Origin of the sequence: Rhodanobacter sp. FDAARGOS 1247 (assembly GCF_016889805.1) — a bacterium.
Classification (GTDB): domain Bacteria; phylum Pseudomonadota; class Gammaproteobacteria; order Xanthomonadales; family Rhodanobacteraceae; genus Rhodanobacter.
Genome location: NZ_CP069535.1, coordinates 3,566,440 through 3,681,782 on the forward strand (window position 1 = coordinate 3,566,440; position 115,343 = coordinate 3,681,782).

Annotated in this window: 92 protein-coding genes (2 of these 92 only partly in view); 47 read left to right on the top strand and 45 right to left on the bottom strand. The window is 67.4% G+C overall.

The annotated features are described in order from the left end of the window. Positions 1-202, bottom strand: partial view of an alpha/beta fold hydrolase gene (locus I6J77_RS16240; RefSeq protein ID WP_204109834.1) — the 5' portion only. 725 nt of this gene lie to the left of the window's left edge; 202 of the gene's 927 nt are visible here — the first part of the coding sequence; the start codon lies at positions 200-202; its stop codon lies off the left edge, out of view. A 340-nt stretch (positions 203-542) separates the two neighbouring features. On the opposite strand from I6J77_RS16240, the gene I6J77_RS16245 reads away from it, so the two are divergent. The 9 genes from I6J77_RS16245 (at position 543) to I6J77_RS16285 (ending at position 17,544) form a co-directional block, all read left to right on the top strand. Further along, positions 543-1,085: a spore coat protein U domain-containing protein gene (locus I6J77_RS16245; protein ID WP_204109835.1), complete on the top strand. Its 543-nt coding sequence runs from the start codon at positions 543-545 to the stop codon at positions 1,083-1,085. Between the two features lie 18 nt (positions 1,086-1,103). After that, positions 1,104-1,841, top strand: a complete 738-nt coding sequence (locus I6J77_RS16250) for a molecular chaperone (RefSeq protein ID WP_204109836.1) — start codon at positions 1,104-1,106, stop codon at positions 1,839-1,841. Positions 1,842-1,959: 118 nt separating this feature from the next. Next, a complete protein-coding gene (locus I6J77_RS16255; RefSeq protein ID WP_239309058.1) occupies positions 1,960-4,203 on the top strand; it encodes a fimbria/pilus outer membrane usher protein in 2,244 nt (747 codons plus the stop codon). Beyond that, positions 4,200-5,237, top strand: a complete 1,038-nt coding sequence (locus I6J77_RS16260; RefSeq protein ID WP_204109838.1) for a spore coat U domain-containing protein — start codon at positions 4,200-4,202, stop codon at positions 5,235-5,237. Before I6J77_RS16255 ends, I6J77_RS16260 begins: the two co-directional genes overlap by 4 nt. A 486-nt stretch (positions 5,238-5,723) precedes the next feature. Beyond that, positions 5,724-6,788: a hypothetical protein gene (locus tag I6J77_RS16265; RefSeq protein WP_204109839.1), complete on the top strand. Its 1,065-nt coding sequence runs from the start codon at positions 5,724-5,726 to the stop codon at positions 6,786-6,788. 10 nt (positions 6,789-6,798) lie between these two features. Further along, positions 6,799-7,293 carry a DUF11 domain-containing protein gene (locus I6J77_RS16270; protein WP_204109840.1) on the top strand — a complete coding sequence of 165 codons (495 nt, stop codon included), beginning with the start codon at positions 6,799-6,801 and terminating at the stop codon, positions 7,291-7,293. 343 nt (positions 7,294-7,636) lie between these two features. Next, a complete protein-coding gene (locus tag I6J77_RS16275) occupies positions 7,637-8,773 on the top strand; it encodes a hypothetical protein (protein WP_204109841.1) in 1,137 nt (378 codons plus the stop codon). Between the two features lie 129 nt (positions 8,774-8,902). Next, positions 8,903-14,665 carry a DUF11 domain-containing protein gene (locus I6J77_RS16280; protein ID WP_204109842.1) on the top strand — a complete coding sequence of 1,921 codons (5,763 nt, stop codon included), beginning with the start codon at positions 8,903-8,905 and terminating at the stop codon, positions 14,663-14,665. Then, a complete protein-coding gene (locus tag I6J77_RS16285) occupies positions 14,662-17,544 on the top strand; it encodes a CshA/CshB family fibrillar adhesin-related protein (protein WP_204109843.1) in 2,883 nt (960 codons plus the stop codon). The genes I6J77_RS16280 and I6J77_RS16285 overlap by 4 nt, the downstream gene beginning before the upstream one ends. 29 nt (positions 17,545-17,573) lie before the next feature. Here I6J77_RS16285 and I6J77_RS16290 read toward each other — a convergent pair whose 3' ends face one another. Next, complete coding sequence (locus I6J77_RS16290) at positions 17,574-18,335, bottom strand: ferredoxin--NADP reductase (protein WP_204109844.1); 762 nt, start codon at positions 18,333-18,335, stop codon at positions 17,574-17,576. A 91-nt stretch (positions 18,336-18,426) separates the two neighbouring features. Here I6J77_RS16290 and I6J77_RS16295 point away from each other — a divergent pair, with 91 nt between their 5' ends. From I6J77_RS16295 to I6J77_RS16305, 3 genes are all read left to right on the top strand, one after another. After that, positions 18,427-19,389 carry an ABC transporter ATP-binding protein gene (locus I6J77_RS16295; RefSeq protein ID WP_204109845.1) on the top strand — a complete coding sequence of 321 codons (963 nt, stop codon included), beginning with the start codon at positions 18,427-18,429 and terminating at the stop codon, positions 19,387-19,389. After that, a complete protein-coding gene (locus I6J77_RS16300; RefSeq protein WP_007806705.1) occupies positions 19,386-20,162 on the top strand; it encodes an ABC transporter permease in 777 nt (258 codons plus the stop codon). Before I6J77_RS16295 ends, I6J77_RS16300 begins: the two co-directional genes overlap by 4 nt. 164 nt (positions 20,163-20,326) lie before the next feature. Continuing rightward, positions 20,327-21,046 carry a pseudouridine synthase gene (locus I6J77_RS16305; protein ID WP_204109846.1) on the top strand — a complete coding sequence of 240 codons (720 nt, stop codon included), beginning with the start codon at positions 20,327-20,329 and terminating at the stop codon, positions 21,044-21,046. Between the two features lie 171 nt (positions 21,047-21,217). Here the strand turns inward: I6J77_RS16305 and tsaD are convergent, their stop codons facing one another. Further along, positions 21,218-22,249, bottom strand: a complete 1,032-nt coding sequence (tsaD, locus tag I6J77_RS16310; RefSeq protein ID WP_204109847.1) for a tRNA (adenosine(37)-N6)-threonylcarbamoyltransferase complex transferase subunit TsaD — start codon at positions 22,247-22,249, stop codon at positions 21,218-21,220. A gap of 101 nt (positions 22,250-22,350) precedes the next feature. On the opposite strand from tsaD, the gene rpsU reads away from it, so the two are divergent. Beyond that, complete coding sequence (gene rpsU, locus I6J77_RS16315) at positions 22,351-22,566, top strand: 30S ribosomal protein S21 (RefSeq protein WP_007081639.1); 216 nt, start codon at positions 22,351-22,353, stop codon at positions 22,564-22,566. A 202-nt stretch (positions 22,567-22,768) separates the two neighbouring features. Next, complete coding sequence (locus tag I6J77_RS16320) at positions 22,769-23,215, top strand: GatB/YqeY domain-containing protein (RefSeq protein ID WP_056717981.1); 447 nt, start codon at positions 22,769-22,771, stop codon at positions 23,213-23,215. Positions 23,216-23,239: 24 nt separating this feature from the next. On the opposite strand, the gene I6J77_RS16325 is transcribed toward I6J77_RS16320, so the two are convergent. After that, entirely contained in the window at positions 23,240-23,536 is a 297-nt protein-coding gene (locus I6J77_RS16325) for a hypothetical protein (protein ID WP_204109848.1), read from the bottom strand. Positions 23,537-23,681: 145 nt separating this feature from the next. Between I6J77_RS16325 and I6J77_RS16330 the strand changes: the two genes are divergently transcribed. After that, entirely contained in the window at positions 23,682-23,852 is a 171-nt protein-coding gene (locus I6J77_RS16330; protein ID WP_040673033.1) for a DUF1328 domain-containing protein, read from the top strand. Here I6J77_RS16330 and I6J77_RS16335 read toward each other — a convergent pair. Then, positions 23,849-24,487: an N-acetyltransferase gene (locus I6J77_RS16335; RefSeq protein ID WP_204109849.1), complete on the bottom strand. Its 639-nt coding sequence runs from the start codon at positions 24,485-24,487 to the stop codon at positions 23,849-23,851. The two genes, I6J77_RS16330 and I6J77_RS16335, sit on opposite strands and share 4 nt — an antisense overlap. Positions 24,488-24,575: 88 nt before the next feature. Here I6J77_RS16335 and dnaG point away from each other — a divergent pair, with 88 nt between their 5' ends. The 3 genes from dnaG (at position 24,576) to I6J77_RS16350 (ending at position 28,074) form a co-directional block, all read left to right on the top strand. Continuing rightward, the gene (dnaG, locus tag I6J77_RS16340; protein ID WP_204109850.1) at positions 24,576-26,312 is read left to right on the top strand and encodes a DNA primase; all 1,737 of its coding nucleotides are present in this window, start codon (positions 24,576-24,578) and stop codon (positions 26,310-26,312) included. A 130-nt stretch (positions 26,313-26,442) separates the two neighbouring features. After that, positions 26,443-27,063, top strand: coding sequence for a DedA family protein (locus I6J77_RS16345; protein ID WP_204109851.1), 621 nt, complete (start codon positions 26,443-26,445; stop codon positions 27,061-27,063). Between the two features lie 9 nt (positions 27,064-27,072). Beyond that, on the top strand, positions 27,073-28,074 hold the full coding sequence (locus I6J77_RS16350; RefSeq protein WP_204109852.1) for a bile acid:sodium symporter family protein: 1,002 nt from the start codon (positions 27,073-27,075) through the stop codon (positions 28,072-28,074). 687 nt (positions 28,075-28,761) lie between these two features. Here I6J77_RS16350 and mgtA read toward each other — a convergent pair. From mgtA to I6J77_RS16375, 5 genes are all read right to left on the bottom strand, one after another. Further along, a complete protein-coding gene (gene mgtA, locus I6J77_RS16355) occupies positions 28,762-31,395 on the bottom strand; it encodes a magnesium-translocating P-type ATPase (RefSeq protein ID WP_204109853.1) in 2,634 nt (877 codons plus the stop codon). 721 nt (positions 31,396-32,116) lie between these two features. Continuing rightward, entirely contained in the window at positions 32,117-33,019 is a 903-nt protein-coding gene (cyoE, locus tag I6J77_RS16360) for a heme o synthase (protein WP_204109854.1), read from the bottom strand. Between the two features lie 2 nt (positions 33,020-33,021). Then, positions 33,022-34,197 carry a heme A synthase gene (locus tag I6J77_RS16365; protein ID WP_204109855.1) on the bottom strand — a complete coding sequence of 392 codons (1,176 nt, stop codon included), beginning with the start codon at positions 34,195-34,197 and terminating at the stop codon, positions 33,022-33,024. Then, positions 34,197-34,769: a hypothetical protein gene (locus I6J77_RS16370; RefSeq protein WP_204109856.1), complete on the bottom strand. Its 573-nt coding sequence runs from the start codon at positions 34,767-34,769 to the stop codon at positions 34,197-34,199. Before I6J77_RS16370 ends, I6J77_RS16365 begins: the two co-directional genes overlap by 1 nt. Further along, positions 34,766-35,530 carry an SURF1 family protein gene (locus tag I6J77_RS16375; RefSeq protein WP_204109857.1) on the bottom strand — a complete coding sequence of 255 codons (765 nt, stop codon included), beginning with the start codon at positions 35,528-35,530 and terminating at the stop codon, positions 34,766-34,768. The genes I6J77_RS16370 and I6J77_RS16375 overlap by 4 nt, the downstream gene beginning before the upstream one ends. Before the next feature lie 59 nt (positions 35,531-35,589). On the opposite strand from I6J77_RS16375, the gene I6J77_RS16380 reads away from it, so the two are divergent. Continuing rightward, positions 35,590-35,805: a twin transmembrane helix small protein gene (locus tag I6J77_RS16380; RefSeq protein WP_007806734.1), complete on the top strand. Its 216-nt coding sequence runs from the start codon at positions 35,590-35,592 to the stop codon at positions 35,803-35,805. 113 nt (positions 35,806-35,918) lie between these two features. On the opposite strand, the gene I6J77_RS16385 is transcribed toward I6J77_RS16380, so the two are convergent. The 5 genes from I6J77_RS16385 to I6J77_RS16405 all read right to left on the bottom strand — a co-directional run bounded on the left by I6J77_RS16385 (position 35,919) and on the right by I6J77_RS16405 (position 40,180). Continuing rightward, positions 35,919-36,806 (bottom strand): cytochrome c oxidase subunit 3, encoded by an 888-nt coding sequence (locus I6J77_RS16385; RefSeq protein ID WP_056715413.1) that lies wholly within the window; start codon positions 36,804-36,806, stop codon positions 35,919-35,921. A gap of 114 nt (positions 36,807-36,920) precedes the next feature. Next, on the bottom strand, positions 36,921-37,064 hold the full coding sequence (locus I6J77_RS16390) for a hypothetical protein (RefSeq protein WP_204109858.1): 144 nt from the start codon (positions 37,062-37,064) through the stop codon (positions 36,921-36,923). 55 nt (positions 37,065-37,119) lie between these two features. Beyond that, the gene (gene ctaD / locus I6J77_RS16395) at positions 37,120-38,736 is read right to left on the bottom strand and encodes a cytochrome c oxidase subunit I (protein WP_056715410.1); all 1,617 of its coding nucleotides are present in this window, start codon (positions 38,734-38,736) and stop codon (positions 37,120-37,122) included. 71 nt (positions 38,737-38,807) lie between these two features. After that, a complete protein-coding gene (gene coxB, locus I6J77_RS16400) occupies positions 38,808-39,719 on the bottom strand; it encodes a cytochrome c oxidase subunit II (RefSeq protein ID WP_204109859.1) in 912 nt (303 codons plus the stop codon). Further along, positions 39,716-40,180, bottom strand: a complete 465-nt coding sequence (locus tag I6J77_RS16405; RefSeq protein WP_204111522.1) for a DUF2244 domain-containing protein — start codon at positions 40,178-40,180, stop codon at positions 39,716-39,718. The genes coxB and I6J77_RS16405 overlap by 4 nt, the downstream gene beginning before the upstream one ends. A gap of 260 nt (positions 40,181-40,440) precedes the next feature. Here I6J77_RS16405 and putA point away from each other — a divergent pair, with 260 nt between their 5' ends. The 9 genes from putA (at position 40,441) to I6J77_RS16450 (ending at position 55,982) form a co-directional block, all read left to right on the top strand. Continuing rightward, on the top strand, positions 40,441-43,629 hold the full coding sequence (gene putA, locus I6J77_RS16410; RefSeq protein WP_204109860.1) for a bifunctional proline dehydrogenase/L-glutamate gamma-semialdehyde dehydrogenase PutA: 3,189 nt from the start codon (positions 40,441-40,443) through the stop codon (positions 43,627-43,629). A 170-nt stretch (positions 43,630-43,799) separates the two neighbouring features. Further along, entirely contained in the window at positions 43,800-43,991 is a 192-nt protein-coding gene (locus I6J77_RS16415) for a hypothetical protein (RefSeq protein ID WP_204109861.1), read from the top strand. Between the two features lie 201 nt (positions 43,992-44,192). Continuing rightward, positions 44,193-45,278, top strand: a complete 1,086-nt coding sequence (locus I6J77_RS16420) for an AraC family transcriptional regulator (protein ID WP_204109862.1) — start codon at positions 44,193-44,195, stop codon at positions 45,276-45,278. A gap of 214 nt (positions 45,279-45,492) precedes the next feature. After that, positions 45,493-46,728, top strand: coding sequence for a parallel beta-helix domain-containing protein (locus I6J77_RS16425; RefSeq protein WP_204109863.1), 1,236 nt, complete (start codon positions 45,493-45,495; stop codon positions 46,726-46,728). After that, on the top strand, positions 46,725-47,891 hold the full coding sequence (locus tag I6J77_RS16430) for an SO2930 family diheme c-type cytochrome (RefSeq protein ID WP_204109864.1): 1,167 nt from the start codon (positions 46,725-46,727) through the stop codon (positions 47,889-47,891). Before I6J77_RS16425 ends, I6J77_RS16430 begins: the two co-directional genes overlap by 4 nt. 71 nt (positions 47,892-47,962) lie before the next feature. Continuing rightward, positions 47,963-50,455 (top strand): TonB-dependent receptor, encoded by a 2,493-nt coding sequence (locus tag I6J77_RS16435; RefSeq protein WP_239309061.1) that lies wholly within the window; start codon positions 47,963-47,965, stop codon positions 50,453-50,455. Between the two features lie 159 nt (positions 50,456-50,614). After that, positions 50,615-52,024 carry a coniferyl aldehyde dehydrogenase gene (locus tag I6J77_RS16440; RefSeq protein WP_204109866.1) on the top strand — a complete coding sequence of 470 codons (1,410 nt, stop codon included), beginning with the start codon at positions 50,615-50,617 and terminating at the stop codon, positions 52,022-52,024. Between the two features lie 93 nt (positions 52,025-52,117). Further along, entirely contained in the window at positions 52,118-52,411 is a 294-nt protein-coding gene (locus tag I6J77_RS16445) for a YcgL domain-containing protein (RefSeq protein WP_056715437.1), read from the top strand. Positions 52,412-52,547: 136 nt separating this feature from the next. Next, complete coding sequence (locus tag I6J77_RS16450; RefSeq protein WP_204109867.1) at positions 52,548-55,982, top strand: ankyrin repeat domain-containing protein; 3,435 nt, start codon at positions 52,548-52,550, stop codon at positions 55,980-55,982. Positions 55,983-56,026: 44 nt separating this feature from the next. Here the strand turns inward: I6J77_RS16450 and I6J77_RS16455 are convergent, their stop codons facing one another. The 5 genes from I6J77_RS16455 to I6J77_RS16475 form a co-directional block, all read right to left on the bottom strand. Beyond that, positions 56,027-57,862, bottom strand: a complete 1,836-nt coding sequence (locus I6J77_RS16455; protein WP_204109868.1) for a monovalent cation:proton antiporter-2 (CPA2) family protein — start codon at positions 57,860-57,862, stop codon at positions 56,027-56,029. Positions 57,863-58,010: 148 nt separating this feature from the next. After that, positions 58,011-60,206: a peptidyl-dipeptidase Dcp gene (gene dcp, locus I6J77_RS16460; RefSeq protein ID WP_204109869.1), complete on the bottom strand. Its 2,196-nt coding sequence runs from the start codon at positions 60,204-60,206 to the stop codon at positions 58,011-58,013. Positions 60,207-60,488: 282 nt separating this feature from the next. Further along, positions 60,489-60,836, bottom strand: coding sequence for a hypothetical protein (locus tag I6J77_RS16465; RefSeq protein ID WP_204109870.1), 348 nt, complete (start codon positions 60,834-60,836; stop codon positions 60,489-60,491). Positions 60,837-60,888: 52 nt separating this feature from the next. Next, a complete protein-coding gene (gene bioD / locus I6J77_RS16470; RefSeq protein ID WP_204109871.1) occupies positions 60,889-61,569 on the bottom strand; it encodes a dethiobiotin synthase in 681 nt (226 codons plus the stop codon). Next, positions 61,566-62,249 (bottom strand): TMEM175 family protein, encoded by a 684-nt coding sequence (locus tag I6J77_RS16475; RefSeq protein ID WP_204109872.1) that lies wholly within the window; start codon positions 62,247-62,249, stop codon positions 61,566-61,568. Before I6J77_RS16475 ends, bioD begins: the two co-directional genes overlap by 4 nt. 61 nt (positions 62,250-62,310) lie before the next feature. On the opposite strand from I6J77_RS16475, the gene I6J77_RS16480 reads away from it, so the two are divergent. Continuing rightward, entirely contained in the window at positions 62,311-62,802 is a 492-nt protein-coding gene (locus tag I6J77_RS16480) for a GAF domain-containing protein (protein ID WP_056715369.1), read from the top strand. Between the two features lie 222 nt (positions 62,803-63,024). Here the strand turns inward: I6J77_RS16480 and yihA are convergent, their stop codons facing one another. Then, on the bottom strand, positions 63,025-63,684 hold the full coding sequence (gene yihA, locus I6J77_RS16485) for a ribosome biogenesis GTP-binding protein YihA/YsxC (RefSeq protein ID WP_204109873.1): 660 nt from the start codon (positions 63,682-63,684) through the stop codon (positions 63,025-63,027). A 164-nt stretch (positions 63,685-63,848) separates the two neighbouring features. On the opposite strand from yihA, the gene I6J77_RS16490 reads away from it, so the two are divergent. The 5 genes from I6J77_RS16490 (at position 63,849) to I6J77_RS16510 (ending at position 67,555) form a co-directional block, all read left to right on the top strand. Continuing rightward, complete coding sequence (locus I6J77_RS16490) at positions 63,849-64,568, top strand: cytochrome c (RefSeq protein ID WP_056714372.1); 720 nt, start codon at positions 63,849-63,851, stop codon at positions 64,566-64,568. A 65-nt stretch (positions 64,569-64,633) separates the two neighbouring features. Next, entirely contained in the window at positions 64,634-65,512 is an 879-nt protein-coding gene (locus I6J77_RS16495) for a thiol:disulfide interchange protein DsbA/DsbL (RefSeq protein WP_204109874.1), read from the top strand. A gap of 56 nt (positions 65,513-65,568) precedes the next feature. Next, positions 65,569-66,219, top strand: coding sequence for a thiol:disulfide interchange protein DsbA/DsbL (locus I6J77_RS16500; protein ID WP_204109875.1), 651 nt, complete (start codon positions 65,569-65,571; stop codon positions 66,217-66,219). Between the two features lie 113 nt (positions 66,220-66,332). Then, positions 66,333-67,142, top strand: a complete 810-nt coding sequence (locus I6J77_RS16505) for an endonuclease/exonuclease/phosphatase family protein (protein WP_204109876.1) — start codon at positions 66,333-66,335, stop codon at positions 67,140-67,142. Beyond that, positions 67,139-67,555 (top strand): hypothetical protein, encoded by a 417-nt coding sequence (locus I6J77_RS16510; RefSeq protein ID WP_204109877.1) that lies wholly within the window; start codon positions 67,139-67,141, stop codon positions 67,553-67,555. The genes I6J77_RS16505 and I6J77_RS16510 overlap by 4 nt, the downstream gene beginning before the upstream one ends. Here I6J77_RS16510 and I6J77_RS16515 read toward each other — a convergent pair. Then, on the bottom strand, positions 67,469-69,115 hold the full coding sequence (locus I6J77_RS16515) for a glycoside hydrolase family 17 (protein WP_239309063.1): 1,647 nt from the start codon (positions 69,113-69,115) through the stop codon (positions 67,469-67,471). The two genes, I6J77_RS16510 and I6J77_RS16515, sit on opposite strands and share 87 nt — an antisense overlap. A gap of 75 nt (positions 69,116-69,190) precedes the next feature. Here I6J77_RS16515 and I6J77_RS16520 point away from each other — a divergent pair, with 75 nt between their 5' ends. Both I6J77_RS16520 and I6J77_RS16525 read left to right on the top strand, forming a co-directional pair. Continuing rightward, entirely contained in the window at positions 69,191-71,236 is a 2,046-nt protein-coding gene (locus tag I6J77_RS16520; protein ID WP_204109878.1) for a transglycosylase SLT domain-containing protein, read from the top strand. 37 nt (positions 71,237-71,273) lie between these two features. Continuing rightward, positions 71,274-72,212, top strand: a complete 939-nt coding sequence (locus tag I6J77_RS16525; protein WP_204109879.1) for a complex I NDUFA9 subunit family protein — start codon at positions 71,274-71,276, stop codon at positions 72,210-72,212. Between the two features lie 165 nt (positions 72,213-72,377). Here I6J77_RS16525 and I6J77_RS16530 read toward each other — a convergent pair whose 3' ends face one another. Then, entirely contained in the window at positions 72,378-73,973 is a 1,596-nt protein-coding gene (locus I6J77_RS16530; RefSeq protein ID WP_204109880.1) for a sulfotransferase, read from the bottom strand. A 166-nt stretch (positions 73,974-74,139) separates the two neighbouring features. Here I6J77_RS16530 and I6J77_RS16535 point away from each other — a divergent pair, with 166 nt between their 5' ends. The 3 genes from I6J77_RS16535 (at position 74,140) to I6J77_RS16545 (ending at position 79,514) form a co-directional block, all read left to right on the top strand. Then, the gene (locus I6J77_RS16535) at positions 74,140-75,825 is read left to right on the top strand and encodes a tetratricopeptide repeat-containing sulfotransferase family protein (protein ID WP_204109881.1); all 1,686 of its coding nucleotides are present in this window, start codon (positions 74,140-74,142) and stop codon (positions 75,823-75,825) included. Between the two features lie 142 nt (positions 75,826-75,967). Continuing rightward, positions 75,968-77,215 carry a multifunctional CCA addition/repair protein gene (locus I6J77_RS16540; protein ID WP_204109882.1) on the top strand — a complete coding sequence of 416 codons (1,248 nt, stop codon included), beginning with the start codon at positions 75,968-75,970 and terminating at the stop codon, positions 77,213-77,215. Positions 77,216-77,279: 64 nt separating this feature from the next. Further along, entirely contained in the window at positions 77,280-79,514 is a 2,235-nt protein-coding gene (locus I6J77_RS16545) for an LTA synthase family protein (protein WP_204109883.1), read from the top strand. Here the strand turns inward: I6J77_RS16545 and I6J77_RS16550 are convergent. From I6J77_RS16550 to I6J77_RS16560, 3 genes are all read right to left on the bottom strand, one after another. Next, positions 79,491-79,835, bottom strand: coding sequence for a VanZ family protein (locus I6J77_RS16550; protein WP_239309065.1), 345 nt, complete (start codon positions 79,833-79,835; stop codon positions 79,491-79,493). The genes I6J77_RS16545 and I6J77_RS16550 overlap by 24 nt on opposite strands. 74 nt (positions 79,836-79,909) lie before the next feature. Next, positions 79,910-81,103 (bottom strand): class I SAM-dependent methyltransferase, encoded by a 1,194-nt coding sequence (locus tag I6J77_RS16555; RefSeq protein WP_204109885.1) that lies wholly within the window; start codon positions 81,101-81,103, stop codon positions 79,910-79,912. Between the two features lie 89 nt (positions 81,104-81,192). After that, entirely contained in the window at positions 81,193-83,367 is a 2,175-nt protein-coding gene (locus tag I6J77_RS16560; RefSeq protein WP_204109886.1) for a TonB-dependent receptor, read from the bottom strand. A gap of 189 nt (positions 83,368-83,556) precedes the next feature. On the opposite strand from I6J77_RS16560, the gene I6J77_RS16565 reads away from it, so the two are divergent. Both I6J77_RS16565 and I6J77_RS16570 read left to right on the top strand, forming a co-directional pair. Further along, entirely contained in the window at positions 83,557-84,366 is an 810-nt protein-coding gene (locus I6J77_RS16565; protein ID WP_204109887.1) for a hypothetical protein, read from the top strand. A gap of 54 nt (positions 84,367-84,420) precedes the next feature. Beyond that, positions 84,421-85,197, top strand: coding sequence for a pteridine reductase (locus I6J77_RS16570; RefSeq protein ID WP_204109888.1), 777 nt, complete (start codon positions 84,421-84,423; stop codon positions 85,195-85,197). 153 nt (positions 85,198-85,350) lie between these two features. On the opposite strand, the gene I6J77_RS16575 is transcribed toward I6J77_RS16570, so the two are convergent. The 4 genes from I6J77_RS16575 to folB form a co-directional block, all read right to left on the bottom strand. After that, positions 85,351-86,211, bottom strand: coding sequence for a DUF6159 family protein (locus I6J77_RS16575; RefSeq protein ID WP_204109889.1), 861 nt, complete (start codon positions 86,209-86,211; stop codon positions 85,351-85,353). A 103-nt stretch (positions 86,212-86,314) separates the two neighbouring features. Beyond that, a complete protein-coding gene (gene folK / locus I6J77_RS16580) occupies positions 86,315-86,803 on the bottom strand; it encodes a 2-amino-4-hydroxy-6-hydroxymethyldihydropteridine diphosphokinase (RefSeq protein ID WP_204111524.1) in 489 nt (162 codons plus the stop codon). Between the two features lie 4 nt (positions 86,804-86,807). Further along, positions 86,808-88,088 (bottom strand): mechanosensitive ion channel family protein, encoded by a 1,281-nt coding sequence (locus I6J77_RS16585; RefSeq protein ID WP_204109890.1) that lies wholly within the window; start codon positions 88,086-88,088, stop codon positions 86,808-86,810. A gap of 136 nt (positions 88,089-88,224) precedes the next feature. Beyond that, entirely contained in the window at positions 88,225-88,584 is a 360-nt protein-coding gene (gene folB / locus I6J77_RS16590) for a dihydroneopterin aldolase (RefSeq protein ID WP_204109891.1), read from the bottom strand. 132 nt (positions 88,585-88,716) lie between these two features. Here folB and I6J77_RS16595 point away from each other — a divergent pair, with 132 nt between their 5' ends. The 4 genes from I6J77_RS16595 to I6J77_RS16610 all read left to right on the top strand — a co-directional run bounded on the left by I6J77_RS16595 (position 88,717) and on the right by I6J77_RS16610 (position 92,744). Beyond that, on the top strand, positions 88,717-89,037 hold the full coding sequence (locus tag I6J77_RS16595) for a metalloregulator ArsR/SmtB family transcription factor (RefSeq protein WP_056715063.1): 321 nt from the start codon (positions 88,717-88,719) through the stop codon (positions 89,035-89,037). A gap of 29 nt (positions 89,038-89,066) precedes the next feature. Further along, positions 89,067-90,494, top strand: coding sequence for a DUF2867 domain-containing protein (locus I6J77_RS16600; RefSeq protein WP_239309067.1), 1,428 nt, complete (start codon positions 89,067-89,069; stop codon positions 90,492-90,494). A 64-nt stretch (positions 90,495-90,558) separates the two neighbouring features. Beyond that, positions 90,559-91,938 carry an ATP-dependent RNA helicase DbpA gene (dbpA, locus tag I6J77_RS16605; RefSeq protein WP_204109893.1) on the top strand — a complete coding sequence of 460 codons (1,380 nt, stop codon included), beginning with the start codon at positions 90,559-90,561 and terminating at the stop codon, positions 91,936-91,938. Between the two features lie 29 nt (positions 91,939-91,967). Next, on the top strand, positions 91,968-92,744 hold the full coding sequence (locus I6J77_RS16610; protein ID WP_204109894.1) for a glutaminyl-peptide cyclotransferase: 777 nt from the start codon (positions 91,968-91,970) through the stop codon (positions 92,742-92,744). An 18-nt stretch (positions 92,745-92,762) separates the two neighbouring features. Here I6J77_RS16610 and I6J77_RS16615 read toward each other — a convergent pair whose 3' ends face one another. Continuing rightward, the gene (locus I6J77_RS16615; protein WP_239309303.1) at positions 92,763-93,941 is read right to left on the bottom strand and encodes a TIGR03862 family flavoprotein; all 1,179 of its coding nucleotides are present in this window, start codon (positions 93,939-93,941) and stop codon (positions 92,763-92,765) included. Positions 93,942-93,994: 53 nt separating this feature from the next. Continuing rightward, positions 93,995-94,378 (bottom strand): hypothetical protein, encoded by a 384-nt coding sequence (locus I6J77_RS16620; RefSeq protein WP_204109896.1) that lies wholly within the window; start codon positions 94,376-94,378, stop codon positions 93,995-93,997. 514 nt (positions 94,379-94,892) lie between these two features. Between I6J77_RS16620 and I6J77_RS16625 the strand changes: the two genes are divergently transcribed. Further along, on the top strand, positions 94,893-97,688 hold the full coding sequence (locus I6J77_RS16625; protein ID WP_239309069.1) for a protease pro-enzyme activation domain-containing protein: 2,796 nt from the start codon (positions 94,893-94,895) through the stop codon (positions 97,686-97,688). Between the two features lie 123 nt (positions 97,689-97,811). On the opposite strand, the gene I6J77_RS16630 is transcribed toward I6J77_RS16625, so the two are convergent. The 13 genes from I6J77_RS16630 to gspE form a co-directional block, all read right to left on the bottom strand. Further along, entirely contained in the window at positions 97,812-100,496 is a 2,685-nt protein-coding gene (locus I6J77_RS16630) for an EAL domain-containing protein (RefSeq protein ID WP_204109897.1), read from the bottom strand. 88 nt (positions 100,497-100,584) lie between these two features. Continuing rightward, positions 100,585-103,107, bottom strand: a complete 2,523-nt coding sequence (gene hrpB / locus I6J77_RS16635; RefSeq protein WP_204109898.1) for an ATP-dependent helicase HrpB — start codon at positions 103,105-103,107, stop codon at positions 100,585-100,587. A 61-nt stretch (positions 103,108-103,168) separates the two neighbouring features. Beyond that, positions 103,169-105,811: a type II secretion system secretin GspD gene (gene gspD / locus I6J77_RS16640; protein ID WP_204109899.1), complete on the bottom strand. Its 2,643-nt coding sequence runs from the start codon at positions 105,809-105,811 to the stop codon at positions 103,169-103,171. 3 nt (positions 105,812-105,814) lie between these two features. Beyond that, on the bottom strand, positions 105,815-106,489 hold the full coding sequence (locus I6J77_RS16645) for a general secretion pathway protein GspN (RefSeq protein ID WP_204109900.1): 675 nt from the start codon (positions 106,487-106,489) through the stop codon (positions 105,815-105,817). After that, entirely contained in the window at positions 106,486-107,133 is a 648-nt protein-coding gene (gene gspM, locus I6J77_RS16650) for a type II secretion system protein GspM (protein ID WP_204109901.1), read from the bottom strand. Before gspM ends, I6J77_RS16645 begins: the two co-directional genes overlap by 4 nt. Then, positions 107,130-108,296 (bottom strand): PilN domain-containing protein, encoded by a 1,167-nt coding sequence (locus I6J77_RS16655; RefSeq protein ID WP_204109902.1) that lies wholly within the window; start codon positions 108,294-108,296, stop codon positions 107,130-107,132. Before I6J77_RS16655 ends, gspM begins: the two co-directional genes overlap by 4 nt. Then, positions 108,293-109,162 (bottom strand): general secretion pathway protein GspK, encoded by an 870-nt coding sequence (locus I6J77_RS16660; protein WP_204109903.1) that lies wholly within the window; start codon positions 109,160-109,162, stop codon positions 108,293-108,295. The genes I6J77_RS16655 and I6J77_RS16660 overlap by 4 nt, the downstream gene beginning before the upstream one ends. After that, complete coding sequence (locus I6J77_RS16665; RefSeq protein ID WP_056715024.1) at positions 109,159-109,815, bottom strand: prepilin-type N-terminal cleavage/methylation domain-containing protein; 657 nt, start codon at positions 109,813-109,815, stop codon at positions 109,159-109,161. The genes I6J77_RS16660 and I6J77_RS16665 overlap by 4 nt, the downstream gene beginning before the upstream one ends. Beyond that, entirely contained in the window at positions 109,812-110,192 is a 381-nt protein-coding gene (locus I6J77_RS16670; protein WP_369334531.1) for a type II secretion system protein, read from the bottom strand. Before I6J77_RS16670 ends, I6J77_RS16665 begins: the two co-directional genes overlap by 4 nt. A 125-nt stretch (positions 110,193-110,317) precedes the next feature. Beyond that, entirely contained in the window at positions 110,318-110,737 is a 420-nt protein-coding gene (locus tag I6J77_RS16675; protein ID WP_239309307.1) for a GspH/FimT family pseudopilin, read from the bottom strand. 206 nt (positions 110,738-110,943) lie between these two features. Then, positions 110,944-111,312 carry a type II secretion system protein GspG gene (locus I6J77_RS16680; protein ID WP_007806842.1) on the bottom strand — a complete coding sequence of 123 codons (369 nt, stop codon included), beginning with the start codon at positions 111,310-111,312 and terminating at the stop codon, positions 110,944-110,946. Between the two features lie 246 nt (positions 111,313-111,558). Next, entirely contained in the window at positions 111,559-112,776 is a 1,218-nt protein-coding gene (gene gspF / locus I6J77_RS16685; protein ID WP_204109906.1) for a type II secretion system inner membrane protein GspF, read from the bottom strand. A gap of 1 nt (position 112,777) precedes the next feature. After that, positions 112,778-114,511: a type II secretion system ATPase GspE gene (gspE, locus tag I6J77_RS16690; protein ID WP_204109907.1), complete on the bottom strand. Its 1,734-nt coding sequence runs from the start codon at positions 114,509-114,511 to the stop codon at positions 112,778-112,780. Positions 114,512-114,875: 364 nt separating this feature from the next. Here gspE and I6J77_RS16695 point away from each other — a divergent pair, with 364 nt between their 5' ends. Next, positions 114,876-115,343, top strand: the beginning of a protein-coding gene (locus I6J77_RS16695; RefSeq protein ID WP_239309071.1) for a Calx-beta domain-containing protein. 2,289 nt of this gene lie beyond the right edge of the window; only the first 468 of its 2,757 coding nucleotides appear in the window; the start codon lies at positions 114,876-114,878; its stop codon lies beyond the right edge, outside the window.

The following is a 115,343-nucleotide window of genomic DNA, read 5'->3' on the forward strand; positions in this document are numbered from 1 at the left end:
TCCGCTGCCACACCCACGGCCCACCCTGCAGCCCGGGAATCAGGATCACCGCACGACCGTGGTCGCCATGACGCTCGACTTTCAACGTACCTACCGTGCTAGCCGTCGGGCCCGAATCGTGGGCAACGACGGAGCTGGCACCACCCCAAATCAGGCCTGTCCCCAAAAGCAGCAACAGCGCGCGGCGCGACCACTTGTTCATGACGATTCTCCTTGTCCGGTGATGTCAAGGATGCTTGACAAACATAGGCTATCGGCCAGAGCGCCGGCTTGTCAAGCAAACTTTACATCGGCCACCACAAGCCATTGCAGGGCGCTTCCGCGAGCACCGGCCGACGGAACTTAAGTGACGGACTTCGCATTTTTGGTGTCGCAATTTGTCAGGGAAGGCTGACAAATTGTGGGAAATCCTCTTGAGAATGGGGCTTCAATGGGGTTTCAAGGCGGCGTGACCGTGCATGTAACCGTTTACTCGGATAGTTGGCACGTCGATTGCTTTAACCGCCTTCGAAAGGCTTTCCAACTCACCCGGAGAAATTCCCATGATGCTCAAGAAGTCCCTGCTCGCCGCTGCCCTCTTCACCATCAGCGGTTTCGCCCTGACCGCCAACGCCGCCACCAGCCCCATAACGGCCACCAACAAATTTACCGTGCAGATGATCGTCAACAAGACCTGCAAGGTTGTGGTGTCCGCCACCACCATCAACATCGGCGCCGCCGCTGGCGTGGATGCGGACGCAGCAGCCTCCACCCTCACCGGCAACGGCCAGGTCATCAACGTCAATTGCTCCAAGGGCACCGGCTTCAACGTAGGCCTGACTCCGCAGAATGTAAGCAGCACCACGGGCCTGGGAACCATGAAAGGCGCCATCGTCGGCAATACAGATCAGCCGACCTATCAACTCAACCAGAGTTCCTCCGGAACAGCTTGGGGCAACATCGTCAACACCAACACCGAGAGCGGAACCGGACTCGGGATGGGAGCTGCGAAGACAATCCCCCTTACCGTCTATGCCACTGCCGCAAGTGCTGATTTCACACCGGACACCTATACCGATACAGTCTCGGTGAACGTCACGTTCTGAGTCGAGGAACATCCGCCCGTGCCTGCATTTTTGCGCAATGGCCTGTTCGCCGCCCTTTGCCTCATCTGTGGCGCCGCGATTGCGAGCGGCCTGCAGGTCTCGCCGGTCTCGCTCAGCCTGCAACCAGTGCAGAACGCCGAGGGCCTGTGGCTGAGCAATACTGGCGACAACATCGTGAATGCGCAGGTACGGGTCTATCACTGGACCCAGCAAGGCGGCGAAGAACAACTCACGCCTTCGCCGGGCCTGGTGATCAGTCCACCGATGTTGCGGATCAAGCCGGGCGACAAGCAGCTGATCCGGGTCATCCGGGTCGGCGCCCCGCCCAACGGGCCAGCTGCCGTCGAGGACGCGTATCGCCTGGCCATCGACGAATTGCCCATCGACATGCATGGCAAGAAGGGCTTGCAGTTCGTATTGCACTACTCGGTACCGGTGTTTGTAGAACCCGTAGGCAACACCGCCACAGCGCCGCGGCTGAGCTGGAGTTTGCAGCGCGACGGCATTCACATGTTGCTGCAGGTTTCCAACTCCGGCACCGGTCATGCCCAGCTTGCCGAGGTGAGCTATGTGGATGGCTCCGGCCATCGCACCGAGATCTCCGCCGGGTTGCTGGGCTATGTGCTGCCAGGTGCCACGATGCACTGGACATTGAAGCAGCCGGCAGCAGCGTTTGCCGGCAGCGGCACCTTCGAGGCAGTGATCAATGGCGTCAAGACCACCCAAAAGCTATCGCTGGCCAATCGCGCTCACTGAAGTTTTGGTGTTTTGGCTGTTGTTTGCATCAACTGCTTGCGCAGACGCGGATTCTGCCGCGGCGCCTCACAGCAGTGCGATCGCCAGTCCCGCGTTTATCAGTGAATCACCGAATGCGATGTCGGCCATCGGCGGCACCGATCTGTATCTCGACGTCACCCTTAATGGCAGCAACAACGGTCTGGCGCACTTTGGCTATCGCGATGGTGAGCTGTGGGCGAGTATGGCCACGTTGCGCCAGTTGGGCTTTGCACTACCGGCCAGTACGCTCGATCCCGTACGCCTGAACAGCCTGCAAGGCGTGCAGGTCAGTTACAACCAGGAACAGCAAAGCGTCGCCATAGTGGCACCGCTGAAGCTGCTGAACTTATCCACCCATGTACTGAACACATCACAGCAGACGGCTCAGAAAGCCAGCGCATCACCCGGCCTGTTGCTCAATTACGATTTGTACGGGGCGTACGGTGAACGCGGCGCCAGCAGTTTGAGTGCGTTTACCGAACTTCGCGCTTTCGGCGAAAGTGGCGTACTGAGCAATACGTCGCTGTCCCGAATGGCACATGCCGACGGCGCGTGGCACAACCAGTCCGTTCGCATGGATACCAACTGGAGCAGGTCATTCCCCGACAAGATGCTGACCCTGCGCGTGGGCGATACGCTTACGGCAGCCAGCTCATGGTCGCGCCCCACCCGTATCGGCGGCGTGCAGTTCGGTACCAACTTTTCCCTGCAGCCATATCGCATCACCACCCCGTTGCCGCAATTTCTCGGCTCGGCCACCCTCCCTTCGCAAGTGGAGCTGTACGTCAACGGAATGAAGCAGTACAGCGGCAACGTTCCGGCCGGGCCGTTCCAGCTCGACACCATTCCCAGCATCAGCGGCGCCGGCCAGGCGCAAGTGATGCTGACCGATGCGCTGGGACGCGTGACCACGCTCGATTTTTCCCTGTACAACAGTCAGCAACTACTCCAGAAAGGATTGACCGACTGGTCGGCCGAACTGGGCGTCGTGCGTGAAAGCTACGGGTTGCACTCGTTTGACTACGGTCACGATCCCATTGGCAGTGGCACCTGGCGCCATGGCGTCAGCAACGATTTCACGGCCGAAGTTCATGGCGAGGCCACGGCCGGCTTGATCAACGCTGGCGCGGGAGGCAGCTGGTTGCTTGGCCGCGCAGGCGTGGTCTCCGGCTCTGTGGCGAGCAGCCAGCGTGCGGGTATCAAAGGCTCCCAGCTCAGCCTCGGCTATAGCTGGTTGAACAGCCGCTTCAATTTCGCCGTTCAAGGCATGCGCGCCAGCAACGGCTATCGCGACGTCGCCGCACTGTACAGCGCTTCTCCAGCGAACCTCAGTGCCAGCGCACAGGGCGGCTTCAGCACGGAGCAACTCGGCAGCTTCGGCATGAGTTATGTGCAATTGCGCTACCAGGGACAAGTGGACACGCGCTATGCCAGCGCTTACTGGTACAAGTCGATCGGCCGCCAGATGTCATTGAACTTCAACGTGAACCAGAATCTTGGGCAATCACGCGACCGCAGCTTCTTTCTGAATGTCAGCCTGTCACTGGACAACAGCACCTATCTAAGCGCCGGCGTGCAGCACGACCACAGCGGCAACCGTTACAGCGTGAATGCCAGCCACTCCGTTCCCGGTGCCGGCGGCTTCGGCTGGCTCGCACAGGCGCAGCAGGGGGAAGGCAGCCATGGTGGTCGTGCCGAGCTGGATTATCTGGGCCGTTACGGCCAGGTCCAGGCCGGCGCCTCCAGCCTTGACGGCAATTTCTCTGGCTATGCCGGCGCCAATGGCTCGCTGGTATATATGGGCGGCCACCTCTTCGCTTCACGGCGCATTTTTGATGGCTTCGCCGTTGTATCAACTGACGGCATCGCGAACGTACCAGTGCGGCTGGAAAACAATCCCATCGGAACTACCGACAAACACGGCATGATGCTGGTGTCTCCGTTGAATGCGTACCAAGACAATAGGCTCAGCATTGATCCAATGGATCTTCCCGCCGACGTGCGCATTGCCCGCGTCGATGCCATCGCGACGCCCACCGACCGATCCGGCACCATGGTGCACTTTGGCATCACACCACTGCGTGCCGCAGCGATCACGTTGATCGATGCCACCGGCAAACCACTGGCGCTGGGCAGCATGGTGCAGGTGAACGGCCATACTGGTGAACCTGCGCTGGTCGGTTTCGACGGCGCGGCGTATCTGGATACGCTGGACGTTCATAACGTGCTGGATGTCAACACGCCGAAGGGCATCTGCCACGCGCAATTCGATTATCAAAAGCGAGGTGACGGTGTTCCACAGATTGGCCCGCTGACCTGTACCTACGGAGCTTCGCCATGATCAGCTCGCCTCGACACCAGAATTTCCTTCCGCTATTGCTGCTACTTTCAATCTTGTGGTGGCTACCCGCTGGCCATGCTCAAGCCAGCGTTTACTGCTCGGCCACCATGACAAACATCAATTTCGGGACGGTGGATCCGACGCAAGGCGTTGTTACACCGGCCAGAGGCACCCTGAGTTTCACTTGCCAGAACGACGCGTACTATCAAACGGCATACGTCACAGCTTGCTTGAATATCGGAGTCGGCAGTGGCACCAGTACAACGCCAAGAAGCATGAGCAATGGCAGCTCTCAGCTCAATTTTCAGCTATACAAGGACGCCGCACTTTCGCAAATCTGGGGTTCGATCGCTACTCCGGCCACGCCCCCACCAGCACCAATGACATTCACCATTCCCGGAGCCACCTTCTTCGGAGGTGTCGGCCAGTACCAAAGCCCGGACATCACTGTATTCGGCGCCTTGGCCGGGCCGCAGGTCAGCGCCGGCGCAGGCCCATACAACAACGCTTTTTCCGGTGCGGATGCTTTCCTTACAGGCACTGTCTCCAACGGTGGCCCCTATCCGCCAAGCTGTGGCGGGGGCACCTCGGGTATCCCCTTTCCATTCACCGTCAGTGCGCTGGTCTCGAAGTCGTGTACGGTTGCCGCAGGCCCCACTCTCAACCTCGGTAATCCCGCTGGCGTGGACGCCGCGCTCACCAACATCACCGGCAGCAACAGCATCAACGTGACCTGCACGAACGGCACGCCGTACTTCGTGGGCCTCGCACCATCCAACAACAGCACGACCGGTGCTGGATTGATGGCAGGCTCCGGCAGCAACAGCGACAAGATTCCCTACCAATTGCGCTCGACAGCGGGCATGGCAGGAACCATCTGGGGCAATACCGCCACCTCGACCAGTGTCGGCAATGGCGTAGCCGGCACCGGAAATGGCAACAGCCAGTTGCTCACCGTGTACGCAACCACTCCTAGCGCTGACTTCACGCCGGACACCTATACCGACGTCGTCACGATCAACGTCAACTATTGAGTGACGCTCTTCTGGCGATGCCTGCAGCCAGCCGTATCCCCGGCCACTGCAGCACACGCGGGCAGGCCCTCATGCCGCGGCATCCGGAAGTGGCTCCACGCGACAGCGCCGAGACTGATCAAGACTGCACTTCGACCCCACGGCCGGAGCCAGTCCCACGAGGATCACTTGTCGGACCTGAATCTTTTTGAGTTCAGAAGATCCTGACAAGCCACGCCCACCCAACCTCGACAAGGCCAGCTGACCCAAATCTCACCTTTGTGACGCAAACCTCATTCCAATCGTTGAGCATTGCGTTCATGAAACGTGAAAAAAATGTAATAAGATACCTGTCGGTGAGCAAAACAAAGGGGTTGTTCGCCGCGGGTTGCACCGGCGAGGAAGCGCAGCCGAGGCATGCGAAGGGAGCATGGCCTATGATGGCATAAATTTTGCTTTGAACCATGCATCACCTCTCAAGAACAGGCTTGTCGGGGAGTTCTCATCGTGAAGCAAGCGGGATATCACATGGTCGATCGCCGGGGCGTAGCACCCCTGGCGAACCTGTGTGTCCGCTTTGCCGGCCATGCCAAGGCATGGTTGCTCACTGCCCTGCTCCTGCTCGGATCGACAATCGCTGCCACGGCATCGGCGGCGAGGGTGGCGGCCGGCACGCAGGTGAACAACACGGTGACGGTGAGCTATGTGCAGGGTGGTGCCACGCTCACCGGCACGGCCAGCACGAGTTTCGTGGTCGATCAGCTGATCGACGTGACGACGACCTGGCAGGATGCCAAGCCGGTGCAGGCGGCGGCCGGATCGGTCAACCAGACCTTGCTGTTCCGGCTGACCAATACCGGCAACGGGAATGACAACTACAAGCTGGCGCCGACCGCCCTGCCCGCCAGCGGCACCGGTTTCGCGGTCGACCAGTGCAGGCTGTTCATCGACCAGGATCGCAACGGCAGCTATTCCGGCAGCGACCCGGAATACGTGCCGGGCAACAACGACCCGGTTCTCGCCGCCGGCAGCTACATCGATGTATTCGCCCTCTGCGCGCTGCCCGCCACGGCGAATGACGCCAGCCTCGCCACGGTCAGGTTGACCGCCACCTCGAACATCCTCAGCGGAACGCCAGGCAACTCCAGGGCAGCAACGGGCATACCCGGCATGAACGTGGTGGTCGGCATGAGCCATGGCCGCTCGTCATCCGACGGCACCTACCAGGCCAGCAGCGTCGGCTACCAGTTCACCTCGACCCAGCGGGTGACGGACAGGTCCGGCGGCAGCGTAGCGACCTCCGGCTCACGCATCGTCTACACGATGACGGTCACCGGCAACGGCGGCAGCGCAGCCGGCCGCAACCTGATCGTCACCAATCCGATCCCCGAACACACCACCTACGACCCGGGCAGCCTGACCCTGGATGGCGTCGCCCTCGGTGACGGCAACACCGACGGCGACGCCGGCGACTACAACGTCACGACGGCCAACGCCATCGCGGTCCGGCTGGGCAACATGCCCGGGACGGCCAATCCGCACACCATCACTTTCGAAGTCACGATCAATTGAGGTCACGAACATGAAATCGATCCGCATCCCCCTTCTTGCACTTGGCCTGCTTGCCGCGTTTGCGCTGCAGGCAGCACCGGCTAAGGGCAGCATCGAGCTGCAGTCGGTGGCCACGCAGCAGAAAGTCACCGTGGAAAAGGACGGCAGCAAGCACACCGAAATGGTGCCGGCTGCACGCGTGGTTCCCGGCACCGAAGTCACCTACACCATCAACTACCACAACGTCGACGCGAAGCCGGCGGACGACGTGGTGATCAACAACCCGGTGCCTGCGCACATGGATTACGTCGCGGACTCGGCGACGGGCGCGAACACCACCATCAGCTACTCGGCCGATGGCGGCAAGACGTGGGCCGGCACGCTGGCGCAGCTGTCGGTGAAGAACGCCGACGGCAGCCTGCGCCCGGCCACCGAGAAGGATTGCACCCACATCCGCTGGGTGGTGAACGGCAAGGTCGCGCCCGGCGCGAAGGGTTCGGTGAGTTTTCGTGCGGTGCTGCAGTAACTCGGGGTTCTGCAGCACGGCAATGACATGACAAAGGGGTCAGTTCACAGGTTTTGCTGACCGGGCCGAGCAGGCCCGGTTACTCGGGGAGCATGGCGTTGTGACGTAACCGCCGACGGGGCAAGCCCGCACGGCTCGGGGTGTTCACGCACTGCTAGGTAGATGCCGGCCAGGCACGACGTGTCTGGCCGCAGAGGGAAGTGCGTGCCGAAAACACGCAAGCGACACGGGCCAACGGCGCAAGAACCGACGTCCCGGCAACACGGCCAGCCAGGCATGGCGACACCGATCCGCATGGCCAGCGGATCAACAGTCCTGAAAAACCTTTACAGAGGAAACACTCATGAAGCATCTCAATCGAGCCAGGCTCGCCTCGACCTTGATGGTCGGCGCGTTGCTTGGGCTGGGGTCGATGGCGGCGAATGCCGCCACCACCGCCGGCACGGATGTCAGCAATACCGCCACGGTGGCTTACAAGGTCGGCACGGTCGACCAGACCCCCATTACCAGCAACACCGTCACCTTCAAGGTTGATGCGAAACTCATCCTCAGCGTCACCAAGTTGGACGGCACGATCATTGAGACACAGCCGGGCAGCACGACCGCTGTGACCAAGTTCAAGGTTCAAAACGACGGCAACCAAACACAGGACGCCGTCCTGTCCGCCGTCAACATGGCATCTGGCTCGGCCAATCCGTTTGGCACACCGGCCAACTCCAACCTCGCCATCGTGACTTCCAAGGTGTACGCCGATACCAACGGCAACAACACCTACGATGCCGGCACCGATCTGCAGATCTCTGTATTGAGCAACCTCGCTGTCGGCAGTGCTGGCGCCAAGACCGTGTTCGTCGTCGCCACGATCCCCGCGACCGCAACCGATTCCCAGGTAGCGGTGGTGGGTCTGCTTGCCAAGGTCGGTACCGCCGGCAGCGGCGCCGCGCTCGCCACTGACGACTCCGGCAGTGCCTGGACCGCAGGTACCGTGCAGAACATCTTTGCGGAAGCGGCATCGGCCCATCCGGCAACGGGTGACAGCGGACAGTACGACGGTGCTGCTTCGGATCTCGACGCCTATCTCGTGAAATCGGCCTCGTTGACCATCAACAAGTCCTCCAAGGTGCTCAGCGATCCGACCGGCGCGGCGATTCCCCATGCCATCCCGGGTGCTGTCATGCAGTACACCATCACGGTTGCCAATGCGTCCGGCGCCAGCACCAACGCTTCGGCCATCGCGATCAACGACAGTCTGGCGTCGATGCTGACCAACGTGACCTGGAATACGGGAACGCTGAAGGTCACCACCACCGGTACCGGCAATGCAACGGGCTCCTGCGCGGACGCAGGTTCCACGCTGACGGCCACCAGCCCGTACACGGCGGTGACCTGCGGATACAGCAGCCAGACCGTGTCGGTATCCGGCATCACGCTGAAGCCGAGCGACACCGCGACAATCACGTTCAACGTCACCATCAACTGACGGCGGACTGATCGCACCGTGTTCCACACTCTGCTCAGGATTTCAGGACTGCGCTCGCGCACGGGTCGGCAACGACCCGCGCGCGACGCGCTTCTGTGCCTGCAGCACGCAGGTACGCACGATGAATGCATGGACAAGTCGCGGTTGATGCACGAAGTTTCCGCATCGACCCGCCTTGCCAAAGCCTCTTCCCCCCGCAAGGGCCGGGCAGGACGTTTTGGCAAGGTGTGGCTGCTGGCCAGCCTCACCCTGTCGGCACTGCCGGTCGCATGGGCGGCCACGCCCACGCCGCCGGGCACCATCATCAACAACCAGGCGACGCTCACCTGGCAGGGTCCGGTCGGCTCCGCCGGACTGAACGAAGCACCCACGTTTTCGCTGACCACCGCCCAGGCCACGCCGGTGACCGGCGCGCGCACGCCGTCGAGCGCGGTGTTCCTGACCTACGCACAGGGTTCCACCAGCGCACTGATCGGCCCGACCCAGTGCAGCCGCGATGGCGGCGCCACGTTCAACGCCCTGCCGGCACCGTTGTCGGCGCAGGGCACCAAGCTGGACCCGAACAGCGCGCAGCCGCTGGGCCCGGCGCAGATGTATTACCCGGGCGACCCGGTGTTCGTGCAGATCACCGACCACGACCAGAACCTCAACCCGCTGGCGCGCGAAACGATTCTGGCCACCGTGGCGGTCGCCGGCAGCAGCCAGTCGGTGACCGTGCGCCTGACCGAGAATGGCCCGGACAGCGGCATCTTCACCGGTTACGTGCCCAGCAGCAGCGACGCCGGTACCGCCTGCGCACTGAGCCTGCAGCCGAACCAGCATCTGGAGCTGCACTACACCGACATCGCCGACGCCAGCGACACGGCTGCCACGCAGGCGCTGGTGAGCCCGTACAACGTGGTGTTCGACGCCACCACCGGCGCGCGCATCAATGGCGCGAAGATCACCCTGGTCGACGCGGACACCGGCATCGCCGTGGCCCATGTCACCGGTCGCGACGGCGTCAGCAACTTCCCGTCGAGCGTGACCTCGGGACAGAGTGTCACCGACAGCTCCGGTGCCACTTACAGCGCCTCCGCTGGCGCGTTCCTGCTGCCGCAGGTGCCCGCGGGTCGCTACCGCTTGCAGGTGGTGCCGCCGGCCGGCTATCGCTATGCGTCGACGGCCACCCAGGCCGCCCTGCAGCAGCTGGCCGGCGCGCCGTACGCGCTGGGGCCGGCTTCGTTCGAACAGACCTTCACCCTGGCCAGCACGCAGCCGATCGGCTTCGACATTCCGCTGGACCCGGTTTCCAGCAGCCTGTTCGTGCAGAAGACCGCCTCGGTGAACGTCGCCGCGGTGGGCGACATGATCCAGTTCACCGTGGCGGTGGAGAACAGCGACAAGGTGGGCGTGGCCCAGGATGTGCGCCTGGTCGACACCTTGCCGCAGGGCTTCCGCTACGTGAAGGGGTCGGCACGCATCGGCACGAGCAAGGCCGCCGATCCGCAGATCGCCGCGAACGGCCAGCAATTGCAGTTCGACCTGGGCAACATCGACAAGTCCAGCCAGCTGCAGCTGACCTATGTCACCGAAGTCACCGCAGCCACCCCGCTGGGTGCATCGATCAATCGTGCGCAAGGCCTTGCCGATGGCGGCACCGCTTCGAACATCGCCACCGCGCAGGTGGAGATCCAGAACGAGCTGATGCAGGACGTGAACACCGTGATCGGTCGCGTGCTGGTCGGCTGCGATTCGCACGAGGGTCTGGCCGGCGTGCGCGTGCTGATGGAGGACGGCAGCTACGTGGTCTCCGACAAGGATGGCCGCTTCCACTTCCAGGCCGTGAAGAACGGCACCCACGTGGTGCAGCTGGATACCGACAGCCTGCCGCAGGGTTACGCGGTCGATGACTGCGAGCGCAACACGCGTTTCGCCGGGCGCAGCTACTCACAGTTCGTCGAACTGCATGGTGGTGCGTTGTGGCGCGCCGATTTCCACGTGCGCCGGCTGCCGCCGCCGACCGGCCATGTTGCCGTGCAGCTGGCACAGCAGGCTGATGGCGCATTGATCCACAACACGCTGACGCTGGCGGTCGAGCAGGTGCCGGTGAGCAAGCTGAGCGCCACCGTGCTGGTGCCGGCCGGCGCGCATTACGTCGATGGCTCGGCACGGCTCGACGGTCACGCGTTCGCCGCGCCCGACGCGATGGATGGCGCCCTGGTATTCCGCCTCGGCGACCGCGCCGCCGGATGGCAGGGCAAGTTGAGCTTCGATCTGCAGTCGAAGGCGGATGTCACCGCCGCGCTGTCCACGCAGGCACTGATCAATTTCGACACGCCCGGGGCCGCCCACCAGCACACGCCGCCGGCGTCCGTGTTGCTGTCCGCGCACGGCGCCGCCCGCTCCGACCTGCAGCAGGTCGCCACGCTGGGCCTGGCCCCGTCCGCCGCGAAAACCGCGACGGCGGAACCTGTGCAGACTGACAAGAACGCGGATGACGAAGCGCTGGCCGACCACTTCCAGCTGAACATGCAGCAAGTGGAAAGCGCCGGATCGCAGGCCGGATTCATCTGGCCCGACGCCAGCTATTCGCCGTCCGTGCCCAGCATCAAGGTGGCGGTCAGGCACGGCCCGAAACAGCAGGTGCGGTTGTCGGTGAACGGCACGCCGGTGTCGTCGCGCAACTTCTCCGGCGCCAAGCTCAACGCCGCCCATACCGTCGCTGCCAGCGAATGGCTGGGCGTGCCGCTGGTGGAAGGCGACAACACCTTGCTTGCGGAAATCACCGAAGGCGGCAAGGTGGTGCAGCGCGTCGAGCACCAGGTGCACTACTCCGGCGTGCCGGTGCGCGCGGAACTGGTGCTGGACCAATCCAGCCTGGTCGCCGACGGCAAGAGCCGCCCGCGTCTGGCCATCCGCCTGTACGATCGCTGGGGCTATCCGGTGCGTCGCGGCATGACCGGCCGTTACACGCTGCAATCCCCCTACCAGCCGTACCAGAGCCAGCAGGAATTGCAGGACAACCAGCTGTTGGCGATCGCCCCGCGCGAACCGAAGTACACGGTAGGCGAGGATGGCATCGCCCAGCTGGAACTGGCCCCGACCACCGTGTCGGGCCAGGTCATGGTGAGCATCCCGCTGCAGAACGACACCCGTCAGGATCTGCGCGCGTGGATGCAGCCGGGCAAGCGCGACTGGATCCTGGTCGGCGTGGCCAACGGCACCGCCGCGTTCAACGGCATCCGCGGGCATATCGAGAACGTGTCAGGCAACGATCCGAACCGCGACCTGTTCCAGGACGGCCGCATCGCGCTGTACGCCAAGGGCATGATCAAGGGCCAGTACCTGCTGACCGCCGCCTACGATTCGGCCAAGGCCAGCGGCGCCGATCGCGCCACGCTCAACGGCCTGCAGCAGAGCGTCGATCCGAACCAGTACTTCATGCTGTACGGCGACGCCGCCGAGCAGGGCTACGACGCGTCCAGCGCCAGCAAGCTGTACCTGAAGATCGAACGCGGCCAGTTCTACGCGATGTTCGGCGACTTCGACACCAACCTCAACGTCACCGAGCTGTCGCGTTACGACCGCCGCTTCAACGGCGTGCAGAGCGCCTACGAAAGCAGGCACCTGGGCTACACCGCGTTCGCCGCGCGCAACGCGCAGTCCTATGTGCACGACGAGATCCAGGGCAACGGCACCTCGGGCATGTACCACCTGGCGCGCCAGCAGATCCTGCTGAACTCCGAGCGCATCCGCCTGGAAACGCGCGACCGTTACCACAACGAGCGCGTGATCAGCACGCAGCAGCTGAGCAGCTACCTCGATTACACGCTGGACTATTACAGCGGCGCGCTGTTCTTCAAGCAGCCGGTGCCCAGCTTCGACGAGAACATGAACCCGGTCTACATCGTGGCCGAGTACGAAGTGATGCGCGCCGGCGACCAGTCGATCACCGCCGGCGGCCGCGTGGCGGTGAAGGCGGCCGGCGACCGGCTGGAACTGGGCGTGACCATGGTCAACGAAGGCGCCGACACCGGCAGCAATCGCCTGGGCGGCGCCGACCTGCGGGTGAAGCTGACCAGCACCAGCGAACTGAAGGCCGAGGTGTCGCACACTTCGTCAGCGGCCGGCACCGCCAACCTGCTGACCGGTTTCAACAACGTGCCCGGCGCCAGCACCTCCACCACCGCGCAAGGTTCCGGCACGGCCTATCTGATGACCTTGCAGAACCACGGCAAGCGGCTGGAGAGCGAGCTCTACCTGCGCCAGCTCGGCGTGGGTTTCGGGCTGGGCCAGCAGTCGCTGGGCCAGGGCGGCACGCGCAAGTTCGGCGGCAACGCGCGCTACCTGCTGGACAAGCACTGGTCGCTGCAGATGGAAGCCTATCGCGAGCAGTCGCTGCAGCTGGCCAGCGCGCGCACCGTGGCCGATGCGGGCGTGCGCTACCAGGCCAGCAATCACTCGCTGACCATGGGCCTGCGCCACGTCAGCGATGACTACCCGCAGGCCGGCGCGACGGTTGCCGACCCGAACAACGGCGGCGTCACCAGCGGCATCCTCGGCAATGGCCTGGGCACCCTGGCCAGCGGCAGTGCCGACCAGGTCTACCTGGGCGGCAGCACCGGCATCTTCGACAACAAGGTGACCCTGCACGGCATCACCAGCCAGAACATCGCCGGCAACGACCCGGCCTACCCGGCCAGCACCTTGCTGGGCGTCGACTACAAGATGACCGACGCGGCCACCCTGTTCGTCAATCAGCAGTTCAACGACGGCGCCCAGCAGCAGTACAGCCGGATGACCGAACTGGGCGTGCGGGCCACGCCGTGGCAGCGCGCGCAACTGACCAACTCGATCGGCCAGCAGATGACCGAATACGGTCCGCGCACGTTCTCCACCTCCGGGCTCACCCAGGGCTGGCAGGTCAGCAAGTCGCTGACCCTCAGCGCCGGCCTGAACCAGGTGAAGTCGCTGCATCGCCCGGAAGCACCGACCACCGGCACCACCGCCGACGGCCAGGCCGTCCCGGTGGCGGGCGCGCTCAATGCGGCCACGCCCTCGATCGCCGGCTCGGCCACCGAAGACTTCACCTCGATGTTCCTCGGCAGCACCTGGCGCCAGAAGGACTGGTCATGGACCAGCCGCGTCGAGTCGCTGCGTTCCACCAGCGAAAAGCGGATCGGCCTGTTCGGCGGTTTCTACCGCGACCTGTCCGCCGGCAACGCGTTCTCCAGCACCTTGCAGGCGTTCGACAGCCGCTTCAGTCCCGGCGGCAAGTCCAGCAATGCGACCTTGCGTTTCAGCTTCGCGCACCGCCCGGACGACGCTCGCTGGTCGCTGCTGGAGCAACTCGACCTGAGCTGGAACAACCAGCAGGGCCTGTCCGTGTCACCGTTCCTGCAGCAGGGCAGCACCGGCATCGCCGCCAGCCAGCAGAGCCCGCAACAACTGGCCGGCGCGCTGGGCAGCTCCGGCACGTTCGGCATCAACCAGCAGACCGCCAAGCTGGTCAACAACCTGCAGGCCAACTACCGCGGCGACCACTCGCAGTGGTCGATCTACTACGGCTCGAAGTACGCACGCTACAAGTTCGACAGCGGCAACTACGCCGGCTACACCGACCTGATCGGCAGCGAATTCCGCTACGACGTATCCGAGCACTGGGACGTCGGCGTGATCGCCAGCCGCATGCACTCGTACCGCTCCGGCGTATCCAGCAGCAGCCTCGGCCTGGAAACCGGCTGGGACGTCGGCACCAACATGTGGCTCAGCGTGGGCTACAACTTCAAGGGCTACTACGACCAGGACTTCACCGCCGCGCACTACACCGCGAAAGGCATGTTCCTGCGCTTCCGCTTCAAGTTCGATCAGGATACGGTGAGGGCGATGGCAGAAGGAATGAGCCGATGACACTGCGTCCCGCTTCGATGACAGATCGCCCCTTGCCGAAAAAGCCGTCCGTTATGCGCTCGCAGGCTGCGCTGATGCGCGGCCTGCAGAAGCTGGGGTTGGCGCTGTTGCTGCTTTGTGGCTGGCTGTTTGCGGCACCTGCCATGGCGGCCAGCTGTGGTCCGGCCACGGGACAAGGCAGCGCGCCGGCCGATTACTCCACCTACTGCTGGCTGGATTTCTCCACCTACAACGACGCCACGGCGCGCAGCAGCGCGGGGCAGAACTTTGTCTTCAACCTGCCTGGCGGTGCGACGCTCAGTTTCACCGTCAAGGCTTCCGGAACCAACATGGCCGCCGTGGCATCGCCTTCGTGGAGCGGCGCCGCTTTTGGCTATGCAGCCTTCAACGGCATTCCCGGGCGACCCGTGCTGTATGGCACAGGCACCGGCACCAGCAACTTCAGTTTCACCAACATCGTCCTGTCAGTTAACGGCGCCACCAATGTCCCTTACGCCCTGGTGGCGGCCGACGGCGAATCGAGCAACAGCGGCGAGAGCTTGAAGTTCACCACCAATGGCAATCCGTGGACGCAACTGGCGCAGATGTCGAATGGCGGCGCGATCTATCCCACGCTGACTGGTGTGGGCACCGGCACCGTGACCGAGACCGGTGTGGACGGCACCGTTGGCAGTTACGCGTTCGCCACCACCGGCAGTCCAACCACCATAACAACGACGATGGTCAACGGTGGCCTGCAGGGCGCACTGTTCGGGGTGAAGTTCTACGCTGCCGACCTGATCATCACCAAGTCCCATACCGGCGACTTCATCGCCGGCGGCACCGGCAGCTACAACCTGCTGGTGCACAACAACGGACCCGATGCGGCGCAAGGCGTCACCACCGTCACCGACACGCTGCCTGCCGGACTCACCTATGCCTCGGCCAGCGGCAGCGGCTGGACCTGCGCCGCCGCGGGTCAGCTGGTCACCTGCACCAGTACGAACACGGTCGCCAGCGGCGCCAACCTGCCGGCGATCACGCTGAACGTGAACGTCGCCGCGAGCGCGGCGGCGTCGATCAGCAACACCGCAACGGTCAGCAACGCGAACTACAACTACAACACCAGCAATGACAGCAGCACCGACCCGACCACCATCATCCACTCGGACCTGTCCAACTCGACCAAGACCGTGCTGGACACCAACGGCGGCGACGCCAACCCCGGCGACACGCTGCGTTACACGATCACCCTGATCAACAACACCGCCGCCGTAGCCAGCGGGGTCAGCGTCAGCGATGACATGCCAGCCGGCGTGGGCGGCCTCAACGTGATCAGCACGCCCACCGGCAGCAGCAACGGCAGCACCAGCAGCGGCGGTGTCAACGGCACCGGCAAGGTCAGCGTGAGCGGTATCAGCGTGCCGGCCAACGGCAGCGTCACCATCGTCTACGACGTCACCGTGTCCGGCAGCGATGCGCCGGGGTTCACTATCGACAACAGCGCGACGGTAAACAATCCCAACGGCACCGGCTCAACGCCCGCTGCGCCTACCGTGATCGTCTCCCAAACATTGGTGGCGCCGCCAGTCACCGGCAACAAGATTCTCTACGTGCAAGACGCGGGTACCTTGACCCGTACTCCACAAACATCGAACAGCACAAATGGCTCGCGCACGGGGATCAATGGTGGCGGTGACTCAGCCACATGGAACCTGGCCCCGGTCATTGCCACCGGCAAGACGCTGGCCATTCCTGCACAAACGATCACGGTGCAACTGGTTATAGCCGCGACCGGTGACTACACCGGATCTAACCGGAGCGTCGTCGTCACGTTGTTCAACGGAGGCACCTCCATCGGGAGCGACACCGAAAACGTTTCTGGTGGAAATACTCTCTACACGTTCCAGATACCGGTTACGGCGCAAACCATTGGCCAGGGAAGCGGCCTGAATCTGCTGGTTACCAATAACGGCTCCAACAACTGGTGGAACGGCAACCGATCCATTGCCGTTTCCCAGAAAACCAACGGACAAGGTGCCAGCACCGTCACGGTCTACACCACCACCGTCATCAATGTGGACAGCGTCTCCGTTTACTCGGCGGCATATGGGTCTGTCACAACCAAGGCGACATATGCTCCGGGCGACCATGTATACGTGCGAGCCGTCATCAGCGATCCCTTTGGCCAGTACGACATCACCAACGCAACACTGACTCTCACCGATCCCAACAATGCGACTCCTGTAAACGGCGTGAACATGAGCCGGGTCGATTCGGCCACGAGCGGCGCGACAAGGATCTTTGAGTACGACTACACGGTACCAAGTGGCGCCAAGACCGGCACGTGGCGCGCAGCCGTTACAGGCATCGAGGGCTCCGAAGGTACCGTCACGCATACGCGCACCGGCTTGTTCGAAGTGGCGCTCCCGCAACCCAATCTGCTGGTGATGAAATCAGTCACCGTGGCGACTGATCCCACCTACTGCACCACAGCCGGCAATCCCGCCAGTTGTTCAGTACCCGCGGGCAAGGCGATGCACTCCCTTCCTGGCGCGGCAGTGCAATACACCATCAACGTCAGCAACAACGGCGTGGGTCCTGCGGACAACAACAGCCTGGTGATCACCGACCCGATCCCGGCCAACTCAAAGTTCGTGCTGGGCAGCGTTGCTTTCACCGACGGCACGCCCAGCAGCGGGCTGACGTTTGCGCCGGCCAACGTGACCTACTCCGGCGTGGGCAGCGCCGGGCCATGGACTTACACCCCGGCCAATGACGGCAGCGGCGCGGATGCCGGCGTGAAGGCGCTGAGGATCGCCCCGCAGGGCATCATGGCCGGCAAGAGCGGCGCCACCGCACCGAACTTCTCGGTGACGTTCCGCGTGATCATCCTGTAGCCGGACGTGCCGAACCCCTGACGACCGTTTCAACGCGACGAAATGTACTTCTCCCGCCTGATCTGCTTCACCGGCAGGCCAAACTCCTGCAGCGCGGCGAATGCGGCGTCGACCATGTTCGGGTTGCCGCACAGGTAGGCGATGTCGCGGTCGGCGTGGGGGCCGAGTTCGGCCAGCACATGTTGCACGTGGCCGCTGCGATCGCTGCTGCGGGGCACGGCGCGGGCTTCGCGGCTGAGGCAGCCATGGAAGTGGAAGCCGGGGTGGGCTTGCGCGAAGGCTTCGAACTCTTCGCCGTAGAGCAGCTCGGTTTCGTTGCGGGCGCCGTACAGCAGCACCACTTCGCGGTCGCCGGCGGCCAGCAGTCTTTCGATCTGCGGCAGCATGGCGCGGTACGGGGTGACGCCGGTGCCGGTGGCCAGCAACAGGTAGCGCGGATGGGTGTCCGCTTCCTGCAGGCAGAAGCGGCCGTACGGGCCGCTGGCGTCGATCACGCCACCGTGCGGCAGCTCGCCCAGCAGTTTCGTCGCCGCGCCGCCTTCCACGTAGCTCACCGCGATCTCGATGCGCCCGACTTCCGTCAGTGCGCTCGGCGAGCTGCCGTCGCCGACGCTGCCCACCGAATAACTGCGCTTGGTTGCGATGCCGTCGTCGTAGTGGAAATGCACCTGCAGGAACTGGCCGGGCTGGAAGGCCAGCGGCTGGCCGTCGACGCGCTCGAACACCAGGTGGCGCACGGTGGGCGCCAGCATGACGCTGTCGACAAGACGGAGCTGGAAATGATCGGCCATGGGGTTTCCGGAAACAGTGTGTGCCGCCAGACAGGCTCGGGCGGTGCGGCTTGGCCCGCTATAATAAGGGCTAACCCCCTCGGTGCAGCCCATGTCCCCGGAAATCCGCCCCACGGCACCCGCACTTGTCGTCGACAATCTGCGCAAAACCTATCGCAATGGCGTCGAAGCGCTGAAAGGCATCAGCCTGACCGTGCAGCCTGGCGATTTCTTCGCCCTGCTCGGCCCCAATGGCGCCGGCAAGTCGACCCTGATCGGCATCCTGTCGTCGCTGGTGAACGCCACCGACGGTGACGCCCAGGTGTTCGGCGTGTCGGTGAACAATCAGCGCAGCGAGGCGATGAAGCTGATCGGGCTGGTGCCGCAGGAGATCAACTTCAACCAGTTCGAGAAGCCGTTCGACATCTGCGTCAACGAGGCGGGTTTCTACGGCATCCCGCGCAAGCTCGCTGCGGAGCGCGCGGAAAAGTACCTGAAGGAACTGCGCCTGTGGGACAAGGCCTTCCACCAGGCGCGCGAGATGTCCGGCGGCATGAAGCGGCGGCTGATGATTGCCCGCGCGATGATGAACGAGCCGAAGCTGCTGATCCTGGACGAGCCCACCGCCGGCGTCGATATCGAGATCCGCCGCTCGATGTGGCAGTTCGTCAGCGCGATCAACGCGGCCGGCACCACGGTGATCCTGACCACGCATTACCTGGAGGAAGCCGAGTCGCTGTGCCGCAACATCGCGATCATCGACCACGGCACCATCATCGAGAACACCAGCATGAAACGCCTGCTGGCCACGCTGGACGTGGAGACCTTCGTGCTCGACGTCAGCGAGGTGCCACCCGAGCTGCCGCGACTGGACGGCATCGGCTTCCGCCGCATCGACGAGCGCACGCTGGAGGCGGAAATGGCGCGCACGCAGAACCTCAACGCACTGTTCGGCGCGCTGACCGCCGGCGGCATCACGGTGAACTCGATGCGCACCAAGACCAACCGGCTGGAGGAGCTGTTCGTGCGGCTGGTCGAGCAAGGCCGTCCGCCGGCCCGGGAGAAAACGGCATGAACGCCTCGACCAACCTTGTCGCGCTGTACACCGTGGCGCGCCGCGAAATCGTGCGGATCGTGCGCATCTGGACGCAGACGCTGATCCCGCCCATCATCACGATGACGCTGTACTTCATCATCTTCGGCAAGCTGATCGGCAGCCGCATCGGCATCGTCGAGGGCGGCTTCAGCTACATGCAGTACATCGTGCCGGGGCTGGTGATGATGAGCGTCATCAACAACAGCTACATGAACATTTCCAGCTCGTTCTACGGCGCCAAGTTCCAGCGCTCGGTGGAGGAAATGCTGGTGTCGCCGATGGCCAACTGGGCGATCCTCTACGGCTACGTGATCGGCGCGGTGGCACGCGCCCTGGTGGTCGGCGCGCTGGTGCTGCTGGTGGCGCTGTTCTTCACCTCGCTGCACGTGGCGCATCCGCTGGTGGCGCTGGCTGCGGTCACCCTGGGCGCGGTCATCTTCGCGCTGGCCGGCTTCATCAATGCGGTATTCGCGAGCAAGTTCGATGACATCGCGCTGGTGCCGACCTTCGTGATCACCCCGCTGACCTACCTCGGCGGCGTGTTCTATTCGATCAACATGCTGGGCGAACCGTGGCGCGCCATCTCCCACGCCAACCCGATCCTGTACATGGTCAACGCATTCCGCTACGGCGTGCTCGGCATCAGCGACGTGTCGGTGGGCGGTGCGTTCGCGGTGATGCTGGTGTTCATCGCCGGACTGACCATCGCCGCGCTGCAGTTGCTCAAGCGCGGCGTGGGGCTGAGGTCGTAAGGCGAGAAGTGAGTGGGGAGGAGTGAGAAACGAGAGAACGGCACCTCCGCTCACTTCCACCTCTCGCTCCGCTTTCCCGAGTCTCCGTCCTGTACATTTGCGTGAGTCGCAGGATCGCCCTGGCTCTCTCTCATTTCTCACTCCTCCACCCTCACTCCTGCCCTATGCGCGTCAACAAGTACATCAGCGAAGCCGGCCTGTGTTCGCGCCGCGAGGCGGACGAGTTGCTGCTGGCCGGCCGGGTCAGCATCAACGGCGAAGTCGTCTCCACCGGCGCCAAGGCGCTGGAGGGCGACGAGGTACGCGTCGATGGCGAGATCGTCAAGGCGCGCGTGCTGGCCGCCACGCCGGGCGCGAAGAAGGCGATCTACATCGCGCTGAACAAGCCGGTGGGGGTCACCTGCACCACCGACCAGAGCGTGGACGGCAACATCGTGGACTTCATCGACCACCCGCAGCGGATCTTTCCGATCGGCCGGCTGGACAAGGATTCCGAGGGGCTGATCCTGCTGACCAGCAACGGCGACATCGTCAACGAAATCCTCCGTGCGGAGAACCACCACGAGAAGGAGTATCTGGTCGGCGTGAACAAGACGGTGACCGACGAATTCCTGGCCGGCATGAGCAAGGGCGTGCGCATCCACGGTCAGATGACCCAGCGTTGCCGCGTGCGCCGGATCGCCAAGTTCGGCTTCTCGATCGTGCTGACCCAGGGCCTCAACCGACAGATCCGGCTGATGGCCGCCGCCTTCGGCTACCGGGTGACCCAGCTGCGCCGCGTGCGCATCGACAACGTCAAGCTGGCCCACCTGAAACCCGGCCAGTGGCGCAACCTCACCGAAGCGGAGCTGAAGGGGCTGTTGCCGGGGCGCACGCAGTGGTGAATCGCCGCCGGATGCCACGCTTCAACAGCCGCCGTTCCCGCGAAAGCGGGATGCGCTTTGTCAACAGCGAAGCTGGTCATCCATCTTCCACCGTGCCGAAACGTCAAGATGGATTCCCGCCTTCGCGGGAATGACGGCAAAAAGGCGGTAGCCGCCCGTCGCCATGCCGCGCTATGCCGCCGGCAGCGTCTGCAGATCCCAGCGCGGGCGCACCTGGATGGTTTCGTCCTGGTGCTGGCCGCTGGCCAGGCGGATCGCGCCGGCCAGCGCGATCATCGCGCCGTTGTCGGTGCAGAAATCCAGCCGCGGGAAATACACCCGGAAACCGTCTTTCTCGCCGGCCCTGGCCAGCTCGCTGCGCAGATGCCGGTTCGCGCCCACGCCGCCAGCGATCACCAGCTGGCGCGCGCCGCTGGCTTCCAGCGCGCGGCGGCACTTGATGATCAGCGTGTCGACGATCGCTTCCTGGAAGGCGCGGGCGATGTCGGCGCGGGTCTGCTCGCTCTGGTCGGATTTCTGCCAGGCCAGCAGCACCTGGGTCTTCAGGCCGGAAAAGCTGAAATCCAGCCCGGGCCGGTCGGTCATCGGGCGGGAGAAGCGGTACGCGCCGGCGCTGCCCTGCTCGGCCAGTTTCGCCAGCGCCGGGCCGCCCGGATATGGCAGGCCCATCAGCTTGGCGGTCTTGTCGAATGCCTCGCCGGCCGCGTCATCCAGGGTGTCGCCCAGGATCGTGTACTGGCCGATTGCCTTCACCTCGACCAGCAGCGAATGGCCGCCGGACACCAGCAAGGCCACGAACGGCGGCTCCGGCGGGTTTTCCTCCAGCAGCGGCGCCAGCAGGTGGCCTTCCATGTGATGCACCCCGATCGCGGGCACGCCCAGCGCCCAGGCAAGCGCGCGGCCCAGCGACGCGCCGACCAGCAGGGCGCCGACCAGACCCGGCCCGGCGGTGTAGGCCACCCCGCCCAGGTCCTGCACGGTCAACCCGGCCTCGGCCAGCGCCTCGCGGATCAGCGGCACCAGCTTGCGCACGTGGTCGCGGCTGGCCAGCTCCGGCACCACGCCGCCGTAATCGGCGTGCAGCTTGATCTGGCTGTACAGCGTATGGGCCAGCAGCCCCTTCCCGGGCGCGTCCGGCTGCCAGCGCAACAGCGCCACGCCGGTCTCGTCGCAGGAGCTCTCGATGCCCAGAATCGGCTTCATCGGCCCGGCCTTTGAAAATTCTTCGTCATGCACGGTATAATTCCCGGCTCACCACATTCAGCTGTCCTGCAAGAGCAGGCAGATTACCACCCGGAGTTTCCATGCCCAACGTAAAAGTTCGCGAGAACGAGCCGTTCGAGATCGCACTGCGTCGTTTCAAGCGTACCTGCGAAAAGGCCGGCGTCCTGGCCGAAACGCGCAAGCGCGAGTTCTACGAGAAGCCGACCCAGGAACGCAAGCGCAAGCGCGCTGCCGCCGTGAAGCGTCACCTGCGCCGTCTGTCGCGCGACGTTTCGCGCAAGGTTCGCCTGTACTGAGTTTCCCGACCTGCCGCCCGGCAGGTCATGCGGCGCCCCGGCGCTGCGCATCCGGAAACACGGTCGGCGCCAGCTCTTCGACGAGAGCCGCTCGCAGCCGCCGCAGGCACAGCCGATACGACATGGCCGGTGTTGTCCCCAGGGGCAACGCCGGCTTTGTCGTTTCCGTAGAATGGTCCATTCATCCCATAAGGCCCCGCCCATGACGCTCAAGCAGCAGCTCACCGAAGACATGAAGAACGCCATGCGCGCCGGCGAAAAACACCAGCTGGGCGTGATCCGGCTGATGCTGGCCGCGATCAAGCAGCGTGAGGTCGATGAGCGGATCGAGCTGGACGACGTCCAGGTGCTGGCCACGCTCGAGAAGATGATGAAGCAGCGCAAGGACTCGGTCAGCCAGTTCGATGCGGCCGGTCGCGACGACCTGTCGGCGATCGAGCGCGCCGAGATGGTGGTGATCGAGACCTATCTGCCGGCCAAGCTGGACGAGGCCGAGATCGACGCGCTGATCACCGCCGCGATCGCCGAGACCGGCGCCAGCTCGCCGCGCGACATGGGCAAGGTGGTGGCCGCGGTGAAGGAGAAAGCCGCCGGCCGCGCCGACATGGGCGTGGTGTCGGGCCGCATCAAGACCCGTCTGGCGGGCTGATCTCCGTTCGCGGCGTACGCTGCCTCAACCCTGTCGCAGCAGCACCATCAGCGCCAGCAGGCCGAGCAGGATCGCCATGACGACCAGCGCCACGCGCTGTCGCCGTCGGCGCAGCCGCTGCCAGTTCGCCATGTCCAGGAAGTAACGCCCCTCGCCGGGGCAGCGCAGCACCGCGTGCTGCACCAGCGGATACCAGGCCATGCCCTGCTTCAGGCCCAGCTGTTCCGGGCGGCACGCGGTGGCGGGCGTGGTTGCCGCCGCCCGCTCGAACGCGCGGACGATCTTCCGCTGCATCACCATCATCACCGCGTTGATCACCACGATTCGTCACTCCCGGCTGGCCCGGCAGCTTGCCGCGGCCAGACGACGCGGGCAAGCGGCGTGATGCATCGGCTTCACGCCACTCACGTTACAAAGCCTGCCGAAGCGGTGGAATCCCACCGCACAACCGTTGCAGGAGATCGTCATGCTGAAGTGGGCCATCATTTTCGCCATCATCTCGCTGGTCACCGGCTGGCTCGGCTTCGGTGGCGTGTCGGGCGCCAGCGCGACCATCGCTAAGGTGCTGTTCGCCTGCTTCGTGATCCTGTTCCTGCTGGCCTTGCTGGCGGTGATCGGCGTCTTCCACATCCTCTAGGCGTGCTCCGCCGGCGCCTGCCATTGCATGCGTCGGTGGCCCGGCACGCGGCCCTGCGGATTGGCCAGCTTCGACGGGCGCTCGGCGGTCACCACGAACCCCAGCCGCTGATAGAGGCGCTGGGCATCGGGATTGGTCACCGCCACGTCCAGCACGACGGGGCCGAGCGCAGCCGCCGGCCGCTGCGCCAGCAGGTGGGCGACCAGGGCGGTGCCCGCACCCTTGCCGCGCAGGGCCGGGCTCACACCCAGATGTCCCAGGTAATACAGGTCGCCGGCCGGCGGCGGGATCACCGACTCGGTGCGCAGGCCACGCCCGATCACCCCGGGCGCATGGCGCCAGCCGTAATGGCGCACGATCTGCCGCGCCGCCGCCAGGGTGAACGGCCACTTGGTCTCGCCGCCGTAGCCCGCCCCGACCGCCACCACCACGCCGTCGCGCTCGCCCACCACGTGGTTGCGCCAGCCGAACTCGCCCGCGCCGTCGACGAAGGCCCGCCGCAGGAAGGCCTGCGCATCACCCACGTCCGGCACCGCGAAAACATAGTCGAAGGCCGCCGGCCCCGAGCTGTGGATCAGCGGCACGGCCGCCTCCACGTCGGAGGCGGCCGCCGGGCGGAACAGCCATCCAGCCATCGTCGTCACATTCCCGTTGAGACCCCGGCCGAGATTAGCGCAGTCCGCGGACGCGGCGGGGGCGCCGACCGACTAAACTAGGCCGCTTATGCGTGGCCTGATCCCCGACAGCTTCATCGATGAACTGCTTGCCCGCGTCGACATCGTCGACGTGATCGAGCGGCGGGTGCCGTTGAAGAAGGCCGGACGCGAGTGGACGGCATGCTGTCCGTTCCACAACGAGCGCTCGCCGTCGTTCTACGTCAGCCCGGCCAAGCAGTTCTTCCACTGCTTCGGTTGCGGCGTGCACGGCAGCGCGATCAAGTTCCTGATGGACTACGACCGGCTGGAGTTTCCCGACGCCGTCGAGGAACTGGCGCAGACGGTGGGCCTGACCGTACCCCGCGAAGGCGGCCGCGAAGCGGCGCCGCGCGAGGACAAGACCGATCTCTACGCGCTGCTGGATGCCGCCGCCGGCTGGTACGAAGGCGAGCTGCCGCGCAGTAGCGATGCCCAGGCCTATTGCAAAAAGCGTGGACTGGACGCCGAGACGATCGGGCGTTTCCGTCTCGGCTGGGCACCGGCCGGCTACGACGGCGTGATCAAGGCGCTGGGCAACACGCCGCGCCGGATGGAGCTGCTGAACGAGGCCGGCATGGTCGCCTCCAGCGAGCGCGGCAGCAAGTACGATCGCTTCCGCGAGCGGCTGATGTTCCCGATCCTCGACCGCCGCGGACGCGTGATCGCGTTCGGCGGCCGCGTCCTGAGCTCCGAACAATCCCCGAAGTACCTCAACTCTCCCGAGACCCCGCTGTTCCACAAGGGCCGCGAGCTGTTCGCGCTGTGGCAGGTGAAGCAGGCGAACGCGAACCTGCTGCGGATCGTGGTGGTCGAGGGTTACATGGACGTGATCGCGCTGCACCAGGCCGGCTTGCCGATCGCGGTGGCCACGCTGGGCACGGCGACCACGCCGGAACACACCGAGGTGCTGTTCCGTGCCGCGCCGGACGTGGTGTTCTGCTTCGATGGCGACCGCGCCGGCCGCGCCGCCGCGTGGAAGGCGCTGGAATCGGCGCTGCCGCGCCTGCGCGACGGTCGCCAGGCGTACTTCCTGTTCCTGCCCGACGGCGAGGACCCGGACTCGCTGGTGCGCAAGGAGGGCAAGGACGGCTTCGAGAAGCGCATCCGGGAAGCGATGCCGCTGTCGGACTATTTCTTCAACGAACTGTCGCACGACGTCGACATGGCCAGCCTCGACGGCCGCGCCCGGCTGGCCGAGCGCGCTCGTCCGCTGATCGGCAAACTGCCCGATGGCGCGTTCCGCGACCTGATGGCGCAGGAGCTGGAAAAACGCAGCGGCGCGCGGGCGATGCTGCAGGCCGACCCAGCCGCGCACCGCGCGGTGCAACGCCCCACCGCGGTGCAGCGCAGCCTGGTGCGCAGCGCGATCTCGCTGTTGCTGGCCCAGCCTGGCCTGGCCGACCAAGTGGAAAAGCCCTATCGCTTCCTGCGCCTGGACAAGCCCGGCGTGGAGCTGCTGGCCGAGTTGCTCGACCTGGCGCGCGCACGGCCCGGCATCAATCCGGCGATGCTGGTGGAACATTTCGCCGAGCGCCCCGAATACCCGTCGCTGCAAAAACTGATGGCGACCACGGTCGTCGGCGAACCCGAGGCGCAGGCGGCGGAATTCTTCGATGCGCTGCAGCGCATGGAAGACCAGGCGGTCACCCAGCGCCGCGATGCGCTGACCGCGAAGAGCCGCGAAGGCACCCTGGACAGCGCCGAGAAGGCCGAACTGCGCGAACTGCTGGCCGCCCGCGTGCGCCCGCCGGTGGCCTCGGCGTGACTGCGGTGAACTGCCGCAGGTCCGGGCCCTGCGCCCGCGCCATCCTGGCTGTCGCTGCGGGCGACAATGCGAGTGTGGGATCATCTCGGGCTTCGTCCCGGCGTGTTCCGCGGAACGCACGGGATTACTGATGGATCTGTTGCAACAGCTCGTCACGATTTTTGCCGAGAACGGCTACCTCGCCGTCTTCCTCGCGCTGATGATCTGTGGCGCCGGCCTGCCCCTGCCCGAAGACATCACCCTGGTCGCCGGCGGCGTGATCGCCGGGCTGGGCTATGCGAACGTCCACGTAATGGTCGCCCTGGCGATGTTCGGCGTGCTGCTGGGCGACTGCGCGATCTTCCTGCTGGGCCACCATTACGGCGCGCGCATCCTGAAGTGGCGTTTCGTGGCGCGCATCCTCACGCCCTCGCGCTACTGCAAGGTGCAGGACAAGTTCCAGCGCTACGGCAACCGCGTGCTGTTCTTCGCCCGCTTCCTGCCCGGCATGCGCACCACCATCTACCTCACCGCCGGCATGACCCACCGCGTGTCGTTCCTGCGCTTCCTGCTGATCGACACCGTGGCCGCGCTGATCAGCGTGCCGTTCTGGGTTTACCTGGGCTTCCTGGGCGCCGACAACCATGCATGGCTGGTGAAGTGGATCCATCGCGGCCAGAGCAGCCTGTGGGCCCTGGTCGGCATTCTCGCGGTGATCGGACTGGTGCTGTGGTGGCGCAGGAAGCACCGCGACCAGTGCGGGCTGGACTGAATTCCCGACATGTCGTCGCGTCGCCTGCTGCCGGACCCTTTCACCCTCGCCCTGCTCGCCACCGTCGTACTGGCCTCGCTGCTGCCTTGCCGGGGCGAGCTGGCGCAAACCTTCGACGTGATCACCGACGCAGCCATCGCGCTGCTGTTCTTCCTGCACGGCGCCAAGCTGCCGCGCTCGGCCATCATGCAGGGGCTGGCCCACTGGCGCCTGCACCTTACCGTTTTCGCCGGCACCTTCGTGCTGTTCCCGCTGCTGGGCCTGGCCCTGCGGCCGCTGGGCCATGCACTGCTCACGCCGGACCTCTACCTCGGCCTCCTGTTCGTCTGCGCGCTGCCCTCGACCGTGCAGTCGTCGATCGCGTTCACCTCGATCGCCGGCGGCAATGTCCCGGCCGCCGTGGTCAGCGCCTCGATGTCGAACCTGATCGGCATCGCGCTGACCCCGCTGCTGGTCGGCCTGCTGCTGGCCACCCGTGGCGGCGGCGCCTCGTGGCACGGCGTGCTGGACATCGTGTTGCAGTTGCTGCTGCCGTTCGCGCTTGGCCATGGCGCGCGGCGCTGGATCGGTGGCTGGATCGATCGACACAAGCCCGTGCTTGGCTACACCGACCGCGGCACGATCCTGCTGGTGGTCTACACCGCCTTCAGCGCCGCGGTGGTCGCAGGCCTGTGGCGCGACACGCCGCTCTCGGCGCTGCTGTCCACCCTGGCGATGTGCGGCCTGTTGCTGGCGCTGATGATGCCCGTCCTGACCTGGGCCGCACGACGGCTGGGCTTTTCCCGTGAGGACGAGATCACGATCGTCTTCTGTGGTTCCAAGAAGAGCATGGCCAGCGGCATCCCGATGGCCAAGATCCTGTTCGCCGGCCAGCTCGGCGGCCTCGGCGCGCTGGTACTGCCGCTGATGATCTTCCATCAGTTGCAGCTGATGGTATGCGCGGTGGTGGCGCGTCGCTATGCGGCGCGCGGGGTGCGCCGCGTTGGCGAGGATGATCGCGAGGCGGATTGATTCGGGGATGTCGCCGAGCGGTCGTTCGCAAGCGATGCTTTTGCCGGATTCGGACGTCATCCTGCCGAGGACGCGTCACTTTTCTCCTTACCGATGCGACTCAAAAGCTCAGTGTAGAGCGGTCGATCGCCTTCGGCGACCGAGTCACTTTTCTCTTGCGTGGCCAAGAGAAAAGTAACCAAAAGAGAAGGCCACCCCGCTTGGCGCCGCACAAGGAACCCCGGGTAGAGCAGCGGGCCATCGTGGCCCGCACTCGGTGATGAAGCTGAAGTGCAAAGGCAAAAACCAGAGCAAAAGCTCCGGGTTGCCGCCGCTCTGCTCTTGCTCCGGCTCTTCTGAAGAGTGCGGGCCACGATGGCCCGCTGCTCTACCGGGGCCCCTCTGCAGCGGCGGGCGGGTGGAGGATCAGCCCGCAGGGTGACCGGCAGGGATGCCGGTCAGTTTGGCGTCAGGGCAGGATGCCCTGTCGACAAACCCCGTAACCCGCACGCGAACCTCGCAGGCAGGATGCCTGCGAGGCGCGGAAGCGGGGTGGCCTCTCTTTGGGCCACGTTTCTCTGGCCACACAGAGAAAGGTGGCTCGGCTGCCATAGGCAGACGAAAGCTTTTCGCTTTGAATGCTACGGGCAAAGCAAGAGCATCGCGCACAGGATGAACTCCGACAAAAAGGTCAGAGCGCCGAGCGGGTCATAGCCAGCGGCCATACCGTCGGATGTAGATCAGTTTCATCAGCTGGGTCAGCACGCAGTAGCTGATCAGGGTCAGCGCCAGCCAGGCGAAATACATCGGTGGCAGCGGCACCATGCCGATCTTCGCGCCCAGCGCGCTGAACGGGATCAGCATGCCGATCACGATGACCGCGATGGTCAGGCCCAGCACCGGCGCGGCGGCGATGCTTTGCACGAACGGGATGCGCCGGGTGCGGATCATGTGCACGATCAGGGTTTGCGACAGCAGGCCCTCGATGAACCAGCCGGACTGGAACAGCGACTGGTGGGCCGTCGTGCTGGCGCCGAAGTAGTGCCACATCAGCCAGAACGTGGTGATGTCGAAAATCGAGCTGACCGGGCCGATCCACACCATGAAACGGCCGATGTCGCCGGCATCCCACTTGCGCGGCCGGCTCAGGTATTCCTCGTCCATGCGGTCGAACGGGATCGACAGCTGCGAAATGTCGTACAGCAGGTTCTGCACCAGGATCTGCAGCGGCAGCATCGGCAGGAACGGCAGGAAGGCGCTGGCCACCAGCACGCTGAACACGTTGCCGAAGTTCGAGCTGGCGGTCATCTTGATGTACTTCATGATGTTGCCGAAGGTGACGCGGCCTTCCAGCACGCCCTCCTCCAGCACCATCAGGTTCTTTTCCAGCAGGATGATGTCGGCGGACTCTTTGGCGATGTCGGTGGCGGTATCCACCGAGATGCCGACGTCGGCGTCGTGCAGCGCCGGTGCGTCGTTGATGCCGTCGCCAAGGAAGCCCACGGTGTGGCCGAGCCGCTGCAGCGAGCGCACCACGCGGGCCTTCTGCAACGGCGACATCTTGGCGAACACGGTGACGCGCGCCACCAGGGTGTCCAGCGCGGCGTCATCCAGCACCTCGATCTCGCGGCCCTCGACCGAATGGGTGACGTCGAGCCCGACCTCGCGGCAGATCTTGCGTGTCACCGCCTCGTTGTCGCCGGTGATCACCTTGACCTCGACACCGTGCTGGTGGAGTGCGCGGATCGCGGTGGCGGCCGAATCCTTCGGCGGGTCGAGGAAGGCCAGGCAGCCGACCGCGACCAGGCCGCTTTCGTCGGCCACGCCGTAGGGTCGCGCGTGCGCGGATTCGCGCCGCACCGCGACCACCAGCACGCGCAGGCCATCCTCGTTGAGGCGGTGGGTCATCGCCTTGATTTCGCGGCGGCGCTCGTCGGTCAGCGGCTCGGTGACATCGCCGGTTTTCGCGAACGCGCAGATCGACAGCATTTCCTCGACCGCGCCCTTGCAGATCAGCACGTGCTCGCCGTCGCCGTCGGCGACCACCACCGACATGCGTCGGCGCTGGAAATCGAACGGGATTTCGTCGATCACCCGATAGCGCCGGGCCGCCGACTCCAGGTCGCGATGTTCCAGCACCGCCTTGTCCATCAGGTTCTTCAGGCCGGTCTGGAAGCGGCTGTTGAGGTAGCCGTATTCCAGCGCCTCGTCCGACTCCTCGCCGTCGAGGTCGAGATGGCGTTCCAGCACGATCCGGTCCAGCGTCAGTGTGCCGGTCTTGTCGGTGCACAGCACGTCCATCGCGCCGAAGTTCTGGATCGCGTTGAGCCGCTTCACCACCACCTTGCGCCGCGACATCGCCAGCGCACCCTTGGACAGGTTCGCCGTGACGATCAGCGGCAGCATCTCCGGAGTCAGGCCCACCGCGACGGAGAGGCCGAACAGGAAGGCCTGCAGGAAGCTGCCCTTGTCGATCCAGTTGATCGCGATCACCACCGGCACCATCACCAGCATGAAGCGGATCAGCAGCCAGCTGACCGAGTTCACCCCGCGATCGAAGCTGGTCTGCACGCGCTGGCCCGACATGCTGTGCGCCAGCGAACCCAGGTAGGTCTGCATGCCGGTGGCCACCACCACGGCGGTGGCGGTGCCGCTGACCACGTTGGTTCCCATGTAGCAGACGCTGGCCAGGTCCAGCGGATTGCCGCCTTCGTCGGAATCGACGCGGGCAGGCGTGGGAGCGGACTTCTCCACCGGCAGCGATTCGCCGGTGAGGATCGCCTGGCTGATGAACAGGTCTTTCGCACCGAGCAGGCGCAGGTCCGCGGGCACCATGTCGCCCGCACCCAGGTGGACGATGTCGCCGGCCACCAGCTCGACCACCGGCACCTCGATCTGCTCGCTGTGGCCGTCGGAAGCGCGCCGCGTCACCGTGGCGGTGTTGCGCACCATCGCCTTCAGGCTTTCGGCGGCGCGGGTCGAACGGTATTCCTGGGTGAAGCTCAGCAGCACGCTGATGCCGACCATCACCGCAATGATCAGCGGCCCGGTGAGGTCGCCGCCGTCGGTGAACAGCTGCACGCCGGCCAGCACCAGCAGCACCACGATGAACGGGTTCCTGAAAGCGCGCAGCAGCTGCAGCGTCCAGTGCGGCGGCTTTTCGTGCGAGACCTCGTTCGCTCCGTCGCGGTGCAGGCGCGCCTCGATCCGGCTCGCGTCGAGCCCGCCGGTCGAGGTTTCCAGCTCGGCCAGCAAGGCGCCGCTTTCGCGAAACGCGTGCGCGGCCACGACGGCGGCCTTGCCGCCCGGGCGATGGGCAGGCGTGGGAAGGATCTTGCTCATGCTTCGTTTCCGTGGTGCGGAATGCCGATGCGGCGAAGCGCCAGCCGCGTCGGGCCAGCGTCACGTCAACCGGAGTTGCAGGGACTCGGGAGCTCTTGCGGCGGGCGGCGCACGGCGCCCGTTGGCGCCGGCTACGCCGGCCCTGGCGATGGCGGAGGCCACCCCGGATGGCGAATTCCGGCCTTCATCCGCGCGCGGCACCGCGGCGGTGATGACGCGAGGATTTCAGGAAGGACGCCGGTTCGCGACGAGCGCTGCCGCGGCTGTCCGGCGTTGCACAAGCCGTGTCCTCGGCGACCTGCGCTGCCAGGGGCGCGGGCACGGTCACGCTGAACTCGGGCATGGCGGCACCGCCGCGAACGGCTGACGCACGCCGGCCTGCAAGGTGCAGGCGGAAAAAATCGTGAAGGAGCTTCATCAGCCCATCTCCTCATGACGACGCCGGGGGCGTCCTCAGGAGTGGGCCGGACTTTCCCTAGCGGAAAGCACCAGCCGACCGCAGGCGGTCGCCGCAGGCGTTCAACTTGTTGTTATGCGGCGCCGGCACCCGAAGCGAGCGGATGTCGACGTTGCGACTAGGGTAAACGTCCATATGCCTTGGTTAGTCAGGACAGGAAGCCGGCCGGCGCGAGCGCGCCGGAGGGCGCGCGCATTTTGGTGCGGCGCCGCGCGGGTGTCAATCGGAAAAATCGGTGCTTTCGCGCGAACCGGTGCGAGCCGTTCAGCTCACCTGGAGCACGGTCACCGCCTGCCGCACGATCGGCGCCACCAGCCAGTGGTCGGCCAGCAGGAACGCGAACAGCGCCATCAGGTAGATGATCGAGTAGTTGAACACCTTCATCGAGTACAGCTCGTCGGGCGGGTTCAACAGGCGCACCGCGTAATACAGGAAGGCGCCGCCCAGCACCGCGGCGCCGCCGAGGTAGACCAGCCCGCTCATCCCCGTCAACGCGGGCAACAGGGTCACCAGCACCAGCAGCACGGTGTAGAACAGGATGTGCCAGCGGGTGAACACCACGCCGTGGGTCACCGGCAGCATCGGTACTTGGGCGCGCGAATAATCGTCGCGACGGAAGATCGCCAGCGCCCAGAAATGCGGCGGGGTCCACACGAAGATGATCAGGCACAGCTGCAGCGCGTACGGGTGCAGCGCGCCGGTGACCGCGGTCCAGCCCAGCACCGGCGGAATCGCGCCGGCCAGGCCGCCGATCACGATGTTCTGCGGCGAGGCCCGCTTCAGGAAGGCGGTGTAGATCACCGCATAGCCGATCAGTCCGGCGAAGGTCAGCACCGCGGTCAGCGTGTTGACCAGCAGCACCAGCACCACCATCGAGGCGATGCCCAGCAACAGCGCGAAGGCGAACACCTGGCGCACGTTGAGATGGCCGGTGGCCAGCGGACGGTGCGCGGTGCGCACCATCAGCTTGTCGATGCGCTGGTCGATCAGCTGGTTGAACGCGGCGGCCGACGAGGACGCCAGCCAGATGCCCAGCGTGCCGAACACCAGCGCCCGCCACGGCGGCATGCCCGGCACGGCGAGGAACATGCCGATCACCGCGCAGAACACCAGCAGGGCGACGATGCGCGGCTTGGTCAGTTGCAGATATTCGCGAAAAACGCTCATCTTCAGTGTCGCCCCAACGACAGGAACATCGATTCGTCATGCCGCCGCTGCGTACGCGCCAGCGTGGCCAGCAGGGTGAACAGCAGCAGGGCTGCGCCACCATTGTGTGCGGTCGCCACCGGCAGCGGCAGGCCCAGGTAGACGTTGCTGATGCCCAGCATGACCTGGACCGCCAGCGCCAGCGCGATCGCCAGGCCGGCCAGGCGCAGGCCGCGCCGCGCCGCGCCAACCGCCAGCACGCCGAGGTAGCAGAACACCACCAGCGCGCCGATCCGGTGGGCGATCTGGATCGCGCTGCGCGCGGCCATGTCCAGCACGCCGCCCTCGTAGTTCACGCCGATGCCACGCCACAGCACGAAGCCTTCGTGGAAATCGGTCGGCGGCGCCCACTGGCCGAGGCATTGCGGGAACGAGCCGGGACCGTAGCCGCAGGCCAGCGCGGCGTAGTTCGCCGAGGTCCAGCCGCCCAGCGCGATCTGGCAGAACAGCAGCACCACGCCGAGCGCCACCCAGCGGCGCAGGCCGGCATGCCGGTCGTCCGCCGCGGCCACGCCGGCAAAGCGCAACGCGGCCCAGGCCAGCAAGGCGAACGTGGCCATGCCGCCGAGCAGGTGGCCCATCACCACCACCGGCTTCAGCAGCAAGGTCACCGTCCACATGCCGAGCATGGCCTGGAAGATGATCACCGCCAGGGCCAGCACGCAGATCCTCCATGCGCCCGGACGCGGCAGCCGGGCCGCGGCGATCAGCGGCAGCGCGATCGCGCAGGCGGCCAGCAGCGATGACCACAGGTGTTCGCCGCGCATGTACAGGCCCACCCCGAGCGCCGCGAACAGCGCGCCGGCGATGACCGCCAGCAGCGCCGCGCGACGGCGCCAACTCGCCAACAGGGCCAGCAACAGCACCATCACGCCCAGGGTGCCGGCGAGGAAGCGGTGCACCTGCTCGCGCCAGGCCTTGTGCGCCTCGTACGGACGATCGGGGAAGCTGGCGTCGGCGTGGGCCACCGCCTGCGCGTGCTGCGGCCAGGTCACCTGGCCGTAGCAGGTCGGCCAGTCCGGGCAGGACAGGCCGGCGTTGGACAGCCGCACGAACGCGCCGAACATCACCAGCCCGAACGCGAACACGGTGGCGAACAGGGCCAGCCAGCGCAATGCCTTCACCGTACGCTGGGACATCACTTGATCACCTTGAGCATGTCGCGCAGCAGGCCGGGCTCATCGAAACCTGCCGGATACAACGACAGCGCGGTGCCGTTGGACTCGACCAGCACCGCACTGATGCTGTCCGGCGTGGACGGTACATACGCGGCCAGCTTGCCTTCGACATCGCTGCCGAAGGTCCAGTACGCCTGCATCGCGGTGCGCTGGTTCGCATCCGCCGGTGGCGCGCCGATGTAGAGCAGGCGCAGGCGCGACTGATTGCGGTTGAGCATGACCCGCGCCTTGGCGATTCCGGTCAGCGTCTCGAAGCATTGCGCCGCACAGTCCGGGCCGGCCAGCGCAACCAGGGTGAAGCGCGGCGAGCTGTCGCGCCACGCATAGGTCTTGCCGTCAGCGAGTTGCACGCGCAACTGCTCGGCCACGAAATTGCGCTGCGGCAGGATCGCCTCGCCGTTGCCCTTGGTGCCGGGCATCCAGCCCGCCCAGCCGAGCAGGGCGGCGGCGATCATCGGTGCGGCGAAAACCAGCGCGACCAGCACCAGGAAGATTCGGCTTTTGCGCACGGCGGCGGGATCGGCAGCTTTCATCGGACGTCATCAACCCTGCTGGAATCGGATTTGCGCGGTTTGCGCTTGCGATGCACGACCAGCAGGATCACCACCGCGGCAAGCGCAAAGGTGAACCACTGGAAGGCATAGGCCCGATGCCGCGCCGGCGGCATCGAGGAGAAATCGAGCGTGTGCACGCGCACGTAGATCGACGCGGGGTCGGCATCCAGCGCCAGCAGGTGCGGATACAGCGGCTGGCCAAGATCGCGCGCGACTTCGCTGGTGTCGAGGAAGATCGTGCTCTTCGGCCAGCCGGCCTGCTGCGCAAGCGCATTGCCGCCCATCTCGAAACCGGTCGGCGGCGGCGGCACGTACAGGCCCTGCAAGGTCACCTCGCCGGCCGGAAGCGGCGGCAACTGGGGCGTCTTGCCATTGCCGTTGCCGGGCAGGAAGCCCAGGTCGACCAGCAGCAGGTGCGAGTCGCCGTGCAGCGCCAGCGGGACGAAGACCTCCACCCCGCCAAGCCCGTCGTGCTTGGGGTTGTCCAGCAGGTAGATGCGGTCGGCCAGGTAACGGCCGCGGACCCGCACCCGGGCGAAGCGCTCCGCCGCCGGTGTCGACGATCCCGACGCCGGCGGGAAGTCCTGCACGGGCGCCGTGGCCGCCGCGGCATACCGTCGCAGAAGGGCTTCCTTGAAGTCGGCACGATGCAGCTGCCAGAAGCCCAGACGCACGAACAGCAAGGCTCCGGCCACGGTCAGCAGCAGCGCCCACCACGACGGACGGCGAAAACCGCTCACGCCGGGCGCCTGCCAGCGACCGCTATACTGGCCATGTCGAACTGGATCGGATCAATCACGTGGAAACCGTCTATAAATTTGCGCTGGTCGTGGTGCTGCTGGTGGTGATCTTCAGCCTCGGCCAGGCGCTGTTCTTCATGATGAAGGATCAGGATGACGACCGGCGCACGGTGTGGGCCCTGACCCGCCGCATCGGCCTGTCCCTGCTCCTGATCGCGATGGTGATCATCGGCTGGAAGATGGGCTGGATCCATCCCCACGACGTCGGCCAGTAATTGTAGCGGTTGTGCCGCCGCCCCGCCCGCCGGGGCCGATCCAGCGGCAACAAAAAACCCGCCGATGGCGGGTTTTTTGTTGCCGGTCGCTCCGCGAGAAGGACCTCGCCCAACTACAAGATATACACGAACATGAACAGGCCGAGCCAGACCACGTCGACGAAGTGCCAGTACCAAGCCACGGCTTCGAAACCGAAGTGGTGCTCCTTGTTGAAATGACCCGCCAGCACGCGGAACCAGATCACCGCCAGCATGATCGTGCCCAGCGTCACGTGCAGGCCGTGGAAGCCGGTCAGCATGAAGAAGGTCGAACCATAGACGCCGCTGTGCAGGGTCAGGTTGAGCTCGCGGTAGGCCTCCATGTACTCGTGGGCCTGGAAGTACAGGAAGGTCGCGCCGAGCAGGACGGTGAGGCCCAGGAACAACAGGATCTTGCCGCGGTGACCCGCGCGCAGCGCGTGGTGCGCGATCGTCACGGTGACGCTGGAGGTCAGCAGGATCAGCGTGTTCAGCAGCGGCAGGCCCCAGGCCGGCACGGTGTGGAAGGAACCACCGATCTGTTCCGGACCGTTGCCGCCGTTGGCGCCCCACGCGGCAGCGTAATCGCTCCACAGGAACTGGTGGGTCAGCACGCCATGGCCGTTGCCGCCCAGCCACGGCACCGAAAACATGCGGATGTAGAACAGCGCGCCGAAGAATGCGCCGAAGAACATCACCTCGGAGAAGATGAACCACATCATGCCCATGCGGAACGAGGTGTCGACCTGGTGGTTGTAGCTGCCGGCCAGCGATTCGCGGATCACCGAGCGGAACCAGCCGAAGAACATGGCCAGCACGCCGATCACGCCGACGGTCAGCACGGTCTTGCCGAAGCCAGCCTCACCGGGCGCTGCATTCAGCCAGTGCGCGGCACCGAACACGGTGAGGAACATGACCACCGCGGCCACAATCGGCCACTGGCTCTTGGCCGGTACGAAATAAGCGTCGTGCTGCTGACCCATGGTGTAACCCCGTGGATTTCTCTTGATGGCTCTGCCCCGTCATGTCGCCCGGGGAACTGCGTGCCGGCCGCCGCCGCGGCGAACCGGTGAAAACTTTGTGGCGATCGCGACCGATTACTTCATCAACACGATCTGCACGAACGAAATCAGGAAGAAGAACGCCACGATCGCCACCAGCACCGTCACGGTGCGTCGTACGCCCCGGCGGCGGCTGTCGTCGCCATCGGCGACCGGAGACTTCATCGTTTCCTGCTTCATCTGCTGCCTGTTCCTGTGCGACATCCCGGCGCTGGCCAGGATGTCGCGAAAACCGTCAGTCGTTCACGTGACCGTGCGCCAGCTCGTCGTCGTTGATCACCGGCGGCACTTCGAAGGTGTGATGCGGTGCCGGCGACGGCACGGTCCACTCCAGGCCCTTGGCACCTTCCCACACGCGGTCGGTGGCCTTCTTCTTGGAGAAGAACGCGCAGTGGATCAGCACGCCGATGAAGATCAGCTGGGTGGCGCCGAACAGGAAGCCGCCGATCGAGCTGATCATGTTGAAGTTGGCGAACGCCACGTTGTAGTCGGGGATGCGGCGCGGCATGCCGGCCAGGCCCAGGAAGTGCTGCGGGAAGAACAGCACGTTGACCCAGATCACGCTGTTCCAGAAGTGCACCTTGCCCCAGAACTCGCTGTACATGTTGCCGGTCCACTTCGGCATCCAGTAGTAGGCCGCCGAGATGATCGCGAACAGCGCACCGGTCACCAGCACGTAGTGGAAATGCGCCACCACGAAGTAGGTGTCGTGGTACTGGAAGTCGGCCGGGACCAGCGCCAGCATCAGGCCGGAGAAGCCGCCGATGGTGAACAGGATGATGAACGCCAGCGAGAACAGCATCGGCGTCTCGAACGTCATCGACCCGCCCCACATGGTGGCGACCCAGTTGAACACCTTCACGCCGGTCGGCACCGAGATCAGCATGGTGGCGTACATGAAGAAGATTTCGGCACCCAGCGGCAGGCCGACCGCGAACATGTGGTGCGCCCACACGATGAACGACAGGAAGGCGATGCAGGCGATCGCGAACACCATCGCCTTGTAGCCGAAGATCGGCTTGCGCGCGAAGGTCGGCACCACTTCCGAGATGATCCCGAACGCGGGCAGGATCATGATGTAGACCTCGGGATGGCCGAAGAACCAGAAGATGTGCTGGTACAGGACGGGGTCGCCGCCGCCGCCCGGGTTGAAGAAGTTGGTGCCGAAATACTTGTCGGTGAGCAGCATCGTCACCGCACCGGCCAGCACCGGCATCACGGCGATCAGCAGGAACGCGGTGATCAGCCAGCTCCACACGAACACCGGCATCTTCAGCAGATCCATGCCCGGCGCGCGCATGTTGAGGATGGTGGCGATGATGTTGATCGCGCCCATGATCGAGCTGATGCCCATCAGGTGGACCGCGAACACCACGTAGGCCAGCGAGTCGCTCTGCAGCGCCAGCGGCGGATACATGGTCCAGCCACCGGCCGGGCCACCACCGGGCATGAACAGGGTGGACAGCATCAGGATGAAGGCGAACGGCAGGATCCAGAACGACAGGTTGTTCATGCGCGGCAACGCCATGTCCGGCGCGCCGACCATCAGCGGGATCATCCAGTTACCGAGGCCGACGAAGGCCGGCATGATCGCGCCGAAGATCATCACCAGCGCGTGCATGGTGGTGAGCTCGTTGAAGAAGTACGGCTGCATCAGCTGCATGCCGGGCTTGAACAGCTCGGCACGGATACCCATCGCGAAGCTGCCGCCGATGAAGAACATCGTCAGCGCGAAGACCAGGTACAGCGTGCCGATGTCCTTGTGGTTGGTGGACATGACCCAGCGCTGGAAGAAATTCTTCGGCGCGCCGTGGTGATCATCATGGTGATCATGGGTGGCTGCGTGGGACATGACGTACCTCTAACCTGAAAGTGGAATGCAACTGCGAAAATGAAGTCGTGCCGACAAGGCTGACCCGCGGGTCAACCCTGCTTGCCACCGGCCGGGATGGCGACCTGTGCGGTTTGCGGCGTGGCGGCGGGCGCAGCGGACTGCGTCTCCTGCTCGGCCAGCCACTTGGCGAAATCCGCCTTGGACTTCACCACCACCACGATCGGCATGAAGCCGTGATCCTGGCCGCACAGCTCGGCGCACTGGCCGCGATAGGTGCCCGGCGTGGTGAAGTTCGCCCACGCGGCATTGATGATTCCGGGGATGGCGTCGATCTTCCAGCCGGTCGCCGGCACCCACCAGGAGTGGATCACGTCGCCGCTGGTGATCACGAAGCGGATCTTGGTGTCGACCGGCACCACCAGCGGCTTGTCGACATTGAGCAGATAGGTGCTTTCGTCGCCGACCTTGACCGCGAACGGGTCCATGCCCGAACCGAGCTGGCGGGTCTGGTCGCTCTGCGTATCCAGCTTGGACATGAAGCCGACCTTGTCGATCGACTTGCCCATGTAATCGACATAGTCGTAGCGCCACTTCCACTGGTAGCCGGTGACCTTGACGGTCATCTGCGAGCCGGTGGTGTCGGCCCAGCTGGTGAGCCCGCCGGTGGCCAGGTAGGCCAGGGTGATCAGGATCAGCACCGGGATGGTGGTCCAGATGACTTCCACCATGGTGTTGTGCGACCACTTCTCGGCGACCGCGCCCCGCGATTTGCGGAAACGGAACATCGCCACGAACATCGCACCGAACACCAGCACGCCGATCACCGTGCACACGGCCAGCGAGACGTTGTTGAGATGGTATGGCACCTGCGACCAGGTGCTTGAACCACGCTCCATGTTCAGTTGCCACGGACCGGGGGCGGCCAGGGCCACGCTGCCGAACGAGGCAAGGGCGAGAGCCGCCGCTGCCGTGAATGATCGCCTGATGCCGCCAGATGTCATGTCTTGCACCTTTGTTGAACCTGCTTGCGTGGCTGTCCATTGAATTCGGCCAGCAACACCATGAGTTTCTTCGACAGCTCGACGCGCTCCTGATCCGCCAGGAATGCGCCGATCTCCAGCTCGCGCCCATGCGATGACAGCAGCAGCCGCTGGCGCCCGTTGGCGGGCTCCAGCAACACGCGTACCCAGTACGACTGGAAACGCATGCGGCGCCGGCCTGGCAGCGATTGCACCTCCAGCGACACGGCGTCGAGAGTGATGCGCTCACTACGGTCACCGGCCCGCCATGCCACGCTCAGGGCGAAGGCCACGGCGGCGGATTCAACCAGGGCAAACAGCGGAGCGAACACATTCCCCTGCCACGATCCCAGTCCAGCCGTCATCAGCACCAGCGCTGCCAGAACCATGATCAGTCGACGCAGACCGCGCCGGCTGAGCGTGCGATTGGGCTTGAGCCACATCGTCACGCAGGGCAAGCCGGCGGTAGCTGGTCGAAGCACGATCATGGGGACCCGGCGTGCCTGGAACGCGGGAATGATAGGCCGCGGCGGCGCAACGGGCAAGAATGTCGCACCCTGTTGACCTGGATCACGTCTCGGGGCAGGGCTTGCGGACATGCTCGCTTCCCCTGCGGAAAGCGGCCGCAGCCGCCCGAAATGGCGAGCTGCGGCGTACAATCCCGCGCTTCCCTCCGCCCCGAGCGGATTCTGGCAAGCTTCCCGTGACCCAAGCCATTCTCAGCCCCGAACTTCCCCTCGACTGCACGCCCGCGCGCGCGCGCATTACTGCGGCCTGGCTGCGCGACGAGACCGAAGCGGTCAACGACCTGCTGGTCCAGGCCAGCCTGCCGCCGGCCGAACGCGAACAGGTGATCGACGTGGCCGCCGGCCTGGTCACCCGCGTGCGGTCGCGCGCCAGCGACCAGAGCGCGGTCGAATCCTTCATGCGCCAGTACGATCTTTCCTCCGAGGAAGGCGTGCTGCTGATGTGCGTGGCCGAAGCCCTGCTGCGCATTCCGGACAAGGCCACCGCCGACAAGCTGATCCGCGACAAGCTGGGCGACGCGGACTGGAAAAAGCACCTGGGCCAGAGCGAATCGCTGTTCGTCAACGCCTCGACCTGGGGCCTGATGCTGACCGGCCACCTGGTCAACCTCGCCGAGGACACCCGCCACGACTTCACCGGCGCGCTGAAGCGGCTGGTCGGTCGTGCGGGCGAACCGGCGATCCGCCTTGCCGTGCGCCAGGCCATGCGCATCATGGGCCACCAGTTCGTGATGGGCCGCAGCATCGACGAGGCGCTCGACCGCTGCGCGAAGAAGGAATACGCGGTCTACCGCTATTCCTACGACATGCTGGGCGAGTCCGCGCTGACCAGCGCCACCGCCGAGCGCTACCAGGAAGACTACCGCCGCGCGATCGCCGCGATCGGCGCGCGCGGCCCGTTCGCCAACCACACCGACGCGCCGTCGATCTCGGTGAAGCTGTCCGCGCTGCATCCGCGCTATGAAGTGGCCAAGCGCGAGCTGGCGCGCCGCCAGCTCACCGAAAAACTGCTGGAACTGTCGCAGCTGGCGATGAAGCATGGCATCGCGCTGTCGGTCGACGCCGAGGAAGCGGAGCGGCTGGAGCTGTCGCTGGACATCATCGGCGACGTCTTCGCCCATCCGTCGCTCGAAGGCTGGAACGGCCTGGGCATCGTGGTGCAGGCGTACGCCAAGCGCACGCCGTTCGTGATCGACTGGCTGGTCGAGACCGCGCGCGCCGCCAACCGCCGCTGGTACGTGCGCCTGGTCAAGGGCGCCTACTGGGATGCGGAGATCAAGCGCGCCCAGGAAAACGGCCTGGCCGGCTATCCGGTGTACACGCGCAAGCCGAACACCGACGTCTCCTACCTGGCCTGCGCCCGCAAGCTGTTCGATGCCGGCAGCGAGCTGATCTATCCGCAGTTCGCCACCCACAACGCGCACTCGATCGCCGCCGTCCATCACCTGGCGCACGGCCGTCCGTTCGAGTTCCAGCGCCTGCACGGCATGGGCACCGACCTGTACGCCGAGGTGATCGGCCCGCAGAATCTGAACGTGCCCTGCCGCGTGTATGCGCCGGTGGGCACGCACGAAGACCTGCTGCCATACCTGGTGCGTCGCCTGCTGGAGAACGGCGCCAACACCAGCTTCGTCAATCGCGTCGTCGATGAAAGCGTGCCGGTGCGCGAGCTGGTCGCCGATCCCTGCGAGACGGTGCGCAGCTTCAGTTCCATTCCGCATCCGCGCATCCCGCTGCCGGTGAATCTCTACGGCGACAACACCGCGCCTGCGCAGCATTCCAATTCGATCACCCGGAAGAATTCCATGGGCGTCAACTTCTCCAACGACAACGAACTGAAGGCGATGGCCGACGCGGTCAACGCACACACCGGCCCGTGGACCGCGGCGCCGCTGGTGCCGGGCGCGAGCGCGAACGGCCCGACCGTGCAGGTGACCAACCCGGCCGATCGCCGCCAGGTGGTGGGCAGCTATACCGGCGCCGACAGCGCCACCGTCGACAAGGCGCTGGGCAACGCGGTCGCCGCCCAGTTCGGCTGGGATCGCCTGCCCGCGGCCAGCCGCGCCGCGATCCTCGAACACGCCGCCGACCAGCTCGAAGCGCGCCGCGGCGAGTTCATCGCGCTGTGCGTGCGCGAGGCCGGCAAGAGCCTGCCCGACGCGATCGCCGAGATCCGCGAGGCGGCCGACTTCCTGCGCTACTACGCGGCCATGGCGCGCCGCCTGTTCGGCCAGCCCGAACAGCTGCCCGGCCCCACCGGCGAGAGCAATCAATTGTTCCTCAACGGTCGCGGCGTGTTCGTCTGCATCAGCCCGTGGAACTTCCCGCTGGCGATCTTCCTTGGCCAGGTCAGCGCCGCGCTGGCCGCCGGCAACAGCGTGATCGCCAAGCCTGCCGAGCAGACCTCGCTGATCGGCCATGCCGCGGTGAAGCTGCTGCACGAAGCCGGCGTGCCGGTCGACGTGCTGCAGTACCTGCCGGGCGACGGCGCCACCGTGGGCGCCGCGCTCACCAGGGACCCGCGCGTGGCCGGTGTCGCCTTCACCGGCTCCACCGACACCGCGTGGGCGATCAATCGCGCGCTCGCCGCTCGCAACGCACCGATCGCCGCGCTGATCGCCGAGACCGGCGGGCAGAACGCGATGATCGCCGACTCCTCCGCCCTGCCCGAGCAGATCGTCAAGGACGTGATCGCCTCGGCGTTCCAGTCCGCCGGCCAGCGCTGCTCGGCCGCGCGCGTGCTGTTCGTGCAGGAAGACATCGCCGACAAGGTCACCGCCATGCTCACCGGCGCGATGGCCGAGCTGAAGGTCGGCGATCCGGGCCTGCTGTCCACCGACGTCGGCCCGGTGATCGACGAGGACGCGAAGCAGATCCTGGTCGACCACGCCGCGCGCATGGACAAGGAAGCGAAGAAGATCGGCGAGGTCGCGCTGGACCCCGCGCTCACCGCCAACGGCACCTTCTTCGCGCCGCGGGCCTACGAAATCCCCTCGCTCGCCACGTTGACCCGCGAAGTGTTCGGCCCGGTGCTGCACGTGATCCGCTGGAAGGGCAGCGAGCTGAAGCAGATCGTGGACCAGATCAACGCCACCGGCTACGGCCTCACCCTGGGCATCCACAGCCGCATCAACGACACCGTCGACTACATCGCCAGCCACGCCCGCGTCGGCAACTGCTACGTCAACCGCAACCAGATCGGCGCGGTGGTCGGCGTGCAGCCGTTCGGCGGCGAGTGCCTGTCCGGCACCGGCCCCAAGGCCGGCGGCCCGCACTACCTGCTGCGTTTCGCCGGCGAGCGCACGCTTACCGTCAACACCACCGCGGCCGGCGGCAACGCCTCGCTGCTGACGATCGGCGAGTAAGTCCCGCGCCGGAATCCACCCGGAGATCCGGCGCATCCTCAGCGGGGCTTCATCCAGCTGAACGACAAGCGCCCAGCGGATGAACGGGAGCCGTCACCGACGGCTCCCGTGGACGGCGGCGCGCTCACCGGCGTGCTACTTCTTGCGTCCACCACCACGAGGAAGCCGCCATGCGTCGATTCATGACCACCGCCCTCATCGCCGCCAGCGTGCTGGTGGGCAGCTTGTCGCTCAATGGCTGCATCGTGGTACCGCCACGCGATCACGGCTACGTCGGACATCACCGCGACCATGACCGCCGCCATGACAACGACCGCCACCACGACCGCGACCGGGATCGCGACGGTGACCGCTGGCACTGAGGCCTGGCGGGTGCGGAGCGGGTAGCGATGCGATACCGCGTCGCCTTGATCGCGTCGTGCCATGCCGTCGCTTCGATGACCTGCGAATCGTCAGCAACACCGATGTTGTGCGGCGCGCAAACGGCGGGGCGCCGGCCCATGTTATAGAGACCCTTTCGTCGCCGGCCCGGTGCCGGCAGGCTTTTCTGGAGCACTCGCAACATGGCACGTCCCGCCGGCATGATCGGCCCATCACCCGTCGCCAGCCCCGCCATCGCTAGCGACGATCCGCGCTATACCGCCGCGGAATTTCCGCCCAACAAGTTGCTCTACCTGGTGCAGTTGGCCGATGCCGCCGGGGTCGACAGCCGGCCCTGGTTTGCCGGCCTGGCGCTGAGCCGGGAACAGATCGCCGACCCCGCCTTGCGCGTGTCCTATCGCCAGGCCAACACCTTCGTGCGTCGCGCGCTGCAGGCCCTGGATGTTCCCGATGCCGGCCTGCGCATCGGGCGCGAAGGCACCATCGGCGGCTTCGGCCTGCTTGGCCTGGCGATGATGACCTCGCGCACGCTGGGCGAGGCGATGTTCGCCGGCATCGCCCATCACAAGATCTGCGGCTGCCTGCTGGAGGTCGCCGTCGAGCCGGTCAGCGAGCGCGAGGTCGCGCTGCTGGCCTGGCCACGCTTCGGCGACACCGAACTGATGCCGTTCTTCTGCGAGGAACTGTTCGCCAGCTGCCTGATGATCGCCCGCGAACTGGTCGGCGCCGAGTTGTGCCCGGTGCGGGCGGACTTCGCCTATCCCCGGCCCGCCTATGCCGCCAGGTACGAAGCGCTGTTCGGCTGCGAGGTGCGTTTCGGCGCGCCGCGCAACCAGTTGCTGATCGACACCCAATGGCTGGCGCGGACGCTGCCCGGCTACAACCCGCTGACCGCGCAGCAGGCGCTGGCCCTGTGCGCGCAGCAGCGCACGCCGGACGGCGGCGAGCCGCACCAGGAAATCGTCGCCGCAGTGGAACGCCTGCTGCGCAGCCAGCTGGCACAGCAGCCGAAGCTCAACGACGTGGCGCGCACGCTCAACCTCAGCGAGCGCTCGCTGCGGCGCAAGCTCGCCGAGAGTGGCCGCATCTTCCGCGAGATCCACGACCGCGTGCGGGCCGAGCGGGCGCTGCAGCTGTTGCAGGCCGGCACCCTGAGCGTGGCCCAGATCGGCAGCGAGGTCGGCTTCAACGACCCGCGCGAATTCCGCCGCGCCTTCAAGCGCTGGACCGGCATGCCGCCACAGGACGCCCGCCGCAACGCGACCTGATGAAACAGGAGTGAGTGCGGGGAAGGAAAGCGAGAGAAGAGCCTGGGGCACCGCGCTCCAGCTTCCCATCCACCCACTCCTCACCCCCCATCGCCCCCACCACGCTGACCGGTTTGCCCCCCGTACCCTGGCCGTTCTGCCCTCCCCCTTTGGCGCGGATTGAGGGAGAGTGGGGTCATTGTCGGCATTCGATGCCTAACGGGGAGTCAGCAACATGCGCACTTTGTTCATCACGGTGGCGATCGCCGCGGCCCTGGCTGGCTGCGGCAAGTCCGAGCCGGCGTCACAGAGCGGCACCGACGCCAGCTTCGAAGCCAGGTTGCAGGAACAGTTGCTGGACGCCAAGCCCGGCAGCGTGATCGAGATTCCCGCCGGCCACTACTCGCTGCGGCGCGGTCTCAGCCTGCGCACCGACGGCGTCACCATCAAGGGCGCCGGCATGGACAAGACCGTGCTGTCGTTCAAGGGCCAGGTGGTCGGGCCGGAAGGCCTGCTGGTCAACGCCAGCGACTTCACCATCGAGAACCTGGCGCTGGAAGACACCAAGGGCGACGCGCTGAAGATCAACCAGGGCAAGAACATCACCATTCGCGGCGTGCGCATCGAGTGGACCGGCGGCCCGAAGACCACCAACGGCGCCTACGGCCTGTATCCGGTGAAGACGCAGAACGTGCTGATCGAGAACTCCGTGGTGATCGGCGCTTCCGACGCGGGCATCTACGTGGGCCAGTCGCACGACATCATCGTGCGCAACAACCGCGCCGAGTACAACGTGGCCGGCGTGGAGATCGAGAACTCGGTGAACGCCGACGTCTACGGCAACACCGCCACCAACAACACCGGTGGCATCCTGGTGTTCAACATGCCGAACCTGTCGCAGGAAGGCCACAGCACGCGGGTGTTCAAGAACAAGATCTACTCCAACAACACGGACAATTTCGCCGCCAAGGGCGCCGCGGTGGCCAGCGTGCCGGCCGGCTCCGGCGTGGTGGTGAACTCGAACGACAAGGTGGAGATCTTCGACAACGACATCTCCGACAACCAGACCGCGAACCTGATCATCGCCAGCTACTTCTCGACCAACTACTACAACACCCGCGGCGTCTCGCCGAACTACAACCCGTATCCGAAGGGCATCTTCATCTACGGCAACCGGCTCAAGGGCGGCGGCGATTCGCCGGACGGGATCAAGCTGAAGACGCTGAAGACGGCCATGTACGGCCTCACCGGCCACTTCCCCGACGTGCTGTGGGACGGCTACGTCGACGCGAAGAGCCTGGTCGATGGCCTGCCGCCGGCCGCCGACCGCATCTGCATCCAGGACGTCAGCGGCGTGCTGAACGCCGACGGCCCGCACGACTACAAGAGCCCCAGCAACGACATGAAGCCCTACCAGTGCACGCTGCCGAAGCTGTCGCCGGTGGTGCTGAACCCGGAGCCGAAGGCATGACGGCAGGGCGACACTGGCGTTACGCACTTCCACTGCTGGGATGGCTGCTGCTGGCAGGATGCCAGCAGGGCATGGCGCCGGTGGCCTTCCACGCCGAGGGCCGACCGCAGAAGCTCGGTGACTGGCACGTGGTCGAGGTCCACGACGGCAAGCTGCAGCTCAACGCCGGCGTGGTGCCGTACGACCTCAACACGCCGCTGTTCACCGACTACGCGCACAAGCTGCGCACGATCTGGATGCCCGCGGGCACGTCGGCAAAATACAACCCGACCGACACCCTGGACTTCCCGGTCGGCACGGTGATCAGCAAGACCTTCTATTACCCGCGCGCCGCCGACGGCAAGGTGGGCGAGGTCCTGCGCAATGACGACTACTCGCGCGACTTCGCCGGGCAGGGCCTGGACATGGCGCACGTGCACCTGGTCGAAACGCGCATCCTGGTCCATCGCAAGGACGGCTGGGCGGCGATTCCCTATGTGTGGAACGAGGCGCAGACCGAAGCCACCCTGGCGCGCACCGGCGCGGTGCTGCCGATGACCCTGGTCGCCGACCAGCCGGCCGCCGGCATACCTGCCCGCGAGGACTTCAACTACGTGGTGCCCGACGAAAGCCAGTGCGCCAGCTGCCATGCGCAGGACTGGGTCAGCCGCAAGATCCATCCGATCGGGCCGAAGGCGCGCCACCTCAACAAGGACTATCACTACGCCGAGGGCAGCGCCAACCAGCTCGAACACCTGGTGAAGCTGGGCTACCTCGGCGGCCTGCCCGCCGCGGCCGACGTCCCCCGCGACGCGAACTGGAAAGATCCGCACGCACCGCTGGACGCCCGCGCCCGCGCCTACCTCGACATCAACTGCGGCCACTGCCACAACGCCAACGGCGCGGCCAACACCACCGGCCTCACGCTCGACTACACCACGCCGGAAGACCGTCACCTGGGCATCTGCAAGCCGCCGACCGCGGCCGGCCAGGGCACCGGCGACCACTTCTTCGACATCGTGCCGGGCCAGCCGGACGAGTCGATCCTGCCCTACCGGCTGTCGTCGACCGAACCGGGCGTGATGATGCCGGAGCTCGGCCGCAGCACCGTGCACCGCGAGGGCGTGGCGCTGATCAAGGCATGGATCGCGGCGCAGCCGGGGAGCTGCGTGGCGATCCACTGATTCCACAAGACAACTGTGCGCGGCTGTCCATGGCCGCGCGGTCCGATGCAAGGGGAGAGCACCGAATGAACATGCGTCAACGCCCACTTTCGATCAGCCTGCGCAAACTGCTGTTCGGCGGCAGCACGCTGCTGTTGCTGTGCAGCCCGTCGCTGGCCTTCGGCGCCGACGCGCCGCCGCAGGATGCCGCCGGCAGCAATGCGCCGGCGAGTGACCCGGTCAAGGACGTCACCCAGCTGGGCAAGATCACCGTCACCGCGCAAAGCCGCTCGCAGGAAATGCAGGAAGTGCCGATCCCGCTGCAGATCGTCACCGCGAAGCAGATCGACACGCTGGCGGCGACCGACCTCAGCCGGATGGACATCTTCGTGCCCGGCCTGGTGGTCGGCGCCGACCAGCCGACCCAGCCGAGCTACCAGATGCGCGGCATCGAGACCAGCAACTTCGGCATCGGCACCGAGTCGGCCGTGGGCGTCTACGTCGATGGCGTCTATGCGGCCCGCTCCGGCGGCGCGCTGCTGGCGTTCAACGACATCGCGCGGATCGAAGTGCTGAAGGGGCCGCAGGGCACGCTGTTCGGCCGCAATGCCGCCGCCGGCGCGATCTCGATCGTCACCAACGAACCCAGCGACCACTTCGAGGGCAAGGCCCGCGTGCGCTTCGGCAACGACGGCCGCAAGTACGCCGACGCCCTGGTCAACGTGCCGGTGAACCGCGACATGGCCGTGCGCATGAGCGTGCTGGACAACCGCAGCGACGGCTGGATCAAGGACGCCGCCACCGGCGAAAGCTACGGCAAGGACCACGACTGGGGCAGCCGCCTGGTGTGGCGCTGGAACGCCACGCCCGACACCCGCGTGCTGCTGGCGTGGGACCACGAACAACTCAAGCAGCCGCCGCAGCCGGCGATCGGGCTGATCGCGAAATCGGACTACGTGACGCGGGACCCTCCGTTCAACGACGAGGTCCCGCCGTTTCCGGCCGATTCGTCGAGCTACCTCGATCCGCGCCATGCGCCGCTGTACAACGACACGGTGAATGCGGGCGAGAAGCGCCACTTCGACGGCGCCACGCTCACCGTCGACCACTCCTTCAGCTGGGGCAGCCTCACCTCGACCACCGCGTGGCGGCACTTCAACACCTACAACCGCGGCGACTACGACGGCACCAACAACCGCGCCACCTATCTCGACACCGCCAACATCGAGAGCAACAACAGCTGGTACCAGGAATTCAAGTTCGCCGGCACCGCCGGCATCGCCGACTGGGTCGGCGGCGTCAGCTACTACGACGAACACGCGCGGCAGACCAGCCAGACCAACGTGTTCACCGACAGCGTCGATTCGCTGGCGATGAACGTGGGCGGCAATCCGTTCACCGACACCTTCGCCTTCTACGATTCGGTGTTGCCGTTGCTGGGCTTCGGCCAGTACCACCTGCTGGGCAATCCCTGGCGCGAGCAGATCGATAACGTTGGTCGCTTCAAGGCCTACGCCGCGTACGGCGACGTGATCTGGCATCTCACCGATCGGCTCAGCCTCACCACCGGTGCTCGCTTCACCCGGGACGAAAAGCAGTTCTCCTGGTTCAATCCGCTGCGTCAGGCGCCGGAACTGGACGCCACCATTGCCGAACTGCTGCCGCAATTGGCCGCACTCGGCATCGTCATTGACCCCAGTCCCTTCCAGCAGAACCTGATCTTCAACGCCGCCGGCGGCGCCCCGGTCAACGTGCTGGTGAAGGACAAGAACAGCTGGAACGACTTCAGCCCCCGCGTGGTGCTGGACTACAAGTTCACCCCCGACGTGATGGGCTACGCCTCGGTGACCAAGGGCTACAAGGCCGGCGGCTACAACAGCGTGCAGATCGGCTCGCGCTTCGACCCGGAGAAGGTGCTCAACTACGAGGCCGGCCTGAAGACCCTGTTCCCCGAGCAGCACCTGCTGCTGAACGGCTCGGTGTACTACTACCGCTACGACAACAAGCAGTCGCTCACGCTCGATCCCAACAGCGCCGGCTCCGGCGTGCCGCGCTACCTGGTCAGCAGCACCGACCAGGAAGCCCACGGCCTGGAGTTCGAGGCGCAATGGCAACCGGTGGATGCGTTCAAGCTCAGCTTCACCGGTGCCTACATCGACGCCACCTACCGCCAAGCGGTGGCGCCGTCGGGCGCCGACCTGTCCGGCCAGCCCACCGGCGAGCCGCTGTTCTCGTTTGCCAGCTCGCTGTCGTACACCTGGCAGGGCGTGGCGGGCGGCGCGCTGGAGTTCGACCTGTCGCATGCCTACCGCGGCAAGTCGCGCTGCAACCGCGACTCGCAACTGCAGGGCACCTGCCAGATCAGCCCGAACTTCGACACCGGCGTCGCCCAGCAACGCACCGACGCGCGGCTGGACTGGCATGCGGCCGACGACCAGTGGGGCGTCGCGCTGTACGCCAACAACGTGTTCAACAAGCGCTACGTGACCGGGGTGAACAATATCTCCACCAGCGTGTTCGGCACGCCGTTCGCCAGCATCACCCCACCACGCGCGGTCGGCGTCGAATTGCGCGTGAAATTCTGAGAGGTGGTGATTTTTCAAGCTCGAAGTCCGGCCAGGGATGGCCGGACGCGGATCGGTCACGCAAGTGACTGATTCGCGCGAGCACGTCCGGGCATGTCCCGGACGTGCGATAGAAGAAAGCGACAGGAAGTGGCTTTCTTCACAGACTCTGAGAAGCCCATGACCGAAAGCCAGCCGCTGACCGCCGACCTGCAACGCCTGCGCGAGGCGCAGGCGCGCGAACCGATGCCGGGGTGGGCGCTGCGCGCGCAGCGCCTGCGCAAGCTGGAGACGATGCTGCGCGAGCAGCGCAAGGCTTTCGCCGCCGCGATCCACGCCGACTTCGGCCAGCGCCCGGTCGAGGAAACCGACCTGCTGGAGATCTTCCCCAGCCTGTCGGCGATCCGCCACGCGCTCGGCCATGGCCGGCGCTGGATGAAGCCGCGGCGGCGCCTGGCCGACTGGCTGTTCCTGCCCGCGCGCACCGAACTGCGCCCGCAGCCGCTGGGCGTGGTCGGCATCATCGTGCCGTGGAACTATCCGCTGTACCTGGCCGTCGGTCCGCTGGTCGACGCGCTGGTGGCCGGCAACCGCGCGATGCTGAAGATGAGCGAGTTCACCCCGCGTTTCTCGGCGCTGTTCGCCGAGCAGATGGCCCGCTATTTCGCCGCCGACGAAGTGCTGGTGGTGAACGGCGACGCGGCGGTGGCGCAGGCGTTTTCCGCGCTGCCGTTCGACCACCTGCTGTTCACCGGCTCCACCGCGGTGGGCCACCACGTGATGCGCGCGGCGGCCGCCAACCTCACCCCGGTGACGCTGGAGCTGGGCGGCAAGTCACCGGCGATCATCGGCCCCGGGGCGCGCTTCGACCACGCGGTGGAGCGCATCGTGTTCGGCAAGCTGGTCAATGCGGGGCAGACCTGCATCGCGCCCGACTACGTGCTGCTGCCGCGCGCCCGGATACCGGCGTTCATCGAGGCCGCCGGCAAGGTACTGGCGCAGATGTACCCCGCGCTGGGCCAGAACGGCCAGTACGCCAGCATCGTTTCCGACCGGCAGTACCAGCGCCTTACCGGCCTGCGCGATGACGCGCTGGCCGCCGGCGCGCAATTGCACCGGCTCGGCGAGGCCGGCGAGGACGCCGCCAGCCGGCTGCTGCCGCCGCAGCTGCTCACCGGCGTCAGCGACGACATGGCGGTGATGCGCGAGGAAATCTTCGGCCCGCTGCTGCCGCTGGTGCCGTACGACCACCTGGATGACGCGATCGCCCACGTCCGCGCGCGGCCGCATCCGCTGGCCCTGTACCTGTTCGAGCACGACCAGGCGCTGGTCGACCGCGTGCTGGCGCGCACCCACGCCGGCGGCGTCAGCGTCAACGACACGCTGTACCACATCGCCCAGCACAAGCTGCCGTTCGGCGGCGTCGGCGCCTCGGGCATGGGCGGCTATCACGGCGAAGCGGGCTTCCGCACGTTTTCGCACCTGAAGCCGGTGTTCCGGCAGGCCCGCCTGAACGGCACCGGCCTGCTCAACCCGCCGTACGGGGCGCGCTTCCGGCGCATGCTCGAGTTGTTGTTGAAGCGCGGTTGAACCGCGGGCCGCAGCCGGGCACGCCCGGCTTGCGCACCTGCTACCCTCGATGCGATGCCGGGGCCGGCCCGGCACTTTCCGATGGGTTTCGCGATGCCATGTTTCGTCTACGCCAGCCTGCGCAAGGCTGGCAGCTACCTGTGGCTGGCCGAACGCGACGCGTTCGCCAGGCTGCCCGAGTCGCTGTTGCTGCTGCTGGGCGAGCTGCGTTTCGTGATGGAAGTGCAGCTGGACGAACAGCGCAAGCTGCCGGTGGAAGACACCGCGCAGGTCCTCGCCCACCTGCGCGAGCAGGGCTGGCACCTGCAGGTGCCGCCCAACGAAACGCTGGCCGCGGCCAACCACCTGCCGTATACCCACTCCCCGCAGGATGACCGGGACGAGTGACGCGCCGACCTGCGCGCGGATTCCGCCGGCCTGTTCGCGCCGGCGGATCTACATCGGCGGATTTCCATCGGCCGATTTCCATCGGCATTAACACTTGGTTACCGTCTGCCCATCCAACGATTTCTATACTCCCTCCATGACCCAGCCCAAATCACGTCGCCGCCCTCCCTTTCTGCAAGCCCTGGCCTGGTTCGTTCCCGGTTTGCTGGCGGTCTTCGTGGCCGGCCTGGTCAACCACCCGCTGACCCTGATTCCGCTGCTGGTCGCCAACGCGCTGACCCTGGCGGCGGTCTGCCATGCGATCGGCTTCGATCCGGAACCGAAGTTCATGCGCACCGTGCTGCGCCGTGGCGCCGCGCACCTGGTGATGTTCACCGGTTACACCGTGGCGGTGTTCGTGCTGGTGGCCTGGCCGATGATGCAGCTGACCCACGCGCCCAGCCTCAGCGGCGCCCTGCTGCTGGCTGCTGCCCTGGTGCTGGCGCTGGTCGCGCTGTGGCGGCTGTGGCCCGCGTTCGGGCTGGTGTTCCTGTGGGATGACGCCTATCCGAGCCAGCGTGACGGCTCGTGGATCTTCACCGCCACCCTGCGCAGCGTCGCATTCGGCCGCCACCTGTCGCGCGAGGAACACTTCTTCAGCCACTTCCTGCCGGTCGCGTTCTCGCTGCTGGTGCTGTCCTTCGGCGCGATCACGCTGACCGGCCTGTACGGCGTGGTGCCCTCCGAGCCGCGCATCGCGGCGCTGGCCCTGTACGGCATCGTGCTGCTGCCGGCCGGCTGCCTGGTGATCGCCAACCGCACGCTGCGGGCGCTGTTGTGCGAAAGCCGGCATGCGCGCCGGCGCTCCGACCTGGCGCCGACCCCGGTGCATCGCCCGATCCTCACCGAGGTCGAGCGCACCGCCGGCACGCCGGAACAGGCCGCCGCGCTGCTCGCCGCCACCCGTGACGGCGACATCGAGCGCGCGCTGGCGCTGGTCGAGGTGGGCGCCGACCCGGGCACCGCGCCCGCGGCGGACGATCGCGACCAGCGGCCGGTGCTGATGCTGGCCGCCTTGCTGCCCGACACCCGCCTGCTGCGCGCGCTGATCGCCCGGGGCGCCGACGTCAATCGCGCCAGCGGCGGCATCACCCCGCTGCTGGCCGCCACCCGCGACAGCTGGCACGGCCGCGCCGAGGCGGTGCTGACCCTGCTGGCCAACGGCGCCAGCCCGCTGGTCACCGATGCCGAAGGCAACACCGCGCTGCACGGCGCGGTACTCAGCGCCGACGCCGGCGTGGCCGCGATGCTGCTGGATGCCGCCGCACCGATCAACGCGCTGAACCAGGCCGGCATCAGCCCGCTGGCCACCGCCTGCCGCGCGGCGAATTGGCCGCTGGCGAAGTTCCTGCTGGAGCACGGCGCCAAGCCCGTCGTGCCCGACGGCGAGCCGGCCCTGGTCGCCGCCAGCGGCATCGCCGACGACGACGTCGAAGGCGTGAAGCTGCTGCTCAAGCACCGCGCCCCGGTGAATGCCTGCGATGCACGCCACCGGCACGCCCTGCTCGGCGCCGCCGCCGAAGGCCACGAACAGATCGCCCGCGCGCTTTGCGCCGCCGGTGCCGACGTGAACCTGGTCGACCACCGCGGCAGCAGCGCGCTGATGGAAGCGGCCCGCGCCGGCGCCGGCGGCATCGTGCAATTGCTGGCCGAGGCGAAGGCCGACGCGGGCCTGCGCGACAGCCACGGTCGCGACGCACTGACCCTCGCCTGCCAGTCGCCGCATGCCGACGCCGGCACGATCAGCGCCCTGCTTGCCCTGGGCGCCGACCCGAAGGCACCGGCCAGCGACGGTCGCAGCGCACTCGACCATGCCGCCGCCGCGGGACGCTGGGACCTGGTCGCCGTGCTTGATCCGGATACGCCGCTGCCGACCAGCCTCAGCCAGGACGTGCTGGCCGAAGGCGCCGACACCCCCGGACACCTGCTCGATGCCCTGCGCTTCGGCCACTGGGCGATCGTCTCGGGCTTCGTGGCCCGCGTACGCGAATGGCCGCAGGCCGAGCTGGCCCGCATGTATCTGGAACTGGCCTCGCCCGGCCTGGGCGCCGCCCGCCGCTGGCTGCTCGAACACGGCCTGGCCGCCGAAGCGCGGCTGGACGCACCGCAGATCGACGACGCCGACACCGGCGACACGCCGCACCTGCCGCCACCGGGCCAGCGCCTGTTCGATGCGCTGCTGCAGCAGCTTCCCGATGCCACCGAAGCGCTCGACGACCTGCTGCAAGCCGGCGCCACGCCCGCCGGCGCCGGCCTGCTGGCGCAGGCGCTGCTGAACACGAACGGTGCGGCCCAGTCGGCCGCGCTGCCGTTGAAGATGCTCGAGGCAGGCGCCGATCCGTTCGGCCCCGACGCCCGGGCGCGCAGCCCGCTGCAACTGGCCGCGGTGAACGACCAGGTGGAACTGCTGCAGGCGCTGCTGCAGCGGGGCTGCGATCCCAACACACGCGACCGCGACGGCCGCACGCCGCTGTTCGCCGCGCTGGAGCACGGCGCCCAGGCGCTGCCGCTGGTGCGCGCACTGATCGCCCACGGCGCCGACCCGGAAGCCACCGACGCCAACGGCGAAACGCCGCTGGGCCTGGCGCTGGAACATCCCGCGGTGGAGCGCTGGCTGGACTGGCGCGACTGGTCGCGGCCGGATCGCGCGCTGCGCGCCAGCGACCTTCCCGCCGCCGCGCGCGCCGGCGCGCTGGCCAGCGTGCAGCGACTGCTGGAACTGGGTTTTGCCGTGGACACCCTCGACGAACAGGGCGCCAGCGCCCTGCTGCACGCCTGCGGCGCCGGTCACCGCGAGATCGCCGCCTGCCTGCTGGACGCCAACGCCGACGCGACCCGCGCCGCCCGCAGCGGCGTGACCCCGCTGGCCGCCGCGGTCGCCGCGCGGCGCGAATCGCTGGTGGCCCTGCTGCTGCAGCGCGAAGTCGCCGTCGACCAGCGCCTGCCGAACGACGCCACCGCGCTGATGGCGGCGGCGGCGATGGGTTATCCGGAGATCGCCGAACAGCTGCTCGATGCGGGCGCCGACATCAAGGCGGTCGACAACGCCGGGCGCAGCGCGCTGCACGCGGCGGCGCAGTTCGGCTTCGAACACAACGACAGCCTGCGCGCGCGACGCCTGTTCGACGTGCTGCTCAAGCGCGGCGCCGACATCAACCACGCCGACCACGAGGGCAAGACGCCGCTGCTGCTGTTGCTCGGCGCCCAGCTGCGGCCGGGCAGCAGCTGCGACGCCACCCACATCGGGGCGCTGGTGCCGCTGTTGCTGGACGCGGGCGCCCAGGTCGGCCACGCCGACCAGCGAGGCGTCACCGCGCTGCACGCCTGCGCGATGCACGCCTTGTTGCCGCCCGCCCGCGTGCTGCTGTCGCGCGGCGCCGACCGCAACGCGGCCGATGCGTTCGGACGCAGCGCGGCGGACGTGGCCCGGCAACTCGGTTATGTGGACATCGCCCACGAACTGGCCGCGCGCAGCAGCGCGATCCCCAGCGTGCGACAGACCCTGCGCCAGCCCGCCCAGCCGGCCGACTGAGGCGCGGCCGCGCGCCCCGGCGCGGCCATCGCCCGATCAGCGCCTCACTCTTCCCCGGTCAGCGGGGTGCCGGCATCGCGCTCGCGCGCTCGCTCGGCTTCGGGCGAGGCATCGGCCTCGAACAGGCGCTCCAGGTCGGCCAGCGCCTCGCGCGTGGTCTGCACCAGCTTGGTTTCGTCGTCGTAGACCAGGTATTGCGCCTTGATCAGCTCCGCATCCTGGCGCCGGAAACGTTCCACCCGGTCGACCGCCTGTTCCGGCGTGAGGCCCAGCGCGACCAGGGCCTGCTTGGTCATCTTCAGGCTGGAATACAGCGTCTCGCGCACCGGCTCGTCGACGCCCAGGTCCATCAGCCGCCACACATGCTGGCGGTTGCGCGCCCGCGCGATGATCTTCAGGTGCGGATACTGCCGGCGCACCACCCGCGCCACGCGCAGGCTCGACTCGGGGTCGTCGCTGGCCAGCACGAACACCTCGGCCTTGTCCGCCTGCGCGGCGCGCAGCAGCTCCGGCCGGGCCGGATCGCCGTAGAAGATGTCGGTGACGTTGCCGAAGCGCTGGATCAGGTCCATCTGCTCCACCGAATGGTCCAGCGCCACGAACGGAATGCTCTGCGCGCGCAGCACGCGCGCCACGATCTGGCCCATGCGGCCATAGCCGGCGATGATCACCCGCGGCACGTGCGTGTCGATGGTGTCGTAGGCGCGGGTGGGCTTCTTCGCCTTGCCGCCGAGCAGCCGCGACGACACGGCGACCAGCAGCGGCGTCAACGCCATCGACAGCGAGATCGCCAGCACCAGCAGGTTGTGCTGCGGGCCGTCGAGCAGTTGCTGCTCCTGCGCCAGCTTCAACACCACGAATGCAAACTCGCCGCCGCAGGCCAGCAGCACCGCCAGCCGCAGCGCCTCGGCGCGATCCAGCCCGCCGACCAGTCGACCCAGCGGCCACAGCAGCGCACCCTTCAGCAGCATCAGGACCAGTACCACCGCCAGCACGTGCAGCGGCTGGTGCAGCAGCAGCGAAAGATCCATCGACATGCCGACGCTGATGAAGAACAGCCCCAGCAACAGCCCCTTGAACGGTTCGAGATGCGATTCCAGGTCGTGCCGGTATTCGGAATCGGCCAGCAGCACGCCGGCCAGGAAGGCGCCCAGCGTGGCGGACACACCGGCCAGCTCCATCAGCCAGGCGGTGCCCATCACCACCAGCAGCGCGGTGGCGGTGGAGACCTCCACCGCATCGGCCTTGGCCACGAAGCGGAACACCGGCCGCAACAGGTAGCGACCACCGACCACCACCGCCACGATCACGCCGATCGTGCGCATGGCGCCGGTCAGGTCCACGCCATGCCGGGCGGAGGCCGTGGCCAGCAACGGCACCATCGCGATCAGCGGGATCGCCGCCAGGTCCTGGAACAGCAGGATCGCGAACGCCTGGCGCCCGTAGGCCGAGCCGGCCTCCTTGCGCTCGGCGAGGATCTGCAGGCCGAACGCGGTGGACGACAGCGCCAGGCTGCCGCCCACGACCACCGCCGTCTTGCCGGGCAGGCCTTCCAGGAAATACGCCACCGCCGCGATCACCACGCTGCTGGCCAGCACCTGCAACAGGCCGGTGCCGAACACCGAGCGGCGCATCACCCACAGCCGTTGCGGCGACAATTCCAGGCCGATCACGAACAGCATCAGCACGATGCCGAACTCGGAAATCGTGCTGACCCCGGCGGTATCGCCGACCAGCCCCAGCAACTGCGGCCCGATCACCACGCCGGCCAGCAGGTAGCCCAGCACCGAACCCAGCCGGAAGCGCTTGGTCAGCGGCACCGCGATCACCGTGGCCAGCAGGAACACCAGCGCGGTCTGCAGGTAGTGATGGTTGTCCAAGCGCGTGCGGCTCCAGTCGGGGAGGTTCGATTATTCCACGTGAAGGCCGGCCGCACCCGCTGTCGGTGCGGTTTCATCTCGCAGTTTCCCAAAACGATCAGGCCCGCTTGCGGCGGGCCTGATCTTCCAACACGGATGCTGCAACGGCTTACTTCTTCGGCGCGTCCTTCAAGCCGCGGTTTTCCAGCATCGGCTCGATCTGCGGGTCCTGGCCGCGCCAGTCCTTGTACATCTTCGCCAGCTCCTCGGTGTTGCCCCGCGACAGCACCATCGCGCGGAAGCGGTCGCCGTTCTCGCGGGTCAGGCCGCCGTGTTCCTTGAAGCCCACGAAGGCGTCGTCGGCCAGCATCTCGGTCCACAGGTAGGCGTAGTAGCCGGCGGCGTAGCCGTTGCCCCAGATGTGCTGGAAGTAGCTGGAGCGGTAGCGCGGCGGCACGTAGCCGAGGTCGATGCCGTCCTTCTTCAGCGCGGCGGCTTCGAACTTGTCGGCGTCCTGCAGCGGCGCGTCGGCGCCCAGCATGTGCCAGTTCATGTCCAGCAGCGCGGCCGAGACCAGCTCGGTCATGTTGTAGCCGGAGTTGAACTTGCCGGCCTTCGTCATCTTGTCGACCAGCGCCTTGGGCATCGGCTCGCCGGTCTGGTAGTTCTTCGCGTAGTGGGCGAACACCTTCGGATCGGTGGCCCAGTGCTCGTTGAACTGCGAGGGGAACTCGACGAAGTCGCGCGCGGTGTTGGTGCCGGACAGGGTCGGGTACTGCTCGTCGGCGAAGATGCCGTGCAGCGCGTGGCCGAACTCGTGGAACATGGTGATCACGTCATCGAACGACAGCAGCGCCGGCTGGCCCGCGGCCGGCTTGCTGAAGTTGCCGACGTTGTAGATCACCGGCTTGGTGCCCAGCAGCTTCGACTGGGTGACCAGGTTGTCCATCCAGGCGCCGCCGTTCTTGTTGTCGCGCTTGAAGTAGTCGCAGTAGAACAGCGCCATCGAGCTGCCGTCCTTGTCGAACACCTCGAACACGCGCACGTCCGGCTGGTACACCGGGATGTCCTTGCGCTCCTTGAAGGTCAGCCCGTACAGCTGGTTGGCCGCGTAGAACACGCCGTTCTGCAGCACGTTGTCCAGTTCGAAGTACGGCTTGATCTGGTTTTCGTCGAGGTCGTACTTCGCCTTGCGCACCTGCTCGGCGTAGAAGTTCCAGTCCCACGGCTGCAGCTTGAAGCCGCCGTGCTGCTGGTCGATCACCGCCTGGATGTCGGCCGCCTCCACCTTGGCGCGACCGGTGACGGCAGGCACCAGGTCCTGCATGAACTTCAGCGCGGTTTCCGGCGTCTTCGCCATCTGGTCGTCGAGCTTCCACGCGGCATAACTCGGGAAGCCGAGCAGCTTCGCCTGTTCGGCGCGGATCTGCGCCAGCCGCTCGATGGTCTTGCGGGTGTCGTTCGCGTCGCCCTGCTCGGCACGGTTCCAGGAGGCCTCGAACAGCGCCTGGCGGGTGGCGCGGTCGGTGAGGTCCTGCAGCTCCGGCTGCTGGGTGGTGTTCTGCAGCGACAGCACGTACTTGCCGTCCTGCTTGCGGTCCTTGCCGGCCTGGCTGGCGGCGGCCAGTTCAGCATCGGACAGGCCGGCCAGCTTCGCCTTGTCGGCGATCACCGGCGCGGCGTCCTTCGTTGCGGCCAGCAGCTTGTTGGTGAACGCGGTGCTCAGCGTGGACTCTTCCTTGTTGAGGTCCTTCAGCTTCGCCTTGTCGGCGTCGGACAGCTTGGCGCCGGCGTGCACGAAGTTCCGGTAGACCACCTCGACCAGGCGCGCCGATTCGGGGTCGAGCTTGAGCGTGTCGCGCCGGTCGTAGACCGTCTGCACGCGCTGGAACAGCTTGCTGTCGAGGTAGATCGCATCCTCGTGCGCGGCCAGCTTCGGCGCTTCGTCTTCCTGCACTTTCTGCAGCGCGTCGTCGGTGTTGGCACCGGTGACCGCGTTGAAGGCGGTCATCACCCGGTTGAGCATGGCGCCGGATTTCTCCATCGCCACGTAGGTGTTCTCGAAGGTGGGCGCTTCGGGGTTGTTCGCGATCTTCTCGATCTCGGCCATGTGCTGCTTCATGCCCTCTTCGATCGCGGGCTGGTAGTCGGCATCGTGGATCTTGTCGAATGGCGGCGCCTGGAACGGCAGCGTGCTGGCGCTGTAGAACGGATTGCTGGTCATGTCGGTGGCCGCCGGCGCGGCGCTGCTGGTGCTGGCGGCGGAAGCGGCCGGCGCGGGTGGGTTGGCGGCGCCTTCCGGCTGCTGCGAGCAGGCGGCCAGGGCCATCGTGGTGGCGATCACAATCGTGCGCAGTCGAAGCATCGGGTTCCCCAGGAGTGGTGCGCCCGGCATCGGGCACGGAAGTCTGACCGCCGACTGTAGGAGCGTGGGCGGTAGAAACACAAGCGGCTGCGGCTGCGCGGTTTTGGCCAGCTTTTCCGCTCCTTTTCGTTGAATAGCTATGGCTATTCGCCTCAAACGATCGAAAAACCTGACTCAAAACCGCGTTGCCTCGCTCACCTGGTTTCTACCGCCCACGCTCCTGGCGAGACGACAGCCAGTTTCCAAACGGTGACGCCGTGAAGCGGCGCAGAATCCTGCGACTCAGGCGGCGCGCAGGTCGCGCAACTGCCAGGCGCCGCCGATCATCAGGTACAGCCGATGGCGCACCACGCTCATCGGCAGGTCGGTGATCAGGTCCACCTCGGTGTGCAGGTCGACCACCCGCGCGTCCACCTGCGCGGTCGGGTCGGTGGCGCCGAGACTGTCGTCGACCGCATCCGGATCGGGCTGCGCCGCGCGCCAGCGCTGGAACAGCTCGTCGCTGCGCAAGGCCTGCTGCAGGGTGCTGGCGAAACCGTCCGGGCCGGCGCCCTCCCACGAGAAACGCGGGTCGTCGCCACGTGCGTGAACGATGTCGGCGATCGAAAGGTAGTAGTGGTTGCGGGCCATGGTCACTCCGACGTGGGAAACGTGCGCCATCCGAACACATCGAATGTGAAGCTCAGTCCAAGGCTGCCACGGCCGCGCCCAGGCAGCCGGCGGCCTGCGCCGGTGCCACGCCGTGCGGCAGCACGCCCAGGCACGGCGCGGGCAGCAACGCGCGCAGCGTGTCCAGGTTTTCTTCCGGCGCGTCCATCGACGGGTCCACCCGGTTGCCGATCCAGCCCAGCAGGTGGCAGCCGTCGGCCACGATCGCCCGGGCGCTGAGCAAGGCATGGCTGAGGCAGCCCAGGCGCAGGCCCACCACCAGGATCACCGGCAGCTGCCATTGCCTGGCGATGTCCGAGGCCAGCAGGCCGGGCGCCAGCGGCACCAGCCAGCCGCCCACGCCTTCCACCACCACCGTCGAGTGCCGCGCGACCAGTTGTTCGAAAGCCGCACGCAACGGTGCCAGGCTGATCGCCACGCCATCGTGGGCCGCGGCAAGATGCGGCGACAGCGGGTCGCGCAGCGCCACCGGATTGACCAGCGCGTACGGAAGTTCCGGATCAACGCCTGCCGCCAGCAGCGCCAGCGCATCGTCGTTGCGCAGGCCTTGCGGCGTTTCCACGCAACCACTGGCGACCGGCTTCATGCCGCAGGCGTGGTGACCGGCCGCGCGCAGGGCATGCAGCAGAGTGCAGGCCGAGTGCGTCTTGCCGATGCCGGTATCGGTGCCGGCGATGAACACCGCCGACATCATGCCGGCGCGTGACGTCGGTCGAAGTGACTCGTCACAGGCCCGATCAGGAACAGCAGCGAATACATCATGCCGGGGATCGACCACATCCACCCGGGCACCGACAACGGCATCAGCAGGGCGACCAGCGCCGAGGCCAGGCCGATCGCCGCCGGCACGATCCAGATCCGCATCTCGCGGCGCGCGTCCAGGTTGTCCAGGCCCTGCCGGGCGGCGACCCTGGCCGCGTCGGAGAACAGCAGGGCCAGGGTGCCCGCCATGCAGGCGTAGGCCAACCCGTAGCAGACGAACAGCGTGCGCATGTCGGCCGGCCCGTTCACCGTGAAATCGCCGGGCAGGTAGCCGCCGCTGATCGAGGAGAACACCCCGGAGAACACCATGTGCAGCGGGTAGACGAAGATCATCGCGAAGAACACCAGCAGCAGCGACAGCCAGCGTCCGCTGGCGCCGGCGCCGAGGCAACGCTTGCGCCAGCGCACGTGGCCATGCCAGAAAAACGCGATCTGGAAGAAGCACACGGCGAACGCGGGGATGCCGCCCAGCGCGTGCAGCAACTTGTCGGTGCTGTCGGGAATCGACTCGCCGCCGATCAGCAGCAAGGTGAGGATGAACGCGAACGCGCCATCCACGAACATGTCCAGCCGCCCCGCCTCGATCCCTTCGCGCTGCTCGGTCAGACTCATCTGGCATCCCCCGTGATGATGGCTCGGCGCATAATACGGGCTTTGCCGCGGGACGCATCGCATGTTCGACCTGAAAGCCCAGACCTATGCCAGCAAGCGCGAGCACTACGCCGATCTGGTGCAGCAGGCGCGCGGCATCCTGGCCGGCGAGCGCGACCTGATCGCCAACGCGGCCAATTTCGGCGCACTGGTCTATCACAGCCTGGCGCAGGTGAACTGGGCCGGCTTCTACCTGTACGACGGCCATGAACTCGTGGTGGGCCCGTTCCAGGGCAAGCCCGCCTGCATCCGCATCGCGCTGGGCCGGGGCGTCTGCGGCACCGCCGCGCAGACCCGCGAAACCCAGCTGGTGCGCGACGTCAACGCGTTCGCCGGGCACATCGCCTGCGACGCCGCCTCGCAATCGGAGATCGTGGTGCCGCTGGTCAGGGCCGACGGTTCGCTGCTCGGCGTGTGGGATGTCGACAGCCCGGTCACCGACCGCTTCGACGAGGACGACCGCGCCGGCATGGAAGCGCTGTGCGCGGTGTTCATGGACGCCGTGCAGGGCTGAAACCGAAGCTCAGCCGTGAGAGGTTGTGATTTTTCAACCTCGAAGCCCGGCCATGGCGAGGGCATGGATGCCCGAATTGAGGCAACGCAGAAGCAGTTGCCCGATGGCCGGGCGTGGCTCGGTCACGCAAGCGACTGATTCACGTGAGCACGTCCGGGCATGTACCGGACGTGCGATAGAAGAAAGCGACAGGAAGTGGCTTCCTTCACAGGCTCTGAGAACTCAGCGCTCGCGGTCCTGATGTGCGCCTTCGCGCGGCTGCGCCAGCAAGTCCATCACCGCCTGCCGCGCCTCCTCCACCCCGGTGCCGGCAGACGAGGAAAACACCTGGGCGGTGGCGGACAGGTTTTCGGCGGCGAACTGCTTGCGCAACGCGGCCAGTGCCTGCGCCGCCTGGCCCCGCGAGATCTTGTCCGCCTTGGTCAGCAGCACGTGGCACGGCAGCTGGGTGTCGAAGCAGAACTGCAGCATCAGCCGGTCGAATTCCTTCAGCGGATGGCGGATGTCCACGATCAGCACCAGCCCGCGCAGGCTGCGGCGCTGGTGCAGGTAGGCGTCGATCTCCTGCTTCCAGTGCTCGCGCATGTCCAGCGGCACCTTGGCGTAGCCGTAGCCGGGCAGGTCGATCAGGCGCAGGTCGGGGGCCGGTCGCTCCTGCGCATCCCTGTGCGGCGGCAGGCTGAAGGCCACCATCTGCTGGGTGCGCCCTGGCGTCTTAGAGGTGCGTGCCAGTCCCTTGTGGTTGGTCAGCGCGTTCAACGCGCTGGACTTGCCCGCGTTGGAACGGCCGGCGAAGGCGACTTCCGCGCCCTGGTCGACGGGAAGCTGGCTGATGCGATGGGCGGCGAGCACGAATTGCGCGCCCTGGAGGGGATTCGACATGGGGATGGTTTGACCAAGCTGGGGTGGCGCAGGGATAATTCTTCGGTTTCTGCCTGTTGCGGACCGCATGGCCGCAATCGCTGGCAGTGTTTGCAAGTCTCTCGGGAGTCAAGTGTATGAGTTTTCGGTCCGCTGGTTTTCGGCCCGCTGTTCTCGGGTCCGCCATGGCCCTCGTGTTCGCGCTGTCCGCCAGCGCCGCGATGGCTCAAGATGCCAAGCCGGAGACCGCGGCCCCCGCTGCCGCCAGCACCGCCGCTGCAGCGCCTGCCGCACCGGCCGTCGCCGCTGCTGAAGCCCCGGCCAAGCCGGGCGACGCCACCGCGGGCCAGGCCAAGGCCGCCGTCTGCGGCGCCTGCCACGGCATGGACGGCAATTCCGCCGACGCGCAGTACCCGAAGCTGGCCGGCCAGAGCGAGCAGTACATCGTGCGCCAGCTGACCGACTTCAAGGCGGGCAAGCGCCAGAACCCGATCATGATGGGCATGGCCGCGCCGCTGTCGACCCAGGACATGCACGACGTGGGCGCCTACTTCGCCAGCAAGACGGCCCTGCCGGGCGTGGCCGACCAGGCCCTGGTCGAGCATGGCCAGACGCTGTTCCGCCAGGGCGATTCGACCCGTGGCATCCCGGCCTGCATGGCCTGCCACAGCATCGACGGCCGCGGCAATCCGGGTGCGATGTATCCGCAGCTGACCAGCCAGCACGCGCAGTACATCGAGGCGACGCTGAAGTCCTGGCACGACGGCACCACCTGGGGTGACGACGCGCACGCGCAGATCATGCCGGCGATCGCCAAGCAGCTGACCCCCGACGACATCGCCGCCCTGGCCAGCTACATCGAAGGCCTGCACAGCGCCGACAGCCAGCCGGCCGCCACTCCCTGATCGAACCCGCGCCGACCTTCAAACGTCGGCGCGCTGGTTTTCGCGCCCCACTTTCGAGGTCTGCCATGTTGAAGCGTCTGCCGTTCCTGTGTGCCGCCCTGCTCGCGCTTGCCGCCTGCAGCCATGACAGCAACAGCGGCAGCCCCGCCGCCGAGGCCAGCGCTCCGGCCGTCACCAGCACGGCGCCGGCCAGCGCCGTGAGCAGCCCCGCCACGGCCGCGGCCGCCAGCACCGCCGCGGCGCCCGCCAGCAGTGCGACCGTCGCGCCGGCCCAGGCTCCCGCCGAAGCGGCAACGCCGGCGGTGGCCGCCGCGCCGTTCGTGGACACCGGCAAGTGGGTCGAGGGCAAGAACTACTTCCGCATCGATCCGGCGCAGCCGACCAGCCACCCCGGCAAGATCGAGGTGACCGAGGTGTTCTCCTACGGCTGCCCCGCCTGCAACGCCTTCCATTCCACCGTCGACCGCATCGCCAAGAGCCTGCCGTCGGACGCGGTGATGAACTATCTCGCTGCCTCGTTCCGTCCCGACGAAAACTGGCCGATGTACCAGCGCGCGTTCTACACCGCGCAGGCGCTGGGCGTGGTCGACAAGAGCCACGACGCGATGTACGACGCGGTGTGGAAGAGCAAGGAACTGTCGACCTACAACGCCACCTCGAGCGGGCTGAAGCCGCACGAGGCGTGGCCCACGATCGAGGACGCGGCGAAGTTCTACGCCAAGTACGGCGTCGACCCGAAGGAATTCGTCGCCGTCGCCAACTCGTTCAGCGTCAACACCCAGATGAAGCGCGCCGACGACCTGATGAAGGCCTACGGCGTGGACAGCACGCCGACCATGATCGTCAACGGCAAATACCGCTTCACGGCGAATTCCGCGGGCGGTTACGCACAGTCGATCGAGCTGACCCTGTGGCTGGTGTCGAAGGAAGCGGCCGGCAAGTAGGCGCTTCGGTTAAGCTGGTCAGCCGGCATCCCCACCGCATTCGAGCGAAGAAACCCATGTTCCAGCGATTCGCCTGTTCCCGCGTCCTGATCCTGCTTGCCGGCCTGCTGCTGGCCACCGCCTGCACCGCGAAATCCGGTGCGGTGGACCCGTACACCGACGGCGCCGAGTACGTCACCCTGCCCGCCCCGCACCAGCGCTACAGCAGCGAGGGCAAGGTGGAAGTGGTCGAGGTGTTCTCGTATGGCTGCATCCATTGCGCCCACTTCGCGCCGGTGGCCGATGCACTGGCCAAACAGTTCCCCAAGGGCGTGGAGTTCAAGCTGCTGCCGGCGCCGTTCAGTGCCGAATGGGTGCCGTTTGCCCGGGCGTTCTACGCGGCCAAGCAGCTGGGCGTGCTGGATCGCACGCACCTGGCCCTGTTCCAGGCGAAGTTCGAACAGCACTATCCGATCAACTCGATGAACGAACTGGCCGACTTCTACGCCCGCGCGGGTGTCGATCGCGCCGCGTTCATGCAGGCGGCCACGTCGACCCAGACCACCGACCAGATGAAGAGCGACCTCGCCCTGATCCAGAAGTGGCAGGTCGATGGCACGCCGACCATCGTGATCAACGGCAAGTACCGCGTCGCCGCGGTGCACTCCTATGACGAGATGGTCGCCGTCACGCAGTGGCTGGTGAAGCGCGAGCTGGCCGGCAAGTAATCGCCGGGTTCCCCGGCGGCTGGCGTGGCATTCACACCGGATGGATCATGCTAGCCGTCATCTCGGCGCATGAACCCATGCGCCGGCTTCCCCTTTTCGCGTAGTGGCCCGCCATGACTCGCGCCTCCGTTTCCACCGCCCCTGCCGAGCGCCACCTGCGCCTGCTGAGCTGCAACATCCTGGCCGGCGCCAGCGTGCAGCGCTATCGCCAGTACGTGACGCGCAGCCTCAGTGCGGTGCTGCCCGGGCGCAGCAAGATGGACAACCTCGACCGGCTCGCCGAAGTGCTGGCGCAGTTCGACGTGGTCGGCCTGCAGGAAGCCGATGCGGGCAGCCTGCGTTCGGGTTTCCTCAACCAGACCCGCTACCTCGCCGAAACCTCCGGTCTGCCGTTCTGGAGCCATCAGCCCAACCGGGCGATGGCGCGGCTGGCGCATTCGGCGAACGGGCTGATCAGCCGGCTCGAACCGCATTCGGTGACGGACTACCCGCTGCCCAGCCGCATCCCGGGCCGCGGCGCCCTGCTGGCCCAGTTCGGTGAAGGCGACAACGCGCTGGCGGTGATGATCGCCCACCTGTCGCTGAGCGCGCAGGCGCGCGCGCGCCAGCTGGGCTTCATCGCCGAGCTGCTGCAGGATTTCCCCCATGCGGTGCTGATGGGCGATCTCAACGCCGAGCCCGGCAGCGCCGAGATGAAGCATCTTTTCGCCAGGTCCACCTTGCAGCCGCCAGCCCAGCCCACGCCCACCTTCCCCAGCTGGAAGCCGCGGCGGGCGCTGGATCACATCCTCACCTCGCCGGCGATCACGCTGGAGAAAACCTGGGCCTTGCCGCAGGCGTTCTCCGATCACCTGCCGCTGGCGGCGGAGATCCGCCTGCCGGCGCACGTCGGCGGCAAGGCCTCGGCGAAGCGCAGCCGATGACGTCGAACCGATGGCGACTGGCCTGGCCATGGCTGGCCCTGCTGCTGGTGGCGCTGCTCGGCGCGTGGTTGCGCTATGGCGTGGTCGAGCCCGGCTCGATGGCGCAGCAATGCGGCGCCGGCCACGCACCGTGGTGGTGCCCGTGGCGGCAACGGCTGGTGCTGGGTTTCCTGCACAACGTGTATGGCATCGCGGCGCTGATCGCGACCGCGCTGGCGTTGGTGTGGAAGCGTCCGTGGCTGGCCTGGCTGGCCGCCGCCCTGGGCATCGTGGCGCTGCAGCTGTACTGCTTCGAGAGCGGCGCGCTGGCTGCGCTGATCGGCTGCCTACGCCTGATCAGGCTGCAGGCGGACGGCCTGCCGCCACGCCGACCACACCGGCACGACCAGCAGCAGGTTCACACCCAGCCATAGCCAAGCCACATACGTGAGGCCGGATTCCTGCAGCAGCACCAGCGCCGCCGGCAAGGGCAGCACGCAGGCCAGGAAGCGCTCCTCCAGCAACGGCATCAGCGGCGCGCGACGATCGGACAGCCAGCCGGACAGCGCGTAGCCGGCGCAGGGCAACAGGAACAGGCCCAGCGGAAAATCCCGGTAGCGCCCGTCGACCACCAGCAACAGGCCATAGAAGGCCAGCGCGAACAGCCAGCCCAGTCGCCACCACGGCCGCGGCAGCGGCGGCGTCATCCCGCACAGGCGCGCGGCGATCCAGCGCGCCAGGCGCAGCGCGGTAAGCAGCGCCAGCACGCAGGCGCCCAGCGACACCGTCCATTCCCACGCGTCGCGACAGGCGTACCACATCTGCCGGAACTGCCAGGCCAGCGCGCCGCCGCTGGCCGCGCCGGCCAGCGTCAGGGCCAGCCAGCCACGCGCTCCGCGCCAGCGACGACGCCACGCACCGACCAGCAGGAACACGCCGGCGCCGGCCACGCCGGCCAGCCAGCCCGCCCACCAGTGCGGCTCTTCCACCACCGGCCCCTGCATCGCGAACTTCGGCCGCGCCTGCGCATCGAAGATGCCCCAGTAGCCGCCCACGGTGCCTTCCTGGGCACGTTTCCACGGCTGGTCGAACGCTTCGATCACGTTGTACGGCATGTGCACGGTGGCCGCGTAGCGCAGGAATTCGCGCAGGTAGCGGGCCTCGTTGACCACGCTGGCGCTGGCCGCCTGGCGCGGGCGGCCAGCGCTGGGCCAGCCGGTCTCGCCGATCATCACGGCGCGGCCGGGAAACGCCTGCTGCACCTTCGCATAGACGTCGGCCACATGCTGCACCGCCCGCTCGGGTGACACCGGCTGGTCTTCCCAGTACGGCAGGATGTGGATGGTCAGGTAGTCCACCGAGCCGGCCAGCTCGGGATGGCGCAACCAGAACTCCCACACGTCGGCGTAGGTCACCGGCACCGTGACCGCCTCGCGCACCTGTTTCAGATAGACGGCCAACTGGCTGGCCGGCAGATCGCCACGCAACAGCACCTCGTTGCCCACGATCACCCCGCGCAGCACCTGCGGATACTTGTTTGCAGTGGCGATGCCCAGCCGCACCTGCTCGGCGTTCGCCTTCGCGTCGCCGCCCAGCCAGATGCCCATCAGCACCTTCATGCCATGGCGTTCGGCGATCGCCGGCACCGCGCTCAGCCCCTGCCCTTGCGAATACGTGCGCACGCAATCGAAGCGCTGCGACAACGCGGCAAGATCGGCATCGATGCGCTCGGCGCTGATGTGCGCCGTCGGGTCCAGTGGCGTCTCGCCGGCACGACGAAACGGCGCATACGACACGCAGGCGATGCGCGCCGACGGCGCATCCGGCAAGGCCACCGGTCGACCGATCGCCCACCACCACCACGCGGCGGCCAGTGCCATCACCACCAGCGCGAGCCACGCCGGCCAGACGCGACGGAAAACAGGCGAAGCAGCTGGCGACATGCCGATCCCGGTAAAGGCGTGGATGAAGCGCGACAGCTTAACAGGGCCCACCGCGCACTCACCGAATGCCGACAAGTTGAAACGGGCCATCCACTACACTGGCCGCGATCCACCGCAGGAGTTGTCATGTTTTCATTCGCTTCGTCGCGGCGCGTGCCGCTGGCCTGGCTGGCGCTGGCCGGCGCCTGGCTGCTCACCGGCTCGACCGCACTGGCCGCCACGCCCGACGCCGCGCAACGCGTCGCCTTCAAGCAGGCGTACGCCGTCGCCCAGCAGGGCGGCGACGGCTGGCGCCAGTTTGCCGGCAACCTGCACGACTACCCCTTGTATCCGTACCTGGCTGCGGCGGCGCTGCAGCACGACATCCAGCAGGTCGACCGCGCCAGCGTGGAAGCCTATCTCGCGCAGTATCCGGACTGGATACCCGCGGCCGACCTGCGCCGCGCGTTCCTGCTGGAGCTGGCGCGCCGGCAGGACTGGAGCGGCTTTCTTGCGCTGTACCAGCCCGGCCTCGGCGACACGCTCAGCTGCGACGCGCTGCAGGCGAAACTCGCCGGCGGCGGCAAGCTGGATTTCCAGCGCGACCTGGCCGAACTGTGGACCCGCGCCAACCTGCCCGGTGCCTGCGATCCGGTGCTCGACGCCGCGCACGACCAGGGCCTGCTCACCGACGCACGGCTGTGGACACGGATCGATCGCGCGGCCGACGCCGGCCAGGCCGGCACCATCGCCAGCCTGGCCAGCTGGCTGCCTGCCAGCGAACAGCCCGCCGCGCAGCAACTGGCCACCGCGCTGCGTGATCCGGCTGCCGCGGTCGCTGACGCGAAGAACTGGCCCGACGGCACGCGCCAGCGCCACGCCGTCACGCTGGCGCTGACCCGGCTGGCCCGACGCCAGAGCGACAGCGCCGACGCCGCGTGGCAGCAGCTGCAATCGCGCTTCACGCTGAGCGAGGCCCAGCGCAACCGCATCCTGCAGACCCTGGCGCTGTTCCGCGCCACCGACTTCGACGACGATGCCCTGGCCCGGCTGATCGCGCTGCCCGCCGCCGCGCAGACCGACAGCACCCGCGAATGGCGCGTGCGCGTGGCGCTGGCCCGGCAGGACTGGAGCGCGGCGCTGGCGGGCATCGAGGCGATGCCTGCCAGCCAGCAGCAGGATGGCGAATGGCAATACTTCCGCGGCCGCGCGCTGGCCGCGCTGGGCCGCGCCGACGAAGCCCGGCGGCAGTTCGCCGAGCAGGCCGACCAGCCGACCTTCTTCGGCTTCATGTCGGCGGACCGGCTCGACCAGCCGTACGCGATCTGCCCGCTGACCCTGGCCGACGACCCGCAGCGCGAACAGCAGCTGCTGGCGATGCCGGGGCTGGTGCGCGCGTTCGAGCTGTACGCGGTGGACCTGCCGAAACTGGCCCGGCGCGAATGGACACGCGCCCTGCAGGGCAGCGACGTGGCCACGCAGAGGATCGCCGCCGACATGGCCAACCGCCGCGGCTGGTACGACCGCGCCGTATTCACCCTGAGCAGCGGCGATGCCCTGCGCCTGTATGACCTGCGCTTCCCGCTGGCCAGCCAGGACGGCCTGGTGCCGCAGGCCGAGCAGGCCGGCATCGAACCGGCCTGGGCCTACGGCATCCTGCGCGCGGAAAGCGCGTGGATGAGCGACGCGCATTCCGGCGCCGATGCGCGCGGCCTGATGCAGTTACTGCCGGAGACCGCCGCGCTGGTGGCCAGGCGCAACGGACTGGACTGGGCCGGCGGCGACAGCCTGTACGACCCGGCCACCAACATCGCGCTGGGCACCCGTTACCTGGCGCAGATGGCGGCGCGCTTCAACGGCTCGCCATGGCTGGCCAGCGCCGCCTACAACGCCGGCCCGAACAAGGTCGACCAGTGGCTGGCCGCCCGCGGCACCCTGCCCACCGATCTGTTCGTGGCCAGCATTCCCTACAAGGAAACCCGCGAGTACGTGGCCCGAGTGATGGCCTTCAGCGTGATCTACGACTGGCGTCTGGACGGCCATACGGTGGTGCCGCTGGCCACCCGCATGGAGGCGATCGGCCAGCCCTACAGCCTGCCCGGCAATGGCACGCCACGCCGCGAAGTAAGCTGCCCGGCGCCGACCACCGCGCCGACGACGGCCCCGGCCAGCGCCGCCAGCGTTTCTCGCTGAGCGATCTCCGCACCTGTTTCAGCAAGGAACGCCGCCCATGGCCGCACAGCAACTCGTCATCCTCGGTGGCACCGGCTTCCTCGGCCAGCAGCTGGTCCCGCGACTGGCCGCCGACGGCCATCGCATCGTGCTGCTCAGTCGCGATCGCGAGCGGCATCGCGCACTCGCCGTGCTGCCGGGCGTGAGCGTGCGCAACGCCGACATCTACGATGACGCCGTGCTGCGTCGCCAACTGGCAGGCGCCGATGCGGCCATCAACCTGGTCGGCATTCTCAACCAGGGTGGTCGACACAGCTTTCAGCGCACCCACGTCGAACTGACCCGGCGGCTGATCGCCGCCTGCCACGACAGCGGCGTCGGACGCCTGCACCAGATGAGTTCGCTGAAAGCCGGCCAGGGCCTGTCGCAATACCTGAAGACGCGCGGCGAAGCCGAAGCCTTGGTCAGGGCTTCGGCGCTGGACTGGACGATCTACCAGCCCAGCGTGATCTTCGGCCGCGGCGACGGCCTGGTCAGCCGCTTCGCCGCGCTGCTGCGGAACATGCCGGCGCTGCCGCTGGCGCGCGCGCAGTCGCGCCTGGCGCCGACCTGGGTCGGTGACGTGGCGGAGGCGATCGCCAGCTGCGTGAACCACGAGCGCCTGGGCCGGCAGCGCAGCTTCGAGTTGTACGGCCCCGACGTGCTCAGCCTGGGCGAGATCGTGCGCCGCATCCGCGATGCCGCGGGCCTGCGCACGCCGATCGTCGCCCTGCCCGACAGCCTCGGCCAGTTGCAGGCGCAGTTCGCCGAGCTGTTGCCGGGCAAGCCGTTTTCACTGGACAACTTCCGTTCGCTGCGCACCGATTCGGTGGGCAAGGTGGATGGCTACGCCGCCCTCGGCATCACGCCCCAGCCGCTGGCGCCGTGGCTGCCGGTGCTGCTGGGCGAACCGGCGCGGCAACGCCGGCTGGCCGCGGCGCGGTCGCTGCGGCGCTGAGAGGTTTTCAACCTCTCAGGTCGGCCAGGCATGGTCGACCGCGAATCGGTCGCCCAAGTGGCTGACTCGCGTTAGCCCGTTCAAGCATGCATCGGACGCGCGATGGAAGAAAACCGCAGGAAGTGGTTTTTCTTCACGGACTCCGGGAAGTCGCTGCTCACCGATTCACAGCAGGCCCAGCAACACCCGCAGCCGATCCAGCTTGCCGCGGTAGCGTGGCGCCCGCGGCTCCTGCCAGCGCAACGGCTCGCGCAGCCGCGCGGTGTTGCCGGCCGCGCCCTGGCGCCGGTTGGCATGGACGTCCAGGCAGGCCGGGTCCTCATCGAGCCCGAGGAAGTTCAGCAGGCGATGCAGTTGCAACGGCGGATCGGCCAGCAGCGATTCGTGCTCATGCACGAACACGCGCCCGCGATGCAACTGCTGCCAGTGCGCGCAGAGTCCGTCGTAGTCGCGCCAGAAACTCGCCAGTTCGTCGAGGTCGTAGCTGAACTCGTTGCAGGACGAGAACAACTGGCGATAGCAGCTCAGGCAGTTCTCCAGCGGATCGCGACGGCAATCCACCAGTCGCGCGCCGGGCAGCATGGCCATCGCCGCGCCCATCAGGTGCCAGTCCTGGTCGCTCTGGTCGATGAAGCAGCGCTTGTCTTCCTGCGCGCGCACGGCCCGCGCCAGATAGTCGCGGCCAAGCCGCGCCCAGTCCGCCGGCGTGGCCCCGATGGTCCACTGGGGAAATTCCCGCTGCCGGCGCCTCGATTCTTCCTCGATCACGGCGCGCAGATGCTGCGGCCGCTCGCTCGCGTCCACCTGGGCATGACCGGCAAGCACGCGCCGCAGCAGGCCGCCGCCCGAGCGCGGCAGCCCCGCGATGAAGACGACCTGCTCGCCCAGCCGCGGATCCTCGACCTCGCCCGGCGGCTGGGCGAAGGCCGCGCGGATGCGCGCGATCCGGGCGGACACCGCCGCCGCGTTCCAGCTCACCAGCTTGCGCTTCTGTCCATTGGCCTTGCGCAGCGTGCGAAACGCGGCATGGTAGTCGCCCTGGTCCTCCAGGCAGCGGGCCAGCGCGAAGCCCAGCATCACGCGCGCCTGTGGCGACGTGCCGGGACGTTGCATCGCCTGTTTCAGGCGGGCCAGGTCATCCTTCGAAAACGGCTCGACCTGCAACCGGGCCAGGCCGAGCCACGCCTCGGCGTGATCCGGTTCATGCCGCAAGGCCTCGCGATAATTCGCGCACGCGGCGGCCACCGCACCCAGGCTGGCCTGGGCCTCGGCCAGCAGGCTGCGCATCACCGGGTCGTCGGGGGCGAGGTCCACCGCCCGATGCAGCGCCGTGATCGCACCGGCCGTACGCCCCTGCTGCTGGAATGCACGGCCCAGGCTGAACCATGCCGGCGGAAAATCGGGAGCCAGTTCGCAGGCACGGCGCAAGGACGAAAACGCGGTGGCGAATTCGCCCCCGCTGTACAGCGACATGCCCAGGTTCATGTGCAGCAGCGCGTTGTCCGGCTCCGTGACCAGCGCCCGCCGCAGGATCGCCACCGCCCCGGCATGGTCGCCACGGATATGCGCCACCAGCCCCTGCAGGCGCTGCGCCTCGACAAAATCCGGCGCCATCGCCAGCACGTCGGCCAGCGCCGCGCCAGCGGCGTCCAGCTCGCGACGCGCCATCGCCACCGTGGCCTCGTCGTAGCGCTGGCGCGCCGCCGCCGGCAGGCCGGCAGTGCGGCCGAGCAGCAGCGGATGAACCTGCATTGCCACCATCTTGCGTTTCCCGGATTACCCCATGCAGCCAGCTTAAGCGAGGGGGGCCGCATCTGGAAGCAATGATCCGGCCAGGCCATCCGCCATGAAGGCCCCGCTGCGGGAACAAAACCCGCCGCACCCGTCTGTGGAAGCGGGTCGACCGCGGCATCGCGGCCATCCGTGCATGGCTTCCTCTACCATGATCCGTCCGTCCACCCAGGAATCGTTGCGCATGTCCGGCCATCCGGCAGCTCCCCCCTTGCAGGCGCAGAGCGCACTTTCGCCAGCGGCCGTGCAACATCTTGCCGAGGCGCGCGGTGCGCTGGGCCGCGGCGAACTCGAACACGCCGAACGGTTGCTGGCCCATGTGCTGGCATTGGCGCCCACATGCACGGAAGCGCACCGGCTGGCCGGCATTGCGGCGCTGATGGGCAACAACGCGGCCAAGGCCATCGAACATCTGCGGCATGCACTCGCCACCCGCCCGGACGACCCCACGCTCAACATGAACCTGGGCAGCGCGCTGATCGAAACCGGCGACGCCGACGCGGGCCTGGCTTACCTGCAACGCGCCAGCGAGCTTGCGCCCCAGGACGCCGCAAGCTGGTACAACTTGGGCAAGGGCCTGCAGTTCTGCGCGCGCATGGAAAGCGCCCGCGATGCCCTGCAACAGGCGCTGTCGATCGAGCCTGCCCATCTGCAGGCGCGCAACACACTGGCAACCGTGCTGACCAGCCTTGGCGACACAGCCGCCGCCGTGGCAATCCACCGCGAAACCCTGCGGCGACAGCCGGACTGCGCCGCCGCGTGGTTTGCCCTGGCCAACATGAAGGTCGAACCCTTCAGCGCAGACGACGCCACCGGGCTGCAGGCCCAGCTGGCCCGCCCCGATCTTCCGGACGACGCGCGCCTGCTGCTGGGTTTCACCCTCGCCCAGGCACTGGAAGACCAGGGCGACCACGCACGCGCGTTCGACGTGCTCGGCGCGGCCAACGCGATGAAACGGCGCAACGTGTACTGGAGCCGCGACGAAGAACGCGCCCGTGTCGAGGCGATCGCCGCCGCCTTCACCGGCTCCCTGCCCGCGCCGCTGGACCCCACCCTGGGCAAGGAGGCCATCTTCGTGGTCTGCATGCCGCGTTCCGGCTCCACCCTCACCGAGCAGATCCTCGCCGCGCACCCGCAGGTCGATGGCGCCGATGAAATCCTCGACTTGCCCCAGCTGCTCGACGAAGAATCCGCGCGCCGCGGAAAAGCCTTCCCTGCATGGGTGCCGGAGGCCAGCGCCGAAGACTGGCATCGACTGGGCCAGGCATACCTCGCGCGCACCCGGCGCTGGCGCCAGCAGCGTCCCCGCTTCACCGACAAGAACGTGGACAACTGGGCCTTCGTCGGCGCCGCCTTGGCGATGCTGCCCGGCGCCCGCGTGGTGAACTCCCGCCGCGATCCGCTGGAAACCTGCTTCGCCCTCTACCGCCAGCTGTTCGGCAACCAGTCCGTCAATTACAGCTACGACCTGGATGACATCGTCGGCTACTACGCCGGCTATGCGCAGTTGAGCAAGCTCTGGCAGCAGCGCCATCCCGCGCAATGCTTCGACCACGACTACGAAGCCCTGCAAGCCGAGCCCGAGGCGCAGATCCGCCGCCTGCTGGACTTCTGCGAACTGCCGTTCGACCCCGCCTGCCTGGCCTTCCACCAGTCATCCCGCACCGTGCTGACGATCAGCGCGGCACAGGTGCGACAGCCGCTGCGACGGGATACGGCGCGCAGTGCGCGGTATGGGGAGAAGCTGGATGCACTGCGGGAGAAGCTGCGGGCGGCGGGAGTGTCCTGGTCAGATCTTCGACGTGCCCGCGGCGAAGAGTAGGGACTTCGGAAAGCCCCACCGTCGGTGCACCTGCCAGCCGTCAGGGAATGGCCCTGACGCCTTTTGCTTCTCCATTTGTTCTGGCGCTGGCTGAGGCGGTGCGGTTCACCGACTCGACAAGAGCCCGTGGCATCATCCCCCCATGCACATCTACCTGGTCGGCGGCGCGGTCCGCGACAAACTGCTGAAGCGCCCCGTGGTCGATCATGACCGCGTGGTGGTGGGTGCGACGCCGGAGGCCTTGCTGGCGCTGGGCTACAAGCCGGTGGGCAAGGATTTCCCGGTGTTCCTGCATCCGCAGACGGGCGAGGAATATGCGCTGGCGCGGACCGAGCGCAAGAGCGGGCGCGGCTATCACGGCTTCGTGTTCCAGGCCGATGCCACGATCACGCTGGAGCAGGACCTGGCCCGGCGCGACCTGACCATCAACGCGATCGCCGAGGACGAGCACGGTGCGCTGACCGACCCGTTCGGCGGCGTGGCCGACCTCGAGGCGCGCGTGCTGCGCCACGTGTCCGAAGCCTTCGTCGAGGACCCGGTGCGGGTGCTGCGGGTGGCACGGTTTGCCGCGCGTTTCGCGCCGCTGGGTTTCAGCGTGGCCGCGGAGACGATGGCCCTGATGCAGCAGATGGTGCGCGACGGCGAGGTCGATCACCTGGTGCCCGAGCGGGTGTGGGCCGAGACGCGCAAGGCGCTGGGCGAGGCGCAGCCGTCGGCGTTCCTGCGGGTGCTGCGCGAATGCGGTGCGCTGGCGGTGCTGTTCCCCGAAGTGGACGCGCTGTATGGCGTGCCGCAGCGCGCCGAGTTCCATCCGGAGATCGACACCGGCGTGCATGTGGAGATGGTGCTGGATGCCGCGGCGACGCTGGCGCCCGGCAACGACGTGGTGGGTTTCTGCGCGCTGACCCACGACCTGGGCAAGGCGCTGAGCCCGGCGGCCGAGCTGCCGCGCCACGTCGGCCACGAGCATCGGGGCGTGGCGCCGTTGCGTGCGCTGGCCACACGGCTGAAGGTGCCCACCGAACACGCCGCGCTGGCCGAGCTGGTCTGCCGCGAGCACCTGAACGTGCATCGCGCGTTCGAGCTGAAGCCGGCCACCGTGCTGAAGCTGCTGACCGCGACGGATGCCTTGCGCCGGCCGGCACGGCTGGACCTTTTTCTCGCCGCCTGCACCGCCGACAAGCGCGGCCGCCTGGGCCACGGCGATGACGCCTATCCGCAGGCCGACTATCTGCGCGAGGCGCGGGCGGTCGCTGCCGCGGTCGAGTCCGCCTCGTTCGTGGCGCAAGGCATGGCCGGGCCGGCGATCGGACAGGCGATGGAGAACGCGCGCATCCAGGCGATCGCCGGACTGAGGGCGAACTCTTCGGGGAACCGATCCGCGGTATAAAGGCGCGTTGATTTTGCCGCCCGCAACGGGCGGTGGCGTCCCCTTGCCTGCTTCGGAGTTGCCCGTGCCGCGTGCCTTTACCCGCCCCTCTCCCGTTCCCCAGCGCTTCCGTCCGCTATGGTGGCTGGCGATCAGCTATCTGGTGATCACCTTCGCCACCCGCGTGGTGCTGCTGGTGATGTCGGGTGCCGAGGTACCGCACACCGCGTTCAATCTCGCCTATGCGTTTGGCGTGGGGCTGTTCTACGACGTGGTCACCTTCATCTACGTGGCGTGGCCGCTGGTGCTGTTCCTGTGGATCGTGCCGACCCGATCGGGGCGGGTGGCGCCGCTGTTGCGCTGGCTGGCCTATGCCGTGGCGATGGCGCTGGCGTGCACGCTCTGCCTGGTCGCGCTGCACCTGCACTATCACGCCGGGCTGAAGGAAACCTGGCCGGCGCTGCTGCCGTTCCTGTTCGTGCTGCCACTGGCGGCGTTCACTTACACCTCGCGCACCGGCCAGTGGGTGCTGTACGGGTTCGCGCTGCTGCTGATCTACGGCCTGCTGTTCGTGGCCGCCTCGGAGCTGGTGTTCTGGAACGAGTTCAGCGTGCGCTTCAATTTCATCGCGGTGGACTATCTGGTCTACACCACCGAGGTGATCGGCAATATCCGCGAGTCGTACCCGATCGGCCTGTGGGTGAGCCTGCTGGCGGTACTGGCGCTGCTGGTGCTGGCGGTCGGCCACCGCGCCCTGCGCGTGCGCGACGATGGCAGCCGCTTCTGGCAACGGGGCAAGGTCGTGCTGCTGTGGCTGGTGCTGACGGTGATCTCGGTGGCCGCGGTGAACGGCGGCATGAAGGACCGCACCGGCAACAACTACGTCAACGAGCTGGCCGGCAACGGCATCTACCAGTTCTTCAACGCCTTCCGCAGCAGCCACCTCGACTACGCGAAGTTCTACCGCACCCTGCCCGACGACGACGCCTTCCGCCGCGTGCGCGAGATGCTGAAGACGCCGGACTCCAGCTATGTCAGCAGCGACCTGCACGACCTCACCCGGGCGATCCGCCGCAGCGGCCCGGAGAAGCGCCTCAACGTGGTACTGATCAGCGTGGAGAGCCTGTCCGGCGATTACCTGGGCACCTTCGGCAACCCGCAGAAGATCACCCCCTACCTCGACTCGCTGGTCGACCACAGCCTGTTCTTCGACAAGCTGTACGCCAATGGCACGCGCACCGTGCGCGGGCTGGAAGCGCTGTCGCTGTCGGTGCCGCCGACGCCCGGCGACTCGTTGCTGAAGGCGCATGACAACGAGAACCTGTTCTCGCTGGCGGACATCTTCAACGACCGCGGCTACCAGTCCGACTTCGTCTACGGTGGTTACGGCGAGTTCGACAACATGAACCAGTTCTTCGGCAGCAACGGCTACCGCACGGTGGACCGGCGCGACATTCCGAAGGGCGCCACGATCCACGGCGAGAACGTGTGGGGCGTGGCCGACGAGGACCTGTACACGCTGGCGCTGGGCCAGATGGACCAGATCCACGCCGCGGGCAAGCCGTTCTTCCTGCACATCATGACCACCTCGAACCATCGCCCGTTCACCTTCCCGGCAGGCCGGGTGAAACAGGCCAACGGCACGCGCGAAGGCGCCGTGGCGTATACCGACTGGTCGATCGGCGACTTCATCCGCCGCGCCCGCGAGAAGTCCTACTTCGACGACACCGTGTTCGTGATCACCGCCGACCACTGCGCCTCCAGCGCGGGCAAGACCAGCGTGCCGATCAACCGCTACCACATCCCGCTGTGGATCTACTCGCCGAAACACATTCCGCCGCAGCGGGTGGACCGGCTGATGGGCCAGGTCGACATCGCACCGACCGTGCTGGGCCTGCTCAACTTCAGCTATCGCACGCGCTTCTTCGGCTACGACCTGTTCCAGCTGGAAGCCGGTCGCGAGCGGGCCTTCCCGGCCACCTACGAAAAGCTCGGCTACCTGCACGACGACGTGCTCACCGTGCTGGAGCCGCAGCGCAAGCTGGAGCAGATGAAGCCGGACTACGCCACCGGCGACGCCACGCCGATCGAGCCGCAGGACCCGCAGCAGATCGCCGACGCAGTGGCCTATTACCAGGTGGCCAGCGACCTGTTCAAGCGCGGCCAGCTGGGGCGGCGCCCGGCGGATTCGACGCCGGTGGAGCCGCTGCCCGTGCCCGCCAGCGCGCTTCCCGCGTCCCCCGGCTCGGCGCCCGCACCCGCCAGTTCGGCTCCGGCGCCCGCCAGTTCGGCCGGGTCAGCGCCGGCGACGATGCACTGAGAACGCTTCCACGCTCGCCAGCACCCTGGCGAGCGGCGTGCGCAGCAAGCCCAGCGCGATGACCACGCCGATGCCGTCGGCCAGCACGTCGAAGGCATCGGCATCGCGGGGCGGGTCCAGCCACTGGGCGAACTCGATGAGGATGCCGAAGGCCAGGCAACCCAGCGCCGCCCACGCGCGCGGACGCCGGTCGCGATAGACATTGCCCCACCAGCCCATCAGGCAGGTGAAGGTGATCGCGTGCAGCAGCTTGTCGCCGTACGGGAAGGCGAGCGTGATGCCCGGGTCGGGGGTCAGCGCCATCCACAGCGTCCAGCCCATGATCAGACCGCCGAGCACGACCCAGGCTTTGTGCCAGCGCAGCCGTCCAGACGGCTGAACGCGGACCACTTCGATCAAAGCCGGCCACCCTGGTCGGCTGCCAGCAACTCGGCCGGCAGCGGCAATGCTTCCAGCCCCCGCGCCAGCAGCATCGCCTGGAAGCGCTCGCCCATCTGGTCGGGCAACATCAGGCGCTTCACCTGCTGGGACAGCCGGTAGCGGGCGTGTTCGTCGGGCGCCTTTTCGTGGGCGTCCTCGAACACCTGCTGCAGGCCCGCGCCGATCAGGAACTGCGCCTGGGGCAGATACGCTGCCACCCCGAAGCCGGCGCTGTTGCCGGCCTCGGCCAGCGCGGTGAAATCGACCGAGGCGGTGAGGTCGTTCAGGCCCGGCAGGTACAGCGGGTCGTTGTGCGCATGGTGGCGGTAGTGCGCCATCAGGGTGCCGTCGTCGCGTTCGGGCAGGTAGAACTCGCGGCGCACATAGCCGTAGTCGACGAAGAGCATCAGTCCGGCCACCAGCGAACCGGCCACCGCCTGCACCCAGTACGGCAGCTGCGGCAGGATTTCCGAGCGATAGCCGTCGGCGAACTCGGCGCCCAGGTCGCGCTCGACGTGGCGCACGGCGCCGGACACCAGCGCATCGGCCGGTCGATCGGTACGCTTCAGGCGACCTTCGCCGTCCAGCACCACATGCTCTTCGAATACTTCGCCATCGCGCATGCTGAAACGCGTGGCCGGCAAGGCATCGATCACCTCGTTGGCGAACAGCACGCCGCGCCAGTCCTGCTCCGGCGGCCGATCCAGCCATTGCACGCGTGCGTTGAGTTCGGCCGGAAGATTCGCCAGCAGGCGTTCGCGCTGGCGTTCGCGCAGGTCGGCGCTCGGCTCCAGGATCAGGTAATTCCGCGGCAAGCTGCCGGCGGCGGCGAGCGCCTTCAGCGCGGATTCGGCAAACGCGCCGCTGCCGCCACCGAGTTCGAGGAAGTCCGCCTGCTCGCCCAGCATCGCCAGCACCGGCTGCACCGCGTTCACCACGCAGCCGGCGAACAGCTCGCCCAGTTCCGGCGCGGTGACGAAGTCGCCGGCCTCGCCGAACTTGGTGCGACCGGCGCTGTAATAGCCCAGCCCCGGCGCGTACAGGCAACGCTCCATGTATTGCGCGAACGGCATCGGCCCGTGCGAGGCGATCTGCTCGCGCAGCAGTTGCAACAGGTGATCGGAGTGGGCGCGTTCGTCGGCGCCGGGCTCGGGTAAACGGGTTTGCATGGATGCGGCCCTGAAATTCAGCGCCGCAAGGATAGCGGATGAAGCCGCCGAGCCCGCGTGACGAATGCCATCGCCACGCGGGCCGGAGCTCAGAAGTCCTTCTGCAGGCTCAGGTACATGCCGCGACGGGGGCCGAACTGCGGGGCGCCCACGCCGATGCCGCTGCCGTCGCGCAGTTCATACGTGCGATCGAGCGCATTGATCACCGCCACTTGCGCGTGCAGCTTGCCGAAACCGGCGAAGGCGAAGTCGTGCGCGACATTGAGGTTCAGCTGGAAGTACGCGGGCAGCGAGGCGCCGTTCGGCACCTCGCCGTCCTTGCGCAGGCCGCTGCCGAAAAGGTAGTCGGCGCCGACGCGGGTGCTGTCGCTCAGCGCGACGTTGATGCCGCCGGACGAGGTGAGCTTCTGGTCGTGGTCCAGGAAGATCCAGTGGTTGTTGACGTAAGCCAGGTCGTCGGGATCGAAGTTGTACTGGCTGGTGATGATGCGCCGGCCGATCGCCTTGCCCAGCGACGCGTTGAAGTACGCCGTCAGCGGGCCCTGCTCGTAATTGGCGGTGAACTCCACGCCCTTCACCCGGCCCGCCGCGTAGTTGAAGGTGGAATAGACCAGGGCGGAGCCGAACTGGCCTTCGTCCTGCAGGCGCTGCACCTTGCGGTAGTAGGCGTCCACGCCCACGGTCCAGGCCGAGCCGAGGTTCTGCGAGATGCCCGCGTCGAAATAATCCGAGCGTTCGGCCAGCGGCGTGTTGTTGCCGGTGTCCGCCACGGCGTTGGTGGTGCCGTCGAACTTCGCGATGTTGCTGCTGGCGATCATCTCGGTCGCCGGCGGCGTGAAATAGCGCGAATAGCCGGCATGCACCACGGTGCTGCCGGTGGCCTGCCAGACCAGGCCAGCGCGGGGACTCAGCTGGCTCTCGCTGCGCGCCAGCTGATAGCGGTCGCCGCGCAGGCCGTAGTTCAGCGTCCAGTTGGCGCCGAGGCTCCATTCGTCCTGCACATAGGCCGACCAGGTCCTTGCGGTGAGGCGGCTGGCGTCGAGGATGTTGACCGGCGTGGTGCTGGCCTGGTTGCCGTCGGCGTCGACCGGAAACACCCACGCGTCGTTGCCGCTGGCCGCGCGCTCGAAGCTGCCGTAGACGCCGTAGCGCAAGGTGTGGTGATCGCCCATCGGCGTGGCGAAATCGGCCTGCAAGGTGCTGGCGCGATTGCTGCGGGTGATGCCGGAGGCGACGCCGTTGAACATCAGTTCGCCGATCCGGTCCGGCGCATAGGCGAGGCCGCTGTAACGCTGGCCCACTGACACCTGATAGTCGGTGGCGCCCAGCTTGCCCTGCAACGCCAGCACGCCAAAGCGGGTGTTCTCGCGCTGACGCTGGGCGAGCTCGGCCGAGTTGAAATCCACCGTGTCCAGGTAACCGAACAGCGGCGTCTGGTCCGGGTTGTTGGGGATATCGAAGCGGTTGTTGGCGACGCCGAACAGGAAACTCAGGCGGGTGTCGTTGTCGATCAGGTAGCTGATGTCGCCGAAGCCCTTCGCTTGATTGGTGTGGTCGTGGATCGGCTTGCGGCTCGCCGTGGGGTTCTCGATGCCGGCGTCGTTCTCCATGGTGTTGCCGGTGAAGAACCAGCTCCAGCGATCGCGGCTGCCCCATACCGACGCGTTCGGGTTCAGCGTGGCGTTGCTGCCGCCGGTGATGCCCACGCTGCCGCCATTGCCCGAGTCGTGGCCGCTCCTCGTGGTGATGTCGACCACCGCCGCCGTGCGCAGGCCGTACTGCGCCGGCAACGCACCGTCGAGCAGCTTCACGGTGTGGATCGTGCGCGCGTCGAGACTCTGGCCGAAGCCGCCGATCGACTCGGGAATGATCACGCCGTTGACGCGGTACTGCAGGTTCGCGTGGTCGCCGCGCACGTGCAGGCCGCCATACGAATCCTGCACCACGCCGGGCGCCTGCAGCAGCACCTGGTTGATCGGCGTCGACGCGCCCAGCGGCAATTGCGCGATCGCCTGGTGATCGATCACGTACTGGCTGCTGCCGGTATCGGGCGACAGTGCGTTGCGTGCCTGGTCGAGCGCGCCCGACACCGAGATCGCATCCAGATCCTGCACCTGCGGTTGCCGGTTGCGACTGCCGCTGTCGGCCGGATCGTCGCCATGCGCCGCCGCGGTGGCAACAGCGGGGTCGGCAACGGTGGCGTGGACGGCGAACGGCATGGCCAGCGCGACGGCAAGAGCCAGGGCGAGCGGGGAGTGTGTCATCGGGAATTCCGGCAAGGACGGGAGGTTGAGTTGTTATGTTATAACATATCCAACGCGGCGCACGACGGCCCGGGCCAGAAGTCACGCACCGCGTGACCGGTCATCGTGTTGAGCCCCGCTTCACGCGCACTCCCTAGACTGCGGGGAACGCAAGCCGCGCGCATTCGCCTCGTCTGCACGGAGTCGCCCATGAACAAGTCACCCAGCCAACAGGTTCCCGCGGTCATCGCGCCCGGCGAGCCGGGCAGGATCACCGCGGCGATCCTTGATTTCGTCAGCGAAGTGCCGAATAGCCGGATCGACAGCAGCAGGGAACCGGCCAACGAGGCGCGCAAGCTGGCCAGCCGCGCCGCCCAGCGCGCCGCGCTGACCGCCGGCTCGCTGGCCCTGCCGCCGGGGCCGCTGGGCTGGCTGACCTTGCTGCCGGAGCTGATCGCGATCTGGAAAATCCAGGGGCAGATGGTCAGCGACATCGCCGCCGCCTACGGCCGCCACGCGAGCCTGGGGCGCGAGCAGATGATGTGGTGCCTGTTCCGCCACACCGCGGCGCAGGCCTTCCGCGACCTGGTGGTGCGCATGGGCGACCGGCTGATCTTCCGCCGCATGTCGTGGGGCGTGGCCCAGCGCGTGGCGAAGCAGATCGGCGTGAAACTCACCCAGCGCACGTTGAGCAAGGGCCTGTCGCGCTGGCTGCCGGTGGTCGGCGCGCTGGGCGTGGGCGCGTACGCGTACTACGACACCGGGCAAGTGGCCGCCACCGCGATCGAGATGTTCGAGAGCGAGATGACGATTGAGGAAACAGCCGACGCGGACGCCGCGACCACCGGCAAACCAAAGCCGGCGCCGAAGTCGAAGCCGGCCGCGAAAGCGGCGCGGCGCGTGGCCGGCAAGCTGGTCGACAAGGCGGTCGCCACGGCCGCCCGCAAGGTCGCCGGCGCCGCGCAAAAAACTGCCGGCAAGACGCGCCCGAAGAAGCCCGACCCGCCCCAGCGCGGGTGACGCTGACGCGGCTTTGCGGCAAGCTGCAGGCTGCACAGTTGCCGGAGCCGCCGCATGTCACCTTCCGATGATCGACCCGGTGCTGGTCGACCCGGCGCGGATCGACCCGTCGCGCTGATCACCGGCGCCGGCCGTCGGGTCGGCGCGGTGATCGCGCGGACACTGCATGCAGCCGGCTACGACGTGGCGCTGCACTATCGTCACTCGGCCGCCGACGCGCGCGCGCTGGCCGACGAGCTCGAAGCGCAACGCAGCGGCAGCACCCTGCTGCTGCAGGCCGAACTCGCCGAGCTGTCGACGTTGCCCGGCATGATCGATCAGTTGCTCGAGCGCTATGGCCGTCTGGATGCGCTGGTCAACAACGCGTCGGCGTTTTTTTCCACGCCCGCGGGCACGGCCACCGCCGAACAGTGGAACGCGCTGTTCGCCTCCAACGCGCAGGCGCCGTTCTTCCTCAGCCAGGCCGCCATCCCCGCGCTGCGCGCATCGGGCGGCGCCATCGTCAACATGATCGACATCTACGCCGAGCGTCCGCTGGCCGGGCATCCGCTGTACTGCATGGCCAAGGCTGCGCTGGCCGCGATGACCCGCTCGCTGGCGCTGGATCTGGGCCCCGATATCCGGGTCAACGGCGTCGCCCCCGGCGCCGTGCTGTGGCCCGGCGACGGCAAGGCCTACGACGACCAGCAGGCAATGCTGGCACGCACGCCGCTGCAACGCTCCGGCTCACCGGACGACGTGGCCAGCGCGGTGCTGTGGCTGCTGCGCGACGCACCGTTCGTGACCGGACAGATCATCCGGGTGGATGGAGGAAGGACGTTGGCGGTGTGAGGTTCGGGCGTCGCTGCGATGGGCGATCCGGTAGCGTGGACCCCACCCCTGCCCTCCCCTGCGTGCAGGGGAGGGTATCCCGGCCGCTTCGAGCTTCTGCTTTGCTCCCTCCCCTGCGCGCAGGGGAGGGTCGGGGTGGGGTCCGCTCTTGCGCTACTTCTTCTTCGGCGCGAACGCCTGCTGCAGCAAGGCCTGGTCGAAGCCCACGCTGGCCTCGCCAGCTTCGGCGTAGCGATACAGCGCGGCCGAATAAATGCCTTGCAGCGAGGACTGGATCAGGGCCAGCAGGACGAAACCCACCACCACGATCACCGCCGCCAGCACGATCGCGACGACCGACTGCATCGCCACCGCGCCACCGATCAGCACGGCGCCGACCAGCACCGCCAGGAACATCAGCAGGCCGAACACGACGCCGATGCCGCCATTGCCGATGATGTTTTCGCCCCAGCTGCGCTTGAGCAGCTCGACGCTTTCCTTCACCGCGTCGACCGGGCCGACATCCTTGCTGGCCAGCACCGGCACCACCAGGAAAGTGGCCACGGTCCACGCCAGACCGATGAAGCCGATCACCAGCCGACCGATCAGGCCCAGCCTTTCCTGGATCATCCGCAGCAGCAGGCCCACCGTGGCGGCGATCAGCGCATAGCCGAAGATCTGCGGCAGCTTCGAGCGCGCCAGCGCCAGGCCCGCGCCCACGCTGGTCGGTTCGCCGCGCAGATGCATCAGCGCCACGCCGGTCAGGGCGGTCTGGAAGAAGATGATCACGAAGTACTGCACCAGGTAGAACACGAACATCAGCAGGTAGCTGCCCACCGACATGCGTTCGTGGAAGTCCTCGCCGGCGTGCGCGCCGCCGATCACCATCATGCCCACCGGCACCAGGAAGCTGGCCGCCACCAGCAAGGTGCACAGACCCGACAGCAGCGGAAACACCAGCAACGACTTGTCCGAGCGCAACACCGTGGCGCTCGCCTTCATCAACGCCCAGCTGCGGGCAAACTTTCCGGCCATGTTCCTGCTCCCCTCGATCGTGGACCCGCGTTCAGACAGACGGGCTCAGGCCCGTGATGCGCCTTTCTAGCATCCGCGCGGCAGCTGCAACAGTGCGCCCGGTTCAATCCGCCAGCGATTCGGCCTGCAGCGGTTCGCTCCCCGCGGGAAAGGCCGCCCACAGCTCGGCCATGCTCCGGCCGCCGAGCGGATGGCGAAAGCCCGGTGCGATATCGGCGATCGGCCGCAACACGAACGCATGCTGCAGCTCGTTGCGGGGAATCTGCAGATGGCCGGGACCGTCCAGCACCCGGTCGTCGTAGAACACGATGTCGACATCCAGCGTGCGATCGGAGTAACGCGGCACGTCACGGCGGCGGCCGTGGCGATCCTCCAGCGCGTGCAGCCAGTCGTTCAACGCCTCAGGTTCCAGCTCGGTGTCCAGCCCCACCGCCAGGTTCACGAAGGCGGCGCCGTCGAAGCCCACCGAGGCGCTGCGATACGCCGGCGACACGACCAGCTCGCCGAAGCGCTCGCGCAATTCCGCCAGCGCCGCGCGCAGGTGGCGACGCGGTTCCAGGTTGGAACCCAGGCTCAGGTAGACACGCGCCACCGCTTCACGCCTCGTCAAGTTGGATCGCCCGCTGATCGACCGTCGATTTTGCCGGGGTTTCGCCACGCAGCGCCAGCGCAGAACGCACGTCCTGGCCGGAAGGCTGCTGGTAGAGCGCCAGCCCGAACTCCGGCAGCAGCGCGAACAGGTGGTCGAAGATGTCCGCCTGGATGCCTTCGTACTCGGCCCAATCCACCGTGGCGGTGAAGCAGTACAGCTCCAGCGGAACGCCCTGCGGACCGCTGGCCAGCTGGCGCACCATGCAGCTCAGCCGGTGGTGGATCTGCGGATGGCCATCCAGGTAAGCCTGCACGTAGGCGCGGAACGTGCCCAGGTTGGTCAGCCGCCGCCGATTCGCCGGCAGCCCGGCCGCATCGCCCAGCGCCTCGTTCCACTGCTCCACGTCGCGCTCCCTCGACGGCAGGTACTCGGCCAGCAGCTGCAGCCGCGACAGTCGACGGATTTCCCGCTGATCGAGGAAACGCACGCTGGCGGCATCCAGGTGCAGCGCACGCTTGATGCGCCGCCCGCCGATTTCCTGCATGCCGCGCCAGTTCTTGTACGAATCGGAGATCAGCCGCCAACTGGGGATGGTGGTGATCGTCTTGTCCCAGTTGCGCACCTTGACCGTGTGCAGCGCAATATCGATCACGTCGCCATCGGCGTTCAACTGCGGCATCTCGATCCAGTCGCCCACGCGCAGCATGTCGTTCGAGGACAGCTGCACGCCTGCCACGAAACCGAGGATGGTGTCCTTGAAAATCAGCATCAGCACCGCGGACATCGCGCCCACGCCCGACAGCAGCAGGCCGACCTGCTTGCCGGTGACGGCGGCGATGATGACCAGGCCGGCAACGATGAACAGGCCGATCTTGACCAGTTGCAGCAAGCCCTTGATCGGGCGCTGCTGGCCTCGCGGGGTCCGCTGGTACATGGACTCGCAGGCCGACAGCACGGCGCTGACCGCCATCACCACGCACAACACCACCAGCGCCGTCATCGCCTTGCCCAGCAGCGCTTCGACCCGCTGCGGCACGCCGGGGACCAGCACGATGCCGTACTGGATGATCAGCGCCGGCAGCGCGCGCGCCAGCCAGCGGAACGTGCCGTAACCGAGCAGCGCATCGTCCCAGCCGGTGGCGGTACGTCGCGCGATGCCGCCGATCAGCCGTCGCAGCAGGCGACGCAACAGTTGGCCAGCCAGCCAGGCCAGCGCCAGCAGCGCCAGCACGCCCAGCGTGGTCTGCATCCAGGAGAGGTCAAGCAGGTCTTGCAGTTGTTGCATCGGAGCGTCCTGTCGGCTCGTGGGTCGCACGCGGCAAAAAACACGCACGGATCGGGGCGGCATGGCGCGCGGAACACCGCGTCAATCGGGCAACATGGGGGCCGCGCGGCGACGAAACAACCGCCGGCGCCGCGCGCTACTGCGGCCGCACGCCTCGTTCAATGCGCACGCCCACCGACTTCGCGCCGCGCACCGCGCCGGGCTTGGACAACTTCAGCCGCACCCAGCTCACCCCGAATTCCTCGCGGATGATCGCTGCGCAGCGCTCGGCCAGGGTCTCGACCAGGCCGAAACTCGACGCGCCCACATAGTCGATCAGGCGCTTGGACACGTCCTTGTAGTTCAGCGTCAGCGCGATGTCGTCGCTGGCCGCCGGCAGCGTGTTGTCGAACGCCATCTCGATATCGAACGCCAGCGTCTGCCGCACGCGGCGCTCCCAGTCGTAGATGCCGATGACGGCATCGATGCGCAGGTCTTCGATGAAAACGATGTCCATGGAGATTTTCGGTGAGGCGAAGTGATACAGGGTCGGCGAGCGGGCGCGTGGATGCAAGCCGGCAAGCCGTCGGTTGACGCCGCGAACTCGTGGATATAGATTTAACTAATGTTTTAAATAGTGAAATACTTCATGGCCGTGGACCGTATCTTCGAGGCGCTCGCCTCCCGCCCCAGGCGGGAGATCCTGGCCTATCTGTCAGCACAGGAACTGAGCGCCGGTGAAATTGCCAGCCGCTTCGCGATGAGCGCGCCGGCCATCTCGCGGCACCTCTCGGTGCTGGAGGCCGCCGGACTGGTCGCCAGCGAACGCCGCGGCCAGTTCGTCGTCTACACGCTCAACAAGGACAGCCTGGTGAACACCCTCACCGGTTTCGCCTTCGAGATCTGCCCCTCGGCCGGCCCGCTGAAGCGAGAGTCGCGCAAGCTGGCGACGAAGAAGCAGGGCGGCTGAACCCGGCATAGCCCACGGAACCCATGACCATGCAGATCGAACGCGTCGCGTCCTTTCCCGGCACACGCATAGCTTCGCCCTCCGGCGGCCTGCCGGTGGAGGTTTCGCTGATCGCCCAGCTCGGCCACGGCACCGGCGACCAGCTGTTTGCCCAGGCGCTGGCGCGCCAGCGGGCGCATGCCGAGTTCATCGACGAATTGGATGAACCGTCGGCGCGCCTGGGCGCCTGCGATCTCTCGAAAGGCGACGCCACCGCGCTGTACTCGTTTACCGTTGGCGCGAAGGGCCACCCGTTCCATCGCCACGCCGGCCATCGGGTATTCACTGCGATTTCCGGCAGCGGCGGCGCGCAGTTGCGCTTTTCCACCGCCAGCCCGGCCGAGCTCGAGCGGGACCCGCATAACTTCATTCATGCCTTGCGGCACATCAACATTCCGCCGGACTGCCTGTTCACCGTGCGCTTTGGCGGGGATACCTGGCACCAGTTCGCGCCGCTGGCCGGCAACGCGCTGCATCCCGCGTTCTTTGCGCTGTCGTGCCACACCAACGAACTTGGCGGGGACTTGCCACCCGAACTGCGCGCCCAGGTATTGGCCAATGCGGCGAGCATTCCCGCGCTCACGGTGCTGCTGCCGGCGGCGGTCAGCGACCTGCTGCGCGAACTGCCCGCCGACCGCTTGCACGTGCCCACCACGCACCTGTCGCTGGATGCCGCGCCCGGTTCGCTGCGCGGTCTCCTTTGTCGATCCGTGCGATGCGCGGCCGGCCTGGTCCGCGGCGCATGGGCGGCGTGTCGGCCTGCCGGCGGGTTCCTGAGCAGGATCGGTGGCCGGCTGACGCTGATCGAACTGGATCGGCTGCCGGCCGGCTCGATGCTCGCCGAGCAATTGACCGACCGGTCGTCCCATCACCAGGACATGCTCCAGCTCACGCTGGAAGACACCGATGCGGCCGGGGCAACGCGCTTGCTGAGCCGCCTGCTGGACGGCTTCCTGCACCATCCGCCGCGCGGGGTTTCGCGGATGATGGCGCTGCGCAACCTGCTGGTGAAGCCGATCGGCCTGCGCACCTCGCCGCTGGGTTGCCCGGTGTCCTCGTTGCTGTCGCCGCGACGCGATCGTCTGTTTGACCAGCGCCATCCGGTGCTTGACCAGCGCGTCGACAGCGACGACCGGCGGGCGCAGGTAATTCTCGGCGCGGACGACAAGCACCTGGTCTTCCGCTCCTGCATTGGCGTGCAGCGACTTGACGGCCAACGGGTGATCATCACCATGGGCACCCGCGTGTATTGCAAGAACCTGTTTGGCCGTCTCTACGTGGCGGTGATCCAGCCTTTCCATCGCGCCTATGTCGCTCCGAGCATGTTGCGCATGGCCGCCGAGCATGCGTTCCCGCTGGACGCGGCGACCGTCGACCCGCAACGCGAATGGCTGCCGCTGGGCGGCGCCGCCGGCTGACGGTGATGTCTCGACCGGCCGTCCGGCCGAGGCAGGCCTGCGCCATAGATGCGATCATGGACGCATGACCGCCTTCAGCACGCTCCCGCTCAAACCCGCCCTGCTCGCTAGCGTTGAAACCCTCGGCTATGCCGAAATGACCCCGGTACAGGCACAAAGCCTGCCGCCGATGCTGGAGGGCCGCGACGTGATCGCGCAGGCACAGACCGGCAGCGGCAAGACCGCGGCGTTCGGCTTGAGCCTGCTGCAGTCGATCGACGCGGACGTCATCCGGCTGCAGGCGCTGGTGCTGTGCCCCACCCGCGAGCTGGCGGACCAGGTCAGCAAGGCGATCCGCAAGCTGGCCGCGAACATTCCCAACGTGAAGCTGCTGACCCTGTGCGGCGGCATGCCGCTGGGCCCGCAACTGGCTTCGCTCACGCACGACCCGCACATCGTGGTGGGCACGCCTGGCCGCGTGCAGGAACACCTGAAGCGGCAAAGCCTGCATGGCGGCGGGATCAAGGTGCTGGTGCTGGACGAGGCCGACCGCATGCTCGACATGGGCTTTTCCGAAGCCATCGACGACATCATCGGACGCATCGCGAAACATCATCAGACCTTGCTGTTCTCGGCCACGTATCCGGACGAGATCCGCGCAGTCAGCGAACGCGTGCAGCATGATCCGGTGGTGGTGACGGTGGATGCACCGGCTGACAAGCAGCCGGCGATCGAGCAGCGCTTCCACGAAGTGGAACCGGCGCAGAAACTGGACGCGCTGGCGCAACTTCTGGGCGGCGAGCGCAGCGAGCAGGCGCTGGTGTTCTGCAACATGCGCCGCGACGTGGATGCGGTGGCGCAGGAGCTCGACCGCCGCGGTTTCTCCGCGCTGGCCCTGCACGGCGACATGGAGCAGCGCGACCGCGACGAGGTGCTGGTGCGCTTCGCCAACCACAGCTGCGCGGTGCTGGTGGCCACCGACGTGGCGGCGCGCGGGCTGGACATCGTGGCGCTGCCGCTGGTGGTCAGCCATGACATCGCGCACGACCCGGAAACCCACACCCACCGCATCGGCCGCACCGGCCGCGCCGGCCAGGCCGGCCTGGCGATCACGCTGTGCACGCCGCGCGAGCGGCCGAAGGCGGCGAACATCGAGGAATTGACCGGCGTGCCGCTGCCATGGCGGCCGCTGAAGATCACGCCGCCGCGGGGCAAGACCCTGCACCTGGCGCCGATGAAGACCCTGGTGATCGACGCCGGTCGCCAGGACAAGCTGCGCCCCGGCGACATCCTGGGCGCGCTCACCGGCGACGCCGGGCTGGACGCGAAGGACATCGGCAAGATCGACGTGTTCGCCACCCGCGCCTACGTGGCGATCACCCGTGCCCTGGCCAACAAGGCGCTGGAACGGTTGCGCGCGGGCAAGATCAAGGGCCGCAATTTCCGCGTGCGGCCGTTAGGCTGAGCGCACCCATCACGCCGGACGTTTCCGCCATGCCACGCTGGTTCCACCGCACGCTCGCCCTCCTGCTGTTCGCCTCGATCGCGCCCGCCTGGGCCGCGATACCGGTTTACGGTTACAAAGTGGTGCACGCCTGGCCGCACGATACGGCCGCCTACACCGAAGGCCTGTTCTACAAGGACGGCCATCTGTACGAGAGCACCGGCCAGGTCGGCGAGTCGACCGTGCGCAAGGTGGAGCTGGAGACCGGCGAAGTGCTGCAGCGCCATCGCCTGCCCCGCCAGTATTTCGGCGAAGGCATCGTCGACTGGAAGGACCGCATGGTGCAGCTCACCTGGCAAAGCCAGACCGGCTTCGTCTACGACCTGGCTAGCCTCGCCCCGCGGAAGACCTTCAGCTACCCCGGCGAAGGCTGGGCGCTGACCCGCGACGACCGCCAGCTGTACATGAGCGACGGCACGGCGGAGCTGCGCGTGCTGGACCCGGAAACGCTGGCCGAGGTTCGCCGCATCCAGGTCACCGCCGATGGCGTGCCGGTCACCCATCTCAATGAGCTGGAATGGGTCGACGGCGAGATCTACGCCAACGTGTGGCTGACCGACCGCATCGCCCGCATCGATCCGGCCAGCGGCCACGTGGTGGGCTGGATCGACCTGTCCGGCCTGTTCGACATCAGCCAGCTGCCGAACCCGGTCGACGACGTGCTCAACGGAATCGCCTGGGATGCGGCGCGCAAGCGCCTGTTCGTCACCGGCAAGTGCTGGCCGCAGCTGTTCGAGATCCGGCTGGTGCGGCGCGCCGGCCAGTGAGCCGCCGAGCGCGAACGGCTAACGCCGCAGCCACGCCGCCGCGCCGCGCCCGGCCAGCAGGCCGCTGGCGAAGCAGGCGGTGAGCAGATAGCCGCCGGTGGGCGCTTCCCAGTCCAGCATCTCGCCGGCACAGAACACGCCGGGGCGATCGCGCAGCATCAGCGTGTCATCCAGTGCTTCCAGCCGCACGCCGCCGGCGGTGCTGATCGCCTCGGCCACCGGACGCGGTGCACGCAGGCGCAGCGGCAAGGCCTTGAGCCGCGCCGCCAGCGCCGGCGGATCGGCCAGCGTGGGCTTGTCCAGCAACTCGAACACCAGCGCGCTTTTGGCCGCGTCCAGTCCGGCGCGACGGCGCAGCCAGTCGCCGATGCTGTGCTTGCCGCGCGGCGCGGCGAGACGTTCGGCCAGCACCGCCGCGGTGTAGCCGGGCACCAGGTCCAGCGTCAGCAGGGCCTCGCCGTGTTCGCGGATCTGCTCGCGCAACTCGGCGCCGATCGCATAGACCAGGCTGCCCTCGATGCCGTACTCGCTGAACACGAATTCGCCCTGCCGCGAATGCGCGACGCCCTGTCGATCGACCCAGTGCGCCACCACCGGCTTCAACGGCGCGCCGGCGAAGCGGCTGAACAGGTGTTCGCTCCATGGAATCTCGAAACCGCAGTTCGCGGGTTGCAGGGGCGCGATGTCGATGCCCGCCTGCTGCAGCGGCGCCAGCCAGGCGCCGTCGGAACCCAGCTGCGGCCAACTTGCGCCGCCGAGTGCCAGGATCACCGCATCGGCCGGCACCACGCGCTGCCCCTGCGGCGTGGTGAAATGCAGGGCATCGTGCGCCTGCCAGCCCAGCCAGCGATGGTGCATGTGGAAGTTCACTCCGGCTTCGCGCAGCCGTCGCAACCAGCCGCGCAACAGCGGTGCGGCCTTCAGGTCATGCGGGAACACGCGGCCCGAGCTGCCCACGAAGGTCTCCACGCCCAACTCGCTGGCCCACGCACGCAGCGCGTCGGCGTCGAAAACCTCCAGCCAGCGCGCCAGCTCGTCGCGGCGCGCGCCGTAGCGTTCGACGAAACGGGCGCGGGGTTCGACGTGGGTCAGGTTGAGGCCGCCCTTGCCGGCCAGCAGGAATTTTCGACCGACCGAGCCTTTCGCGTCGTACAGGTCGACCGTTGCACCGGCGGCACACGCCGCCTCGGCCGCCATCAGTCCGGCCGGACCGCCGCCGATGATCGCCAGCCGGGCTGAAGTTTGCTGAGTCATCCGGGCATGGTCGCACGCTGCCCGGGCAAAAAGAATTCGCCTGCCGACGCCGCACCGCGCTGCGCGCATTTTTTGCTGAATTGAGCATGACCGGAAAAATCTCCGCGAATCCAGTTCCGGGAAAACACCGGCGGTCTCTTTCCGGTAATGACACCCAAGATATTGCGATTTCCATCGGATAATGGATCAAAAGCGCAATCTATTACGCAGATTGGCGGCTCGCAAAACCACGCCGGCCCAGATATCGCAGCATCCGGATAATCCAATGAAAATCCATGCTTGCTTCCAAATTGTCGCGCCTGGCGCCGCCAGGCCCGATCGTCACGTCGCCGCACAAACGGCCGTGCGTAGCCATTTTCCCGATTTTTCGACCGTGCCATGGCGCCAATCCCATTAACCGAAAGTAATTGCGATCTTTACCGGTGCATTAGTACCTGCAGCGATGTGACATGCATCACTCGGCATCCGAAAAAATCCTATTGACCGTTTCTCGAGACAAACCCTAACGTCCACCGATTCGCCAATGGGTCGATTGACGAACAGGCCCCGGCGACGTCATGCCATCAGGCATGGCGTCGGCTTGAATGAGAAAGGGAAATCCGTGCGCCACCCTGATCGGGTCACGGCAGGAAGGACGCAGTACGCGCGGGGTCGTAAGCCATCCACAAAGCCAAGGCGGCCGTGCCTGTTCGCGGCATTCCATGAGGTCCGCGCGACCCCGGGGGTTCGTGCGTCCTCGAAAAGCCCGGAAGTGCCTGTTCGGATGACTTGCGCCCGTTGCCGGGCCAGCGACGCAAGCCAGGTTTTGCAACGAGCCACGGAGTGCGTGGCATGCCCTCAGGTTCGACGGACAGCCGTGTCCGTCGCCTTCATCCACTGTTTGGGAATTCGTCCATGACAAACCACGCTGGTCTTCGAGGTATTGCGGCACCGAACTATCGCAAGGCCCTGCTGCCTGCGGCTCTTGCGCTGGCCATGATGTCGTTGTCGGCGCATGCCGCCGACAACTGGGTCGCCACGCGCACCGGCCCCGCGCTGCTGAACACCGCGGCACCCGCCGCCACGGCGTCCACGCTGAGCGCCCAGGCCAGCCAGGCCACGGCCCCGCGCTACAGCCTCAACATGACCGGCAACCCCAGCCTCGCCGGCATCATGGTCAGCCCGCTGGAGGCCAGCCAGCCGCTGCATGTCGCGGTGAGCCTCAAGTTGCGCCACGCCGATCAGCTCGACCAGTTCCTGCAGCAGCTCAACCAGCCCGGCAGCCCCGAGTACCACCAGTACCTCACGCCGGCCCAGTTCAAGGCCAGGTTCGCGCCGACCGATGCGCAGGTGCAGGCGGTGGTCGCCCATCTGCAGCAGAGCGGCTTCACCAACATCGAAGTGGCCGGCAACAACCAGCTGATCACCGCCGACGGCAACGCGCTCAACGTGACCAGCGCGTTCCGCACCAACATGAAGCGCTTCGAGTATCGGGGCAGGCCGCACTTCGCCAATGATTCCGTCGCTTCCGTGCCGCAGGCGCTGGGCAACATCGTCAACGCCGTGGTCGGCCTGCAGAACGTGGTCGTCAAGCACACCATGTTCCACAAGGCCACCCTGGTCACCGCCCAGACCCAGGCCGCCAGCGCGGTCGCCCACAGTCCGGCCGATTTCTCCGCGATCTATGGCGGCAGCAGCATGCCGGCCGCGACCAACACCACGGTCGGCGTGATCACCTGGGGCAAGATGACCCAGGTGATCACCGACCTGGGCAGCTTCACCAGCAGCGCCGGCCTGCCCACGGTCAACACGCAGACCGTCAACGTCGGCAGCGGCACGTTCTGGAACGACGCCGACTCCAACGTGGAATGGGCGCTGGACTCGCAGTCCATCATCGGCACCTCCGGCGGCGTGCAGAAGCTGATCTTCTACGCCGCGGTCAACGGCACCAACGACGGCTCGCTGACCGACGCCGGCATCAGCGCCGCGTACAACAAGGCGGTCACCGACAACGTCGCCAAGGTGGTGAACATCTCGCTCGGCGAAGACGAGACCGCCGCCAACAGCTCGGGCACGCTGGCCACGGACGACCAGATCTTCGCCCAGGCTGCCGCGCAGGGGCAGACGTTCTCGGCCTCGGCCGGTGACGAAGGTGCCTACGAATCGTACGGCGGCGACCTCTACAAGCACGGCACGACCACGCTGCTGTCGGGCGTCAGCCTCAGCAACTATTCGGTCAGCGAACCGGCGGTATCGCCCAACGTGATCGCCGTGGGCGGCACCACGCTTTCCACCAACGGTGCGGCCTGGTCCGGCGAGACCGTGTGGAACGAAGGGCTGTCGCAGGATGGCAACAACACGGCCGACGACCGCCTGTGGGCCACCGGCGGTGGCGTGAGCAAGTACGAAACGGCACCGGCCTGGCAGACCAGCGCCCTGGGCAGTTCGATCACCAAGCGCGTGCTGCCCGACGTGGCATTCGATGCGGCGCAGTCGACGGGGGCACTGATCTACGCCAACGGCAACCAGTACCAGGTCGGTGGCACCAGCCTGGCCTCGCCGATCTTCGTGGGCGCCTGGGCGCGCATCCAGTCGGCGAACGGCAACGCGCTGGGCTTTCCCGCCTCGAAGTTCTACGCCGCGTTCCCCGGCAACCCCTCGCTGCTGCATGACGTGACCTCGGGCAACAACGGTTACAACGGCTATGGCTACAACGCGGCCGCCGGCTGGGACTACACCACCGGTTTCGGCAGCTTCAACATGGGCGCGGTGAGCACCTATGCGCAGGCCAACTGGGGCGGCAGCACGCCACCGGCCAACAACCCGCCGGTGGCGAGCTTCGGCGACACCACCAGCGGCCTGACCGCCAGCTTCACCGACAGCTCCACCGACAGCGACGGCACGATTGCCTCGCACTCGTGGAACTTCGGCGACGGCGGCACCTCGACAGCGGCCAGCCCGAGCCACACCTACGCCGCCGCCGGCACCTATACCGTGTCGCTGACGGTCACCGACAACGACGGTGCCAGCAACACCAGCACGCAGTCCGTGACGGTGACAGCTGCCGGCGGCGGTGGCAACGTGCTGCAGAACGGTGTGGCGCTCACCGGCCAGGCCGCCGCCACCGGGGCACAGCTGGCCTACACCGTGGTGATTCCGGCCGGCGCGACCAACCTGGTCATCGCCGAATCCGGCGGCACCGGCGACGCGGATCTGTACACGAAGTTCGGTTCCGCGCCGACCCTGTCCAGCTATGACTGCCGTCCGTACGTCAGCGGCAACAGCGAAAGCTGCACGGTGGCCTCGCCCCAGGCAGGCACCTACTACGTGATGTTGAACGGCTATGCCGCGTTCTCCGGTGTCAGCATCAAGGCCACCTGGAGCACGGGCGGCGGCGGCAACGTGCTGCAGAACGGCACGCCGGTGACCGGCCTGCAGGCCACGAAGAGCAACGCGGTGAACTACACGATGGTGGTACCCGCTGGCGCCAGCAACCTCAAGTTCGCGATCTCCGGCGGCACCGGCGACGCCGACCTGTACGTGAAGCGTGGCTCGGCCCCCACCACCAGCAGCTACGACTGCCGCCCCTACGTGACCGGTAACAGCGAGACCTGCAACATCTCGCCGGCCACTGCAGGCACCTACTACGTCATGGTGCGGGCCTACAGCAGCTACAGCGGCGTCACGCTGACCGGCAGCTACACGCCGTAAGCGAGTGCAGAACCGGGAGCGCAAGGACGCGCCCCGCCCTTCAGACAGGAAGGCCCGGTCGGCGACGACCGGGCCTTCCCGCGTATGGACGTCCAGACGTCCATGGATCGCGCTGCCGAACACTCAGTCTCGCTGGAACACCGCCAGCTCGGGATGATGCAGACTGAAACCCTGCACCCGGTTCACGCCCAGCGCGGTCAGCGCCTGCACGGTCTCGGCGTCGGCCACCCATTCGGCGATCACTTCCAGGCCCAGCCGATGCCCGATGTCGGTCACCGCCTTGACCATCAGGTGACTGACCGGATCGGTGAGCATGTCGCGCACGAAGCTGCCGTCGATCTTGATGATGTCCAGCGGCAGGTTTTTCAGATAGGTGAACGAGGACATGCCCGCGCCGAAATCGTCCAGCGCGATGCGGCAACCGGCGCTGCGCAACAAGGCCATGCAGCGCACCACCTGGGACAGGTTGCGCACCGCCACGGTCTCGGTGATCTCGAAACACACCCGCGAAGGCTCCACCCGGTAGCGCTGCAGCAGTTCGATGATCCGGTCGACCAGGGCCGGGTCCTCGATGCTGGCGCCGGACAGGTTGATCGCCACCATGTCCAGCCGGTTGCCGGCCGGATGCAGCCGCTCGAAGTTGGCCAGGGTGGTCTCGATTACCCAGCGGTCGACCGACGGCATCAGGCCGTAACGCTCCGCCGCCGGCAGGAACACGCCGGGCACCACCAGCTGTCCGGACTCCTCGCGGAAGCGCAACAGCATCTCGATGCCGGGTTCGGCGCCGTCGCCCAGCGGCAGTGGCCACACTTCCTGGTAGGTGAGCTGCAGGCGATGTTCGTCGACGGCCCAGCGCAGGCGGTTGGCCCACTCCATCTCGCTGCGCCGGCGCACCGTCTGGTCGTCGCGCTCGGAGTAGAAGTGCACGCGATTGCGGCCGGACTCCTTGGCCACGTAGCAGGCGGTGTCGGCCTGGGTCAGCAGATCCTTGGCCGAGATGCCGGCCGGCTCGGCGACCACGCCGCCGATGCTGGCACTGATCGTGTAGCTGCGCTGCTCCCAGATGAACACGTAGCCGTCGATGCAGCGACGCACGCGTTCGGCGATGCGCTCCGCTTCCTGCGGGTCGGCCACCCGGGTCAGCAGCACCCCGAACTCGTCGCCGCCGAGGCGGGCCAGCACATCGGTGCCGCCCAGCTGCTTGCGCATCACGATCGAAAGCTGGGCCAGCAGCTGATCGCCGGCGAGATGACCCGAGGTGTCGTTGATCAGCTTGAACTGGTCGAGGTCGACGTACAGCAGCACGATGATCGGCGGGCCCGCCACGCCGGCCGCCAGCGATTCATGCAGGCGGCGCTCGAATTCGCGCCGGTTGTACAGGTCGGTCAGGGCGTCGTGGCTGGCCTGGTGGCTGAGCAGCTCGGTCAGCTGGCGCTGTTCGGTGATGTCGCTGGCCACCATCAGCAACTTGCCGACTCCGCCCAGCTCGATGCGCGAGATCGCCACGCTGGCCCAGAAGTGCGCGCCGGCCGTGTTGTGCAGGCGCGCCTCGATCCGGCTGCAGCCCCGGGTTTCGGCATCGCCCAGCTGCTGGCGCAGGATCTCGTCGTCGAACAGGTCGGGCAGGCGCTGCTCGGTGACCTGGTCACCGAGACGATCGCGCGAGGTGCGGTTCGCGTAGGTGATCCGGCCGCCATCGACTTCGGCCAGCAGCACCAGCGCGGGCAGCAGTTCGTTCAGTGCGCGGAAGCGCTCCTCGCTCTCGCGATAGCGCCGGCTCATCTGCCAGCCCAGCTCGAGCGCGCGTTGCCGCGTCCCCACGATGGAGTACACCAGCAGAGCCAGCAGCAGGCTCACCAGCAGGCCGCCGGGCAGGGTCGACTGGCGCCAGTCGATCGCGGGAGGGGTGGTGTCGCGTGGCTGCATCACCACGTCCCAGACCCGACCGCCGTAGGCCAGTCGACGCTCGAAACGATAGCCGCCGCGGACATCCGGCGTGCCGGGCATCGAGTCGAACAGCGGCAGCACGTGGCCGGCTTCCGTCACGTCGGCCAGCTGCAGCCGCAGGTCGCGTCGCACGTCATCCTGCAGGACGCTGTCGATCAGCTTGCTGACGCGGAAAGACACCGCGATCGAGCCGCGCATGCGCTGGTGCCGTTGGTCGAGCGATTGCGGCGGGTTGCCCGGGCTGAACACGGGCAGGCGCAGGGTGATGCCGTCCTCGGTACCGCTGGCGCCGCGCTGCTGTACCGGGCGAAACGGCGCGGACAGGGTGGCCTGGTCGCTGTCGCGCGAGGCCAGCAGGCCGGCCAGGTTGTTCGGCTGCGCTCCGACATCCAGGCCGATCACCGCGGCGTTCCCCATGGCAGGCTCGACCCACCGCGTCATGTAGCGTTCGCCCGCGTCATCCTGCTCGCGTTGCGCATAGGCCAGCGCCAGCAGGCTGGGAAACTGCTCGCGAGGGCGCAGGTTGGTGTAGAAATTCGCGAACTCGACCTGGGTCACCTGGTCCGACGCGAGAAACAGCGTCTGCACGGCGCGCAGCATCGCTTCGGCCGAATTCAGCTTGTCCTGCAGCGCCGCGAACGTCTTGTTGGCCAGTTCGCCCCGAACGAAGGACTGCTCGGCCAGGCGGCGTTGCTGCTGCTGATGGTGCACGGACAGCGCCAGGGCCAGTCCGCCCAGCAGGACCAGCAGGCTCCACAGCCACGCGCTGAGCCGCCATGGCGATGGCTTGGCCAGCGACAGCCGGGCGTCATGGCCTTCCCGCTGATCCGCCCGGGCCGGGTCAAGCTCGTCGCGATCCATGTTTTCTGGCAGTCCCCGCGCTCAGCGTCCGTTGGCCGCGATGGTACAAGAGCGGCATGTGCTCTGACCGTTACGAGCCGCACACGGATCAGCGTCGCTCGCGGGGTTTCGCACGGTGCGTCGGCGTGGCGGTCCACGGATCATCGGGCCAGGGGTGGCGCGGATAGCGGCCCTTCATTTCCTTCCTGACCTCGGGATAGGTGCGCTCCCAGAACCCCTTCAGGTCCTGGGTCACCTGGATCGGTCGTCCCGCCGGCGACAACAGGTGCAGGGTGACCGGCACGCGACCGCCGCCCACGCGCGGGGTGTCGGCCATGCCGAACAACTCCTGCAGCTTCACCGCCAGCACCGGCGGCCCGTCTTCGGTGTACTCCAGCCGGCGCTGCTGGCCGCTGGGCACCACCAGGCTTTCCGGCGCCTGCGCATCCAGCATGCTGCGCTGCTGGTGATCCAGACGCGACGCCAGCGCCTGGGACAGATCCTCCGGCCCCAGCGCATCGAGTCGATGACGCCCCGCCAGGCACGGCGCCAGCCAGTCCTCCAGTGTAGCCAGCAAGGCCACGCCGGAAACGTCCGGCAGGCCGAGCTCGGGCATCCACTGGCGCAGGGCCTGCATCCGTGCGCGCAGGCGCCGCGCGTGATCACTCCACGGCAAACTGTCGATGCCCCGCGCGCGCACGGCGGCGAGCAGCGCGGGCAAGGCGTCGGACGGTTTCACCGGCACGCTGTGACGTTCCAGCACGATCGCGCCGAAACGCGATTCGTCGAAGGCCTCGGCGGCACCGCGCTGCTCGTTCCAGCGCAGGCTGCGTTCGCGGCTGAAGCGGGCCGGGAAATCGCGCTCCAGCACGCGCGGGTCCAGCGGCGCTGCCGCCAGGATCAGGCTGTCGCGACTGTCGCGGCGCAACTCGATGACGACCAGCCACGGCTCGCCCAGCAAGGCGGTGTTCTCGTGCAGGCGCGCGCCGCGGCCATTGGCCAGCGTGTAGCGGGTGGGGTTGCTGTCATCGCGGCGCGCCACCCGGTCGGGAAAGGCGTGCAGCAGCAGGTCGCCGACACTGTGGCTGTGCGGCACGCCACTGGCGGCGCTGCGCACGTCGAGGCGACGACGCCAGCCCTTGCTGGCCTGCTCGATCGCCGCCAGCGCTCCGGCGTCCGCGTCGCGCGCGTGGACACCGCGACGGTCACGCCAGGCATGCAGCGCAGCGAGGCGCACACGCAGGTCATCGTTGCGCGCCTGTTCGCCGCGCATCGGCGAACGGGCATCCAGCAAGGCCAGCAGGTCGGCCACCAGCGCGTGCAACGGCGGCGGCGCATGCAGGGCGGCCGCCGCCATGCGCGGGCTGGCGCCGAGTTCGAGCATGCGCTTGCCCAACGCGGTGATGCGGCCATCGTCGCCGAGAGCACCCAGTTGCTGCAGCAGTTCGCGCGCCTGCGCCAGCGCGCCGGCCGGCGGCGGATCGAGCCAGGGCAGGTCGGCGTCGCTGCTGGCGGTGATGCCCCAGGCCGCCAGTTCCAGCGCCAGCGAGGACAGCTCGGCCTGGGCGATCTCCGCGCTGCGCGCCGGTTCCAGCCGGCGGCTCTGCGGCCACAGCCGATACGCCGTGCCTTCCGCCACGCGACCGGCGCGGCCGGCGCGCTGGTCGGCCGAGGCCTGCGAGATGCTCACCGTCTCCAGCCGGGTGAAGCCGGAGTTCGGATCGAAACGCGGCTCGCGCGCCAGGCCGCTGTCGACCACCGCACGAATGCCCGGCAAGGTGATGCTGGACTCGGCCACGTTGGTGGCCAGCACCACGCGGCGCAGGCCCGGCTCCGCCGGCGCCAGCGCTGCCTGCTGATCGATCAGCGAGAGTTCGCCATGCAGGGCCAGCACGTCGACGTCGTCGCGCGTCAGGGTCTGCGCCAGCACCGCCTGCACGCGGGCGATCTCGCGGCGGCCGGGCAGGAAGGCCAGCACGTCGCCGTCGTTTTCCTCCAGCGCCTGGCGCACCACCCGCGCCAGCTGGTGTTCGATCGCCTCCTGCGTGCGCGCCGGCGGATGTTCGATGCGCACCGCGAAGCTGCGGCCGGGGCTGGACAGCCGCGGCGCGTCCAGCCACTGGGCGATGCGCTCGCCATCCAGCGTGGCCGACATCAGCAGCAGGCGCAGCCCGGGCCGCAAGGTGCCCTGCAGGTCCAGCGTCAGCGCGGCGCCGAGATCACCGGCGAGATGGCGTTCGTGGAATTCGTCGAACACGATCGCGCCGATGCCCGCCAGCTCCGGGTCATGCTGGATCAGCCGGGTCAGGATGCCCTCGGTGACCACCTCGATGCGGGTGGCCGCGCTCACCTTCGACTCGAAGCGGATGCGGTAGCCGACGGTCTGCCCGACCTCCTCGCCCAGCTGCCGCGCCATGAACTGCGCGGCCGAGCGCGCCGCGATCCGGCGCGGCTCCAGCATCACGATCTTCTGCCCGGCCAGCCAGTCGGCGTCGAGCAGGGCCAGCGGCACCTGGGTGGTCTTGCCCGCGCCCGGCGGCGCTTCCAGCACCAGCCGCGGATGCGTCGCCAGCGCGGCGACGATCTGCGGCAGCAGCGGGGTGATCGGGAAATTCGGCGTGGATGCAGTCATCCACGCGAATGATAGTGGCTGCAGGCGGAGCAGGCCCGGCCTGCTCCGCGAGGGCGTGGCGTTATGGCGACTTCACCGGTGCACGGCAATCGGCCAAGCGCTTGCGCGCCAGCTCCAGGCCCTTCGCATCCTGCGCATGCTGGCGCGCCTCGATGACCACCTGCCAGTTGCGTTCGCACAGCTCGCCATGATGCGTGCCCTGCTGCCACGACTGGATCGCCAGGTTCTGCGCGTTCAGATAGTCGCCCTTGCCCAGCGCCAGTTCCGCATGCTGCTGCATCTGTTCGGGCCAGCTCGGCGCTGGTGGCGGTGGCGGTTGGGGCACAGCCGGCAGCGGCACGGTGGTGGCCGCTGCCGTGGGAACGAGTTCGCCCGACTTGCGCAGCGGGGTCAGCGATTCGAACTTGTTCTGGTAGTCGTCGGTGATCTGCTTGGCATCGGCGCCGCCGCGAATCACCCGCGGCGTGATCAGCACGATCAGCTCGGTGCGGTTGCGGCTGCGATTGGTGCTGCCGAACAACCGGCCCAGCACGGGGATGCGGTTGAGGCCGGGAATGCCGGTGTCGGTGTTGCCTTCGGCCTGCTCGATCAGGCCGCCCAGCAGCACGGTCTGGCCGCTCTGCACGGCCACCTGGGTGGCCAGCTTGCGCTGCGAGATCGCCGGGTTGCCATTGACCAGGGGCACCGAACGGTCGGCCTGGCTCACCTCCTGGCTGATGTTCATGTAGACCAGGCCGCCGGGATTGATCCGCGGCTGCACGTTGAGGATCACGCCGGTGTTGAGGTAGCTGACCTGGCTGTAGGTGCTGGCGTTGCCGATGCCGGTGTTCACGCTGGTCTGGTTGATCGGGATCTGGTTGCCCACCGCAATGCTGGCAGTCTGGTTGTTCATCACCACCATCGACGGCGCCGACAGCGTCTTGGTGTTGCCGCTGGTCTCCATCGCGCGCACGGCGACCTGCAGGTTGCTGTTGAGGAAGGAGTAGAAGAACGGTTCGCCACGAAACGCGTTGCCGCCCTGGCCCAGGCCGATCTGGCGATGGCGGTAGGGCTGGCCCGGCACGAGTACCGAGTTGCCGCTGTCGTCGCTGGTGGTGGTGCTGCCGGTGAGTCCTTCCAGATACCACTGCACGCCGAACTGGAATTCGCCGGTGAGGTTCACTTCCAGGATGCGCGTCTCGATCTGCACCTGCATCGGCACGTTGTCGAGCTTGCCGATGGCCGACTTGATCTCTTCCCACTGCGAGGGCCGCGCGCGCACCAGCAGCTGGTTGTTGCTGTCGACCGAACTGATCCGCACGCTGCCGTCGCTGGAGCTGTACTGCTGGTCACCGGCAGCGCCGTTGCCACCGGCGGCATTGCCGAAGCTGCTGCCCGAGGTGCTGCCGAAGCCGCCGCTGGTGCCGCTGCCGCCGGCATCGCGAGCGCTGCCCATGTTCAGGCCGCCATTGCTGTCGGTGCCATTGATGCCGCCGCCGATGCCGCCGTTGCGCGAGCCGTCCGCCGCATTGCCGAAGCCGCCGGCGGTGCTGCCCATGCTGGTGCCGCTGGCGTTCTCGGCGCTGCCCAGGGTGGCGCCGGTGAGGCCCGGGCCCACCTGGCCGCCGCTGTCGCCGGTGCCGCCGCCACCGGCGCCGTTGGTGTAGATGTTGGCCAGGTAGCGGGCCAGGTCCGAGGCCTTGATGTTGCGCACGTCGTAGACGAACAGCTGGGGCTCGTTGCCACCGCCACGATCGATGCGGGCGATCCAGTCGCCCACTTCGCGCAGGTAGTCGGGCTGGGTGCTGATCACCACCAGCGCGTTGGTGCGCTCGATCGGGATGAAGCGCAGCATGCCGGCCAGCGGGGTGTCGCCGTGCACGCCGAACATGCCATCCAGCTTGGGCATCAGGTCGCCGACCGTGGCGTACTGCAGGTTGAACACGCCCACCGACATGCCACGCAGCCAGTCGACGTCGAAGGTACGCACCATGCTCTGGTAGTTGGCCAGTTCCTGCGGCGTGCCCGACATCACCAGCAGGTTGCGCGCCGGGTCCGCCAGCAGGGTGGCGTCGGGCCGCGCGAACGGCTTGATCAGTTTCTGCATCTCGGTGGCCGAGATGTAGCGCAGCGGGAACAGCCGCGCCTGCAGCCCGCCCTGCGGCGCGGTGGCGCCCAGGCTGGGCACCAGGTTGCCGGCCACCGCATCCTTCTGCGGCATCACCACGTAGCCGCCGTCGCGATGCACCAGCGCGTTGCCGGTCCAGCCCAGCAGGGTCTCGAGGATCGGCAGTGCCTGGCCGACGTCGACCGGCTCGGAGGTGGAGAACGAGATGTTGCCCTGCACGCCGGGCACGATGGTGTAGTTCTGCTTCAGCAGGTCGCCGAGGATCGCCTTGACCACCGCCTGCACCGGCTGGTTCTCGAAGTTGAAGGTCACCGCGCCACTGCCGCTGGCCGCCGGCCTGGGCGTGGCCAGCGCGCCGGGATGGATGAACTGGCCGCTGCCGTGGCTGATCTCGGGGCTCGCCGTGGCCTCGCTGCCACTGGCCACGCTGGTGTTCAACGGCAGCGGCGCCGGCACCGGGTTCTGCGTGCCGGCCATCGCCTCGCGCTGCAGGGCGCCGTCGTCATGCGGCTGCGGCAGGCTGGCGCAACCGGCCACGCCGACCACGAAGGCGAGCGTGGCGGCGCGCAGGGTTTGCTGGGTGAGCGTGCGGAACATGGATCAACGTACTCCTTCGTTGGCCGCGGCAGCGCGGGCGGCCCGACGTTTCTGGATATTCTGGCGCAGGCGCTCGGCCGGCGATTCGCGCGACGATTCGGGCGTGGCGCGGTTGGGCATCGGCGGCACCGGCGGCGCGGAACGACTCGGCGCGGCACCTTCACCGGAGGCATTCCGATCGGCGCCGCGCGGCGGGTCGATCGGCGCGCCGGCCGGCAGCTTCAGTTCGGTGCGGCCGCCGGAGGCATCGAAGATGGCCGAGCGGGCGCGCACCTCGACCAGCTTCACGCTGCCGTCGGGCAGCGATTCGCCTTCGCGCAGGCGCACTTCGCGATCGGCCTGGCGATCGTGCAGCAAGGCCATGCGCAATGCTGGCGTGAGGATCACGCCGGTGAGTTCGAGGTCGCCGAGCTGGCTGCCGCCATCGGCCGCGGAAGCCGTCGGCTTGCGGTCGGGTGCGAACAGCGGCTTCTGCCAGACCAGGGCGAACTGCTGCAGCGGCAACGGCTGCGGCAGGTTGGCGGGATTGCCGGCCGGCGGCAGCGGCGCGCGCACGCGTGGCTCGTCCCAGTGCACGCCACGACCGACCCCCAGCAGCAGGGCCAGCAGCAGCGCCGCCAGCGCGATGGCGCCGAGCATCAGCCAGGGCGTGAGGCGACGCTGGGCGGCCGCGTTCATGGCGCGTCTCCCGGCGAAGTCGCCGGCGCGCCGGGCCATGCGGGCGCGACCCGCGCCGGCCGCACATAACCGGACAGGGTGAACTGCACTTCCAGCGGCACGGCACCACCCTGCTGCGCGGCCACCGGATTGCGATAGATGCTGAGGTCGTCGATGAACAGATACGGCGTGCCCTGCTCCAGCGCCTGCATCACCGCGGCCAGCGGCTCGATGTCGCAACTCAGGCTGATGCTCACCGCGGCCTTGCGATACGGTTCGCCGACGGCCGGCGCGGGACTGGGCAGCGGCATCTTCTGGCTCACCGTGCACGATCCGCTGCCGGCATGCGCCGCGACCACGTCGACCACGCGCTGCATCAGGTCCGCCGAAGCGGTGTTGGGATCATCCGCCGACAGGAACGCGCTGCTGGCCGCCTGGCCGGCACCGAGCGCGGCGATCCGCTGCAGCAACGCGGGCTTCTCGGCGATCGCGGCGGCGTAGCGGCTCTGCGTGTCGCGCAGGTCGGCCATCTCGCCACGGATCTGCTGCAGCGGCGCCACGAACCACCAGTGCAGCAACACGAAATAGGCCAGCAGCAGCGCGAGCAGCAGCAGGAGCACCGCCGCGATGCGGCTGTCACGCCGGTTCATCGCCGCCAGCTTCATGGCGTGCCCCCGGCGCTCGCGGCATTCGGCGCGGGCTTCGGCTGGTTGACCCGGGCGGTGAGGTAGAAGCGCTCCTTGCCGGTGGTGGGATCGGGCTGGATGCTGCCCTGGAAACTGGCGTCGGTGATCAGGCGCGAATCCTTCAAGGTGTCGAGCAGTTTCGCGGCCTGCTGGCTCTGCCCCTGGAAGCCGATCTGACCGGTGTTGTCCACGCTGAGGCGTTCCAGCCACGCGCTGTCGGGCAGGCGCGCGGTGGCGTCTTCGAGCACGCTGAGCATCGCCACGCTGTGCTTCTTGCGCTGGGCCAGGAAGCCGGCGGCGCCGGCGTTGTCCTGCAGTTGCTGGCGCAGCGCCGCCACCTGCTGCGCTTCGCCGCGCATGCCTTCGACGTCCGTGCGCATCTGCTCCAGCGCCAGCTGCCGGTTGTGCAGCCATTCGCCCAGCACGCAGCCCAGCAACACCACCACGGCCGCGGCCAGCAGCAGGTTGAGCCGGCGCCGCGGATGCGCGTGGCGCGGCACCTGCGCCGCCGGCAACAGGTTCACGCCGAGGCGGCCATGGCCATCGGCCACGTCCACCGCGTCCACACTGATCGACTGTGCCTGCAGACGCGCCAGCACGGGATCGAGGACGTCGCGGGTGACCACCACCAGTTCCGCGTTGAAGCGCCCGGGCGGCGCCGCCGTCGCCAGCTCGCGCACGGCGTGGTGCACCTGGGCCAGGTTGAACGGGGTCTGCCGGTCCATCTCGAAACCGGCCACCTGCATCAGGTTGTCGCGTGCCGCCAGCGGCAGGCTCAGGGTGCGCCGCAGCACCAGGGCGGACGGCAGCAACAGGGCCACGCGCAGATCCTCGCGATCGACGCGTTGCAGTGCATCGCGCAACGCCGCCGGCGGCTTGCCCGCGCCGTCGATGCCCGGCTCCGTTTCATCCCAGCTCGACAGCAGCCCGGCGTGACCGTTGCGGCGCAGATCCCAGCGGGCGCCGGCGCACTGCAGCAGGTACCAGTCGGCGCCGCTGCCGAAGGCGCCACGCCAGCGCGGCGGCAGCAGCGCGCGCAACTCGCCACCCCACCAGTGCAGGAAACCCGGCAACGGCGAGGCACGCCAACTGCGGCGTACGACATCGACCAGCGGCCGCAGTGACTGCGTTGCCGAACTCATTCCGCCTCCCCTTCCTGCCAGCGCAAGACGGCGTACGGTTGCGCCTGCCCCGCCTGCAGGCGAATCGTGGCGCGCAGGACCGCGCGCGTGCCGTCGGCCAGCGTAGCCTCGGACCGGATACTATGCGTTGTTCCGCTGCCCAGAACCAGCTGCGGGTCCTTCGCGTTCTGCTGCCGTGCAGCCTCGAGCTGCTGGCGCTGTTCCGGCGTCATTCCCGGGATCGCCGCCAGCGCCAGCGGCGGCGCGGTATTCGGATCGGGGCTGGAACTGCCCGACCAGATCGTCAGCGCCGGCGCCAGCAGCCGGTACAGCGAGGGCGTGACGCCCAGCACCATCTGCAACTCCTCGACGCTGGCGAACGGGCCGTGGCGTGGACCGTAGTTTCTCCCGGCCGCCAGATAGCCGGCCCGGGCGCTGGCGTCATCGCCCTCCACCGCCGGCAGGCTGCGCCAGTCGACCACCTGATCGACCAGCACCTGTGCCGGCGCAGGCTTCAAACCGGCCGCCTGGAACAGCGCCAGCAGTACCTCGGGCGAGGCCGCGTTGAGATCGACCTTGCCGCCTTCGTCGATCGCGCGCACGGTGATCGTCGCGTTGTCGTAGTGGAAGGTGTAGACCCGGCCATCGGCCATCCAGCGCTGCTTCGCCTGCGGGTCCTGCAGGGCATAGGCCGCGCGCATCAGGCCGGCCTCGGCCGCGTAGTGCGCCTGGGTCTGGGCAAACTGGTAACGCGCCTGCAGGCCCTCGGTGCGCGCCAGCGCGGCATAACCGCCGAGCAGGATCGCCAGCAGGGTGCACGCCCACAACACCAGCAGCAGCGCCACGCCGCGCTGACGCCCGAGCAGCTGCGGCGCCGCCCGCCTCATCGCAGGCTCCCGCCGCGCAGGCCCATGCGCACCAGTCCGGCCGGCGAGGCGTTCACCCGCAGCGGCACCTCGAGCTGCGGCCACTCGACGGTGCCGTTCACCTGCAGCTCGACCCGCACCAGTTGCGGCAGCACGCGGCCGTCGGCCCAGGTCGGCGACCACGCCACCGCGGCACCTTTCGAATCGACGCCGCGATAGCTGAAGCTGCCGCTGCTGACGTGGTCGACCAGCACCTGCGGATCGCCCAGCGCCTGCGGCGGCTGGCCATCGGGCGGCAGCAAGGCCAGGCTGAGTTCCAGCCGCTGGCCGCCGTGGTCGTCGTCGACCAGGCGCAGCTGCTGCAGTTGCGGGCCGAGCTTGCCCAGGTAACCGGGCAGCGGCGCCACGTAGCGCATCTCCCGGGCACTGCCGACGAAGTAGACCGGTTCGCCATGATCGGTGCGATCGATCGGCTGGGCCAGGCTCTGCGCCAGTTCGCGGCGCAGGAACTGCTGGGCCGAGCGCACCTGGTCCAGCCGCTCGATCGCCGCCGTGCCGGAGCGCACGCTGTGCGTGGCGGTGCGGATGCCCGAATACACGCCGACCAGCAACAAGGCCAGCAGCACCAGCGAGGCGAGCACTTCCAGCAGGGTGAAACCGGCCTGCCGTTTCATGGTCCGGCCTGCGCCTGGCCCGAGGCCAGTGGACCACCCAGCCGCAGGGTGCGGAAGTGGGCCGCCCGCGGATGGGCCTGCGGCCCCCACGAGACGGTGAGGTCGAGCTGGTACAGCTGCAGCGGCGCGCCCGGCACCACGGGGCCGCCGGTGTTCCACGGCCGTACGTCGAGCTGCCAGCGGTACTGCGTATCGAAGCGGCCGGAACGATTGCCCGGCTTCACCGCCTCGCCCACGAAGGCACTGTCCAGCAGGCTGCGCGCACGCATCGCCGCCTGGCTGTATTCCGCCGCGTTGTGGGTCAGGCCGATCGACGCGCCGGCCACCTTCATCAGGGCGGTGAACGCGATCGCCAGCAGCATGATCGCGGCGATCACTTCCAGCAGGCTGAAACCGCGTTGGCGCCGGGCATGGGGAATGGGGAATGGGGAACGGCAAAGGCGGGCAGCCGGCGCTGGCGCGCCTGGCCGAATCCCGAATCCCGATTCCCGATTCCCGGGTTTCATCGGGAAGCCACCGCATCGACCACCCGCACTTCGCCGGTCAGCCACGACACGTTGACGTGCCACTCGCGCTGGCCGCTGTGCAAGGTGATGCGGCCACCAGTGGAGCTGCCGTCGGGGAAGAAGCGGATGCGCCCGGTGTGGTCGTTCGGCTGGTCTTCCTTCGCGCTGGTGATGCTGATGTGCATGCCGACGGGCAGCTGCACGTCGTGCCGCCTCGCATCGTCGTAGCTGTTCGCCCGGGTATCGACGTCGAAGTGCTGCTCCTGCCCGCGCACGATCGCCTGCGCCCGGGTCGCGCGCAGCGCGCCGGCCAGTTCGCCGCTGGCCGCGCGCACCCGCGCACCGGCCAGGCCCTGCGTCACCGACACCGACACCGCCGCCACCGCGATCCCGATCAGCAGGATCACCGCCAGCATTTCGAGCAGGGTGAAGCCCCCGCTCTTATGGAACAAGGCGCCTCGCGCCTTTGCCTCCTCCCCCGCTCCGCGGGGGAGGATTGAGGAGGGGGTAGCGCACTGCGCGCGCGGGGAACGGGAAACGGGGAACAGGGAATGGGCAGAGCAGGCAAGCGTGTGGGCGCACGCTTTTCCGATTCCCGATTCCCGAATCCCGATTCCCGGCTTCATTGCCAGTTGCCCACGTCCTTGCTGTAGCCGTCGCCGCCGGGCTTGCCGTCCTGGCCGTAGAAGATCAGGTCGAAGCTGCCGTTCTGGCCCGGATACTGGTAGCCGAAGGCATGGCCCCACGGGTCTTTCAGTTCGGAGGCCTTGGCATAGGGACCCTGCCAGTTCGCCGCGTTCGGTGGCCGGGTCACCAGGCCGTCGAGCTGCTGCGGCGGGGTGCCGTTGTCCAGCGCGTAGTTCTCGATCTTCTGGCTCAGCGTCATCAGCTGCGACTTGCCGGCGCCGTACTTGCCCTTGTCGACGTTCTTGCCGACCTGGGTCACCACCACCGCGCCGATGATGCCGATCAGCACGATCACCGCGAGCATTTCGAGCAGGGTGAAGCCCCCGCTCTTATGAAACAAGGCGCTTCTTGCCTTCGCCTCCTCCCCCGCTCCGCGGGGGAGGATTGAGGAGGGGGCAGCGCCCCGCGCGCGCCCGTGAATGGCGAATGGGGCTTGGGGAATGGGAGAAGCCAGGGTCGCCGCCTTGCGGGCTCTTGCCATTCCCGATTCTCGATTCCCTATTCCCTGCCCCACGAATTCCAAACGCTTCATCATTGCCCTACTCCTCGGTTACTGAATATTGCTGGTCAGACTCAACAGCGGCAGCAGGATCGCGGCCATGATGATCGCCACCAGCACGGTCATCACGATGGTCAGCGCCGGCACCAGTGCGGCCAGCAAACGATCGATCGCGCGTTTGGACTCAAGTTCAAACGTGTCGGCGACTTTCAGCAGCATGGTGTCGAGCTGGCCGGCTTCCTCGCCGACCTGCACCATCTGCATCGCCAGTCGGGGAAACAGCTTCGACTGGCCCAGCGCCAGGCTCAGGCCCGCGCCGCCCTTGACCTGTTCCTGCGCCGCGGCCAGCGCCGCGTCGAGCGCACGGTTGCCGGTGACCTGGCGCGCGATGCTCAGCGCATTCAGCAGCGGCACGCCGTTCTTCAGCAAGGTGCCCAGGGTGCGGGCGATCCGCGCCGTCTCCACCTTCAGCAGCAGCGGCCCGACCAGGCGCATGTGCAGCAGGCGGGCATGCCAGGCCTGCCGCGCCGCGGGATCGCGCAGGTGCGCGCGCCAGCCGAACAGGCCGCCGCCGAGCAGCAGCAGGATCAGCCACCACCAGGCCTGCAGCGTGTTGCCCACGGTCAGCACGGCCTGGGTGATCCACGGAATCGGTACCTGCATGTCCTCGAAGATCGGCACGAACTGCGGCACCACGTAGGCCAGCAGCAGCACCAGCGAACCGAGCACGCCGACCAGCAGGAAGGCCGGGTAGATCAGCGCATTGACGATGCTGCCGCGCATCGCCTGGGCGCGCTCGAGGTAGTCGGCCAGCCGGCGCAGGGTTTCCTCCAGCGAGCCGCCCGCTTCGCCGGCGCGCACCAGGCTCACGTAGAGCTTGGGAAACACGCCGTGTTCCTCGTCGAGCGCGGAGGACAGCGTGTTGCCGCCCCGCACGCGATCGCGCACGCGTTCGATCAGCTTCTTCGCGTGCTCGCCCTCGGGCAGGTCGAGCAGGATGCCCAGCGCGCGATCCAGCGGCTGGCCGGCGCCCAATAGGGTCGCCAGCTGATGGGTGAACTGGGCCAGCTGGTCGCCGTTGAACGGCCCGCGCTTGAACAGCGCGGCAAACCCGCTGCCACCGCCCGCACCATCGGCCGGCAGCGCTTCCAGCGGCGTATGGCCCTGGTCCTGCAACCGGCCGATCACTTCCTCGACACTGGCCGCTTCCATCTGCCCCTGCAGCGTCTCGCCGGCGTCGTTGACCGCCTTGTAACGGAACTGCGCCACCTCAGCCTTCCTGCGTCACGCGCAGGACCTCTTCCAGCGTGGTGATGCCGGCCACGGCCTTGGCGATGCCGTCCTCGTACATCGTGCGCATGCCTTCGGCACGGGCCTGCTTCTCGATGTCGCCCTCGTTCGCGCGCTGCATCACCAGACGGCGCAGCGGGTCGCTCATGGTGAGGAACTCCATGATCGCGCGACGGCCGCGATAGCCACTGGGATTCGCCGCGCTGGTGCCGGGCTTCCACAGGCGGATCGGGCGTTCGTCGGTGTATTTCTCCAGCTCGAACTGTTCGATCACCTCGGGCAACGCCTCGTAGGCAATCGCGGTTTCCGGATCGAGCCGGCGCACCAGCCGCTGCGCCAGGATGCCGTTGATGGTGGAGCCGAGCAGGTAATCCTCCACGCCCATGTCGAGCAGGCGGGTGACGCCGCCGGCCGCGCTGTTGGTGTGCAGCGTGGACAGCACCAGGTGGCCGGTGAGCGCGGACTGGATCGCGATGCGGCAGGTCTCCAGGTCGCGCATTTCGCCGATCATGATCACGTCCGGGTCCTGGCGCATGATCGAGCGCAGGGCGCCGGAGAAATCCAGCCCGATCTGCGGCTTCACCTGGATCTGGTTGATGCCTTCGAGCTGGTATTCGACCGGGTCCTCGACGGTGATGATCTTCACGTCGTTGGTGTTGATCTGGCTCAGCGCGGTGTACAGCGTGGTGGTCTTGCCCGAACCGGTGGGGCCGGTGACCAGCAGGATGCCGTGCGGCTTGTTCAGCACCTCGACGAAGCGCTGCTTGAAACTGTCGGTGAAGCCCAGCGATTCGAAATCGAATACCACCGATTCGCGGTCCAGGATGCGCATCACCACCGATTCGCCGAAGCTGGTCGGCACGGTGGACACGCGCAGGTCCAGTTCCTTGCCCTGCACGCGCAACTGGATGCGGCCGTCCTGCGGCAGGCGGCGCTCGGCGATGTTGAGCCGCGCCATGATCTTCACGCGCGAAATCACCGCGGCGGTCGACGACGACGGCGGCGCTTCCACTTCATGCAGTACGCCATCGATGCGGTAACGCACCTTCAGCCGGTTCTCGAACGGTTCGATGTGCACGTCGGACGCGCGCTGTTCCACCGCGCGCTGCAGGATCAGGTTCACCAGCCGGATCACCGGCGCCTCGGAGGCGAGGTCGCGCAGGTGTTCGACGTCGTCCTCCTCGGCGGCGCTGCCGTCGAGGTTCTCCACGATGGTGCCCATCGCCGAGCGGCCGGACCCGTAGTAGCGCTCGATCAGGCCATCGATTTCCGAACGCAGGCCCACCCGCAATGCCACCGGGCGCCCGGCGGCCAGCTGCACCGCCTGCAATGGATACGGATCGGCCGGATCGGCGACGATCAACGCCAGCCCGTGGGCTTCGTCCTGCACCGGCACCACGTGCTGCTGCTTGAGGAAACGCAGCGACACGTCGAGATCCGCCGGCGGCAGTTCCGGCGCATCGCGCGCGGACAGCAGCGGCACCTGCAGCAGCTCGGCCCAGCCCTCGGCCAGGTCGCGCTCGGACACCAGGCCAAGACGCGCCATCAGCGTGGTCAGCGTGCCCTCGGTCGACTCCTCGTGCAGCCGGCGCGCGCGCACCAGATCGCCCTCCTTCAGGCGACCACGCGCCACCAGCCACGCGCAGACTTCCGCCTCGCGATCCTCCACGGCCATGCCCGCCCCGCCGACCGCCGGCTTAATCACTGCCGACATCCTCCACCCCGCTTGAGTGCACGCGAAACCGTCGACGCCCCAGGGCGAAAACGGCAAACGTCATAGGTATCACATCCGGCCGGGCGCATGCGAATGGCCCGGGATTCGGCCCGCACGCCGTTCATCCCTGGCGCGGCCCTCCATTGTGCCGAGTTCACCGGCGCAATGGCGGCATCGCGCCTAGGAAAAATTCCTGTTCGGCACTGTTTCGGTTGCCAGGCCGCCAGGTTCCTTCGAAACTGCCGAAGCCGTCGCAAAGTCATCGCCCCGCGCCGGGGTATGACTGATCTGTCATTGCGCCGTCACGGACAGTGGTCAGGTTCCGGGAGGGGGAATCCGCCATCACATCGAGGGGAATCACGTCATGATGCCTATGCGTCGCGCCGCGGGAATGGCGCTGTGTCTGTTTGCCGCGGCGCTTCCCGCGCTGGCCGCGGATCTCACGATCAGCAACTTCCGCGTACGCGGACCGTCCGGCGGCAACGACGAATTCGTCGAGCTGCACAATGGTTCGCCCAGTGCGCTCGACGTGGGCGGCTACACCCTGCTCGGCTCGAACGACAGCGGCACCACCGGCACGCGTGCGACGCTGCCGTCGGGCACGTCGATCGCGCCAGGCTGCTACCTGTTGCTGACCAACGGCGCCAGCAGCGGCTATTCCGGCAGCGTGGGCGGCGACGTGATCTACAAGACCGGCATCACCGACACCGGCGGCCTGGCGATCGCCGATGCCGGTGGCACGGTGCTGGACCAGGTCGGCCTCAGCGGCGGCTCGGCCTATGGCGAAGGCACGCGGCTGGCCTCGCTGGGCTCGACCAACGCCGACCGCTCG

Excerpts from the sequence above, each read along its gene's own strand:
- I6J77_RS16540 (WP_204109882.1), top strand. The coding sequence starts at position 75,968 with ATGCACATCTACCTGGTCGGCGGCGCGGTCCGCGACAAACTGCTGAAG.
- I6J77_RS16255 (WP_239309058.1), top strand. The coding sequence starts at position 1,960 with ATGTCGGCCATCGGCGGCACCGATCTGTATCTCGACGTCACCCTTAAT.
- hrpB (WP_204109898.1), bottom strand. The coding sequence starts at position 103,107 with ATGACTGCATCCACGCCGAATTTCCCGATCACCCCGCTGCTGCCGCAG.
- I6J77_RS16290 (WP_204109844.1), bottom strand. The coding sequence starts at position 18,335 with ATGGCCGATCATTTCCAGCTCCGTCTTGTCGACAGCGTCATGCTGGCG.
- I6J77_RS16415 (WP_204109861.1), top strand. The coding sequence starts at position 43,800 with ATGCGTCGATTCATGACCACCGCCCTCATCGCCGCCAGCGTGCTGGTG.
- I6J77_RS16475 (WP_204109872.1), bottom strand. The coding sequence starts at position 62,249 with ATGAGTCTGACCGAGCAGCGCGAAGGGATCGAGGCGGGGCGGCTGGAC.
- I6J77_RS16330 (WP_040673033.1), top strand. The coding sequence starts at position 23,682 with ATGCTGAAGTGGGCCATCATTTTCGCCATCATCTCGCTGGTCACCGGC.
- I6J77_RS16295 (WP_204109845.1), top strand. The coding sequence starts at position 18,427 with ATGTCCCCGGAAATCCGCCCCACGGCACCCGCACTTGTCGTCGACAAT.
- I6J77_RS16385 (WP_056715413.1), bottom strand. The coding sequence starts at position 36,806 with ATGGGTCAGCAGCACGACGCTTATTTCGTACCGGCCAAGAGCCAGTGG.
- I6J77_RS16645 (WP_204109900.1), bottom strand. The coding sequence starts at position 106,489 with ATGAACGCGGCCGCCCAGCGTCGCCTCACGCCCTGGCTGATGCTCGGC.
- I6J77_RS16480 (WP_056715369.1), top strand. The coding sequence starts at position 62,311 with ATGTTCGACCTGAAAGCCCAGACCTATGCCAGCAAGCGCGAGCACTAC.
- I6J77_RS16285 (WP_204109843.1), top strand. The coding sequence starts at position 14,662 with ATGACACTGCGTCCCGCTTCGATGACAGATCGCCCCTTGCCGAAAAAG.
- ctaD (WP_056715410.1), bottom strand. The coding sequence starts at position 38,736 with ATGTCCCACGCAGCCACCCATGATCACCATGATGATCACCACGGCGCG.
- I6J77_RS16505 (WP_204109876.1), top strand. The coding sequence starts at position 66,333 with ATGACTCGCGCCTCCGTTTCCACCGCCCCTGCCGAGCGCCACCTGCGC.
- I6J77_RS16620 (WP_204109896.1), bottom strand. The coding sequence starts at position 94,378 with ATGGCACGGTCGAAAAATCGGGAAAATGGCTACGCACGGCCGTTTGTG.
- I6J77_RS16435 (WP_239309061.1), top strand. The coding sequence starts at position 47,963 with ATGCGTCAACGCCCACTTTCGATCAGCCTGCGCAAACTGCTGTTCGGC.
- I6J77_RS16615 (WP_239309303.1), bottom strand. The coding sequence starts at position 93,941 with ATGGCGGCCGAGGCGGCGTGTGCCGCCGGTGCAACGGTCGACCTGTAC.
- dbpA (WP_204109893.1), top strand. The coding sequence starts at position 90,559 with ATGACCGCCTTCAGCACGCTCCCGCTCAAACCCGCCCTGCTCGCTAGC.
- I6J77_RS16490 (WP_056714372.1), top strand. The coding sequence starts at position 63,849 with ATGGCCCTCGTGTTCGCGCTGTCCGCCAGCGCCGCGATGGCTCAAGAT.
- I6J77_RS16535 (WP_204109881.1), top strand. The coding sequence starts at position 74,140 with ATGGCTTCCTCTACCATGATCCGTCCGTCCACCCAGGAATCGTTGCGC.
- I6J77_RS16280 (WP_204109842.1), top strand. The coding sequence starts at position 8,903 with ATGGACAAGTCGCGGTTGATGCACGAAGTTTCCGCATCGACCCGCCTT.
- I6J77_RS16595 (WP_056715063.1), top strand. The coding sequence starts at position 88,717 with ATGGCCGTGGACCGTATCTTCGAGGCGCTCGCCTCCCGCCCCAGGCGG.
- I6J77_RS16520 (WP_204109878.1), top strand. The coding sequence starts at position 69,191 with ATGTTTTCATTCGCTTCGTCGCGGCGCGTGCCGCTGGCCTGGCTGGCG.
- dcp (WP_204109869.1), bottom strand. The coding sequence starts at position 60,206 with ATGCTTCGACTGCGCACGATTGTGATCGCCACCACGATGGCCCTGGCC.
- I6J77_RS16465 (WP_204109870.1), bottom strand. The coding sequence starts at position 60,836 with ATGGCCCGCAACCACTACTACCTTTCGATCGCCGACATCGTTCACGCA.
- I6J77_RS16510 (WP_204109877.1), top strand. The coding sequence starts at position 67,139 with ATGACGTCGAACCGATGGCGACTGGCCTGGCCATGGCTGGCCCTGCTG.
- I6J77_RS16420 (WP_204109862.1), top strand. The coding sequence starts at position 44,193 with ATGGCACGTCCCGCCGGCATGATCGGCCCATCACCCGTCGCCAGCCCC.
- coxB (WP_204109859.1), bottom strand. The coding sequence starts at position 39,719 with ATGACATCTGGCGGCATCAGGCGATCATTCACGGCAGCGGCGGCTCTC.
- I6J77_RS16390 (WP_204109858.1), bottom strand. The coding sequence starts at position 37,064 with ATGAAGCAGGAAACGATGAAGTCTCCGGTCGCCGATGGCGACGACAGC.
- I6J77_RS16585 (WP_204109890.1), bottom strand. The coding sequence starts at position 88,088 with ATGCAACAACTGCAAGACCTGCTTGACCTCTCCTGGATGCAGACCACG.
- I6J77_RS16610 (WP_204109894.1), top strand. The coding sequence starts at position 91,968 with ATGCCACGCTGGTTCCACCGCACGCTCGCCCTCCTGCTGTTCGCCTCG.
- I6J77_RS16270 (WP_204109840.1), top strand. The coding sequence starts at position 6,799 with ATGAAATCGATCCGCATCCCCCTTCTTGCACTTGGCCTGCTTGCCGCG.
- I6J77_RS16495 (WP_204109874.1), top strand. The coding sequence starts at position 64,634 with ATGTTGAAGCGTCTGCCGTTCCTGTGTGCCGCCCTGCTCGCGCTTGCC.
- I6J77_RS16565 (WP_204109887.1), top strand. The coding sequence starts at position 83,557 with ATGAACAAGTCACCCAGCCAACAGGTTCCCGCGGTCATCGCGCCCGGC.
- I6J77_RS16260 (WP_204109838.1), top strand. The coding sequence starts at position 4,200 with ATGATCAGCTCGCCTCGACACCAGAATTTCCTTCCGCTATTGCTGCTA.
- I6J77_RS16680 (WP_007806842.1), bottom strand. The coding sequence starts at position 111,312 with ATGCTCGCGGTGATCGTGCTGATCGGCATCATCGGCGCGGTGGTGGTG.
- rpsU (WP_007081639.1), top strand. The coding sequence starts at position 22,351 with ATGCCCAACGTAAAAGTTCGCGAGAACGAGCCGTTCGAGATCGCACTG.
- I6J77_RS16405 (WP_204111522.1), bottom strand. The coding sequence starts at position 40,180 with ATGTGGCTCAAGCCCAATCGCACGCTCAGCCGGCGCGGTCTGCGTCGA.
- I6J77_RS16430 (WP_204109864.1), top strand. The coding sequence starts at position 46,725 with ATGACGGCAGGGCGACACTGGCGTTACGCACTTCCACTGCTGGGATGG.
- I6J77_RS16450 (WP_204109867.1), top strand. The coding sequence starts at position 52,548 with ATGACCCAGCCCAAATCACGTCGCCGCCCTCCCTTTCTGCAAGCCCTG.
- I6J77_RS16575 (WP_204109889.1), bottom strand. The coding sequence starts at position 86,211 with ATGGCCGGAAAGTTTGCCCGCAGCTGGGCGTTGATGAAGGCGAGCGCC.
- I6J77_RS16525 (WP_204109879.1), top strand. The coding sequence starts at position 71,274 with ATGGCCGCACAGCAACTCGTCATCCTCGGTGGCACCGGCTTCCTCGGC.
- gspD (WP_204109899.1), bottom strand. The coding sequence starts at position 105,811 with ATGTTCCGCACGCTCACCCAGCAAACCCTGCGCGCCGCCACGCTCGCC.
- cyoE (WP_204109854.1), bottom strand. The coding sequence starts at position 33,019 with ATGAGCGTTTTTCGCGAATATCTGCAACTGACCAAGCCGCGCATCGTC.
- dnaG (WP_204109850.1), top strand. The coding sequence starts at position 24,576 with ATGCGTGGCCTGATCCCCGACAGCTTCATCGATGAACTGCTTGCCCGC.
- I6J77_RS16440 (WP_204109866.1), top strand. The coding sequence starts at position 50,615 with ATGACCGAAAGCCAGCCGCTGACCGCCGACCTGCAACGCCTGCGCGAG.
- I6J77_RS16305 (WP_204109846.1), top strand. The coding sequence starts at position 20,327 with ATGCGCGTCAACAAGTACATCAGCGAAGCCGGCCTGTGTTCGCGCCGC.
- I6J77_RS16370 (WP_204109856.1), bottom strand. The coding sequence starts at position 34,769 with ATGAAAGCTGCCGATCCCGCCGCCGTGCGCAAAAGCCGAATCTTCCTG.
- I6J77_RS16350 (WP_204109852.1), top strand. The coding sequence starts at position 27,073 with ATGTCGTCGCGTCGCCTGCTGCCGGACCCTTTCACCCTCGCCCTGCTC.
- I6J77_RS16530 (WP_204109880.1), bottom strand. The coding sequence starts at position 73,973 with ATGGTGGCAATGCAGGTTCATCCGCTGCTGCTCGGCCGCACTGCCGGC.
- I6J77_RS16600 (WP_239309067.1), top strand. The coding sequence starts at position 89,067 with ATGCAGATCGAACGCGTCGCGTCCTTTCCCGGCACACGCATAGCTTCG.
- bioD (WP_204109871.1), bottom strand. The coding sequence starts at position 61,569 with ATGATGTCGGCGGTGTTCATCGCCGGCACCGATACCGGCATCGGCAAG.
- tsaD (WP_204109847.1), bottom strand. The coding sequence starts at position 22,249 with ATGAAGCCGATTCTGGGCATCGAGAGCTCCTGCGACGAGACCGGCGTG.
- mgtA (WP_204109853.1), bottom strand. The coding sequence starts at position 31,395 with ATGAGCAAGATCCTTCCCACGCCTGCCCATCGCCCGGGCGGCAAGGCC.
- I6J77_RS16560 (WP_204109886.1), bottom strand. The coding sequence starts at position 83,367 with ATGACACACTCCCCGCTCGCCCTGGCTCTTGCCGTCGCGCTGGCCATG.
- I6J77_RS16320 (WP_056717981.1), top strand. The coding sequence starts at position 22,769 with ATGACGCTCAAGCAGCAGCTCACCGAAGACATGAAGAACGCCATGCGC.
- gspE (WP_204109907.1), bottom strand. The coding sequence starts at position 114,511 with ATGTCGGCAGTGATTAAGCCGGCGGTCGGCGGGGCGGGCATGGCCGTG.
- I6J77_RS16630 (WP_204109897.1), bottom strand. The coding sequence starts at position 100,496 with ATGGATCGCGACGAGCTTGACCCGGCCCGGGCGGATCAGCGGGAAGGC.
- I6J77_RS16570 (WP_204109888.1), top strand. The coding sequence starts at position 84,421 with ATGTCACCTTCCGATGATCGACCCGGTGCTGGTCGACCCGGCGCGGAT.
- I6J77_RS16555 (WP_204109885.1), bottom strand. The coding sequence starts at position 81,103 with ATGCAAACCCGTTTACCCGAGCCCGGCGCCGACGAACGCGCCCACTCC.
- gspM (WP_204109901.1), bottom strand. The coding sequence starts at position 107,133 with ATGAAGCTGGCGGCGATGAACCGGCGTGACAGCCGCATCGCGGCGGTG.
- I6J77_RS16655 (WP_204109902.1), bottom strand. The coding sequence starts at position 108,296 with ATGAGTTCGGCAACGCAGTCACTGCGGCCGCTGGTCGATGTCGTACGC.
- I6J77_RS16245 (WP_204109835.1), top strand. The coding sequence starts at position 543 with ATGATGCTCAAGAAGTCCCTGCTCGCCGCTGCCCTCTTCACCATCAGC.
- I6J77_RS16500 (WP_204109875.1), top strand. The coding sequence starts at position 65,569 with ATGTTCCAGCGATTCGCCTGTTCCCGCGTCCTGATCCTGCTTGCCGGC.
- I6J77_RS16335 (WP_204109849.1), bottom strand. The coding sequence starts at position 24,487 with ATGGCTGGATGGCTGTTCCGCCCGGCGGCCGCCTCCGACGTGGAGGCG.
- I6J77_RS16300 (WP_007806705.1), top strand. The coding sequence starts at position 19,386 with ATGAACGCCTCGACCAACCTTGTCGCGCTGTACACCGTGGCGCGCCGC.
- folB (WP_204109891.1), bottom strand. The coding sequence starts at position 88,584 with ATGGACATCGTTTTCATCGAAGACCTGCGCATCGATGCCGTCATCGGC.
- I6J77_RS16550 (WP_239309065.1), bottom strand. The coding sequence starts at position 79,835 with ATGGGCTGGACGCTGTGGATGGCGCTGACCCCCGACCCGGGCATCACG.
- yihA (WP_204109873.1), bottom strand. The coding sequence starts at position 63,684 with ATGTCGAATCCCCTCCAGGGCGCGCAATTCGTGCTCGCCGCCCATCGC.
- I6J77_RS16675 (WP_239309307.1), bottom strand. The coding sequence starts at position 110,737 with ATGCTGGCGGTGATCCTGCTGATCGGGATCGCGGTGGCGGCGGTGTCG.
- I6J77_RS16275 (WP_204109841.1), top strand. The coding sequence starts at position 7,637 with ATGAAGCATCTCAATCGAGCCAGGCTCGCCTCGACCTTGATGGTCGGC.
- I6J77_RS16425 (WP_204109863.1), top strand. The coding sequence starts at position 45,493 with ATGCGCACTTTGTTCATCACGGTGGCGATCGCCGCGGCCCTGGCTGGC.
- I6J77_RS16445 (WP_056715437.1), top strand. The coding sequence starts at position 52,118 with ATGCCATGTTTCGTCTACGCCAGCCTGCGCAAGGCTGGCAGCTACCTG.
- I6J77_RS16625 (WP_239309069.1), top strand. The coding sequence starts at position 94,893 with ATGACAAACCACGCTGGTCTTCGAGGTATTGCGGCACCGAACTATCGC.
- I6J77_RS16345 (WP_204109851.1), top strand. The coding sequence starts at position 26,443 with ATGGATCTGTTGCAACAGCTCGTCACGATTTTTGCCGAGAACGGCTAC.
- I6J77_RS16660 (WP_204109903.1), bottom strand. The coding sequence starts at position 109,162 with ATGAGGCGGGCGGCGCCGCAGCTGCTCGGGCGTCAGCGCGGCGTGGCG.
- I6J77_RS16365 (WP_204109855.1), bottom strand. The coding sequence starts at position 34,197 with ATGTCCCAGCGTACGGTGAAGGCATTGCGCTGGCTGGCCCTGTTCGCC.
- I6J77_RS16665 (WP_056715024.1), bottom strand. The coding sequence starts at position 109,815 with ATGAAACGGCAGGCCGGTTTCACCCTGCTGGAAGTGCTCGCCTCGCTG.